The 115,343-nt window shown below is 31.8% G+C and carries 96 protein-coding genes, 3 tRNA genes, 1 other RNA gene and 1 pseudogene (1 of these 101 running past the window's edge); 38 read left to right on the top strand and 63 right to left on the bottom strand.

Annotation, left to right across the window (positions count from 1 at the left end):
- From VLB80_04260 to VLB80_04245, 4 genes are all read left to right on the top strand, one after another.
- Window positions 1-963, top strand: partial view of a hypothetical protein gene (locus VLB80_04260; GenBank protein ID HSC25397.1) — the 3' portion only. Its footprint begins 465 nt before the window's first position; 963 of the gene's 1,428 nt are visible here — the last part of the coding sequence; its start codon lies off the left edge, out of view; the stop codon is at window positions 961-963.
- Window positions 964-1,070: 107 nt separating this feature from the next.
- On the top strand, window positions 1,071-1,289 hold the full coding sequence (rpsU, locus tag VLB80_04255; GenBank protein ID HSC25396.1) for a 30S ribosomal protein S21: 219 nt from the start codon (window positions 1,071-1,073) through the stop codon (window positions 1,287-1,289).
- Window positions 1,290-1,294: 5 nt separating this feature from the next.
- Window positions 1,295-1,663 (top strand): ribosome-binding factor A, encoded by a 369-nt coding sequence (locus VLB80_04250; protein HSC25395.1) that lies wholly within the window; start codon window positions 1,295-1,297, stop codon window positions 1,661-1,663.
- Window positions 1,660-2,433: a prepilin peptidase gene (locus VLB80_04245; protein HSC25394.1), complete on the top strand. Its 774-nt coding sequence runs from the start codon at window positions 1,660-1,662 to the stop codon at window positions 2,431-2,433. The genes VLB80_04250 and VLB80_04245 overlap by 4 nt, the downstream gene beginning before the upstream one ends.
- A gap of 13 nt (window positions 2,434-2,446) precedes the next feature.
- Here VLB80_04245 and VLB80_04240 read toward each other — a convergent pair whose 3' ends face one another.
- Window positions 2,447-2,899 (bottom strand): prepilin-type N-terminal cleavage/methylation domain-containing protein, encoded by a 453-nt coding sequence (locus VLB80_04240; GenBank protein ID HSC25393.1) that lies wholly within the window; start codon window positions 2,897-2,899, stop codon window positions 2,447-2,449.
- 397 nt (window positions 2,900-3,296) lie between these two features.
- Here VLB80_04240 and VLB80_04235 point away from each other — a divergent pair, with 397 nt between their 5' ends.
- From VLB80_04235 to VLB80_04225, 3 genes are all read left to right on the top strand, one after another.
- Window positions 3,297-5,510 carry an ATP-grasp domain-containing protein gene (locus tag VLB80_04235; protein HSC25392.1) on the top strand — a complete coding sequence of 738 codons (2,214 nt, stop codon included), beginning with the start codon at window positions 3,297-3,299 and terminating at the stop codon, window positions 5,508-5,510.
- A gap of 55 nt (window positions 5,511-5,565) precedes the next feature.
- On the top strand, window positions 5,566-7,143 hold the full coding sequence (locus VLB80_04230; GenBank protein HSC25391.1) for a DUF4804 domain-containing protein: 1,578 nt from the start codon (window positions 5,566-5,568) through the stop codon (window positions 7,141-7,143).
- 117 nt (window positions 7,144-7,260) lie between these two features.
- Window positions 7,261-9,504 (top strand): hypothetical protein, encoded by a 2,244-nt coding sequence (locus VLB80_04225; GenBank protein HSC25390.1) that lies wholly within the window; start codon window positions 7,261-7,263, stop codon window positions 9,502-9,504.
- Window positions 9,505-9,610: 106 nt separating this feature from the next.
- Here the strand turns inward: VLB80_04225 and VLB80_04220 are convergent, their stop codons facing one another.
- The gene (locus VLB80_04220) at window positions 9,611-12,145 is read right to left on the bottom strand and encodes an HAD-IC family P-type ATPase (protein ID HSC25389.1); all 2,535 of its coding nucleotides are present in this window, start codon (window positions 12,143-12,145) and stop codon (window positions 9,611-9,613) included.
- Window positions 12,135-14,675, bottom strand: a complete 2,541-nt coding sequence (locus VLB80_04215) for an HAD-IC family P-type ATPase (protein HSC25388.1) — start codon at window positions 14,673-14,675, stop codon at window positions 12,135-12,137. Before VLB80_04215 ends, VLB80_04220 begins: the two co-directional genes overlap by 11 nt.
- 234 nt (window positions 14,676-14,909) lie before the next feature.
- On the opposite strand from VLB80_04215, the gene VLB80_04210 reads away from it, so the two are divergent.
- Window positions 14,910-16,040, top strand: coding sequence for a ComEC/Rec2 family competence protein (locus VLB80_04210; protein ID HSC25387.1), 1,131 nt, complete (start codon window positions 14,910-14,912; stop codon window positions 16,038-16,040).
- Between the two features lie 22 nt (window positions 16,041-16,062).
- On the opposite strand, the gene VLB80_04205 is transcribed toward VLB80_04210, so the two are convergent.
- Genes VLB80_04205 through metG form a run of 3 tightly spaced genes read right to left on the bottom strand, consistent with a single transcriptional unit; the run spans window position 16,063 to window position 23,801 of the window.
- The gene (locus VLB80_04205; protein ID HSC25386.1) at window positions 16,063-19,059 is read right to left on the bottom strand and encodes a hypothetical protein; all 2,997 of its coding nucleotides are present in this window, start codon (window positions 19,057-19,059) and stop codon (window positions 16,063-16,065) included.
- A 56-nt stretch (window positions 19,060-19,115) separates the two neighbouring features.
- The gene (locus VLB80_04200; GenBank protein ID HSC25385.1) at window positions 19,116-21,842 is read right to left on the bottom strand and encodes an F-box protein; all 2,727 of its coding nucleotides are present in this window, start codon (window positions 21,840-21,842) and stop codon (window positions 19,116-19,118) included.
- 12 nt (window positions 21,843-21,854) lie between these two features.
- Window positions 21,855-23,801 (bottom strand): methionine--tRNA ligase, encoded by a 1,947-nt coding sequence (gene metG, locus VLB80_04195; GenBank protein HSC25384.1) that lies wholly within the window; start codon window positions 23,799-23,801, stop codon window positions 21,855-21,857.
- A gap of 178 nt (window positions 23,802-23,979) precedes the next feature.
- Between metG and VLB80_04190 the strand changes: the two genes are divergently transcribed.
- Window positions 23,980-25,524 carry an AAA-like domain-containing protein gene (locus VLB80_04190; protein HSC25383.1) on the top strand — a complete coding sequence of 515 codons (1,545 nt, stop codon included), beginning with the start codon at window positions 23,980-23,982 and terminating at the stop codon, window positions 25,522-25,524.
- Between the two features lie 81 nt (window positions 25,525-25,605).
- Here VLB80_04190 and VLB80_04185 read toward each other — a convergent pair whose 3' ends face one another.
- Window positions 25,606-28,269, bottom strand: coding sequence for a pitrilysin family protein (locus tag VLB80_04185; GenBank protein ID HSC25382.1), 2,664 nt, complete (start codon window positions 28,267-28,269; stop codon window positions 25,606-25,608).
- A gap of 370 nt (window positions 28,270-28,639) precedes the next feature.
- On the bottom strand, window positions 28,640-29,251 hold the full coding sequence (locus VLB80_04180; protein HSC25381.1) for a hypothetical protein: 612 nt from the start codon (window positions 29,249-29,251) through the stop codon (window positions 28,640-28,642).
- Window positions 29,252-29,515: 264 nt separating this feature from the next.
- Between VLB80_04180 and mraY the strand changes: the two genes are divergently transcribed.
- Window positions 29,516-30,493 (top strand): phospho-N-acetylmuramoyl-pentapeptide-transferase, encoded by a 978-nt coding sequence (mraY, locus tag VLB80_04175; GenBank protein HSC25380.1) that lies wholly within the window; start codon window positions 29,516-29,518, stop codon window positions 30,491-30,493.
- A gap of 16 nt (window positions 30,494-30,509) precedes the next feature.
- Here mraY and VLB80_04170 read toward each other — a convergent pair whose 3' ends face one another.
- The 7 genes from VLB80_04170 to tgt all read right to left on the bottom strand — a co-directional run bounded on the left by VLB80_04170 (window position 30,510) and on the right by tgt (window position 35,139).
- Window positions 30,510-30,824 carry a type II toxin-antitoxin system HicB family antitoxin gene (locus VLB80_04170; GenBank protein ID HSC25379.1) on the bottom strand — a complete coding sequence of 105 codons (315 nt, stop codon included), beginning with the start codon at window positions 30,822-30,824 and terminating at the stop codon, window positions 30,510-30,512.
- Window positions 30,811-31,098, bottom strand: a complete 288-nt coding sequence (locus VLB80_04165; protein HSC25378.1) for a type II toxin-antitoxin system HicA family toxin — start codon at window positions 31,096-31,098, stop codon at window positions 30,811-30,813. The genes VLB80_04170 and VLB80_04165 overlap by 14 nt, the downstream gene beginning before the upstream one ends.
- 105 nt (window positions 31,099-31,203) lie before the next feature.
- Complete coding sequence (locus VLB80_04160; GenBank protein HSC25377.1) at window positions 31,204-31,560, bottom strand: hypothetical protein; 357 nt, start codon at window positions 31,558-31,560, stop codon at window positions 31,204-31,206.
- 17 nt (window positions 31,561-31,577) lie between these two features.
- On the bottom strand, window positions 31,578-31,943 hold the full coding sequence (locus VLB80_04155; GenBank protein HSC25376.1) for a hypothetical protein: 366 nt from the start codon (window positions 31,941-31,943) through the stop codon (window positions 31,578-31,580).
- Complete coding sequence (locus VLB80_04150; protein HSC25375.1) at window positions 31,940-33,244, bottom strand: APC family permease; 1,305 nt, start codon at window positions 33,242-33,244, stop codon at window positions 31,940-31,942. Before VLB80_04150 ends, VLB80_04155 begins: the two co-directional genes overlap by 4 nt.
- A gap of 11 nt (window positions 33,245-33,255) precedes the next feature.
- The gene (locus VLB80_04145) at window positions 33,256-34,002 is read right to left on the bottom strand and encodes an RNA methyltransferase (protein ID HSC25374.1); all 747 of its coding nucleotides are present in this window, start codon (window positions 34,000-34,002) and stop codon (window positions 33,256-33,258) included.
- A 6-nt stretch (window positions 34,003-34,008) separates the two neighbouring features.
- Window positions 34,009-35,139 (bottom strand): tRNA guanosine(34) transglycosylase Tgt, encoded by a 1,131-nt coding sequence (gene tgt, locus VLB80_04140; protein HSC25373.1) that lies wholly within the window; start codon window positions 35,137-35,139, stop codon window positions 34,009-34,011.
- Between the two features lie 229 nt (window positions 35,140-35,368).
- On the opposite strand from tgt, the gene VLB80_04135 reads away from it, so the two are divergent.
- Window positions 35,369-35,884 (top strand): peroxiredoxin, encoded by a 516-nt coding sequence (locus VLB80_04135; GenBank protein ID HSC25372.1) that lies wholly within the window; start codon window positions 35,369-35,371, stop codon window positions 35,882-35,884.
- A complete protein-coding gene (locus VLB80_04130) occupies window positions 35,871-36,797 on the top strand; it encodes a hypothetical protein (protein HSC25371.1) in 927 nt (308 codons plus the stop codon). Before VLB80_04135 ends, VLB80_04130 begins: the two co-directional genes overlap by 14 nt.
- Window positions 36,798-36,828: 31 nt before the next feature.
- Here the strand turns inward: VLB80_04130 and VLB80_04125 are convergent, their stop codons facing one another.
- The 8 genes from VLB80_04125 to VLB80_04090 all read right to left on the bottom strand — a co-directional run bounded on the left by VLB80_04125 (window position 36,829) and on the right by VLB80_04090 (window position 44,470).
- Window positions 36,829-37,179, bottom strand: a complete 351-nt coding sequence (locus VLB80_04125; protein ID HSC25370.1) for an HPF/RaiA family ribosome-associated protein — start codon at window positions 37,177-37,179, stop codon at window positions 36,829-36,831.
- A gap of 41 nt (window positions 37,180-37,220) precedes the next feature.
- Complete coding sequence (gene der / locus VLB80_04120; GenBank protein HSC25369.1) at window positions 37,221-38,540, bottom strand: ribosome biogenesis GTPase Der; 1,320 nt, start codon at window positions 38,538-38,540, stop codon at window positions 37,221-37,223.
- Window positions 38,537-40,276 carry a DNA polymerase III subunit gamma/tau gene (gene dnaX / locus VLB80_04115; GenBank protein ID HSC25368.1) on the bottom strand — a complete coding sequence of 580 codons (1,740 nt, stop codon included), beginning with the start codon at window positions 40,274-40,276 and terminating at the stop codon, window positions 38,537-38,539. Before dnaX ends, der begins: the two co-directional genes overlap by 4 nt.
- 54 nt (window positions 40,277-40,330) lie before the next feature.
- Window positions 40,331-40,426: signal recognition particle sRNA small type (ffs, locus tag VLB80_04110), an RNA gene on the bottom strand.
- 144 nt (window positions 40,427-40,570) lie between these two features.
- Window positions 40,571-40,662: transfer RNA gene (locus tag VLB80_04105), tRNA-Ser, on the bottom strand.
- A gap of 19 nt (window positions 40,663-40,681) precedes the next feature.
- Window positions 40,682-41,512, bottom strand: coding sequence for a 30S ribosomal protein S2 (rpsB, locus tag VLB80_04100; GenBank protein ID HSC25367.1), 831 nt, complete (start codon window positions 41,510-41,512; stop codon window positions 40,682-40,684).
- A gap of 84 nt (window positions 41,513-41,596) precedes the next feature.
- A complete protein-coding gene (locus VLB80_04095) occupies window positions 41,597-43,000 on the bottom strand; it encodes an Npt1/Npt2 family nucleotide transporter (protein ID HSC25366.1) in 1,404 nt (467 codons plus the stop codon).
- A gap of 108 nt (window positions 43,001-43,108) precedes the next feature.
- The gene (locus VLB80_04090; protein ID HSC25365.1) at window positions 43,109-44,470 is read right to left on the bottom strand and encodes an Npt1/Npt2 family nucleotide transporter; all 1,362 of its coding nucleotides are present in this window, start codon (window positions 44,468-44,470) and stop codon (window positions 43,109-43,111) included.
- A gap of 405 nt (window positions 44,471-44,875) precedes the next feature.
- On the opposite strand from VLB80_04090, the gene lon reads away from it, so the two are divergent.
- Window positions 44,876-47,326, top strand: a complete 2,451-nt coding sequence (lon, locus tag VLB80_04085) for an endopeptidase La (protein ID HSC25364.1) — start codon at window positions 44,876-44,878, stop codon at window positions 47,324-47,326.
- Between the two features lie 26 nt (window positions 47,327-47,352).
- Window positions 47,353-47,535, top strand: a complete 183-nt coding sequence (locus VLB80_04080) for a hypothetical protein (GenBank protein HSC25363.1) — start codon at window positions 47,353-47,355, stop codon at window positions 47,533-47,535.
- Window positions 47,536-47,601: 66 nt separating this feature from the next.
- Here VLB80_04080 and VLB80_04075 read toward each other — a convergent pair whose 3' ends face one another.
- Both VLB80_04075 and VLB80_04070 read right to left on the bottom strand, forming a co-directional pair.
- Window positions 47,602-47,805: a hypothetical protein gene (locus VLB80_04075; GenBank protein ID HSC25362.1), complete on the bottom strand. Its 204-nt coding sequence runs from the start codon at window positions 47,803-47,805 to the stop codon at window positions 47,602-47,604.
- 2 nt (window positions 47,806-47,807) lie between these two features.
- Complete coding sequence (locus VLB80_04070) at window positions 47,808-48,113, bottom strand: hypothetical protein (protein HSC25361.1); 306 nt, start codon at window positions 48,111-48,113, stop codon at window positions 47,808-47,810.
- A gap of 122 nt (window positions 48,114-48,235) precedes the next feature.
- On the opposite strand from VLB80_04070, the gene VLB80_04065 reads away from it, so the two are divergent.
- A complete protein-coding gene (locus VLB80_04065) occupies window positions 48,236-49,198 on the top strand; it encodes a hypothetical protein (protein HSC25360.1) in 963 nt (320 codons plus the stop codon).
- Window positions 49,199-49,250: 52 nt separating this feature from the next.
- Here the strand turns inward: VLB80_04065 and VLB80_04060 are convergent, their stop codons facing one another.
- Genes VLB80_04060 through dnaG form a run of 3 tightly spaced genes read right to left on the bottom strand, consistent with a single transcriptional unit; the run spans window position 49,251 to window position 54,333 of the window.
- Complete coding sequence (locus VLB80_04060) at window positions 49,251-50,537, bottom strand: hemolysin family protein (protein HSC25359.1); 1,287 nt, start codon at window positions 50,535-50,537, stop codon at window positions 49,251-49,253.
- Window positions 50,538-50,552: 15 nt separating this feature from the next.
- Window positions 50,553-52,532, bottom strand: a complete 1,980-nt coding sequence (gene rpoD, locus VLB80_04055; GenBank protein ID HSC25358.1) for an RNA polymerase sigma factor RpoD — start codon at window positions 52,530-52,532, stop codon at window positions 50,553-50,555.
- A 31-nt stretch (window positions 52,533-52,563) separates the two neighbouring features.
- On the bottom strand, window positions 52,564-54,333 hold the full coding sequence (dnaG, locus tag VLB80_04050) for a DNA primase (GenBank protein HSC25357.1): 1,770 nt from the start codon (window positions 54,331-54,333) through the stop codon (window positions 52,564-52,566).
- Window positions 54,334-54,684: 351 nt separating this feature from the next.
- On the opposite strand from dnaG, the gene VLB80_04045 reads away from it, so the two are divergent.
- Window positions 54,685-55,293 (top strand): aquaporin, encoded by a 609-nt coding sequence (locus tag VLB80_04045; protein ID HSC25356.1) that lies wholly within the window; start codon window positions 54,685-54,687, stop codon window positions 55,291-55,293.
- A gap of 41 nt (window positions 55,294-55,334) precedes the next feature.
- On the opposite strand, the gene VLB80_04040 is transcribed toward VLB80_04045, so the two are convergent.
- Entirely contained in the window at window positions 55,335-56,432 is a 1,098-nt protein-coding gene (locus tag VLB80_04040) for an ankyrin repeat domain-containing protein (GenBank protein HSC25355.1), read from the bottom strand.
- A gap of 146 nt (window positions 56,433-56,578) precedes the next feature.
- Here VLB80_04040 and pheT point away from each other — a divergent pair, with 146 nt between their 5' ends.
- Genes pheT through VLB80_04025 form a run of 3 tightly spaced genes read left to right on the top strand, consistent with a single transcriptional unit; the run spans window position 56,579 to window position 60,064 of the window.
- On the top strand, window positions 56,579-58,939 hold the full coding sequence (gene pheT / locus VLB80_04035) for a phenylalanine--tRNA ligase subunit beta (GenBank protein ID HSC25354.1): 2,361 nt from the start codon (window positions 56,579-56,581) through the stop codon (window positions 58,937-58,939).
- Window positions 58,881-59,402, top strand: a complete 522-nt coding sequence (lspA, locus tag VLB80_04030) for a signal peptidase II (protein HSC25353.1) — start codon at window positions 58,881-58,883, stop codon at window positions 59,400-59,402. Before pheT ends, lspA begins: the two co-directional genes overlap by 59 nt.
- Window positions 59,399-60,064 (top strand): phosphoribosyltransferase family protein, encoded by a 666-nt coding sequence (locus tag VLB80_04025; protein HSC25352.1) that lies wholly within the window; start codon window positions 59,399-59,401, stop codon window positions 60,062-60,064. The genes lspA and VLB80_04025 overlap by 4 nt, the downstream gene beginning before the upstream one ends.
- A 44-nt stretch (window positions 60,065-60,108) precedes the next feature.
- On the opposite strand, the gene VLB80_04020 is transcribed toward VLB80_04025, so the two are convergent.
- Both VLB80_04020 and VLB80_04015 read right to left on the bottom strand, forming a co-directional pair.
- Window positions 60,109-61,032 carry a hypothetical protein gene (locus VLB80_04020; GenBank protein HSC25351.1) on the bottom strand — a complete coding sequence of 308 codons (924 nt, stop codon included), beginning with the start codon at window positions 61,030-61,032 and terminating at the stop codon, window positions 60,109-60,111.
- A gap of 59 nt (window positions 61,033-61,091) precedes the next feature.
- Window positions 61,092-62,093, bottom strand: coding sequence for a hypothetical protein (locus VLB80_04015; protein ID HSC25350.1), 1,002 nt, complete (start codon window positions 62,091-62,093; stop codon window positions 61,092-61,094).
- A 243-nt stretch (window positions 62,094-62,336) separates the two neighbouring features.
- Here VLB80_04015 and VLB80_04010 point away from each other — a divergent pair, with 243 nt between their 5' ends.
- The 4 genes and pseudogenes from VLB80_04010 to VLB80_03995 all read left to right on the top strand — a co-directional run bounded on the left by VLB80_04010 (window position 62,337) and on the right by VLB80_03995 (window position 67,031).
- Window positions 62,337-63,389 carry a peptidylprolyl isomerase gene (locus VLB80_04010; protein ID HSC25349.1) on the top strand — a complete coding sequence of 351 codons (1,053 nt, stop codon included), beginning with the start codon at window positions 62,337-62,339 and terminating at the stop codon, window positions 63,387-63,389.
- Between the two features lie 72 nt (window positions 63,390-63,461).
- Window positions 63,462-64,349: a peptidyl-prolyl cis-trans isomerase gene (locus tag VLB80_04005; protein HSC25348.1), complete on the top strand. Its 888-nt coding sequence runs from the start codon at window positions 63,462-63,464 to the stop codon at window positions 64,347-64,349.
- Window positions 64,350-64,661: 312 nt separating this feature from the next.
- The gene (locus VLB80_04000) at window positions 64,662-65,681 is read left to right on the top strand and encodes a hypothetical protein (protein ID HSC25347.1); all 1,020 of its coding nucleotides are present in this window, start codon (window positions 64,662-64,664) and stop codon (window positions 65,679-65,681) included.
- 570 nt (window positions 65,682-66,251) lie between these two features.
- Window positions 66,252-67,031: pseudogene (locus VLB80_03995) on the top strand (HAD-IA family hydrolase).
- A gap of 47 nt (window positions 67,032-67,078) precedes the next feature.
- Here the strand turns inward: VLB80_03995 and VLB80_03990 are convergent.
- A complete protein-coding gene (locus VLB80_03990; GenBank protein ID HSC25346.1) occupies window positions 67,079-67,774 on the bottom strand; it encodes a VTT domain-containing protein in 696 nt (231 codons plus the stop codon).
- A gap of 99 nt (window positions 67,775-67,873) precedes the next feature.
- Complete coding sequence (locus VLB80_03985; GenBank protein HSC25345.1) at window positions 67,874-70,132, bottom strand: hypothetical protein; 2,259 nt, start codon at window positions 70,130-70,132, stop codon at window positions 67,874-67,876.
- 179 nt (window positions 70,133-70,311) lie between these two features.
- On the opposite strand from VLB80_03985, the gene VLB80_03980 reads away from it, so the two are divergent.
- Window positions 70,312-71,139, top strand: a complete 828-nt coding sequence (locus VLB80_03980; protein HSC25344.1) for an HAD-IA family hydrolase — start codon at window positions 70,312-70,314, stop codon at window positions 71,137-71,139.
- Here the strand turns inward: VLB80_03980 and VLB80_03975 are convergent.
- The 4 genes from VLB80_03975 to sufC all read right to left on the bottom strand — a co-directional run bounded on the left by VLB80_03975 (window position 71,129) and on the right by sufC (window position 75,402).
- Window positions 71,129-72,349 (bottom strand): SufS family cysteine desulfurase, encoded by a 1,221-nt coding sequence (locus tag VLB80_03975; GenBank protein ID HSC25343.1) that lies wholly within the window; start codon window positions 72,347-72,349, stop codon window positions 71,129-71,131. The two genes, VLB80_03980 and VLB80_03975, sit on opposite strands and share 11 nt — an antisense overlap.
- Before the next feature lie 15 nt (window positions 72,350-72,364).
- Window positions 72,365-72,997 carry a SufD family Fe-S cluster assembly protein gene (locus VLB80_03970; protein HSC25342.1) on the bottom strand — a complete coding sequence of 211 codons (633 nt, stop codon included), beginning with the start codon at window positions 72,995-72,997 and terminating at the stop codon, window positions 72,365-72,367.
- Between the two features lies 1 nt (window position 72,998).
- Complete coding sequence (sufB, locus tag VLB80_03965) at window positions 72,999-74,351, bottom strand: Fe-S cluster assembly protein SufB (GenBank protein ID HSC25341.1); 1,353 nt, start codon at window positions 74,349-74,351, stop codon at window positions 72,999-73,001.
- A gap of 217 nt (window positions 74,352-74,568) precedes the next feature.
- Window positions 74,569-75,402 (bottom strand): Fe-S cluster assembly ATPase SufC, encoded by an 834-nt coding sequence (gene sufC / locus VLB80_03960; GenBank protein HSC25340.1) that lies wholly within the window; start codon window positions 75,400-75,402, stop codon window positions 74,569-74,571.
- A 141-nt stretch (window positions 75,403-75,543) separates the two neighbouring features.
- Here sufC and VLB80_03955 point away from each other — a divergent pair, with 141 nt between their 5' ends.
- Window positions 75,544-76,524 (top strand): hypothetical protein, encoded by a 981-nt coding sequence (locus VLB80_03955; protein ID HSC25339.1) that lies wholly within the window; start codon window positions 75,544-75,546, stop codon window positions 76,522-76,524.
- A gap of 56 nt (window positions 76,525-76,580) precedes the next feature.
- On the opposite strand, the gene VLB80_03950 is transcribed toward VLB80_03955, so the two are convergent.
- The 8 genes from VLB80_03950 to VLB80_03915 form a co-directional block, all read right to left on the bottom strand.
- Complete coding sequence (locus VLB80_03950; protein HSC25338.1) at window positions 76,581-77,759, bottom strand: GspE/PulE family protein; 1,179 nt, start codon at window positions 77,757-77,759, stop codon at window positions 76,581-76,583.
- On the bottom strand, window positions 77,752-78,345 hold the full coding sequence (locus VLB80_03945; protein ID HSC25337.1) for a hypothetical protein: 594 nt from the start codon (window positions 78,343-78,345) through the stop codon (window positions 77,752-77,754). Before VLB80_03945 ends, VLB80_03950 begins: the two co-directional genes overlap by 8 nt.
- 21 nt (window positions 78,346-78,366) lie before the next feature.
- Window positions 78,367-78,768 carry an FUN14 domain-containing protein gene (locus tag VLB80_03940; protein ID HSC25336.1) on the bottom strand — a complete coding sequence of 134 codons (402 nt, stop codon included), beginning with the start codon at window positions 78,766-78,768 and terminating at the stop codon, window positions 78,367-78,369.
- 153 nt (window positions 78,769-78,921) lie between these two features.
- Window positions 78,922-79,194: an HU family DNA-binding protein gene (locus VLB80_03935; GenBank protein ID HSC25335.1), complete on the bottom strand. Its 273-nt coding sequence runs from the start codon at window positions 79,192-79,194 to the stop codon at window positions 78,922-78,924.
- A 243-nt stretch (window positions 79,195-79,437) separates the two neighbouring features.
- Window positions 79,438-79,524, bottom strand: a tRNA-Leu gene (locus VLB80_03930).
- Window positions 79,525-79,534: 10 nt separating this feature from the next.
- A tRNA-Cys gene (locus VLB80_03925) sits at window positions 79,535-79,608 on the bottom strand.
- A 193-nt stretch (window positions 79,609-79,801) separates the two neighbouring features.
- Window positions 79,802-80,668, bottom strand: coding sequence for a hypothetical protein (locus tag VLB80_03920; protein HSC25334.1), 867 nt, complete (start codon window positions 80,666-80,668; stop codon window positions 79,802-79,804).
- Window positions 80,669-80,691: 23 nt separating this feature from the next.
- Window positions 80,692-81,912, bottom strand: a complete 1,221-nt coding sequence (locus tag VLB80_03915; protein ID HSC25333.1) for a hypothetical protein — start codon at window positions 81,910-81,912, stop codon at window positions 80,692-80,694.
- A 312-nt stretch (window positions 81,913-82,224) separates the two neighbouring features.
- Here VLB80_03915 and VLB80_03910 point away from each other — a divergent pair, with 312 nt between their 5' ends.
- On the top strand, window positions 82,225-83,070 hold the full coding sequence (locus tag VLB80_03910) for a hypothetical protein (GenBank protein HSC25332.1): 846 nt from the start codon (window positions 82,225-82,227) through the stop codon (window positions 83,068-83,070).
- Between the two features lie 61 nt (window positions 83,071-83,131).
- On the opposite strand, the gene lepB is transcribed toward VLB80_03910, so the two are convergent.
- From lepB to VLB80_03860, 10 genes are all read right to left on the bottom strand, one after another.
- On the bottom strand, window positions 83,132-84,076 hold the full coding sequence (gene lepB / locus VLB80_03905) for a signal peptidase I (protein HSC25331.1): 945 nt from the start codon (window positions 84,074-84,076) through the stop codon (window positions 83,132-83,134).
- 40 nt (window positions 84,077-84,116) lie between these two features.
- On the bottom strand, window positions 84,117-85,103 hold the full coding sequence (locus tag VLB80_03900; GenBank protein HSC25330.1) for a M23 family metallopeptidase: 987 nt from the start codon (window positions 85,101-85,103) through the stop codon (window positions 84,117-84,119).
- Window positions 85,104-85,130: 27 nt separating this feature from the next.
- The gene (locus VLB80_03895; GenBank protein ID HSC25329.1) at window positions 85,131-85,880 is read right to left on the bottom strand and encodes a hypothetical protein; all 750 of its coding nucleotides are present in this window, start codon (window positions 85,878-85,880) and stop codon (window positions 85,131-85,133) included.
- Window positions 85,850-87,580 (bottom strand): BatD family protein, encoded by a 1,731-nt coding sequence (locus VLB80_03890; protein HSC25328.1) that lies wholly within the window; start codon window positions 87,578-87,580, stop codon window positions 85,850-85,852. The genes VLB80_03895 and VLB80_03890 overlap by 31 nt, the downstream gene beginning before the upstream one ends.
- Window positions 87,561-88,700: a tetratricopeptide repeat protein gene (locus VLB80_03885; GenBank protein ID HSC25327.1), complete on the bottom strand. Its 1,140-nt coding sequence runs from the start codon at window positions 88,698-88,700 to the stop codon at window positions 87,561-87,563. Before VLB80_03885 ends, VLB80_03890 begins: the two co-directional genes overlap by 20 nt.
- Complete coding sequence (locus VLB80_03880) at window positions 88,697-89,698, bottom strand: VWA domain-containing protein (GenBank protein HSC25326.1); 1,002 nt, start codon at window positions 89,696-89,698, stop codon at window positions 88,697-88,699. Before VLB80_03880 ends, VLB80_03885 begins: the two co-directional genes overlap by 4 nt.
- Window positions 89,695-90,687, bottom strand: a complete 993-nt coding sequence (locus tag VLB80_03875; protein ID HSC25325.1) for a VWA domain-containing protein — start codon at window positions 90,685-90,687, stop codon at window positions 89,695-89,697. Before VLB80_03875 ends, VLB80_03880 begins: the two co-directional genes overlap by 4 nt.
- Window positions 90,681-91,415: a lysophospholipid acyltransferase family protein gene (locus VLB80_03870; GenBank protein HSC25324.1), complete on the bottom strand. Its 735-nt coding sequence runs from the start codon at window positions 91,413-91,415 to the stop codon at window positions 90,681-90,683. Before VLB80_03870 ends, VLB80_03875 begins: the two co-directional genes overlap by 7 nt.
- Before the next feature lie 12 nt (window positions 91,416-91,427).
- Window positions 91,428-92,114, bottom strand: a complete 687-nt coding sequence (locus VLB80_03865; protein ID HSC25323.1) for a hypothetical protein — start codon at window positions 92,112-92,114, stop codon at window positions 91,428-91,430.
- Between the two features lie 69 nt (window positions 92,115-92,183).
- Window positions 92,184-92,567: a hypothetical protein gene (locus VLB80_03860; protein ID HSC25322.1), complete on the bottom strand. Its 384-nt coding sequence runs from the start codon at window positions 92,565-92,567 to the stop codon at window positions 92,184-92,186.
- A 263-nt stretch (window positions 92,568-92,830) separates the two neighbouring features.
- Here VLB80_03860 and topA point away from each other — a divergent pair, with 263 nt between their 5' ends.
- A complete protein-coding gene (gene topA / locus VLB80_03855; protein ID HSC25321.1) occupies window positions 92,831-95,077 on the top strand; it encodes a type I DNA topoisomerase in 2,247 nt (748 codons plus the stop codon).
- A gap of 269 nt (window positions 95,078-95,346) precedes the next feature.
- On the opposite strand, the gene cmk is transcribed toward topA, so the two are convergent.
- Both cmk and recJ read right to left on the bottom strand, forming a co-directional pair.
- A complete protein-coding gene (gene cmk / locus VLB80_03850; GenBank protein HSC25320.1) occupies window positions 95,347-96,042 on the bottom strand; it encodes a (d)CMP kinase in 696 nt (231 codons plus the stop codon).
- Window positions 96,042-97,778, bottom strand: coding sequence for a single-stranded-DNA-specific exonuclease RecJ (gene recJ, locus VLB80_03845; GenBank protein HSC25319.1), 1,737 nt, complete (start codon window positions 97,776-97,778; stop codon window positions 96,042-96,044). Before recJ ends, cmk begins: the two co-directional genes overlap by 1 nt.
- Window positions 97,779-98,091: 313 nt before the next feature.
- On the opposite strand from recJ, the gene VLB80_03840 reads away from it, so the two are divergent.
- From VLB80_03840 to VLB80_03825, 4 genes are all read left to right on the top strand, one after another.
- Window positions 98,092-98,493, top strand: a complete 402-nt coding sequence (locus VLB80_03840; GenBank protein HSC25318.1) for a hypothetical protein — start codon at window positions 98,092-98,094, stop codon at window positions 98,491-98,493.
- 607 nt (window positions 98,494-99,100) lie between these two features.
- Window positions 99,101-100,114: an ABC transporter substrate-binding protein gene (locus VLB80_03835; GenBank protein ID HSC25317.1), complete on the top strand. Its 1,014-nt coding sequence runs from the start codon at window positions 99,101-99,103 to the stop codon at window positions 100,112-100,114.
- 60 nt (window positions 100,115-100,174) lie between these two features.
- On the top strand, window positions 100,175-101,053 hold the full coding sequence (locus VLB80_03830; GenBank protein ID HSC25316.1) for a hypothetical protein: 879 nt from the start codon (window positions 100,175-100,177) through the stop codon (window positions 101,051-101,053).
- A gap of 2 nt (window positions 101,054-101,055) precedes the next feature.
- On the top strand, window positions 101,056-101,757 hold the full coding sequence (locus VLB80_03825; GenBank protein HSC25315.1) for an energy-coupling factor ABC transporter ATP-binding protein: 702 nt from the start codon (window positions 101,056-101,058) through the stop codon (window positions 101,755-101,757).
- A 149-nt stretch (window positions 101,758-101,906) separates the two neighbouring features.
- Here the strand turns inward: VLB80_03825 and VLB80_03820 are convergent, their stop codons facing one another.
- Both VLB80_03820 and VLB80_03815 read right to left on the bottom strand, forming a co-directional pair.
- A complete protein-coding gene (locus tag VLB80_03820) occupies window positions 101,907-102,401 on the bottom strand; it encodes a hypothetical protein (GenBank protein HSC25314.1) in 495 nt (164 codons plus the stop codon).
- A complete protein-coding gene (locus tag VLB80_03815; protein ID HSC25313.1) occupies window positions 102,392-103,354 on the bottom strand; it encodes a polymorphic toxin-type HINT domain-containing protein in 963 nt (320 codons plus the stop codon). Before VLB80_03815 ends, VLB80_03820 begins: the two co-directional genes overlap by 10 nt.
- Before the next feature lie 108 nt (window positions 103,355-103,462).
- Here VLB80_03815 and VLB80_03810 point away from each other — a divergent pair, with 108 nt between their 5' ends.
- From VLB80_03810 to VLB80_03795, 4 genes are all read left to right on the top strand, one after another.
- Window positions 103,463-103,759 carry a nucleotidyltransferase domain-containing protein gene (locus tag VLB80_03810; GenBank protein ID HSC25312.1) on the top strand — a complete coding sequence of 99 codons (297 nt, stop codon included), beginning with the start codon at window positions 103,463-103,465 and terminating at the stop codon, window positions 103,757-103,759.
- A complete protein-coding gene (locus VLB80_03805) occupies window positions 103,747-104,202 on the top strand; it encodes an HI0074 family nucleotidyltransferase substrate-binding subunit (GenBank protein HSC25311.1) in 456 nt (151 codons plus the stop codon). The genes VLB80_03810 and VLB80_03805 overlap by 13 nt, the downstream gene beginning before the upstream one ends.
- A gap of 58 nt (window positions 104,203-104,260) precedes the next feature.
- Complete coding sequence (locus VLB80_03800; GenBank protein ID HSC25310.1) at window positions 104,261-104,473, top strand: hypothetical protein; 213 nt, start codon at window positions 104,261-104,263, stop codon at window positions 104,471-104,473.
- Window positions 104,474-104,611: 138 nt separating this feature from the next.
- Window positions 104,612-107,296 (top strand): hypothetical protein, encoded by a 2,685-nt coding sequence (locus VLB80_03795; GenBank protein ID HSC25309.1) that lies wholly within the window; start codon window positions 104,612-104,614, stop codon window positions 107,294-107,296.
- Window positions 107,297-107,299: 3 nt separating this feature from the next.
- On the opposite strand, the gene VLB80_03790 is transcribed toward VLB80_03795, so the two are convergent.
- From VLB80_03790 to glmU, 3 genes are read right to left on the bottom strand one after another with little or no spacing between them, the layout of a single operon-like run.
- Entirely contained in the window at window positions 107,300-108,076 is a 777-nt protein-coding gene (locus VLB80_03790; GenBank protein ID HSC25308.1) for a hypothetical protein, read from the bottom strand.
- Between the two features lie 24 nt (window positions 108,077-108,100).
- A complete protein-coding gene (locus VLB80_03785; protein ID HSC25307.1) occupies window positions 108,101-109,345 on the bottom strand; it encodes an exonuclease SbcCD subunit D in 1,245 nt (414 codons plus the stop codon).
- Window positions 109,342-110,814 carry a bifunctional UDP-N-acetylglucosamine diphosphorylase/glucosamine-1-phosphate N-acetyltransferase GlmU gene (gene glmU / locus VLB80_03780; GenBank protein HSC25306.1) on the bottom strand — a complete coding sequence of 491 codons (1,473 nt, stop codon included), beginning with the start codon at window positions 110,812-110,814 and terminating at the stop codon, window positions 109,342-109,344. Before glmU ends, VLB80_03785 begins: the two co-directional genes overlap by 4 nt.
- 262 nt (window positions 110,815-111,076) lie before the next feature.
- Here glmU and VLB80_03775 point away from each other — a divergent pair, with 262 nt between their 5' ends.
- The 3 genes from VLB80_03775 to rsmA are packed head-to-tail and all read left to right on the top strand — an operon-like array spanning window position 111,077 to window position 114,161.
- A complete protein-coding gene (locus VLB80_03775; GenBank protein HSC25305.1) occupies window positions 111,077-112,303 on the top strand; it encodes a hypothetical protein in 1,227 nt (408 codons plus the stop codon).
- Between the two features lie 22 nt (window positions 112,304-112,325).
- Entirely contained in the window at window positions 112,326-113,375 is a 1,050-nt protein-coding gene (locus VLB80_03770; protein HSC25304.1) for a rod shape-determining protein, read from the top strand.
- Between the two features lie 9 nt (window positions 113,376-113,384).
- On the top strand, window positions 113,385-114,161 hold the full coding sequence (gene rsmA / locus VLB80_03765; protein ID HSC25303.1) for a 16S rRNA (adenine(1518)-N(6)/adenine(1519)-N(6))-dimethyltransferase RsmA: 777 nt from the start codon (window positions 113,385-113,387) through the stop codon (window positions 114,159-114,161).
- Window positions 114,162-114,191: 30 nt separating this feature from the next.
- Here rsmA and VLB80_03760 read toward each other — a convergent pair whose 3' ends face one another.
- Window positions 114,192-115,025, bottom strand: coding sequence for a hypothetical protein (locus VLB80_03760; GenBank protein ID HSC25302.1), 834 nt, complete (start codon window positions 115,023-115,025; stop codon window positions 114,192-114,194).
- Window positions 115,026-115,343 lie beyond the last annotated feature (318 nt).

Below are 115,343 nucleotides of genomic sequence, written 5' to 3'. Positions count from 1 at the left end.
GTGGTTAATGATGAAGCAAAAATAGACCCAGATCAACTTTTTGGCTTTTTTTCTTTTCCAGAAACGTATCGTAAACGTGGTGTTGCAGCGCAATTAGCTGTTCGTTTCGCTGACAATTTCGGTTTTTATATTCAGGGGCGTGTTAGTACCATCCGCCAGGTTTCCGAAGATACAATTGATTTAACTGATGAAAATGGCTCATTCGAAGGTCTTAGTGGAGCTGAGGTCGATTTATATTTAATGGATGAGCTGCACACCATTGCTGATCAGATTGGCATTAATTTGTGTGATTTTATTAAAACATCGATAGAAGAAGTTCGCTTTAATCTCTTCTGGCGACAAGCATTTGAAATTAACAAGGAAGCACAAAGCGATTGGGCAAAATTCTTAATTATCCCCTATGTTGAAGTTGGTGCATCCGTCTCTCCGGGAAAAAAAGACAATGAACATATGTTTTTTGCTGCGCCATTTGGCAATAATGGTCATCCAAGTGTTGGATTTACGACAGGAGTTAATTTTGATTTTCTCGAAACAATAGAAATTGGTGGGGAAGTTGGCTATACTCATTTCTTTACCCGTAGTTTTTGTCGACCAATCCCAAATAGTGAATTTCAAACCAATCTATTTCCTTTTTCAACCAATGTTAGTGTAAGCCCTGGTGATAACTGGTTCTTTGGTGCACGTATTGCAGCATATCACTTTATAGATAAGCTTTCTATGTACTTTGAATGGTTTGTGCTTGACCATCAACAGGATGACATAGATCTCAAAAAACCTGATCCAGCTTTTCTTCCAAAAGTACTTGAATGCACAACTAGTTTTAAAACAAAACTAGGCAATGCAGGCTTTAATTATGATTTATCTCCAAATGTTGGCGTGGGATTTTTGTGGCAAATACCATTTTCACAGCGTAATTCATATAGAAGTTCTACTTTAATGGCTAGTTTAAACGTAACATTCTAGACAGTAGGCTTAAAATTAAGTACTATAGTATGTAGTGTGTAAAAAAGTGCTGCATACTATAGTAATATTGAGTAAAAATATATATAAAGAAAGGTGATTGTTTAGTTATGTCAAAACGATCAAATATCGAAATTTCTGTGAGTGGACACATTGATAAAGCTCTCAGACAACTTAAAAAAAAGATAGAACGTGAAGGCATTGTACGAGATATGAAACGTACTGTTTACTTTGAATCTACTACACAAAAAAGAAGAAAACGTCTTGTGCGTGCTATCAAGCAAAATATGATGCGCATGATTACTCAAGGCACAGCCCCTAAAGATTAATACCCATGAGCAAACAACAGCAAGAAATAAAAAAAGCACAAAAAGAGTCATATTTTTATAGAGAAATTTCTAATTTCTTCTTACAAATTACGCTTGATGAACCGCGTCTGACCGGATTGTATATTAATAAGATTAGCCTTTCTTCAGATGGCGGATCATGCACTGTTTTATTTCTTGCCTCACATGGCAAAACTGAATTTGAAGAAAAATTACCAATACTTATTCTCTATAAACCTTCCTTACGCTCTGCCTTAGCAAAAACATCTCACGGACGGTACACGCCAAATCTTATTTTTCGCTATGATGAAAGTTATGAGAAAACGGAAAAAATCAATCTCTTGATCGATAGACTTAAAAATGAAGGAAAACTATAATTCTTTATTTTTTAACTCCTTTTTTTTTATGCTGGGGCTCATTTTTGAATGTTCTTGCATATCGTTTAATAAAAAATCAATCTATAATAACTCCCCGATCATCATGTCCACATTGTCATAAAATTATTGCTTGGTATGATAATATACCGGTTATTTCATGGGTATTGCTTAATGGTAGATGTCGAGTATGTCATCAACCAATTTCCTTTTTCTACCCATTCATTGAAATGTTAACAGCAATTCTTTTATCTTTTCTTTATATTTTTATTCCGCATCACTATTTTTTTGCCTATTTCATATTTTTCTCTGCACTCATAGTGACTATTCGTTCTGATGCTGAAACAATGCTTATTTCACGATTTACAACGCTATTTCTTGTTCCTTTTGGTTGTATTTTCAGCGCATATGGATTGTTGCCATTGTCATTAACTGAATCTATCTTAGGAGCATTTTTTGGATATTCTTTTTTGTACATTATCAATAGTATTTTTAAATATTTGCGCAATATAAATGGTATTGGTGAAGGAGATTTGGATCTGATCTTATTTATAGGATCATTTACTGGTGTAGCAGGGTGTTGGATGAGCATCACGATTGGTTCTATTCTTGGTTCCCTTTACGGTCTTATGTATCTCACATTTTTATATTTTAGCAAAGATAATAATGATTCGCTATATGACACAAAAATACCTTTTGGTCCATTTTTAGCATGCGGCGCGTTAATATTTATCTTTCTACAAAAACATATATTTTATTACATATTGCTCTAGTAAAAAAATAAAATTACACTAAATCGTCGTGTGCAATAACTATATTATTGTTTTCATCAATTGTTATAATATCAAGATCTCCATCACCATCTATATCACCAGCTGCAACAGCAACAAATCCTGTTTTATCTGCACGTGAACCTTGGAGTTGTGATCCCGTAGCGCCTAATTTACCTACAAAATTATTTCGACCCTCTACTCCCGCAAAACCATAGGTATAATATGCTTTACCTTCTGGTTTCCATCCAATACCGCCTTGTCCAATCAATATATCAGAGTAAGTTCCATGTTCTGCCAAATATGCCTTTTCTGCTGCATAAATAGAACTTAAGTTCATATACGCTTCAGCTCGTTTTGCTTTAGCTAAAAAACGAGTAAAATTAGGAACAGCAATCATTGCAAGAACCGCCATAATTGCTACCACAACCATTAATTCAATTAAACTAAATCCATTACTATATTTCATTATTAGTACTCCTGTTACTACAATATCTATTTATCTTTTTCATGTTAACGAATAATACTATATAGCTGGCAATAGTAACGCTAAAATAAAATGTACTTTTTGTTGCAAATCAAATAGAAAAATTTAACATTTAAAATCAGACACAAAGATTTTGTTTTAAAACTACTTATTGTAAACAAAATTAATTAAAAATAAATATTAGACTTGTAATGAGTCATTTAATCAAGTTACTGTAGTATCATTTTTTTTAAATCATAATTATTTACACCATATAAAAATAATAATTTTTTTGTGTAATAATTAACGTATTCTTTTCTTTACCACTTCTATGCAAATCAGTAAAATTAATACTACAGTTTGATATATGTACACAATAAAAATCAAAAGACTAATGTATATGCAAAAATTACGTATTGGCGTTCTTATGGGTGGTAAGTCACTGGAAAAAGAAGTTTCTTTTAATTCTGGAAGAACAATATGTGATCATTTGGATACAACGCGTTATTCTATTATTCCTTTATTTCAAACTAATTCAAAAATATACCTATTGCCATGGCGTTTTTTGCATAGAGGAAAAACAACTGATTTTGAGCATCGACTTGAAAAAGAAGCAGAATATATTGCGTGGGATGATCTAAAGAATCATGTTGATTTTATTTATATTGCGCAGCATGGTCGTTACGCTGAAGATGGTACATTACAAGGTTTTTTAGAAATATTAGGTATACCTTATTTAGGATCAGCTGTTTTTGCTAGCGCTTTACGCATGGATAAAATTGCACAAAAAACTTTTTTACGCAGAGTAGGAATTATAACACCGCACTATATTATTGTAGAACCATATAAAATTGAACAGTTTACATACTACAAAAATATTATTTTAGAAAAACTTATTGCTGCAAAAATAACTACTAATTATGTTATTAAGCCATGCAATGAAGGATCAAGTATAGGCATTTCGATTATTAATACACTTGATAATCTTGAAGCTGCGTTACGTCATGCTTGTTTTATTGAACAAGGCAAAAAAAAACGGGTACTCATTGAAGAAAAAATTATCGGCATGGAATTTACGTGCATTGTATTAATGGATTACACAACCGGTAAATTTTTTGCGTTACCTCCCACTGAAATTGTTCCTGAAGAAGGTACAACATTTTTTGATTATGAACAAAAATATATGCCTGGACGTGGCATAAAGCGTACCCCTGCACACTGCAGCATAGATATTATCGTGCGTATTCAAGAAACCTGTCTTGCAGTAACTCATGCGCTTGAATTTTCTACCATGAGTCGTATTGATGGTTTCGTTGCTGCCGATGGCACTATCATTATTATTGATCCAAATACACTTTCTGGTATGGCACCATCAAGTTTTATCTTTAATCAGGCAGCTGAATATGGTATGAGCCCTTCGCATGTTATCAGCCATATTATTGCAACTGAGCTTCATCAGTACGGAATGCTGGAGACAATTGTTGATAACGAAAAACGGAAATCATTAACGATGCATACGCAAAAAATTCGTGTTGCTATATTGCTTGGCGGAAAATCTAATGAAAAAGAAACATCACTTGATTCTGGCCGCAATGTCTATTACAAACTTTCACCGCATAAATATGATCCCATTGCTATTTTTATCAGTGATACACTAGAGCTATATATGCTTACTCAATCACAACTTGTACGTAATTCAACTAAAGAAATCAATGAATTAGTTACACCATCACAAAAGATTAAATGGGATGACTTACCAACTATTGCAGATTTTGTTTTTATTGCGCTTCATGGTGGACACGGAGAAGATGGTTCTATTCAAGGTGCTCTTGAAATACTTGGTATGCCGTATAATGGGTCATCGGTATTAACAAGTGCATTATGCATAAATAAGTATAAAACAAATCAATTTCTTGTTATGCATAATTTTGATGTTCCAAAAAATATTTTTATCACAAAACAAGAATGGGAATTATATCCTAATAATGATATGTACACAAAAATTATTGGTACATTGCAATTTCCAATGATCGTTAAACCACATAATGATGGTTGTAGCGTCATGGTACAAAAAATAATGAATAGTAATGATCTGATTACGGCAATAAATCAAGTTTTAGAATATAAATCTGCTGTACTTATTGAAGAATATATTAGTGGCATGGAACTAACAATAGGTATTGTTGGCAATGAAAATCCGCGTGCATTGCCACCAAGCCAAACAATAACAACCAATGGGATTCTTTCAATTGAAGAAAAATTTTTACCTGGTGCCGGTGAAAATCAAACACCAGCTCAACTATCTCAATCTGCGCTTGAATTTATACAAAAAACCGTCGAACGTGTGTATACAACAGTACAATGTAAAGGCTACGCTCGTATTGATTGTTTTTATCAAAGTGATCAACAAAGCCCTACTGGTCATGAACGAGTTATTATTTTGGAAATTAATACATTGCCTGGTCTAACACCAGCAACATGTTTATTTCATCAAGCTGCTGAGATTGGCCTTAAACCAATGGATTTCATTGATAAGCTGATTACATTGGGATTTGAAGAGCATGCGCCTATGGATGCTGTTTTTAAAGATCAAGAGTCAAATAAAATATTATAAAATTTAAAATAATTGTGTTGTTGCTAGAAAATTTAAAAAAATTAATGGATTTAAAATGAAAATTATTAGAATAGTCCTTATGGTGAGTGTTGTAACTACGATGCAGAGTTTATCATGTATGGAGATGACATTTGGTACATTATTAGAAAACTATAAAAGATTCATTCAGTTTGATAATAGAGTAGCTGTATTACCAAGTCTATTTCATAGAATTACTTCTTTTGATGAAAAAAATCAGAATGAAATGGTTAGTTATGCACAAGGTACTTACCCGCTTATTCATAGCGAAGTGATAAAGTTATGTGACAATTTTATTACATTTAAGATGCAAGAAGGCAGTAATGTTGAAAAAGCATTGTATAAAAACATGACTGTGGCATCGTTTATAACGCGTTGTTTTAAGAAGCGGCCGTTAACATTTTGTACTTCGGAAGATAATGCTTTATTGCGTGATGGCACAGTATGTAATGATGATAATAATGCCTTAGTTGATTTTGCAAAAATAGGAGCTGATGATCAAGTTGTAGAAGGTGAAGCATTATTACCGCTTAAAAAATATATATCTTATGAAGAAATGCAAATATCAGCTTTGCTGGGTATATCGAGTCCGACAAGATTTATTAATGATGGAAACCGCTACAATAAAGGTAATGTAGCTAAGCAAAATACTTTTCAAGAATATGGTATCTATAGTGGACTGGTTGGAGCTCGTTTTGAAAAACAAGGCTTAATGGAATGGCAACATATTATTATAACAGAAACGCAAAATGTAGAAGCTAACGGATATGGGCTTGAAAAGTGCGATAAAGGTTCGCTCAAATTATGGTCTGAATTTTATGGCTGTAAATTTCCAACATTGGCTGAGGCGAAAAAAGATAGTAGTAATAAGTATATTCTTCTTGGTGAAAGCAAATTCTATTTTAATACAGAGGTGTATAAAAAACGGATACGATACGTAATTGAACCTTTTTTATTAGATGCTAATAAGCGAGGAAAAGCTGCTAGCAAACAAGTTTATGTATATGCAGTTGCTATTGGCCTTGGGGTATGGGCTATTGAAAAAAAAATACAAACAAAATGTATGATCGAAGTATATAAGGATATTATCTCATCAAATGATTTAAAGTATATCGCAGATATTGATTTTGCTTATTTTGATGAAGATTCTTTAGCATTGAAAGCTAATACATTAGTTGAAGGTATGAGCGATGGTAGTCTTGTGAGAGTCAAGGATGCAGATCATTGTATTAAGATTCATTTTTCTAAAAATAATCCTGCTAAAAAACTAGAAGGAAGTGATTCGAATAAGTTGCTAGTTGCCAGTTATGCATGGGATGGAGCTTCATACCCCGGCAATGAATTTTTTTCGAACAGTCTTTCTGCTTCAGGAGATCCGGCTGCTGCATGTTGCTCATCAATTTCATGGTTACAGAACATAGGAATTAATACATGTATCAAATGGTATATAATAAATACATTTGGCATCGAAGAAGAAAAAATGAATTTAAAAAAACAACAAGAATATTTACAATCTCTAATTAATCTAAAAACTGGTATTAGTTACTTGGCTGGGGCATCTGTTTTGGCAATACTATGTTATTCCCTGTACTATATGATTAAAAATAACAAATAAGGAAACGATTAATTGTTATTTTTAACTATTCAAAACTGCATAATAGTTCTATAATTAAATCTTATATTATATTTAAAAATTTTTAATAAAAAATACAACTAATTACTAAATGCTATTATGAAAATAAAAACAAACAGATTCTGCTTAATAGTATTACTAGCCACTAATGTTTTTTGTAGCGATAATAAACAATCACTAAACAAAACATTATCACTACACACATCGACTCTCAAAGATTTAGCTTTTCAAACAATAATAAATAGTCTAAAAAACTTTGACGATGCGTCTTGCCATGCTATATTTTCTTGTCCTGGAATAACACCAGATAAAAAAAAATTGATATTTGATACTTTAAGAAAGAGTTCACCCGAAATTGAAAAAAAAATTTGTACGTATACAAATAAATATATATCACATAATAAAAATATACTCATCGATAATTCCTTTTCATTTGATGTATATTCAGAAGCACTAGCAAGCGATAATAGTAATACTACGTTTGATTACATCGATTGGTATTGCAAACAAGCTGCTCAGATTAATTTATATACAAATTATTGTCAAAAGAAACTAATAATTGAACAAGAAGATTGTTGTCAAAAAACATCTTTTACTTCTTATAGCGATAATAAAATATATCTTTTAACTATGCCTACATTTGGTCCAGATAATTACTCTTCTGCACATCAATTTTATTCTTATAAAACAATTGTCACTCTTAACCTTACAAACTCTGAAAGCCAAGAGTTATCTAAACAATCCTACGAGGTAAAAAATGAATGCTATCTGGAAAAAAACGATGCTTACCTCAATGAACCTATCTATCAAGTAGCACCAGAACAACACGTTACTGAAGCAAAAAATTTATGGCTAAAAAATCATGAATTAACTAATAGACTTGATACATTTCCAGATGGATCATTAATTCTTACCCATCAATGGGGTGGAATTGAATTACATAATAATAATAATAATAATAATCAGATTAAGCGATTCATTATAAACAATAGTATTTGTTCAGTAAACTGCTCTTCCAATAATAACAGCATCTTAGCTCTTGGGTCATATGATGGCACAATCACTATAATTGATATCTCACAAGAAGAAGCAAATCCTACTGATATAAACAGAAGTTTTAAGACATATTATGATAATAATATCCCAGATCCATACTATCCTCATATACTATTTTCTTATAAACATACTTCTGATAATCCCATTACCTCTATTAATTTTTGTTCCGATAAAAACAAGGTTATTTTTTGTTCAGGGGAAAATCTTTATTCTTTGCAAACTAATGGGGAAAATCCTCAACTACTGTTTACCGATGTTGCCAAAATTAAATATTTTATTAAAACACATGATGAAAAAATAATATGTGTTTCTGAAGAAAACACTATTACCGTTATCAATACAGAAAAATTAAAGTGCTCCAAACACGTAACTATTACTCATCCATGTAGTATTAATACTCTATGTTTATATCCAACAAATAAAGATACCTATTTTATAACCGGTGACTCAAATGGAGATGTCATTATTTGGAATATGAATCACGATAAGCTGATCCCTCAAACAATACTACCTCATGCTGCACCAATTCATCTTGTAAACGTTACCAAAAATAATACCTATATCATAGTTAAACAAACAAAGAGTAAAAAATATCAATCAGGTAACAATACATATAACAAAGATAATGTTATATTTTACCCCACCTACGATTATTTCATTAATGATATACAAGAATATACTGCTGTAGTGAATGATCTAACGTATCAATATGAACAAAATATAAATAACATTATTCCATTGTATAATCTCTTAAAAAACAACCAATTATTTTTCTTTAAAGCTAAGTCACGCAATGGAAAAATTCTAAAAGATAATATATGTACATCCATAGATCAAATATTAACCGATCAAAAAATAATTTCATCAATTAATTCAATAGATTCACTAAAAAAATTTAGATCATCAATCCTATTAATTCTTAATAATGGTTTTAATAGTAATTCTAATTCAAAAACATTCATAAAAATTAATAATCATATATATTCTCTACTTGAGGATTTAGCAGCAGATGTACTTACAGAAATATTAAATAAAAATCGTAATAATACTAAAAAACAAATAAAAGAATTTGCGCGCGAAATATTTTTGGTAAACTTTACATTGTATCAAAGTCAATTTTTTACATTGTATCAAAGTCAATTTGAGAAAACTCCGTCAAAAAAAATAATTTTAGTCAAAAGACTACAATCTAATGAGTATTATACTTTCAATGATTTGATATTGTCATGTGGCAGTACAATTATTATCGCAATATTAGTGTATTTCTATGTTCTTCATCGTAAATGATATGGTTATTTTTTTAACTTCTCTCATTCAAAAAATTGGATAAGATTGTATAAATCATAGATCAATTTTTATTATAATTATAATGTTTTCTGTTATAATAAAAACATTATAGTTTTTTAGTATATGTGTGATAGTACAGTACTTTTACCGTTTCAGTTGTGAGAAAATAAGCCAAAACAATACCACTTATTATTTTCATGTCATGCATTGAAGGACGTACAAAAGAAAAAAATGTTTGTCCTAGACTTGTAAAAGGCAACATAATAACAACAATAGCCGCAATACAGCAAAATCCTAATAGGGCAAGTGATGGGTGATGTGCCCGCCAAAATGGCTGTTGCGTGCGTAAAGAAAAAATAAGAACTAATTGCGTTAAAGCACTACTGATAAACCAGTTTGTCTGTAATACTGCTGGATGAAGTTTAAAAAAAGAAAAAATCATAAAATCAAATGGCGAACTAACTAGACCAAATAAAAATGTTACAAAACTAATATCTTTCATAGAATATGATAATGGTTTTTGCAATTCATTTTTAGTAACTGCATCGGTTGATATTGCGATTAACGGAAAATCAGTAACTAAATCCAAAAACAAAAGTTGTAACGGTAACATCGGTAAATAATTGATAAGTAATGATGAAAAGGCAAGTGAATAAAAATGACCAACATTTGATGAAATAGTTATTTTTATATACTTCAATGTATTAATAATTATTTTTCTACCCTCTTCAATGCCCAGTAAAATATTAAGTAAACTTTTTTGTAACATAATAATTTCCGCCGCTTCGCGTGCCACATCAGCTGCATCACGAACAGCAATGCCAACATGAGCAATTTTTAATGCAGGAGCATCATTAATACCATCACCAATATAACCAACAGCATATTTACGTTGAAGATAAGCAATAATCTGATATTTTTGCTCTGGAGTTACTCGCGCAAAAATAGTACGATTATAAACAAAAAACATTTTTTGTTCTTCTGATAATTTTTCAAAGTCAGATCCAAGTACAACATTATCGATATTGTTTTCTAAACCTAATTGCTCCGCAATAGTAAAGCACACATAAACACTATCGCCACTGAGCACCTTAATTTGCACTCCCAGCGACTGAGCTTTTTTTATTGCACTTGCCGCTGTTGATTTAAGTGGATCAGCAAAGGAAATTAACCCCAACGTATCATAGGCTGTATCATACTTCCTTATTATATCATCCGGTAAGTTTACGTCCTTTATTATTTTTACCGCTACTGCAAGTACTCTATTACCACATAGTTCATTTTCTTTTACCCATTCATACATTATTGCGCGTTCTTGTTGATGTAAGTAAGTACATTGAGGAATAACATATTCAAATGATCCTTTAGTTATCAAAATATAGGTACCATTTTTTTGGACTAATGTAATAGCACGATGCCGTTCATAGGTAAAAGGGAGTTCCTTAATAAGAGTATAATCATCTAACATTTTTACTTGATCTGTTGTTAGTGCTTTAATAATTGCTTGATCAAAACCATTATGAATATCTTTTAATGAATGCAAGAGAATAGTTTCTGTACATGCTGCATATAACAATGTATGAGGTTCATTAGTAGAATAAATATTTTTTACGCTCAACACATTTTCCGTTAATGTTCCTGTTTTATCTGTGCAAAAAACTTCAATACTCCCAAGATCTTCAATAACTGACAAACGCTTAATAATCATTTTATGTTTATGCAATACCATTGCACCTTGAGTTAAACAAAATGTAATAACAATAGGAAGCGCAGAAGGAACAGCAGTAATAGCCAAAGCTCCTGCAAAAAGCAAAAAATGAAGCGATGAAAATGCTTGATGGTTAAATAATAAATTAATTATAACGATAATTATTAAACTGAATACAACAAGACCTAAAATAATTTGTGCAAGCTGCATGGTCCCTTTTACCAAAGCACTTTGCGTAATGGTACGTGTTGTTAATAAAGCAATGTTACCAAACATCGTCAATGAACCTGTTGCAAAAACAACAGCTGTTGCATTACCATCTGTTATAATAGTTCCCGCATATCCAATAGTATATGCATTATATAATTCGGTAATTTTTGTATCAGATAAAATATGTTCTTTTTTAACGGGCATTGATTCGCCCGTCAACATTGATTCATCAACAATACAATTTTCGGTTGCTATAAAACGACAATCTGCAGGAATGATATCTCCTGCTTTTAATTGTATAATATCTCCAGGAACTAAAGTATTAATAGTAACTCGCTCATTCTTATTATTCCGAGACACGATTATTGTTTCTTGAAGATATGATTTTAGTAATATCATTGCTTGATTACTACGATATTCTTGATAAAAACCAATAGTTATATTGATCAACATAATAAAAATCAAAATAATACATTCAGTGTATTGATAGGTAAAAAAATAAATAGCGGCAATAACAATAAAAATTAAAAAAAAAGGATTTTTAATTTGATTTTTTAAAACTTCAATCCACGTTATGGTAGTCTCTTGAATTTGATTAGGACCATATATATCAAAACGACGCTTTACTTCTGCATCAGATAATCCTTCTGTCGATGTTGATAAATCCTTAAAAATATTTTCAACACTTTGATTGGCATAAAAAACAAATTTTTTATTTTCCATAATTTTTTTTACAATAATAATAAGTTAGTTTGACTGCTTCAGCTATAATCAGATTAAAAAGGATTACACCGATAAGCCACGGAGCATGCGCCCAGGATGGTGACGTAAAAAAAAATAACGCATGTCCTATTTTTGTGAATGGTAACACAATTGCTATTATAACAACACTACATGAAAGTCCTATCAGTAGAGGTGAAGGGCGATGTGCAGTGAAAAATAATAAGGGGGTACGGAATAAAAATATAAATACAACTTCAGATATGGTGCTTGTTATAAACCAACTGGTTTGTAATGTTTCAGGAAAATGTGTTCTAAATACTAAAAAAATTGTCATATCAGCAATAAACATAATTAAACCAAATAACATAATCAAAATGGCTGCATCTGTCATATCATAGATAAGAGGTTTTTGTACTTCCTCATTACTAACATTATCAGTAGAAATGGCCATCATTGGCAAATCGGTTAATAAATTTAGAAAAAGAAGTTGTATAGGTAGCATGGGTGGATAATTAAGCATTAATGAAGCGACAGCTAGTGCATAAAAATGACCAAAACTTGGTGCGTTTGTCATTTTAGTATATTTTAATGTATTAACAATTGTTTTTCTTCCTTCTTCAATACCTAAAATTACACTATTTAAACTTTTGCGTAGTAATATTATTTCTGCAGCTTCTCGCGCTACAGGGGAAGCATCATTCACCGCAAAACTAACATGTGCAATTTTAAGGGCGGGTGCATCATTAATACCATCCCCCATATAACCAACGGAATATTTTTTTTGTAAATAGCTAATGATTTCATATTTTTGCTCAGGATTTACGCGTGCAAATATAGAACGATTATTTACAAAAAAAATCTTCTCTTCTTCAGTTGCTTTTTCAAAGTCTGCGCCAAGAATAATGTTATCTTTGTTTTCTTCAAGCCCAAGTTGTTGCGCAATGGTAAAACATACATTTTTACTATCACCACTTAATATCTTTATTTTAATACCCAGTGATTCCGCTTTTTTTATTGTTGTTAATGCAGTTCCTTTAAGAGGATCTTGAAATGCAATTAAACCTATAGTTGTATAATCATGATCATCAGCTTCTATGTCATATGATTCTGCACTGTATAGTTCTATATTTTTAGTCGCAATGGCAAGAATACGATTTCCTTTTGATTCCTCTGTTTCAATCCACGAATTAATTCTTATCTTTTCTTGTTCATTAAGAAATGCAATTTTCGGAATTATTATTTCTGGAGAACCTTTAACAATCAAAATGTGTACATCTTCTCGATTTACTAATGCCATGCATTGCCTTTTTTGTGGTGTAAATGGAGATTCTTTAAGGACTGTATACATTCTTAATTGTGACCTATGATCTTCAGTTAATTTTTTTTGTAATGCTAAATCAAAACCTTTTGTTAAGCTCTCCTTTGTTGCGGTTTGAACAGGAGAAGAAAGTATTGCATACACTATTATTTCATCAGAATTATTGCCATACATATTTTCAACGCTTAGTTCATTCTCTGTTAATGTGCCAGTTTTATCGGTGCAAAAAACTTCAATAGAGCCCAAATCACCAATTGCAGAAAGTCGTTTTACAATAACATTATTTTTTTTTAACGACGACGCACCCTGGGATAAGCAAAAAGTGATAACCATAGGTAATCCCTCAGGAATTGCAGTAATAGTTAGTGCCGCTGCAAAAAGAAAAAAATCAATATAATTAAGCTGTCCTTTATCGATAATAATATGAATAAGCGCAATAATGAGTAAACTAAAAAAAATTAAATATATAGTGAGACGCGCAATAGAAACAGAACCTTTTTCAATACTACTTTTTGTAGTAGTTTTATTTGTTAATGTTGCAACCGTACCAAGAGCTGTAGAAGATCCAGTAGCAATAACTACAGCAATGCCTTTCCCTTGAGTAACTATTGTTCCCGTAAATCCTATATTTTCTGCACGATACATATCAATTACTATTTCTGGCAAAGCTTCACTTTTTTTAGTAACAGCAACAGATTCTCCGGTCATACTTGATTCATCAATTGCAAGATTATCGACCGTAATAAATCGACAATCTGCAGGAACAATGTCTCCTGCATACATAATTATAATATCTCCCGGGACAAGTTGATTTATAGGGATATTTTTTTCTGTATTCTGGCGCTTTACTGTTATGTGTGACATAAGACACTTTTTCAGTAATTGCATGGATCGATTGCTACGGTATTCTTGATAGAAACCGATACCAACATTAATTATTATAATGATAAAAATAATAATACATTCTGTAATTTGTTTTGTTAGTAAATAAGCGAGGCCAATCACAAAAAAAATGCTCATAAAAGGATTAAGAAGTTGTTGTTGTAATAACTTTAACCAGGTGACATCAACTTCTTTAATCTCATTGAGACCATACTTATCAAGTCGCTCATTAACTTCCGATTCCGTTAATCCTGCATTAGATGTTTGTAAATAGGTAAGTATATCGTTAACTGAAATATTGGTATAAAAAGAAAAATTTTTATTTTCCATACTATTTCCTTTTTTGATCAGTTTATGGAAATTGTCCCCGATAATGCAAATTATTTATCATAATAAGTAATTTTTTTCTGTGCATACTAATAAAAAATTAGACCTATTAAAAGATTATATAAAATAGTTTGCAAAAAATCTTGATTGTAACATTTAAGGTTTTTTTTATTGCCATCAATCGTTGTGTATGTTATAATTTTATTATTATCTATTTCAATTGGTTAATGTTAAAATATGATACATATATTTAAAAAAAACTTTCATTTTATTCCTGTTCCGCCGCTTTTAGCCATTACATTATTTTTTATTATTGGTATTATTTGGTATTCAATATTTACGATATTTTGTGGTATATTTGCACTACTCCTATGTTATTCTTTATGCGCATATATTATAAAATTGCCTTTCTCAAAACAACTCATTTTATGCTCTTTTTTCACGTGTCTTGGGGCTTGGCTTCATCATAAAAATATCAATGATTATAATAGTTTTTATACATTTATTGATAATAAAAAATTCACCATACAAGGAATGGTAATTGATAAATATGAAACAACTGTGGCTCGTTATCAAAAATCAACCGTTGTTGTGGTCGCAATTGATACGATCATGGCAAATAATTGTTACAAAAAAAGCAATAAAACAATATTGTTTTATTGCAAAAATTACGATGATATTGTGGTTGGCGATACGATTACTATTAATAATATCGTTTGTAAAAGACCGGTAAATAAATCTTTTATACAATATCAGATTAAAGAACAAATTGTTGCAACCGTTTTTAATAATATATCATATGCAATAGATCATCATCCAACATGGTCCTTACGTTATTGGATATGGAATCAAAAAAAACGATTGTTCGAAGGATTATCTAATAAATTATCTCCAGATACTTTTAATTTTTTTTCTTCATTATTTTTAGGAAATCGTCTCTATATTAAAGATTCATTAGAAAAAACTAATGATCAATTCAAAACATGGGGTATTTCACATTTTCTTGCTCGTTCAGGATTGCATTTGGCTCTGTTTATTTTTATCTGGCAAGCTATTTTTTGTATTATTCCTTTACCATTAATGATAAAGCAAATAATCCTGATAATCCTTAGTTGTATCTACTTCATATTAACATGGACATCAGCACCATTTACTCGTTCATTTGCTCTTTTTATTCTCAACAAAGTATGTTTTTTTATTAAAGTCCCTTTTCACCTAGTGCATTATGTATTATTTGTTTGTCTCTGTTTTTTGTTGTACTGTCCTTTGTATATATTTTTTCTCGATTTTCAATTAAGTTTTGGCCTAACATTTGCTTTAGCATGGTTTCAACAATTATCAACTCAATTCAGCGATTTTCGAAAATAAAAATTTCAAAAACACCGTTTCACTATTCTCGATTTAATAGCAGCATTCTTTGTTTAGTAATATTTTTTGAATAAATATACTGAATATCATGGTCAAGATTCTTATCAATAAATGATTGATAATGCCATTTATGTTCGCTATTAGTTGATACATCTTTTTTGTCTGAAGTCCATTCTATATCTAATAAAGTAGGTGTTTTTGATATATAACCTACAATCACTTCTTCATCTACTGAATTATTATAGTGAGGCATAGGCATAATATACAATTTATTGTTATTCATTCTATACAGTGATATATTTTTTTTCAAAATATCTACCATCCATGTCTCTCGTTTTAGATCACGTAGAGAAATATCAAAAACAGGATCAAGACAATCAATTTTTTTGATGGAGACTGACTTTATATCTATTGATTTTATATTTTCTAAAGATTTTGTGGTAATCATTTTTGATGGTCTTATATCAACACCTTTTTCTTGTGCATACTCAAAAATTGATTTGTGTCGATTTTTTAAGGTACATAAGCTATCAAATATATCAAGACTAGCGTTAATATTTGCACCACAAGCAACCAATGCTCGTGCTACTCTTGACTTTTTATTATAAATTGCATGTAACAATAATGTGTTAAGTGCTTTTTTATTATTTTTATTGCTATTAAAATTATTTTTAAGCGATTGTACTATAGCATCTTCATAAGCATTTTTTAGCACCCAGCTATAATAATACTTCTCTAACGAACAAATATTTGCTCCCTTATAAAGAAGGTGATTGATTCCATTAATATTTTCTTTAAAACCATTAATAAAACATTTTAATGCTTTATTAATATCTGCACCATGCAATAATAATGTATCTATTAATTTTTCTTTTTTTTGTCCCACAGTTACCAGTTGTATAGTTATCATAAATAAATTATTTAGTATACCAGCATATTCTTTTCTTATTTCATTATTTTTTTTATTCTTTTCAAGAGATTTTATTAAACAGTCCTCTTCAACGTTACTAATTATTTTTTTTAGATGACATGGATAAATATCCATAACATTTGTATTATTATTATTAAATAAAATTTTCGCTATCCCTATAGATTTTCTACATATGTTGAAAAACTGTTCAGCATTAACAGTAACATGATGATTCGATACTAATTCTTCTGCTAATAATTCGTTGTTATATTGTATAGCTTGATAAAATAAACTATCATTCTTTATTTTTCTAGTTTCATTATCGACATGGCAAATATGTAATGAATTAATTATTGATTTAATACAATCTTGATCTGCAGATTCAATTATCGTATTATAATAAACACTATTTATGTCATAAATAGTTGCTCCAGCACTAAATAATATTGTCATCATTTTTGGATTATGACGGTTACAGTAATAAATAGGCTTTTCATTAAAATTAGTATCTCTTGCATTTATATTTATACCAGTATTTAGTAATATTTTAGTTATTTCTACACATTCATTACTTATTGCTTTACATAAATGATCTATACTAAAGTAGTTTTTTTGTTGAGATACTATCTCTTCTACTAATTTAACCATATTACATTCTAATGCTATATTCACTACAATAGATAAATTTTCATTTAAAAAATATCCTTTTTCTAGCAACGATATGAGTAGGTTTTCATTAGTATTTTTTAATTCTTGTATCAAAAGATTCTTTTGTTCAGAGCCAAAATCGTCAAAATTATATATACTAATATTTTTTTGTGTTAAAAGTATTTCTTTTAAAACATCATTTTTTAATGAATAAATCATAGAAAATATGTCAACGCGAACATCTTTTTTTAGTAACCATTTAACTAATTCTTGATTGTTTTGTTTAACCGCATAAAGCAGAAAAGTTAATTTATTATTATTATAATCAATCACACTATTTATATCATAACCGCATTCAACAAGCCTTTGTATATTTGTTTGTTTAAGAACATCGTGTAAATTATGTTCTTTTAAATGCAATTGCGCTCCCGCCTTAATAAGAGCTTTGAGTATGTCATCTGAACCATGTTCCAGCGCAACAATTAAGGGAAGTTTTCTATATGAATTACTTAGGCTAAGACATGTAGTACGTCCGGATTTTAAAATAATTTCAAGTAACGAGCTTACTAAGTCTCTATTTTGATCTTTAATTGCACAACATAAAGGATCTTTAGTCAAAAAACTACATCCTGCTTGGGCTAATAATAATCTTTCTTTATCATTGCGTGCAGAATATAAACGATTTTGTTGAGTAGTGGAATCAATAGAGTTAAAGCCTTCCATATAAGACATCAACAAAACAACGGCGGGGAAACAACCTTGCTTAAGAGCATCAGAGAGACAATCTTCTTTATCTTGTATGGTAGATTCTTTTAATACAGTAATAATTGCTACTAAGCTGATAGCGGTACATTCCATATTAAAAAAATTACATATTTCTTCTAATATGTTTTTATACTCATTAAATTCATTAATAAGTAATAGACCCGCACTAATTTGCTTATCCTCATTATCATCGCCACGTATAAAATTTCTTAATGAATCAACACATGCATTTGCTGAACTATAAGGAGTATAAAACTTAACCTCGGCATTATTACCTGAATTAATAATATACGTACATTTTGATGAAAATTTATTGTACAGAGTTTTATCGCCATTTTCTTGTGAATAATTTTCATTAAAGTAAATTTCAAGATCATTTTTATGAACAGGTAACGCCTTCTCGGTTAAATAAGAAAAAGTAGTCTCATTGTTTTTAAAAAAAAATAAGCCATTAATAAATTCATTAAATGTAAGCCCAAGATCATTACTACAGCAAATATTATCTAAAATATTTTTCTTGTTTTCTTCGCTAGTAAAAAGTTTGCATACTCTCATTAAGTAATGTTTTGACTTAAAATTTGTATATGCGAAAATAATATTCCAAATTTCTTTAGGAAAAGGTTTACAAATACTTTGATCCATTGCTGTTAATGCGCTAGAAAAGAATAAAATAAAAATCAAAAATATATATTTCATAGTATGCCTAATGTAATGCACATAAATATCATCAGTAATCTAATTCGACTGCCTCACTATTCTCGATTTAATAGCAGCATTCTTTGTTTAGTAATATTTCTCGAATAAGCATAATGAATATCATTGTTAATATTTTTATTAGCAAATGATTGATAATACCACTCATGCTCTTTATTAGCTTGTATATTATTTTTTATCGCTTTTTGGATTTGATCAATTTTGTTATCAACACCAATAAATTTTTTTGAACGAGATAATCTATATTTTTTATTATTATCTATTTTCGACACAAATCCGTCCATTCTTAAAAGATTAATTATCCATATTTCTCGTTTGAAATCGAGTAAAGAACCATCATAAGTCGTGCTATTAATGTTATTAAGTTTTTTGATAGAAACAGGTTTGTTATTTTTTATAGAAGCTATACGTCTATTAAAAAATAGACTATCCTTTTTTAAAATTGTATTAATACCATTTTTCCGTGCATACGCAAAAAGCGATTTCTTTTGGTCTTCTAAAGAACACAAAATACCCAATTGATAAAGGCAAGCATTAATATTAGCTCCACTAACCACTGAGGCTTGCGCTACTATTTGTTTTTTTAAGTTAATTGATAGTAAAAACAATTCGTTAAGTGCTTCTTTTTTATTTTTATTAACTTCATAATTTTGTTTAAGCGAAGATACTATAGTTGATTCATCTGTATTTTCAACGATTTTTTTTTGATTCCAAGAATAAACATCTAAAATATTTGCACCTGCATTGAATAAAATTTTTAAAATTTCAGGCTTGTCGCATGCATCATTAAGATTTTCATTAGCACTAGCGCCATATGATAGTAACTTTTTTATTAGTTTTAATTTTTTCTGTTCTATAGCTATAGCAAGTAAATCATTTAATTTAGTAATGTATTCTTCTTTTGTTTTATTAATTTCTTCATTATTTTCAAGAGATTTTATGGTACATTCTTCACCAATATTTTCAACGATTTTTTTTTGATTCCAAAAATAAACATCTAAAACATTTGCACCTGCATCGAATAAAATTTTTAAAATTTTAGGTTTATCGCATGCATTATCAAGCTCTCTCTTAACATCAGCACCATATAAAATAAGTGTTTTTACCAGTTCATATTTACTTTCTTCCACAGCACAATGCAATAAGTAATTACTTTGATAGCAACCTTTATTAGTTTCTTTATTATAATTAAGTGAATTTATTATAGATTTTTCATCAATACATTGTATAACGACTTTTTCCATAAAATAGATAATATCATAAATATTTGCACCAGCATTAAATAATATTTCTAATATATTTTTGTTTTTAACATTATGAGATGGACAACAATAAATAGGATTATGATTCTCATGATTTTTCTCGTTTATATCTATACCAGTTGCAAGCAACATCTTTGTTATTTCTATATTTTGACCACGTACTACACGACATAAATGATCAACATTAAAACAACTTTTATCTTGTGCTAACATTAATTTAATTACATCAATCTGATTTTTTGCTATTGCTTCATTAATAGACAAAATATCAATTTTAGCACCATTTTTTAATAGCCATGTAGCCAATCCTTGATTATCCTGCGTAATTGCCTGATGTAAAAAATTTGATGATTTTTTATCACAAACGACTAATCCATTTATATCGTAACCACATGCAATAAGTCTTTGTATATTTGCTTGAGTAAAAAAACTTTGTTTTTGTACAGTATGTTCACCTAATAGCAAGTATGCCCCTGCTGCAATAAGTTCTTTAAGGATGTCATCTGAATCGAACTCGAGCGCCATAACTAATGGAGTTTTCATATATTCATTACGTTCACTTAGACATCTAGTTTGTCCAGATTGAACAATAATTGAAATCAGTGATTTAACCAAATCTAATTCTTTATTTATAATAGCAGAACCAAGAGGATTTTTATTAAAAAAATCACATTCTGTTCGAGCTAATAATAACCTCTCCTGATGATTGCGTGCCCAATAAAGGCGATTTGCCTTTGTTTCTGATTTAATAGATTTATATTCTCCCATATAACTCATAAATAAAACAATAGCGGGGAAACAACCTTGCTTAAGAGCATCAGAGAGACAATCTTCTATATCTGTTATTGATTCCGCTTGTAATTGACTCATAATCGCTATCATACTGGTGGTGATACATTCTACCTCAAAAAAAGTACATATTTCTTTTAACATTTTTTTTTGAGATTCATTGCTTTTTTCAAGAAATGATGCAACCGCATTGATTGATTCATCATCACTGTTTTTATTAACTATCAACTTTTTTAGCGAATTAATACATGAAATAACCACATGATAAGGAAGATAAAATTTCACCCCGGCACTGCTATCTTGATCAAGCATTTTTTTACATTGGGATAAAAATAAATCACTTGCAACTGTATCAACACCTTTATATTGTTTTTCCTTAAAATAAATTAAAAGTTCATTTTTATGTATAGGCAATGAATTACGACATAAATAAGAAAGACTATTATTCTTATTTTTAAAATAAAATAAACCATTAATAAATTCATTAAATGTAAGTCCAAGATCTTTACTTACATAATTTTTATTTAAAATTTTTTGTTTATATTCTTTATTAAAAGATGTGCATGTTCTCATTAAGGAATGCTTTGTTTTAAAATCTAGATATGCAAAGATAATTGTCCAGATATCTTTAGGTAAAAGTTCAGGTACACTTTGATCCATTGCTGTTATGGAGCTGGAAAAGAATAAAATCAAAATCAAAAATATATGTTTCATAGTATGAACAATTCAACGCAGACGAATGCCATTAGCAACATTATTAGAAAATGTAACCAATTGCGGTTTACCGTTTTCATCTTCTGCAACGAGCATCATGCCATGAGATTCTATTCCTGCCATTTTACGTGGTTTTAAGTTAGCAATAAATAGTCCTCGTTTTCCAATCATCTCAGCCGGTGTGTAAAACTTTTTAAGTCCAGCTAAAACAGTGCGTTTTCCCTGAGCGCCAAGATTAACAGTCATCTGTAATAATTTATCTGAACCAGCAACTTCTACACATGCTTCAATTGTACCGGTTACCAGTTCAACTTTAACGGCATCATCAATAGTAATATAATCGGATTTTGGTAGTTCTGTCGTTGATTCCTGTGCATGTTGTTGTACAGCTTGTTGTTCTTCTGCAGCTTCTCGCGCTGGTTTTTCGAATAATGTAGAAATTTTCTTTACCATAAAATGCTTATTCCAACTATTTAGTTTTAAACTTTCCAATGCATTATTTTTCAACGTAAACATTACACCAAGGCTCGATAATAATTCTTCCATTTTTTTTGGCATTACTGGCCACAATAATAATGCTACTATGTGCAAACTGTGACAGGTTACCGAAAGAATCTCCATGAACATATTTTTATCAACTTTAGCAACTTTCCATGGCTCTTGCCCATGAAAATAACTGTTTATTGCATGAATAAACTTCCACAAACGTGCAAGCGCGTGATGAAACATATAATCATCCATATGCGCACAAAAATCTTCTATGGTATTGTAGCTTTCATCACGTAAATCTAATGCTGCTTGCGACCAAACTACTGAAGGTTTAATATCCATACAATTATATTTTTCTGCTAATGCAACCATGCGATTTAAGAGATTGCCTAAATCATTAGCAAGATCGTCTTCTATGCGATTTTCAACATCTTGCATAGAAAAATCACCATCTTGATTGACAGGAATTTGTCGCAATAGATAATAACGAATGACTTCAGCACCATATTTTTTTTGTAATTCGATTGGATCAATAACATTTCCTAATGATTTTGACATTTTTTGTTTATCAACCTTAATCCAACCATGAACAAGTAATTTTTTAGGTAATGGTAAGTCTGCCGCCATCAATAAGGCTGGCCAGTACACTGCATGAAAACGTACAATGTCTTTGCCTACAATATGCAAATCTGCAGGCCAACGTTTATTAAATTCATCTATTTTATCAGATTGACCAAAACCAACACCTGTTATGTAATTTGATAATGCTTCCACCCAAACATAAACGGTATGTAATGGATCATGTGGAAACGGTACACCCCATTTAACCGTGGTGCGAGATATGCTCAAATCTTTTAATCCTGAAGTAACAAAACTTACTACTTCGTGAGCTCGTTCCTTGGGTACAATAAAACCAGGATTATTTTTATAGAATTCAAGTAGTTTGTCAGAAAATGAGGATAATTTAAAGAAATAAGTTTCTTCTGAAACGATATGCGTATCTCTGCAACATGAAGCACATTGAGGACCTTTAGCGGATATATTTTCATCGGTAATTTCTGCAACAAATGTTTCGCACGGTGTACAATACCAACCTTTATAAACTGATTTATAAATATAGCCACGATCTATTAATGTTGTAATAAATTTTTGAGCACCTTGTATATGATATGCATCAGTAGTACGCATGAATATATCGTAGTCAATATCGTATAGCTGCCAAGCTTTTCTATAATCACCAATAAAACTATCAACAAAATCTTTGGGACTTTTTCCCGCTAACTCAGCTGCTTGGGCTATTTTTTGCCCATGTTCATCGGTACCTGTTAAAAAACAGACATCGTTACCTTGCAGCTTATTCCATCGCGCAATAGTATCAGCAAGCAATGTTGTATATAATGATCCTAGGTGAGGCTTAGCTGTAACATAATAAATAGGGGTTGTCACATAAAAACTTTTTTTCTGTTTCATAATCTCTCAACAATGAATAAAATATAATTCTATTAATAGAATAATGGTACCCATAGTGAAAATTATTGTCAAAAAATACGATACAATCTGTATCAGTCCTATTAATATAGTAATATTTTTATTAATGTTAATTATATACGATAAACATAATAGGCAATTATCATAGTAAGGAAAAAATATGCGTTTTTTCAATACCGCAGGACCCATTAATCCACAAGATCATTATTATGTTCCTCATCGATTAAATGAAGCTGAAATACGACAACTTATTAACGAAAAAAAATATTTTATTTTACACGCACCGCGTCAAAGCGGCAAAACAACCGCTATTCAAATGTTTGTTGATCAATTAAATACTGAAGGTGTGTATCAAGCACTTTATATAAATGTTGAGCCAGCTCAAGTTGCACGAGGTAATGTAGACAAAGGAATGGAAATTATTTTAGGGCAGCTGCGGAGCCGCGCAAAAATAATTTGTAACTCAACCGATCCTATTTTTGCAATAATAGAAAAAACACTGGAAAAAACTTCTGGAAATAGCTTTAAAGATATTCTTCAAGCATGGAGCACGGAACTTACTCAACCAATAATTCTTTTTATTGATGAAATTGATTCTCTTGTTGGAGATACACTGATTTCTGTTCTTCGTCAACTCAGAGCAGGTTATACAGATCGTCCAAAAAATTTTCCTCAATCAATATGTCTATTTGGCGTTCGTGATGTTCGTGATTATCGCATCTGGTCAGAATCGGAGCATACTATGGTGCTTGGTGGTAGTGCATTTAATATAAAAGCTGAAAGCCTTACATTACCTGATTTCTCGTTGGCACAAGTACGTGATTTATATGGACAACATACAGATGACACACAACAGCAATTTACTGACGAAGCAATTGAATATGCCTATTATTTAACGCAAGGGCAACCATGGCTAGTTAATGCACTTGCATATCAATCATGTTTTAGAGATGTTATTGATCGTAGTCAGCCAATCACAAAAGATGTAATTGAGCGAGCAAAAGAAACGCTTATCAAGCGATGTGATACACATATTGATGTATTGATTGATCGTTTACAAGAACCACGAGTACGCAATATTATGGATGCTATTATTGGTACTCAGAGTGATTTAACAACATTCCCATCAGATGATGTGCAGTATATCAGAGATTTAGGGCTCATAAAGCTTCATAGTTTTGATATTGCTAATCCTATATACCAAGAAATTATTCCACGAGCACTTGCACAAGTTACCCAAGAACGAATTAGAGAATCAGTTTCATTTTATCAAAACCTCGATGGCTCATTGAATATGCATAAGCTTTTAGAAAAATTTACACAATTTTATCGTGAAAATTCAGCAACATGGCTTGCCGACTTTCAGTATAAAGAATCAGGTCCTCATTTATTGTTAATGGCTTTTTTACAACGAGTTATTAATGGTGGCGGTACAATTCATCGTGAATATGCACTTGACCGCAAGCGGGTTGATTTACTGTTGCAGTGGCATACTCAACGAATTGTCATTGAGATCAAAGTTAAGCGCAGTAGTGCCACACTAGCCGATGGGTTACAGCAAACAGCTGAATATATGGATATTGCTAATGCAACTGAAGGTTATTTAGTTATTTTTGATCGCGATAGAGAAAAAAGTTGGGATAAAAAAATATTTACCCAAGAGCATGTTATTGGCGAACAAAAAATAACTGTTTTTGGTATGTAATTACATTGCGGCTAACATTACTTATAGAATTATATAAATAATGTTAGCCGCAATGTAAATTTTTATTAACGTATATTTTTCTTATACACGACCAGCTCGAACCGTAATAATTTTATCTGATGATAAAATATTTTTAATTACTTCTTTCATATCATCCAGGGTGACTTTTTCTAACTGCTCAGCTCGATTATCAAAATAATCAACAGGAAATTTAAAACGATCTATATATAAAAATGTGCTTCCTATATCGCTATTAGATACAAAGTTATCAACAAGTGTATTTACAACAGCACATTTTGCTTCCGCAAGTTCTTCTTCTGTTATTGTATCAGCAACAGTATCAATAACTTGTTTAATCATTTTTTCAGCCTCTGCAAGCCTATCTAATGAAACAATAGTACGTACTTGAAATATTCCTGGTTGTTCATCAGCACCTGATATTAATGAGCCACGGATAGTATAAAACAGGCCTGTTTGCTCGCGTAAATCGAATAAGCGTGAACTCATCGATCCTAAAACGCCTCCACCAAAGATTTGATCAAATAATAAATATTTATCAAAATCAGGATGCTGACGATTAATAGATAATTGTGCAAAACACAAAACAACTTGATCGCGATTAATGAAATAATTTATTTCTTCAGATTTTACGGGAGATAGTTGAAGATAATTTAATTCCTCGACAACTGGTCCTTGCCAATCACCTAAAGCTTTTTCTAGTTCATTTTTTATATCATAACCTTTTAAATCACCAACAACTGCTATTCGAGCGCCAGAAGGAGAAATATATTTTTTATAAAAATCTATTAAATTTTGTTGCGTAATTGATGTAATAGATTCAGTGGTTCCAATACTTTGCTTACTGTAGGGATGATTTTTATAAAGAGCTTTACGTACTAAATCACCTACAAAAGATCGTGGTTCATCCCAATATTGTTTTATATCGACTAATAGTTGATCGCGTACTTTTTCTATTTCGTCTTCAGGGAATGTTGCATTGGTCAAAATTTCTTTTAAAAGATTAAGTCCAAAAACAAAATCATCACGAAGCATTTTTATGGCAATACCACCAGGATAAACATTAATTGACATACCGCGAGACTCAATGGCATCAGCAAGTTCCTGGCCAGTGTAATGAACTGTACCCTCAGTCATCATATCTGTCACAAACGTATATAATCCTTGTTTATCTTGAGGGTCATAATGTGAGCGAGCTTTAAACTCGAGAATAATATTAATTTTAGGGGTCATATTATTATCGTGATATAGCACTTTTAATTCGTTAGATAGCGTGGTTATTGTGGGCTTAGGAAAGCTAAAATGTGTGGGTGTTTGAATTTCAATTGTTTTTGCATATACTGCAGATTCAACTTCTGTTGAGCGTGTACGGGCTGCAAGAATATTTTCATCTTCACGATCTGATTCTTGTTGTAGAATAGCCCATTCTTTTTTTTCAGATTCCGGTAGCGGTAGTATAAATCCTTTATGCATGATTGTAGGACGAAAATATGAAGTAACCATATCTTGAATTTGTTGTTTAAGCAATCCTTCAGGTTGTTCCAAGGCAGTAAATACATAGTTTTCATCACCAGTAGCTAAATACGTATGACCAATTGCGTATGCTTGATCTTCAATAGCTTCTAAAAGACTGTAAAAAGACATTTTTGTTTTTTTATAACCTCTTTCAAATTCTTCATGAGTAATGCCGTTTTTTGCAAGATCATCTAATTCGGTCAGAATAATGTGTTCAATTTTAGAAGCATCTTCGATTTGTTTTGGTTCTACCAAAATGAAAAATATTCCATAGTCAAATAAGTTCCAAAATCCTGTTGATACGCTTGTTACCAATTGAAGTTCATTAACTAATTTTTTATATAAACGTGAACTTTTTCCATTACCCAGGATCCACTCAAAAATATCAAGCGCAGTATCTTTTTTTGCAATCATCCCTGGTACAACAAATGCATATGCTAATGTTGGTTGGGCAACTTCACGATAGATAGTTAATGATTTTGATGAGATATCGCGATGAAAAAAATTTGGTTTTTTTGTATAGAATGGATCTTGTGCAATTGAACCAAAGTAACGATTTGCTAATTCTTCAACTTCATCAGGATCTACATCGCCAACAATAACGATTGTAGCATTATTGGGTTTGTAATGTTTTTTGTAAAATGAAAGCAAATCTTTACCAGTAACGGTCCATAGGTCTTGTTTGTAGCCAATAATAGGAAAGTGATAAGGATGATCTGCAAAAATCATTCCTATCATTTCTTCCATAAGAGAACGTTCGTATTGATCTTTATATAATTTTAGTTCTTGAATTACTGCTTTCATTTCTGAATTAAGCATATCATCATTAAAGAGGCAGTTAATCATACAATCAGCAACAATAGGAAATGCTTCATGCCAATGATGCGTAGGGAAATTAAAAAGATAACCCGTATAATCATATGAAGTGAATGCATTGCAACTACCAGAAAGTTTATGTACCAAGGTGTTAATATCTGATTCTGACAATGTATCAGTGCCTTTAAAAATCATATGTTCAATCAGATGTGCAATGCCTTTTTCACCAGTTAATTCATCTTTAGATCCGACATTATACCAGATTTGAAAAGATACTTTTGGTATTTCATGTGATGCACGAATTAAGAGAGTAAGTCCATTATCCAATACTTTTTTTATGACATGTTGATGAATAGGTTGTACCTCTGATTCCATGGTACTTTTTTCGTGTGACATTAAATTTCCTGATTGACTATGGGTGATGTTGTGATCAATATTGCTAATGAGTTGAGTATTTATTATACATAAACTCATAAAAATTATATGATACTTAAAATTCAATAAATTCACAAGATTAGAATAGTGCATATATTACCTCATTTAAATAATTTTATGTTTGCTTTTTTACTATACACAGCATAATAAAAAGTAGATATAAGTTATTTAATTTTTATAGGTGATGCAATTAAAAAGGAAAAAGAAAAAGGTATATAAACAGTGTTTCTTTTAGTGTATTGGTGTTTGATATTATTGCATTAAAAAAAAGATGTATTTTTTATATACATCTTTTTTTAATTTTCATTTTATGAAAAAATAGATTATTTTACTAGCAACATTGCATACGATACGCTAATCCTGTAAGAAGCATATAATCTTTTTTATCATTCCATTCATTTTTTTTCTTTTGAATTATGTGTATAAGATAATCAATTTTTTTGATTAATTGCTTGTGATCTGAGTTCATCGCTTTACATCTGAGGGTTTGTAATTTGCTGATCATTTCGCCAAATATCTTCTCAGTGTTGAATTCTTTCTTTATTTCTGCACCAAAAACCGTAGCTTGATTGGATGGTTTTCCATTATATTTTTTTAAAATGCTGAGTAAAATATTTCCATGCTGTAATAGATAACCCATAAGGTCAATTGCCATTGTTGTTTCATTGCTATGGCTTCTGGTTAATGCATCAGTTTTTTTTCTTTCAAAATCATTGAACATTGTTACTAATGCAGTAATGAAGATATTTAATGAAGTTTTGTTGTTAGGGTTAACAAGTTCAGAGAGATGCTTTTCAACTGCAATGAATTTATCTGCCGTATATTGTATTACTTCTACGCTTGTTTCGCAGTGAACAGGATATAAATGTGCGCTGAATGTAAAAATTGATGTGACTAGTGCTAATTTGCTTAAAATACTTTTTTTATTTGTGATATATTTCATAAAAAATCCTTCTAATTTGGGAAGGTAATATGTTTTATTCTATTTTACTGATCACTATTATAGTCTACTCTATTATTAATCTTTCGTCAAAGGTGCCTCAAAACGCTTGAATTAATCGCTACTTTCATTATTATTAACCTTATATATTGTTTAGTTCTTAATTACCTATTATAGCGCATGATATACTATTTATCGTTTTATTTGAAGCATTATTGGCCATTTTTTAATGTTTTGCACTATGTAAGTGTGCGTGCAGTAGCCTCTTTGCTTAGTTCATTGCTCTTTTCGCTCTTGTTAGGGGACTTTTTTTTAGGGCTTTCTCAACGATTTTTTCGTTCTAAAGCACGAGAATACACCCCGCAAGCTCATCGTGCAAAGGATAATAAGCCAACCATGGGGGGGGTTTTAATTTTGGTCGTAGTAGTGATTAATACCTTATTATGGTGTGATATACTACGGATACAAGTATGGATTTTTCTGTTTTGCATCTTGGGATTTGGCGCAGTAGGTTTTTGGGATGATTGGAATAAAATTCGCCACCATACAGGTATTAACTCTGGAACAAAATTTAAATTACAGCTGTTAACTGCTACTAGTGTGGTATTAGCGCTAGTTTTTTGCACTTCTTTTTCAACGGAACTTATCTTTCCTTTTTTTAAGCATTTTAACCCTAACGTGGGTTATTTATTCATTCCTTGGGCAGTTTTTATTATTGTCGGCTGTAGTAATGCGGTCAACTTGACGGATGGGCTTGATGGGCTTGCTATTGGATCATTATTACCAAATTTTGCGACATTTTCATTAATCTGTTATTTTGCTGGTCATTATGGAATTGCACATTATTTACATATCCCTTTCGCTGGTTCGGCTGAAATTGCCATCATTGGAGCTATTTTGATAGGATCTTCGCTAGGTTTTTTATGGTATAATACATATCCAGCACAAATATTTATGGGTGATGTTGGATCATTGGCATTAGGAGCAGCTCTTGCGTTGATGGCAATTATGGCAAAACAGGAACTTTTACTGCCTCTCGCGGGCGGGCTTTTTGTCGTTGAAACGGTATCAGTTATTTTACAGGTCTTTTCGATACGATATTTAGGTAAGCGAATATTTAAAATGGCACCGATTCATCATCATTTTGAGCTTCTTGGGTGGCCAGAATCAAAGATCACCGCACGCTTTGGCATTATTTCCTTAGTACTGTGCTTGCTAACGATCATTACGTTAAAGTTACGTTAAAATTGTGTATTTTTTGCTATTTATATAGTTTTTGATTGATAAGGTCATTCAAACTCAGGCCTTGATTTGCTGCTTCTATAGCAAGATGAGCATGCAACGTGGGATTCATTCGTAGGTGGAGTTTTCCAGAATATGTTTTTTCTGGCTGTTCGTTACGTTCATGGCACCACGTTAAATAATCATTTATTGAATCTTGAAATGCTTTTTTGAGTTCATTAACGCTTTCTCCTTGAAAGGTAATGATATCTTTTAATCCGATGACCTCTCCATGAAATATCTTTGCTTTATCGTCATATGTTACCTCTCCAAAGTAACCTTTATATTTCATCATATTTAACTCCTGCATTTTCTAAAAATTTTCGCATGGATATAACTGCACCTTTATCAGTTTCTCTTGTCGGATGAGGACGGTGAAATACCGCCTTGATACCATTTAATGCTATGCGTACTCTTGAACCGTTTCCTTCACTGATCTCAGCTTTTAAGGCAATAAGTAATGTTTCTATCTCATTCCATCGTAAGTCTGAGGGAACAGGTCGTTTAAAAACTAAGTTCAACGTTTTACGATTGTTTTTGTTCATGGTACTTTTTTCGATTTTTATCAATTTTATGGTACCACTTGTTGGTAGTTATTGTCAATAAGAAGTATCTATTACGTTAAAAAACCCTCAAGTTTTAGCTTAAGAGTTTTTTAACGTATAAAAAATTGATTATTGCAATAAATTTTTTTCTTTTAAATATTTTATTGCCTGTGGATGTTCTTGTAGAATTATTTTTATAAGACGAGGTTTGCCTTCTCTCATGAGCATATTTAACACTGGATTTTTAATGATTTGGCTATAATCATATAATGCTGAATTAACAGCATTAATAACTTCTAGCGGATGTTGTTCTCTACCCCCTAGCTCTTGATCGATACTAGTTTTTTCAACAAAATGATCAAATCCTGTATTATTAAGACGGTTACGTAATTCTTGCTGAGATGCTAACCTTATTAAGGTATTTCCTATAGCAGATAATCCACTACATGCACCAAGTAAAAGTATAGCTAAAGATAATTTAGTCATTGCTAACCCTTATCATATTATTGTTTGTTTTGATATTCTTTCGTTACATACAAATTATGTTCTTTTAGAAACTCTAAAGCTTGTGGATATTCTTTCAGAACTATTGTTGTTATTTCTAGCCTCTCCTTATGTGTCAATCGTTTTGGTTGCCTCAAATCGATAAAATTAATAAGTAGGACGAATTCAAATAATCGGATTTCTTTATCTCCAAATTCCTTGTCAAAATGGGTTTCTTTAACAAAATCATTAAATCCCGCATCGTTAAGATGCTGACATAATTCTTGCTGCGATGGTAGCTTTATAGGACTCATAGGGTCCATATGAATAGTAGATAATACCTTAGACATAGTTACTAAAAATAAAGCTAAAAATATTTTTTTCACCGTTCACCCTTATTTGTTTTATTTGATAGTAAATATATAATGATCCCACACAATATAATGCCGCTAAACATATACAAGGGCAAGGGGTTATTGGTTTTCCACATCGCATACAATGAAGCAGATAATAAAATTGCACAATTGACCAGGCCCATGATTGGTAACAATACTGATTCTTTTTTTTGATAGAGCGTTGCAAGAAGACCAGAAATACTTAGTATATAGGTTATTGTCGCTCCAAAGGCACTAAGTTGCTGAAACGTTACTTGTTCTCCGCGAATAATAAGTATATAAAAAAGCATAATAGCACCTTGTGCAAGAACACAAACAAAAGGAATATTAAAACGGTTACGTTGCATAACAACTGTTGGGGCAATGGTATGATTAAGTTCTGCAAGTGAATAAAGATTCCACATATTTGCATAAATGACACCAAATCCAGCACTTAATGCAGATGTAGCAATTGCAAGGTGAATAAGATGTCCCAGTATATTACGTAAATAATCACTGATGCCAAGTTTACTGATTAGCAGTGGAAATGCGCCACGATAATCTGTTTGTTGTGCAAGATCGGTGCCGAGTACTCCATAAAAAAGGCCTTGATATGCCACATATAATATGATAACAATGCCATAAGAAATGAGTATTGATCGCGGTCCGTTTATTTCTGGGTTTTCTATATTACGGCTAATTGCGCAGGCTATTTCAAATCCAAGCATTGCATGAAGAACTAAAGGAATGGCTGAGGGAATTCCTGACCATAATTGGTGTAATGGCGTTAAATTTCCACCTTGTAAAAAGAAGAGCCCTGATACAATTACAAAAAAGAGAGGAAATAGTTTTAAAATCATCAACCAGCCTTGAATTTTACTTCCTGTTTTTACATTAAGCATATTGAGTGCTAGGAGTAATGCTAAAATTCCCATATCAAATAATGCTGGACTACAAAAAGTTAGCACAGGAAATGTTTTCTGCATGAGTAGCGTAAAAATATGTATAACTAATGTGGCTGATGAAAGTTTTGCGAAAAAAAAGCACCATGTGTTAATAAATCCTAATAGTGGATGTAATGATGCGCTACAGAATGAATAAAATCCCCCGCTTGGATGAAATTGCAAAAGTCTTACGAACGATAAAATAAGAGGAAGCAATAAAAGGCCAACAAGCGCATAACAAAGAGCACCCAATAATCCAGCTCGTTTTGCAAGTTCGGTGGTATTAATAAATACTCCTGAGCCAATAATGATATTGAGGTTAATAATAACTGCAGACCATAATGAAAGTTTATTTGTTTGTGTCGACATGTATATTTCCTTTAGTGTGTAGCAGCGAGATAAAGCGCAATTGATCCGGCAACAGCGGCATTGAGACTTTCAAATTTTCCGGGCATTGGCAATGTGATTTGTTCGTCACATTGTGCAACCCATTCGCTTGGTATTCCATGGCTTTCATTGCCAATAATGATTAATGCATCGCGTAAGTTAACGGTGTTTGGGCTTTTACCATCTGTTGGCAGTAGAGCACACAAGGGTATATTTTTTTTGTTGAGTAAAAGATCATGCCAGGAAATGCAAAAAATGGAAACAACACCAATAGCGCCTGCGGTTGCTTGTACTACTTTTTGATTCCATGGATCAACTGTTTCTATGCAAATAACTGTCTTTTTGTTCATTGCGGCAGCTGTTCTAATTAATGTTCCCATATTGCCAGGGTCCGTTATTTGTGCAAGGACAATCCCTGATTCTATAGTGTCAAATGATGGTTGTGGTGGAATGCGAAATGTTGCCAAAAGCCCACTAGGAGATTGAGAACTGCTTATCTTCTTCATTACTGATTCATCAACAATAATAATATGCTTATCATCAGTCAGTTGTTGTGCGTCATAAAGATACTCTTCAATGGTAAATAATGTGAGAAGTTCATTATTAGCTTTAAGTATCGTTGCAATTGTGCGGAAACCTTCCGCAATAAATTCTTGTAATTTTGAGCGATGTTTTGAGCTGTGGAGCTGCACAACATGCTTGATAATTGGATTGGCGTGAGAGTTTATTTTTCGTATCATAATATTTTATAACTCATTATGTAATATTTTTTGTCTATATGTTTTCATCAATTCTACCATAAAGTAAAGATTATGAATGGTCGCAAGTGTGTATGCGCTCAATTCTCCTGCTTTAAATAAATGGTGAAGATATGCTCGTGTAAAATTTTTACATGTGTAGCATCTGCATGTTGTATCGATTGGTTGAAAAGCAGTTTTATGTGTTGCATGACCGATTTTAACAGAACCATTAGTTGTAAAAAGAAGTCCATGGCGTGCACACCTAGTTGGATGAGAACTATCAAATGTATCAATGCCAAGCGCAATAGATGGCTCAATGGATGCTAAATCACCAATGCCAAGTAAATGATTGGGTTTATCTCGTGGCAATAATGGCATCATAAAAGTAAGCATTTCAAGCATTTCTTCTCTGTTTTTTCCCATGCTTCCACCAATTGCATGACCATCAAAAGGCAGTTTAGTTAAAAATTCACAACTCTCTTTTCGTAAGCTTTTGTTTATACCGCCATGAATAACTGAGTATATAGCTTGATTTTGTTTGTTTGTTAGATGTGCATCAAGTGATCGTTGTTCCCAGCGATGAGTGCGATGGAGCGAATTGACGAGCTTGTTATGGTCAATATGATAAGGTGGTAGCTCATCGAAAGGAATAATAATATCTGCACCCAAGTCTTTTTGTGCGGCGATAGATGTTTCTGGAGTAAGTAATACTGGTGATCCATCACGATATGATCTAAAAAGCACCCCATCTTCGGTTGTTTTAAGTATGAGATTGTTGCCTGTTTTTTGTCCACGACTTTTAAGTTCATCTTTGACGGTACCGTATGCTAGGCTAAATACCTGAAATCCTCCAGAGTCGGTGATTATTGGCATATCTCGATTAATAAAAGTGTGTAAGCCGCCTGCTCGTTTAATGATATCTGTCCCGGGTTGTAACATAAGGTGATAGGTATTGCAGAACATTAATTGCATACCAATCTCAGATACAGTAACTGAGTCAACTGCTTTAAGTGCTGCATTAGTGGCTACTCCAACAAAACTTGGCGTATCAATAATGCCGTGCGGCGTATGAATACGACCAACACGGGCAAAGGATTTTTGTGATGTGTGAATAAGTTCAAATCTAAAGTATGACATAATCTTTTTCTTATATTTGTTAATTATTATTAGTGTAACAGAAAAAAAATAAGCTTACGAATGGTAATTTTAGATTATAGAATTACTAGATTTGCATTTTATTTTTTGATTCTTGCACAAATGTCGCAAAAGTTATTATTCTATGGTTAAAATATAATTTCTTTTTTTATTACCTTTAGTTACACTACGTTTAAAATATTTAGTTTCTCCTTTTAAAGAAAGACCTACGATGAAAATATTATTATTACTAATTTTAGTTTTCTTTATTTCACTACAATGCATATATTCAACCACCTCGCTTAAAATAGGCGATAAAGCACCTGATTTTGCTCTTATTGATCAACAGGGCGAGACGATCAAACTTACTGATTTTAAAGGAAAAAGAGTAGCGCTTTATTTTTATCCAAAGGACGACACTCCAGGATGTAGACAACAAGCATGTAGCATTCGGGATGGGTTTGAGTTACTTAAAAAAAATGGTATCGTTGTTCTGGGTTTAAGTAAAGGGTCAATGGTAAGTAAACAAAAGTTTATTGAAAAGCAACATCTTCCATTCCCCTTACTTATTGCTACTAATAATACTCTCAAAGCATATGGTGTAAATACAGGATTATTTCAACTTTATTTACCTAAAAGATGGACATTTCTTATTGATGAAAATGGAATAATTATAGCGATTATCAAAGATGTTGATACAAAAAATCACGCACAACAAATACTCAATGGGTTCAATGTATTTAAATAAAACAATAATTATTGCATTATTAACATTTTTTCAAATAAACTTTGCACAATCTAATTTAGAGCTTATTACCTGTACAATACAGGACATAAATGATTACACAAAAGAAATGATCATTACATTTATGATTCCTGATAAAGACTATATTTATAGAGATTTTATTAATTGTTCAGTAGATGATCCATCAATTGTTTTATCAATATGGAAGTCAAACAAAGAGGCGACATCGCATTATGATCCATCATTCAAAGCAACCAAATTCATTTTTAATGAAAATTTTACCCTTTCTATAACAATAACAGCGCAAAAGCAAACAAATCATGCGGTGCATCTTTATTGCAGTTATTATCGAAAATCGGAAAAAAAAATAAATTATATATCTTTTCCATTATTATTCCCCATAGCAGAACCGAATAAAGAAGAAATTGATAGCACAACTGAAACAAGAGAAAATAATATAGTGTTGCAGGGAAAAAAAAACAAGAAAAATTACCTTGATAGTTATATTTCAGCAGCGCAGTACTTTGCTTATACATTGATTATATTGTTACGAAATGATCATAAAAAGTACTTTCTGCTCATTGTTTTCTTTATTCTTACATTATTATACTTTTCCTACCTTTTTAAAAATGAATTAGAAAAACAAATCAAAATAAAAGAATTAATTGAAACCATTCTTTTACTATCTGCTACAGCAATTATCTTGTATATAGTGCTTTATATGTATGCAATAAATACACCATTTATTTCTATGACAATAGGATGTATTTGTTTGTTTTATATAGGATTTATGTATATTACAAAAAGCACGAAGGTTCTATCAAAGAATATTCGCACTTTTTGTAATATACTGAGCATACTGTGTTTTTATGGTGCATTATTGTGTTTATTTAAAATAATTCAATGTGCTGATTAACAGTTTCATTTATTATAATATTTATTATACATTATCTTTGCTTTTTGACTTCTTCATGACGACCACGCATCTTTTCTTCATCATGGTTTCTTCTTTTTTTTTCATGTAATTCGCGGTACATAACGTCAATGACACGATCCAGGGTATCATAAAAATTCATTCCTTCATGTTCATATGATGAATTTAAATCATATTCGGCGCTTTTAACATGCAATTCAACACGATGATGTTCATGAACATGGCTGGGCTCGAAATATAAATTAATAAAAACAGGCCCACGATCATTTTCAAGAAATTTAATTACTTTCTCAAGTTGATCATTTGCATAAGCTTCCATCACATCAGAATGATCCATATTGCGAAAAACAATACGTGTATTCATAAGACTACTCCTTATTAGAGAAAAAAGGACCAATAAATATATTATCGTGAGCGTACAATAAATTTAATAGGTACACTACGTAAATCATATTCTTGCCGTAAAACCTTTTCATAATAAGCAAGTTGCGATTGTCCAAACCACATTGGCACATTTACATGTAATACTATCGTAATTGGTGCAGTACTAATTTGATGCGCAGAATAAAAGGCTAAAAGGTTTTTATTATGATATAAGGGTCGTCTTATGGAAGCGTCTTTAAACAACTGTGTCAACTCGTTTTGATTAAATTGGCGGGAATGACGTTCCCATAATTCTTTAATAGCAGGTAAAATTTTTCCAAGATTTTTTCCTGTTTTACAAGAAATGTGAAGCGTTACTATTTTTTTCATTAAAAAATCATACTCAGAAAGCGCGTGATCAAACCGTGTTTTTATGCCTTCATCAATAAGATCTGATTTATTAAATAAAATCATTAATGCTTTATGTTGGCTATCAAATGCATAAAATGCAAGTTTTAATTCTTGATCAACAACACTTTCAGCACTTCCATCAATTAATAACAAAACAATATCTGAATTTTTTAATGCTTGCATAGTCGATTGCACCATCATACCTTCAAGCGGTTCAGTTACCGAACGCATTCTTCGCACGCCGGGCGTATCGGATAGCTGTATATCTTCTTGATAAAATGTAACACGTTCAACAAGCGCTTCACGCGTCGTTCCCGGTTCTGGCGATACAATGGATCGTTCCTTTTGCAATAATAAATTCATTAATGATGATTTCCCAACATTCGGTTTGCCCAATAACATTACCTTATATGCAGGGTCTTCAACATCGATTACTACTGACTCGGGCAAATATTTAATAATTAATTCTAATAAATCAATAATGTTTTTGCCATGTGCAGCAGAAATAAAGCAAGCCTTAGAAAAGCCAAGACTTTCAAAATCATACATATTTTCAATAGCACTATTACTATCTGCTTTATTAACCACCAAAATAACTACTTTGCCATGCTTATGTAATAAATGCGCGATTTCACGATCTTCAGTAACCAATCCGCACTTACCGTCAACAACAAAGAGAATAATTTCTGCTGATTCTATCATAGATAGTGCAATAGTTCGTGATTGACTTAAAATAGGATCTTGAGTCTTTCGTAAGCTAATTCCGCCCGTATCAACTAGCTCAAAGCTTCGCCCTTGCCAAGCAATAGTATCACTCAAAAAATCACGCGTTACTCCTTCAAGATCAAGCGTGATTGCTTTTATATTTTCAGACAAACGATTAAATAATGTAGATTTACCTACATTAGTACGACCAACAATAACAACCTTAGGCTGTTTTATTTTTTTCATTGATTTTCACGCATTTCGGTAATAACTCCAGGAAAATGACATAATAATGTGGATGCCAATTTCCATGTATCTTCATCAGAAACATCCATGTGCAATGCGTCAGCAGGTATTATTTTAGTAGATGCTTTGTGCATACTATAACGCTTAACGTTGTTGCTATACGGTTGTTCTTGAATTGACGGTTGAGCAGATTGTTTTTTGTCATATACATCATTTTTTTGTTTTTTACTTATTTCAACTTTTTGTGTACCAGTAAATTGTACATTTAAAACTGCCTGCGAAGTAAAACATTCTCGCAATAATGGCTGCCATAACAATTGACTATTATCAAGCCATTCTTTAAAAAGTATAAAATCTTTTGGTAATTCAATTATTACAGAATAGGTATCAAGCATATAAGAAACAAGTCGGGCTTGTTTAAAAATTGAACAACCCAATGGATCATTTAGTAGTACGATTTTTGCAACAAAATTTAACCATTTCTGTTCATGAGTAATAGTGTTAGTATTATGATGTAGGATAACATCATCCTTTTTATTGTCTAATTCGCTAATCGATGAATTTTCATGAGAAGTGATTATTGTTGAAAGAGGTGCAGATCCATTATCATCACCAGTTTTTTTTTTATTTTTTTTATATGTGTAACACAAATTTAATAAAATTATTTCTAAAAAAACATGTTGTTGTGTTGTTTTGAGAAATAATTCTTCATGCGTGTATAAATCTTCAATCATTTGATGAAGATTACCGATAGGGTATAACAAAGCATTTTCTTCTAGCATTTGCATTGAAGATATCGATTCATGTGGCGTAACACCATGCTTTATCCACAATAATGCGCGTAATAATACTACCATACGTTGCCAAATAAATTCAGCTTTATGTTTATCGATATTTAATGAATGCAACAATTGCACGAGCTCTACGGCTGATCCGCACATAATACATATAATTAAATTGATTATATGCTGATCGTCAATATGTCCTAACAACAAAAGAACTGTTTCTTTGCTGATAATAGAGCTTGAGAATCGCACTTGTTCTAATAAATTTAATGCATCACGCGCTGATCCTTCAGTATGGCGTACGATAATGTCTAATGCATCATCTGTATATATAATTCTTTCATTTTTACAAATAGTCTGTAAATGAGCTTTAAGTGAATTATGCTCTATCGGCATAAAAAACACTTGAAAGCAACGAGAACGCACTGTATCAATAATTTTATGAGGGTTTGTTGTTGCTAAAATAAATAATGCTGTTGCCGGGGGCTCTTCTAAAATTTTTAAAGCGGCATTAAATGCTGCCTTACTAAGCATATGAGCTTCATCAATTAAGTAAACACGCTTGTGCCCCATTAAAGGAATCAATAATGATGATTCAATAATACTACGAATATTATCAACACCAGTATGCGAAGCCGCATCAACTTCAATAAAATCAGGATGATTACCTTCACGCATGGCACTACATGACTCACAAGTCAAACAAGGTACAGATGAATTTTTTGGCTTTTTTTGAAATAACGATAATGCATAACAATTAACAGCAGCAGCAAAAATACGAGCTGTTGAAGTTTTTCCACAACCTCGCTGACCAGCAAATAAATAAACAGGAAAATAGTGACCTAAATAAAGACTATTTTTTAGGATCCGTATAGCAAGATCTTGTCCGATAACTTGATCGAAGCTTTGTGATCGCCATTTTCTACTTAAATTTAATACAACAGCACTCATCCAGTTTTTACCTTTTTACAATACTATGTATCTAAATGTTTTTTATTAAAAAATAAAAATGGGAAAGTATCTACAAGAAAACAATGCATTCTGCTGCTTCTTTTCAGATCTGACAGGTTGTGCAGTTTTTTCTTTATCCACTTTCCCATTATTTTTAACCCTATTTTTAGTACATAGGGATTATATACTTAAAAAATAATCTATTAAATTATGCCTTATAAATAATAAAATATCAAATTTTAATAAAAAATCTTATAAATTTTGTACCAATATAAATATAGCTTTATTATTAAATGGTGGAGAGAGAGGGATTCGAACCCTCGATACCCCTTTCGAAGTATACATGATTTCCAATCATGCTCCTTCAACCACTCAGACACCTCTCCTTAAAAGCACAATATTTTTTTATTCACCTTGCGCATCGAGTTGTTGCAAAGCAATTTCAACTTCGCCTAAAGGCTCTTCTTCAATTGCAGGTACTTGTTCTTTGGTAGCAACGCCACTTTTTTTAGCAACGGGTTGTGCATTTTTTGATTTTTGCGCAGCAATATCTCTACCACGAGTAATTGCATCAGCAAAATAACCTAATAATAAATTAATTGATTGAGGAGAGTCATCGTTTGCTGGGACAACTAAATCAACTAATGATGGGTCTGAGTTGGTATCAACAATGCCTATTACCGGAATGCCCATTAAAACAGCTTCTTTAACCGCTGATTGTTCTTTAGTCACATCAACAACGACGAGGGCGCCTACTGGCAATGCCAGTTTTCTGATTCCGCCAACTGTTTTATCAAGTTTATCAGCAATCTTTTTATATAAATTAAGTTCTTTTTTTGTATAAAAAGGGTTTGATTCTGCTTTAATTAAAATATCTTCATAATGAAGTAGTTTTGTTAACGATTTTTTTACTTGGCTAAAATTAAGAAGTGTTCCACCTAACCATCGATGATTTACATAAGGTTGGTTGAGCTTAGTGGCTATATCTTGAATAGATTTAGATGCAGCTTTTTTAGTTCCAACCCATAGAACCGTTTTTCCTTCAGCAGAAATTGTTTCTAAAAATTTTTCTGCGTCATTGAGGCCTTTAGCGGTCTTAGCAACATTAAGAAGATGAACTCCATTTTTATAACCCCAAATATATTGTTCCATCTTAGGGCACCAGCGAGATTTTTGATGGCCGAAATGAACACCCGCTTTTATTAATTCTCCAAATAATTCTTTAAGATCTCTCATCCAAATATCCTTTATACTTTTAATTCATCCATTCATTGAAAGTGTACCAAAATAGAAAAATAATGCAATGTATACAGTGTTGTTTTAATTATTTTTTTTTGCTCCAATAACTTCATTATTAGTAATTGCTTGTTCAAAGCGACGTCCTAAGAGGAATGCAACGATAAACCATAGCCCAATAATAACAGCAAAAAAGAATGAATGAACTGACAGTATTAATGAACCACCCATTTTAGATGCGAAAACATTAAACATTGAGCCTGTAGTTTTAGCGAATTTACTTCCGAATGCATCAATCCATGATTTTGACTTAAATTTAATTTCTTTGATCGTTGGCAAATATAAACTCTCTCTAACGGGAGCAAGGAACGCATAATTTAAGGCAGTGAACACAACAAATGCATTTCTTAAGGATTCCGGAGATGTTTCGAATATAAGATAAAAAAGAATTCCACCCATGGAAAATGGAATCAATACTAGGCAAATACGCGTTCCCAGGCAGGAAAGTAATGCTTGCGTACCAATTAATGAAATCATAAAACCAACTAAATGAGCTTTAAATGCTATTTCAAATAACACTTTGGAAACATCAGAAATTGATCCGGCACCAGCTTCAGCAACGCCAAGCCGTAAATAACCAAGAACTGTTGAAACAATTTCATAAAAAAAGACCATTCCAAAGATTCCAAGTACATAGGGATGTTTTACAAACATTTCAAGACCTGCAAACATGCTTGGCTTGGAAACAATAACATTTTCATTTTTTTGTTTTTCAAGCTGATATGCTGCCTCATATCCATGCAATAAATGCCCGGGAACAGTTCTAATGAATAGTATGGCAACAATGGGAACGAGTGCTAAAAACAATGTAGAGATGATTAAAATAATTTGATGTGCTACAACATGAGTCAAATAAGGATGCATAGCTTGTGAACTTAATCCAAAAATATACCATGCTGATGCGGCCGCAACCATTCCACCAAATTTTGATCCAGCAACCATGTAACCATAATTTTTTTTAGCTTCAGCGGGGCTATTAACTGAATTGGCTAAAGCCCAAAAAACACTTACAACAAATGGCGAATAACCTTCAACAAAGAAATAAAATAACCACCCAAATAGTCGGGTTGGATGTGCATCCGTATTAAGAATGCCAATAGTAGGATGTCCTATGTAATATGCAAAAATAAGATTTGCAATGCCAAAGAGAATACTATAAAAAATAAGTAATTGATATCGGCGGATTCTATCAACTAAACGTGAATAGAAAAAAATTGCGGGAACAAGCATGAGCATCGAAATAACTTTTACCCATGGTATATATTCCTTGCCAACGACTCCCAAAAAAATAGAACTTTTTAAATCACGCGTTATAGTATACGCACCAACAACGAGAAAATAAAGAAATGATAAAAAGAATAACTTCATCCGTTCTTGTGGCTCAATATCAAACAGCCCACGTAACATCTGTTTAATTGTAGATCCCATGCTAACCAAAACCTTCCTATTCAACTTCGGGGTGTTTTTACCAAAAAAGCCTTCTAAAGATCAATTAGAAGGCTTTTTTAAATTATTAACTATTCATATAGAGAAGCATTAACATACGATGCGTTTTTCTTTTATTGCTTTGTCGTATGTTTTGGCAATGTATATCGCAACAAAAAGCCATACACCAACAAGACCAAAAGAAATCAATGAACTGAACATTAAAAAGCGTGCGACACCATCAATAGCACCTTGATGCGCAACCAATGGCGCACGGAATGTATTGATGTAGGATCCACTTCCTTTAGATAAACGCCCACCAAACATTTCAATCCAAGCTTGCGCCTTGTATTTGGTGTCTTTTGAAGTTGGTATATATAGTTGTTTTAATGTTGGTTGGTTTAATGCATAATTGACTGCTTTTGAAAATACCATGATCCAAAAGCCAATTATCAAGGATTGTGGGTTAAGTTTAATTAAAACTACAGCTGCCGTTGTCAAAATAGGGAGCATTAATAATGAAGCTTTCATGCCTAAAACACGCTGTATGCTATTAATACCAAATAATACGCATAATGTTGAAACAACACCAGTCATTGTGGCATAAGAAGCTAAGTATGCACCTACTTCAAGTTCATTGGTAAAAGCAGTTGATACGCTCATTTTAAAATGGAAATCTAATACGGTTACAATTACTTCATAAATGGTAATAATTAAGAAAAGCCCAAGTAAATAGCCACGAGTTACCAATAGCTTAAGCCCTTCAAAAAAACCTGGCTCGCTTTCAATTTCAGATTCCTCACCTTCTGCACGATATCCACGTAACTGACTAGCAGGAGTAACATGCATGAACACCCAAAACATGAAACCGATGAAAAACAAAAGACATGCTAGTACGCCAACAACAGGCGCACTATTAGAGAAGCCTAGTTTTTTCGCATTTAATAAATATGGTCCAACCATATTACCAATTTGTCCAAATAGCGCTACAAGAGGAAATCCTCGTTTTGCTGATTCTGGAGAGGTAATATCAGTAACAATAGCCCAGAAAAGAGCTACCATTAACGAACCAAAAGATTCTACCCAAATATACCATAACCAGCCTAAAATACGCGTAGGGCTTTTAATAGTATTTGCAAGTCCAATAGAAGGATCTGAGAAACAAAAAAACATAATAAGAGCTATCGCACCATAAAGGCCTGTTAAAAAATAAAAAACTTTATGTCGTGGAAATGTGTCAACAAGCTTACTATAAAGGATAACTATAGGAAAAATAATAACGAGAGAAAGAATTTTAGCCCAAGGTTGCCATTCCATACCAATCATTGCATTAAAAATACTATCTTTCATTGGACGTAATGCCCAATAAATTGCGATAATTCCACAAAAAATAAGTGCAAGAATACCGAATTTTTTCAATTCTTCCTTGCTCTCAAAATTTCCCCAAAGCATTGTCGCAAGACGTTTTAACATTCGAGCATCCCTTCAAAAATAAAAATATTGTTACAATAAAAAACTTACCTTTACCACACAAATCTACCAAAGGATTAATGATTTGTAAAAATTATCTTATTTAATTTACAAAAAAATAGCTTTTTCAACTGAATCTTCATTTTTCTGACACTAATGTCGTTCCATTGGTCTTACTGCTATATAGTAATATCTTTTTTCTGCAGCAAAATAAAAAAATGGTAAATATATACTAAAATAGAACTTTTTAGACGCCCTACTAGATATTTCAATTAGAAACATCATTTTCATTGACAAAAAGTAGTAATAATTTATTCTAAGTAAGAGACATTATTACTTAATTAAAAAGAAAAGTTTGAATGTTTTGATAATCTAACCACCGCATTATAACATCAATGGAGCTATTATATGAAAAAAATAAAAAATAAATTCATACAAAATACGCAAGAATTCATACAAAATACACAAGAAATGGAAGCAAGCTCTCTTCCGCTTCTACCTCTTAAGAATATAGCTATACTGCCTAAAAGTATTATTCCTGTTATTGTTGGCCGTGATATCTCTATTAAAGCAGTGGAACATGCATTAAAAACTAATCGCATGCTTTTCATTTCGGCACAAAAAGATGCTACAACAGAAACTCCAACTAAAGATGATGTATTTACCTATGGAACTCGTTCGGTCATATTGCAGGTTATGCGTATGCCTAATGGGCCATTAAAAATACTTGCTGAGGGACTTTGTAGAGCGAAAGTAATTCATTATCATGACCATGAAGATGGTTTTATGAATGTTCATTATGAAGATTTACCAACACCGAACCTAAAACTTACCGTCGAACTTGAAGCAACATGGCGTGAGACTCTTCAGTTATATACAACGTATTCAACGTTAAATGAAAAGATTCCATCTGATCTTATTGCCAATGTAAAAACAGTGCAAGATATGGATTATATGGTTGATACCATTACTGCTCATATCGACAATTTATCACTTCAAAATAGACAAGACATTGTTGAATTACCCGATCTTAATTCACGCATGTTTAAATTATGTTCTTTTTTGGAAAAAGAAATTGACATTCTACAGACAGAACAGCGAATTCGCGGACAGATTCAAACGCAGGTTGATAAAAATCAGCGCGAATATTATTTACATGAGCAAATGAAAGCGATTCAAAAAGAACTTGGGCGTGAAGATCAATCAGAAGAAATTGTTTCCTTACGTCAAAAAATTAAAACTTTCGGGCTATCAAAGGAAGCTAAGCAAAAAGTTGAAAGTGAATTAAAGCGACTCGAACAAATGCCTCCACTTTCATCAGAAGCTGTTGTCAGTAGAAATTATATTGATTGGATTGTGTCATTACCATGGCAAAAGGTAAGCAAAGATACCATTAATATCGCACAGGCAGAAAATATTTTAGATAAAAATCATGCAGGACTTAAAAAGCCAAAAGAGCGTATTATTGAATTTATTGCAGCAAAAAAATTCTCTAAAAACTTATATCGTTCACCAGTTATTTGCCTTGTTGGCCCTCCTGGAGTTGGTAAAACTTCATTAGCGCGCTCTATTGCAGAAAGCATGGGACGTGAATTTATCCGCATATCATTGGGTGGTATACGTGATGAAGCTGAAATTCGTGGTCATAGGCGTACGTATATCGGTGCATTGCCCGGGAAAATTATCCAAGCAATGAAAAAAGCAAACGTGCTTAATCCGATAATTTTACTTGATGAAATTGATAAAATGTCACGCGATATGCATGGAGATCCTGCAGCAGCATTACTTGAGGTTCTTGATCCAGAGCAAAATAAAAACTTTATAGATCATTTTCTTGATACTGGATATGATTTGTCGCAAGTTATGTTCATTGCAACAGCAAATATGATGGATCAAATTCCCTATCCTTTGTATGATCGTCTTGAGATCGTACATATTTCTGGTTACTCAGAACATGAAAAACTTGCTATTGCAAATCAATTCCTTATTCCAAAGAGCTTAAAAGAGCATAATCTTACCAAAAAGCAGTTTATAATTTCTGATGAAATTATTTTATCAATTATTGATGAATACACCAAAGAAGCTGGCGTGCGTCAACTTGAACGTATTATCACAAAATTAATGCGTAAAACAATTCAGTTGATTTTAAAAAATGAAAAAATTAAAACCTACACTGTTACAAAAAGCACTATTATTGAATGGCTTGGAAATTCTATCCATAAAAAAACAAGTATAAGTAAAAAAGCAGAGCGTATAGGCCTTGCAACTGGTCTCGCTTGGACTGAGGTTGGTGGTGATGTGTTAGAAATTGAAACCTCAGTGTTAGCTGGAAAAGGCGGCCTTACACTTACTGGTCAGCTTGGTGAGGTTATGCAAGAATCTGCTCAAGCTGCGATGAGCTATATTAGATCTCGTGCAAAAGACTTAGGGTTAAAAACCAATTTTTATTCAACAAACGATATTCACGTACATATTCCAGAAGGTGCTACACCAAAAGATGGTCCCTCTGCAGGAATTACTATTTGTACAGCGTTAGTCTCTGCGTTAACCAATAATTCAACTAAACAAAATCTTGCAATGACGGGTGAAATTACTTTACAAGGTAGAATTCTTTCGATTGGTGGACTTAAAGAAAAAATTCTTGCGGCAAAACAACATAGTTGCACAACAGTTATTGTACCGTTAGAGAATTATGATGATATACAAGACATCAAAAAGGAGATGTCTCTTGATGACATCACCATAACTTTTGTTAACAATATGGATGAAGTGCTTAAAAATGTATTTATAAAAGATCCTTTTGATAAAAAAATACAACCGGTTAAAAAAAGCTCTATTAAAAAAAATAAAACATTATAAACATTATTCATGTTAAGGAATTCACAATGGTCAATAAATATCTTTCTTCACTATTTTGTATTATTACTCTGACGCTTACTCCTGCATGCTGCAAACGTCAGAAAAAGAATATTAACCACAAGGATGCCAAAGTAACTATTGAAGTTGATAATACAATTTTTGAAATAAAAGATATCGATGAAGTAAAAAAATCAATTAATAAGTTTTAAGCTTACTTAATAGGTGAATAAGCTTAAAACTTATTATTTCATAGGTGTCGCTCTCATGCAGATTATTTATTTACTTTTTGAATGGTTGCGACGCCAATTTTCGCCATGTGCCCATGACATACATCTGGTTATATAATAGCTTCCATGAGACATATTTTTGCATTTTTTTGAATTATAAAAATTTTGTAAGTACTGCTTAATTTTTATCGGTAGGTGTTTTGAATTTTCTTGTTCAGAATGATCATGTGGTTCATGATTATGCAATTTCATAATTACTTCCTTTCTAGTGCTAATTTTTCTTTCTTATGTTCTAGTTCCAATTGAGCTTTCTTATATCGTAGATCTTCTTGTTTTTTTGTTGCCTGATTGGATGCATCTGCTATTAACTCTGAACGTTTTTTTGTTATTTTTTGCTGCTTGTGTTGTATTTGTGCGGCCTTTTCTTGATATTTCAAATCAAGCTCTTGTTTATCGATATTTTCTGGCGTTATTTGTTGTTTCCAACTACCCCAATAACAAAAAGTTGTTCCAACACACAATAAACCTACTGTTAATGCGCAAATTTTATGCGTATCCATGATAAAACCTTTTTATTTTTATCTTATTTTATTGAATTCCTATCTTTAACTTTATCTAACTAAATCCTTTAAAATCAATAGTTTTATTATGTTTTTTTTAAAAAACAAGTATACTCAAGAATATGAAAAAGATAGCACAATGGTATCGATCTCTTTTAAAGAACATACAATTGCAGTTATTTATATCATTTGTTTCTTTACCATTTTTAATTCAGTGGGGATTGCCGATCTCCATGTTGACACCCATAAGTACGTTAATTTTTGGTCCATTTTTAACCTGTTTTTTACTAATTTCATCATTAGTTTTCTTTTTGGAACTTTTTTGTTTGCCAAATATGCCTTTAATATGGTGCCTTGAGCGCGCTACTACACTATGGCTTATGTGTCTTGAGTTAGAACAAAAAAGTTGGCTCATTGGCTTTATAAAGCCTCCACTAATAATTCTCTGCATGATTCCATGTATGGCACTTGTAATAGTACATAATAAAAAAGTTGCTACGGTATTACAACGTATAACTCTATTGATAACATTTCTTATTATAAGCTGTATTTTACTTAAACTATTTCCATTGTACAAAAATAATAAGATTGAGAAGATTAAATGTAATAATGGTGAAATAACCCTAATAACTCATGATGCAACTCTTACTATGATTGACCCAGCTTTTATTGCATCACGACCATCATATGAGTCGTTTATCTCATACACGCTTATTCCAGAAATTATACAAAGAACAGGTAATACTCATATTGATCATCTTGTTGTTTTTAAATTCAACAAACGGATCATTGATGCCTTACAATTTCTTAGCTCAAAAATAGTTATAAAAAATATCTATTTACCTTCATGGAACGGAAAGATACCATCATTCACATGGCGATCATATGCGCATCTTAAAAAAACTTTAGCTAGTAATAATGGAAAAATAGTACCGATATCATTTAGAAAACAACTCTCCATTGATCAATCTTGTATTCTTTTTATTGAACCTAATATATCAACAAAAAGAATATCTTATTATGATGCTACATATCAAAAATTATGTGTGAACGGGATAATTAATAATGAACTTTTTATTCTATAAATTGATGTCTTTCAATGCTATAAAAAAGTATTATTATTAAAGATTTAACTACCTATCTTTTTTGTATATGGACAAATTGAACGTGAATAGCTGTTGCTTTTTGAACTTGAAACAGAAAGTTGTTATAGATAATTTCTTCATCTTTTTGTGGTACATGACGAAAAAGCTCTGTTAAAAAGCCTGCAAGAGATACTGCACCTTCAGTAACGAAGGTAATGCCTAGAAATTTACCAAGGTCACGCAACGTGATAGTTGCATCAACTAACCATTCATCTTCACCCATTGGCATTATTTTACCAATCGTAGATTCATGTTCATCACTAATTTCACCGATAATTTCTTCAATAAGATCTTCAAGTGTAACAAGTCCGGTAAGAATACCATGCGCATCAGTTACCATAGCAATATGCAACTGTTTTTCACGAAATTTTCCTAAAAGCTCAAAAACTGTGATATTTTCGGGAACGAACATAATGGGGCGAACAATATTTTGTACAATCTTATTTTCTTTTTTTGCTAGCATGATAAAAAGATCTTTTTGATGAACCATTCCAATAATATTATTAGGTGTGTTTTCATAAACGGGGATACGCGTATATGAGTGTTGTGTAAAAAATCCAAATATTTCGTCTATAGCTGTATGTACATCAAGAGATATTATTTTTGCGCCAGGAGTCATTACTTCTGCGATTGGAGTATTTCCGATCTGAAAAACATTTTGTAACATTTCTCTTTTTTCGAGCTCAAGAAGTCCTTTTTCATGAATATAATTAATTAAAAATTGAATTTCTCTTTCTGATGAGATCCATTGAGATGAATTTTCCAGGGCTGCTTCACCTCCTACCTTGTACATGACATAATCAGAGAATTTTACCAAAACAATTACGAAGGGGTAAAGGGTATAATAAATACAATTAATAAGCCATAAAATTGATTTAAATGCTTGCTCACTACGAATTTTTGCGAAATTTTTTGGTAAAATTTCTCCAAAAACAACAATGCCCAGAGAAGCAAATGTAATTCCAAACGTAAAGCCAATACTGCTTGAAAAACCAATATGAGTGAAAATTGTACTCATTATAAATGTTGCAAGTGACGCAGCTGTTACATCAACAAAGCTATTAGCAACAATAACAGTTATAAGTACTCGCTGCGGAGCTTTTTCTAACGTTTGTAAGAGTGAAAGATATTGTGTTGTTGTATGAGCAAGCTCTTTTAGCCTAAAAAGGCGTAACGCTGTAATACTCGTTTCTAAAAACGATAAAGTTGCACGTAATATAAGCGTAATACATAACAAAATAGAAGGGATAATTAGTTGACTAAGCTGATATGGTTCCATATACCAACACTTTCTTTATTCACCATCATTATTTTTTGTATCATTTTTCAAACTATCTTCATTTAGATCATTATCGTCGTAATCGTCATTATCATCATCATCATCATCATCGTCGTCATCATCGCTGTCATCATCAAAATCACCCTTATCATCTAGTTCCTTTTCAAAAAAGGCAAGCAGCCTTTTACTGCGTGAAGGATGACGTAATTTTTTTAATGCTTTTACCTCAATTTGTCTAATTCGTTCGCGAGTAACAGAAAAATCTTTGCCAACTTCTTCGAGTGTATGTTCAGAGGCAACATCAATGCCAAATCGCATTTTAAGCACCTTTTCTTCTCGGGGAGTGAGTGTTTTTAACACTTCACGAACGCGATCTTTTAGATCTGAATTGGCAACTGTTTCAGCAGGTGAAGATTCTTTGTCATTTTCAATAAAATCTTTAATATAAGCATCTTCACTATCCCCTACAGGCGTTTCGAGGGATATCGGCTCTTTAGAAATCTTAATGATATTTTTAATTTTTTTCTCATCAAGATTAAGCTCTTTTGCTAATTCGGCATAGGTAGGCTCACGTCCATTTTCTTGTATAAATGTACGTTTAATTTTATTGATCTTGTTAAGAGTTTCAACCATATGAACAGGAACACGAATAGTACGAGATTGATCTGCAATAGCTCGCGTAATAGCTTGACGAATCCACCATGTTGCATAGGTAGAAAACTTGTAACCACGTTCAAATTCAAACTTTTCTACCGCCTTCATAAGGCCAATGTTACCCTCTTGGATAAGATCCAAAAAGTGTAATCCGCGATTAACGTACTTTTTAGCAATATTAACTACAAGACGTAAATTTGCTTTAGCAAGGTTGTCTTTTGCAATTTTATCTTGTTTTTGATTGATAATTAGTTGGTTATAATAACTCAAAATAAGTGGCTTTGGTAAGCCTATCTCGACTTCAAGTTTTTTAAGTGTTTTTGAAGCGGCACGCATTGAAGATTTAATTTCTTCTATTTCAATCATTTCTGCTGGTGTAGGTGATTCAATAGAGGTATATGCGGCCAACTGATTAAGGGATTCTTGCGCAATAATCTCTTTTTCATTGAATTTAGTGATATATTTTTCAATTTTTTTGCAAAATTTTCTAATAAGTTTATTAGAAAATTTTATGGTACGTATTGTCGCAGCAATATTTTCTTTATTTGCTTTAACAGCATCAAGCATCTCTTTTTTCTTTTTTGGATCAGAAAGTTTGCTGCGATATGAATGGTAAATTTTTTCTTCGTTGTTAATAAGATCACTGATATCTGTTATTGTTTTTAATAAAGCATGTTTTTCTTCTTCAATTTTGGGAATATTATCTTCATCAAATTCAGAAAATTGAATAAAATCTTTTAAATTTAGAATGTTTTTTTCAAGTTTTTCACCCATAAGAACAAATTCTTTATGAAGAAATGGAAAACGTGAAATTGCTTCGATGCTATCATTTTTGCTTTTAGAAATTTGATCAGCAATTGTTGTTTCTGTTTTTTTATTGAGAAGAGGTATCTTGCCAATGTCGCGTAAATATGATTTTACACTATCAGCGACGCTTGATTCAGTTTCCCGTTTAATTTCGCTTTCTTCTTCATCCTCTTCAGCTTCCTCTTCTTCTACTTCTTCGAATTCCCCTGATTCAAGGCCATATGTTTCAAGTTTTGTTTTAAGTTTTAATCGAGAGGGTTCGATTTCCTCAAGCTCATCTTTTTTAAGATTATCACTTTCGAGTTCTTCTTGGGTAACAAATTCAACATTTTCTTTCTCAAGAATACGTAAAATATCAGTTACTTCTGTATCGGTGACGTTATTTTTATCACTAAATGCGATAAGCTCTTCATAGCTTACTAATCCATTAAGTTTGCATTTTTCAATAAACTCTTCAATGATTTCTTTATGCAAATCAATGTTTGTAACTACTTTTTTTATATTTTTTTTAACGATTGGTTTAGCTTTAGTCATTGTTTTATCCCCTATGTTTTATTATATGTTGTTAGAGGTTATCTTGATGCGGTGATGAAATGAGCTTATTTTGTAAGTTTATTAAATCATGTAAAATAAGCGATACTTTATCAACATTACCTTCCTGTTTTGCTTGCATTAACTGTATTTTTATATCACGCACAATAACTTTCCACTGTTTTTTTTGTAATTGCTCAAGAAGTTTATCAAATGCATTATTATCCATGATCTCATTCTCTTCAAGAAGCAATTTGCTAACATAATGTTTTTCATGCTCATCAAGTGTATCAAAAAAAATACTAAAGGTAACTATTTCAGATTTTTCTTGAGTTGCCCTTAGTTTTGCTAAGATATCTCTTAATGGAGATGGTAAATAATGTATCAATCTTAGCCTACTTTCTCCATTAAATAGCTTCATATTATTTATTATAGCACAAAAGATTCGTTTTTCTAGTAATGGAAGAGGATTGCTTATAATAGTGACATTTGATTGAGCAGCATTGTTCTGTACTGTACTTTGCTGGCTATTTAATCGGATAAGCTCTTCCTTTAAGGCATTAAAAGATATATCAAATGCAACTGCAGCTTTTTGGAGTAAAATATCTTTTTTTAATGAATCGGTAATTCCGGTAATAACTTGCAAAAACGAGCGTGTTGTTTGAATTTTTTGATGTAATGATTTATTACTGAAATTATTACCTAAAGTATCTATAAAAAAAATAAAAATATCTTGTGCGCCATGAATAAGTTCCTGAAAATCGCCTTTTTTAGTAATAAATGAAGCAGGGTCTTCATTGGGAGGTAAAAGAATTACCTTAAGTTCAAGGTTTACGTGCCAACAAAGCTCAGTAAGTCGTAATATCGCTTGTTTTCCTGCTGTATCATTATCGTATACAACAAAGATATGCTCGGCATAGCGTGCGAGTTGTTTAAGATGTTCGATGGTACACGCAGTGCCTAATGTTGCCACGGTATTGGCAATACCTTGCTGAATCATCGCCATACAATCTGTATATCCTTCGACAAGAAAAATTTTGCCTGTTTCCTGGATGCTTTTTTTTGCTTTATCAAGATTAAAGAGCAATGATCCTTTAATAAAATATTCATTTTCACGAGAGTTATAATATTTCGGCCGCGTATCTTGTTCCTTAAATATACGTCCACCAAAACCACAAAAGTTACCAAGAGCATTTTTAATAGGAAAAATTAATCGCTCTTCAAAAGGCGAATATAATGTGGTGCGTCCTTCAATTAAAATATTAGCTTCGATAAGATCGCGCGCCAATATTGATTGCCGTTTCATGGTGTATAATAAATCGCTAATACTTGTATTACCACTTGGAAAATAGCCAAGCGTAAAATAATCAAATGCGCTTTGTTCAAAGCCACGTTGTAGAAAATATGACTGAGCAGATGAATTTTTGAGTAATTGTTCATGGCACCATAACGCAAGAGCCCGACAAATGGAGAAATAGTTTTGTTTATTATCATTATGTTTTTCAGAAAATTCAAAAGATAGGCTTTGAGGAAGGTTGATATTGTGTTTTTCTGCAAGTAATTTTGCAGCATCTTTCTGTGAACAATTTTCAATTTTTGCAATAAATGAAATCACATCACCTGACAAGTGACAGCCAAAACAATAAAAAATGTTTTTATCGGGACTTACCGTAAAAGAAGCTGTTTTTTCATGATGAAAAGGGCAGGTTCCTTTATGATAACCGCCAGCTTTTTTGAGTGTGACATATTCATTAATAACATCAAGAATAGAAACGCGTTCTTTAATAAAACTAAATAAATTCATAATTTTTGTGCCATATAAGAATGATTATAAACACTATATATATTTAGTTTAGCTGATAGATTTTGTTGTGCAATAAACATTTTCATTTGGATTACGTATGTTTTTAAAGGATTTAAGTTGGCCGTGTCTTATGGAGTGACAGTAAACTGATGCATGATTAGATCTTTTTTAAAAATAAGCCGATTTTAATTTCCAGATTAGAGCAATCTATTGTTGTTGTTCTTTAAGTTTTCATTTCCAATATACCTTGATGTTTTCATCAAAAACTTGCATATTTCTACTGTTCTGTTATTAATCGAAAGAATTATTTAAGCGTATTGATAGATAATAAAATATAAGGATGGGGTTTATATGAAGCAGTATGTAATGGAGTTTCTTGGTACATTTTTTGTAACTATAGCTATAAGTCTCATTGGTAATCCAATTGCAATAGGGCTTATGTTGATGGCAATGATTTATGTTGGTGGGCATATTTCTGGTGCGCACTATAATCCGGCAATTAGTTTTGCCTGTTTTGTCCAAAATAGATTACAACTTACTGAAATGGGAATGTATATTGCTGCTCAGTTACTTGGTGCAACTGCGGCATTATGTTTTTTTATGATGATTACTAATAATAGTTTTATTTTAGATATGGTACCCGGAAGTTCTGTTGTCGGCCCGATGTCAATTGAACTTTTGTTAGTATTGGTATTATGTTGGGTATATTTAACCATGAATGTCACTAATCGTTATAAGGATACAGCGATTTCTGGAATTGTAATAGGTTTAACGCTAATGGCAATAGCATCTATTGGAAGTATTTTTAATCCAGCAGTTGCGGCTGCATCAGTGTTATGTAACATCATACAAGAGGGATCATTTAATGATTTTTCAAGTTTAATTGTATATATTGTCGGACCTTTAGTTGGAGGACTTGGTGGATCAGTTATATTTAATTATTTTAAGTCTGAGCTATAAATTCTATTGTGAGATATTAAAAAGTATTAAAATTACAAAAATTAAAAAAATTTATGTGAAAGCATCAGTAAAGAGGTGAAATAAATAATACAATATGCCGTCATTGTTTGTAACGGTTTCTTTAAATAATTTAAAATATCACAAATTTGTGTGTGTTTATTTAATCGTGCTAAATCATTAGCGTTGCAGCCATTTTTGTTTTGTAAAGTTGCATCTGCACCAAATTCTAATAGTAAGGTAACAAACTGCGCATCACCTTTTTGTGCAGCTATCATAAGCATTGTTTCTCCGCTTTCATTAACGCAATTAAGGTCGAAATTTTTATAATCTATTAATGTTCTTTCTAATTCAACATAACGATCCATTTCCTCTATTTTTCCAGAAAACCATAGAGAATCTGCTATTTTATCCCCATTGATGATAGAGAATAAATGCTGTTGAAGCTTTTTCGTATCGTCAAAATAATTGCTAGATGGTGAATTTATAAGAGAAATTATGTCTTTAAAGAGATTATCGTTATTTTTTTTTAATCGCCAATACGTTACATGTGTGCCATAGGATGATGATGTTTCCCAAGTATTATGCCTTATTATAAGTCGGCGTATTCCAATTTTCGATATAACTTCTGTTGTATCATTGGCGATCACACCAAAATGCTTTATATGAATATCCATAGTTTGTGAGGTCGTTTTGTCGTAGTTCATATACATGACCAAATCTCCAGGAGCAGGATCTTTAACTTGGTTGAAAAAATTAAAAGGAATATCAACTTTACTAAGCCAGTGGTCAGAGCAAATCAGTTGTTTATCTATCAGTTCAAGCTGTTGAAGCGATAGTTGTTGAGCTAAAATTGTACGGATTGCATAATCATAACAAATTCTTGATCGGGATCCTGGAGGGTATCTATATTCTATCGATGTTGATGGAAATATTATCATTAGTTCTCTAATAAAATCGTCGTCTTTGTCACATCCATCAATATGTTGTCTTTTTTTATCAAGAGCACTATTTTTTGGTTGCTTAATTGGCTTATAGTAACGACATGGCTTTTTAGGTGTATCCATACAGATTGTATGAAACATTTGAGCGCAGAATAAAACAAAAAGAAGTAATTTAATTTTAATTTGTTTGTTTAACATAATATTTCCATTTTTTTTATCATATTTCATCTACAATAAGATTAGCTCAAAATTATTTTTTGCGCATGGTCTATTGAAAGATTTACTCTTTGAGTTATCCTTAAAGAAACAAGCTATTGTTACTATTTATAAAAGAGTATTACATAATGAAAATATCATTAAATTGGATTTTTGATCATATTCAAGGAAAATTATCAGACATTAATATTTCGCAGTTGGTTGATATTTTTATTAAAACAACTGCAGAAATTGAATCGTGGAAAGAAGTTATTCTCAATGTTAACGTTTTAACCTTAGCGCGGGTGGTAAGCGCTACAGAAAACGCAATTATTGTACGATCTATAGAGCATAATAGAGAATATAGTATGTCATTGCGCGATGATATTGTGATTAATTCCTGGTATATGATTTTTGATGATGGTGGCATGCCAAAATGGGCAACATCTGTAATTTTTGGTGGAATTAAGGAAATGTTGTTACCGGCATTTGATATTACAGAAAGTTTGTGTTCAGGGGGATGGAAGTCAACGATAGAGTTGCATGATTATATTATTGAAATTGATAATAAATCGATAAATAATCGTCCTGATTTATGGGGGCATCGTGGTTTAGCTCGTGAAATTGCGGCGATGTTGAACTTGCCATTAAAGCCTATTGAAGAATTTATCGTGCAAAAAGATATTATGACGTATCCATCTGTAGCACCTAGCAGTATAAATAATAGATTTTCTTTTGAGATCAAGTCTACAGAGACATGTGAACGTTTTGCTGCTTTGCATATATCATCTATTAGTTCACCGTCGTCTCAATTGAATATTGTTGCACGATTAAGCCGTATTGACAGTAGAGCTATTAATTTTTTAGTTGATGCAACAAATTATGTAATGCTTGATCTTGGGCAACCAATGCATGCTTTTGATGCAGATAAGTTGCCGTCAAAAAAAATTATTATTACGCATGCGAACGCTTCTGAAAAGTTATCATTACTTGATGGTGACAATATTGAATTAACGTCTCATGATATTATTATCGCCGATGGTGATATGCCTATTTCTTTGGCAGGTGTTATGGGAGGATCAACCACAAGTATTACTGCGCAGACAAAGTCGGTACTTATTGAATCAGCACATTTTGATCCAACAATAATTAGGCGTACATCAGCGCGTCATAAGAAACGAACTGAAGCCTCAATACGATTTGAAAAAAGTCTTGATCCGTATCAAAATATTGATGCCTTGATGAGGTTTTTGTTTTTAATGAATGCCGCAGGTGTTACGTATCAACTAGATGAACATATTATATCATTGGGTAAAAGCATACAATCTTCCGTCATTACTATAAAGCATACATTTATTGAGCAATATCTTGGTATTCTTATTCAGCCTGAACGTATTGTGAGGATTTTGGAAAAAATTTCTTTTGGTATTGAGCAATCAGTTGAGGATAGCAAAATCATATATATTATTACGGTTCCATCCTTTAGAGCTACAAAAGATATTAAAATACCGGAAGATATTGTAGAAGAAGTTGGTCGTTTTATTGGGTATGATACATTGCCACGAGTTATGCCTTCCTTGCAATTACACTCATCTGATTTACATACAACTAAAATAACGCGTACAATCAAGCATTCGCTCAGTTATGGGTTGATGATGCATGAATTATATGGATATTCTTTTTTTGATGAATCTGTGTTGCGTAAATGTGCGTGGCAACCGTCAAACTATATACCAATTAAAAATCCTATTTCTGAAAACTATACACGACTTGTTACCACCTTGCAGCCTCATTTGATTGCTGCTGTTGGTGAAAATAGTATTCATCATACCGCATTACGTTTTTATGAATGGGGTCGTGTCTGGTATATGAAAGATGACAATATTGTTGAGCAAAAATCAGTGAGTGGTATTTTCTTTAATCAAAATCTCACCGCAGGATCAAAAGAGCAAGATATCGATTTTTATGCTGGTAAATCATTGCTCATGCGTATGTTTGATGAGTTACATATGGATATTATGTGGAAACAGCATAATGAAATTGGCTATCCATGGTATTCATCTCATCAAATGTCCATGCTTATGCATAATGAAATATCTATTGGTATCGCTGGTATGATAGATGAATCAGCGTTACATCGATTTTCTTCTACCGGGGGATCAGCATTTATTTTTGAAATTAATGCTGATTATCTTCTTGCATATAAGCGACCAATTGTACGCTTTGAACCATTATCAAAATATCCATCAGTACGCCGTGATGTGAGTATGTTAATTCCATTGCATATGACTACCGATAGGGTGATAGATATAATTAAATCTATTGATAATCGCATTGCAACAGTGACTCTTATCGATTTCTTTACGAAAAATGAATGGAAACAAGAAAAAGCGATGACATTTCATGTTGAAATGTGTGATAAGAATAAAACGCTTATCTCGCATGAGGTAGATGAACTTTGGAATGGCATTATTGATCAATTGCAGCAACATGGAGCGATTATTAGATAGTATGTTCAATACCATGAAAAACTACATTTTGGTGGCCATTTTTATTTTTATTGTTGATCGCGTTCTAAAGATAGCAGCTCTGGCGTGGTGCACAGATTTTGTTTATGTGATAAACTCATATGTCACTTTTGATGTTGTCATTAATCGTGGTGTTTCTTGGGGGCTGTTACATTCAACAAATGATTTTATTTTTTTTATGGTTTCATGTGCCATTGTAATAATTACTGGTGCGCTATGTTGGTATGCATATAATCAATATCGACAAGGTATTTCTATTCTAGGAGAGATTTGTATTATTGCCGGTTCTGTCGCTAATTTGACGGATCGTCTATTTTATTCTGGTGTTGTTGATTTTATTGTACTTTCATATAAAAATTGGTTCTGGCCGGTTTTTAATATAGCAGATGTAGCAATTGTTATTGGTACTAGTATAGTAATGTTTCAGCAGATAAAACGGCCATGATTTATTCTTTGTTATTAGCTCTAAAAGATAATTTACAGGCATTTTTGTTGCCTTCTATTTGTGCATATTGCAAAGTATTTATGCTTAAAAGAACTATTTTTTGTACATTGTGCATGAGTAAAATTATTCCGATTGTTTCTCAAAAAATTGATGTAACTGCGAGTTTTTCTATGACGGTATTTGCTATTTCAGATTATAAAGACCCTCTGAAAAAGTTGATTTTAGCAAAAGGGTGGTCTGATAGCTTAGCAAGCTATTACATGGGGCAATTGTTATGGAAGTTTATACCATTACAACAGTTTGATTATGATGTTATTGTACCGATTCCATTACATTGGACTCGTTACGCCTGGCGTGGTTTTAATCAAGCACATGAGATTGCACGTGTTATACAAAGGAAAAAGAATGTACCAGTTGAACATTTACTTAAACGAGTGAAAAAGACCGAATTTCAATCAACACTTGCGTCAAACATGCGGGTGGAAAATCTTAAAGAAGCGTTTGCATTGAGCACAGTAAATAAACAAGATTTTGTGGGTAAACATATTTTATTAATCGATGATCTGATGACAACAGGATCAACATTGCGTGCAGCAGCAAAAGAGTTGTTAGTATTAAAACCAAGAAAAATTACTGTAGTAGTTGTATGTAGAGTAGTATAAGAAAAAGGCCAGAAATATTCTGGCCCTCGTGTTAGATAACTTTATTAACCAACAATGGTATAAACTAATGGTTCAATTTCTTGAGTGGAATTAACAATTGCCTGAAGCATTTGAAGAAGTTGCTCAATTTTTAACTTTGTTTGTTGCATTTTATAAGCAGCATTTATTTTTTTTAAAAGGAATTCGTTGTTGTAGGTATTTTTTTCATTATCAGGTTTTTTGTTGTCATTATCGGAGCAATAACCGTCCTTGTTTATATCATTTTTTTCGTTTACAGGCAGTTTAAACGTTGTGTTAAGAGAATGAATATTCATAAGGCCTGTTTTTAAATTTCTAATTTTTGCGCACTCTTCTTCAATAATATTTTCTTTTTCTTTTTCATGTGTTCTAAAATTATTGTCTATTGTAGTAACCTGTTCAACAATAGTTTTTTGTAATGCAGCAAGAAGAATGTTTTGTTGTTTTATAAATTCTTTATCTTTGCTTTCTATTGTTTCTCGTAAGAATCGTTGTTTTTTGTTATTTTCTCTCGCTAGGGAAGCGTGTACTTTGCAGGCTGGGATATCATTAATTTTTAATAGTAGAGGATAGTTTTCTATGCATAAGTGTAATATCTTCATAATCTGGTTATTATTTCTATCAATATTTAAGTTTTTATCAGTATCATTTTTATCAAAAGCTAAATTGATATTAGCTAATTTTGCAAGAGCTGAGTTTAATTGGTTATAATAGTCCTCATTGTTTAAATTAAATGTTTTGTTTTCTAAATCTGCTAAAATATTTATTTCCTCACCATATATCAAGTCTTGTCCTTTTCTCCAAAGACTCATGCCCTCTTCTGTTGGCATTGGGGTGAAAATTGTGGATAGTTGAAGTAAAGTTGATTGTTTTGTAACCATACTCAGTATAGATGATGGAATGATTAGTGATAGTAAAAATAAGCAGTGAAGTAAATTGTTTTTATTCATAGAAAATGTCCTTAAATGAAGGGGGCCAGATATGTTTGGGCCCCTGCTTTTTATATGACTTATTGGTTAGTTAGTTGTTTGATATCATTGTTATTGGGTGATAATTCCATTATTGTTGGCATAGTAAAGCTTTGTTGTAACAAAGTTGTAAGGTTGTTTTTTATTTGTTCATTTTTCTCAAATATTTGCTGCTCTGGCAAGTTTGTCGGTTGTGTCGGTTGTGTCGGTTGAGATAATTTTTGTATATTAGTTCTAATTGAAGAATTTAGTATGCCAAATGTATTCATTTGTGCTATTAATGTTTTCATGCGTTCTTCTTCTTCTGTTAATAATGTATTTAATGATGTATTGTGATTGTCGGCGAGTTTTTTAGTATCTTCTTTGTAGGCAGTTATCGCATTCGTTAATGTCTTTGCAAATAAGTCTGTGCGCACATTACGTTGGAGGGTATAAGACTCATTTTTATCGTGCATTGTGGAATCATGTAAAAATAATTTTTTTTCATATTCTGATTTGAGACATGCGAATGATGTTTGTGCTAGTTTATCAGAAATTCTAATTTTTTTTGTTTGATCGTTTTGTTGGCATAATGCTGCTATCAGTAAAAGAGAGTCTGTATCTTTTCTTTCAGTTGCTTGTTGTATTGCGCTAAGCAATAGGCTAAGGTGTGTTGCATTATCAGTGTCAAAAGTACCTTGTTTGAGATAAGATATTATATTTTTTATTGTACATCCCAAGGAGAATTTAACTGTGTCCACCCATCCTAAACCTTCTTTTGTGGGTTTGGGCAATGAAACTGATTGACAGAAATCGGATGAAAATAGATCATTATTTATAGTTGTAGTTTCTTCTGCTTTAGTCGTTGAAAAATCAACTGTTTGTAACTCATTAGGAGTTGTTTTTAATCCAAAAATAAATTCAATATCTATTGCTAAATCGCTATTTTCAAAATCTAAAGTTATATTATTGTTATCTGATTGTTCTTGCTGCATGCTGATTACATATGAATTAGTTAATAATAATAAAAGTAGTGAACAGTTACATACTATATTTTTTTTCATGAAGGTCCTTTTTTATCGAATATGACGATAATAATTATATGTGATCATCAGTTGGTAAATATTTAGTTATATAACTCCTTTTTTTAATTGGTACATTTTTGTTGGTATTCTAACGCGTGTTGAAAAGAAATCAAAGAGTTTTTTTATTTTTTTTCAATTAATATACCATTGTAAATTGTCCATTCTGTGGTAGGATATGAAATTATTATTATTGTATAAGGTCTTATTATATAAAGGGTAGATATGAATAAAAAAATTCATCAAAGTATGCTCGTTAGTGGTGTTCTTGTAAGTCTTTCTTTTTTGCCAGGATGTGCACTGACCGATATGTTTAAAGGAAGAAACACGCAGTCTACGACAGAAAGTAGTAGTCCGATGGCAGATTCTGGATTACCAATGACTGGTGAAGTTTTAGTGACGATGAAAGGAATACCTGCAATTACTGTGGATAGCTTAGCAATAGAAAGAGAAAAATTATTGAAAGCAAATCCGCAGATTAAACAAGCTTTGGCAGTCATGGATCCAAAAGCATTTGATCGTAATTTATTAGAAGGGTTAATTGGTGCTAAAGTAATTGATGAATATGTTTCGTCGCATAAAATTAATCAAACAGCAGCATATCAAGCTGAATTGAAAGATATGTGTAAATCGATGGAGCAGATGTTAAATCAAAAATATTTTAGTGAACAGAAATCAGTTGTTGTATCCGATTCGGAAGTAAAGTCATTTTATGATGCCAATAAAGATAAAATGCGCGGCATTATGATATCACAAGGTGGTGTTGCTGCAACAGGAATTGAATTTACTGATAGGGCATCAGCCGCTGCATTTGTTGCTAAGGCGAAAGCTACTCCTGGAGGATTTAAAAAAGCAGCTCAAGATGAAAACCTTACTGCAAAAATTAAAGATTTTAAATTAGTAAATAGCCAAAGCATTGGTATTGATGAAATGTTACGTGACAAAATTGTTGCAATTAAATCAGTACCAAGTATAGATTTATTTGAGGTTGATGGTACATTTTGGGTAGTGCATGCTACTACAAAAGAAGAACCAAAATACCTTCCTTATGAACAAATTAAAGACAGACTGAAGCAAGAGCTGGAACAAAATAAACGTGTTGAGCTTTTTGAAAAAGAGATTGCAACATTGAGAAATGAGTATGCAGTTGAAGTTAATGAAAATTATTTTAAGAATGCAGAAATGCCACAACAAGAACTACCACAAGGCGCTGTTCAATCGGGTGGAATGGCTAATGTAACAGATAAAAAAGATGCAACGACAAAACAGCTTGCATAAAATGGAATAACAATAACGAAATAGTGGGGAGCATAAGCTCCCCTTTTTATTATAATGAAGGTAAAAATCAGTATGAATATAGGTATGGTAGTACGTTTATCGGTAGTAATAGCAATAGTAACAATGGCAATGCATGCAGAAAATACTAATAATAGTACAGCATCAGATTTTGTTTTATTGGATCAGATTGAAGTTGTTGTATATGGCCAAGAGGATGTAGAAATAATTACTAAATCTGATCTTGATCGGCCAAGCCTTGGTGGTGGTTTTCGCACAAAGGATGAAATTATCTTTGAACGAGAAGTTCTTCTTGACGCAAAAAAGCATCATCTTCCTCAAGATGAAGAAGCGATAGATGCTTATCTTATACAGATTCAACGTGAGCATAATTTATCAGAAAAAGAGCTCGAAGAAATATTTACCTCTTCAGGATATACTATTGAAGAAGGTCGTCAGCAGCTTCAGATGTTACAGACAATAAATACGATGTTAGATGTAAAAATTCGTTCAAATTTAATTGTTCCCCGTAAAGATGTTGAAGAATATTATAATAATAATCCGGTAATGATAGAAGCGACATATACATTACAGCGCGCATTTGTACCTCAATCTAAAAAAATGTCTCCAGAAAAACAGTATGCTGTTTTAGAAAAATATGCACAAACAGAAAAAGGGGTTTCGGGTATTATATGGGGTGATGCATTTACTATATCTCACGCAGATATTGCAGAAAATAAACATTTTATTTATACCATGGAACTAGGTCAAATTTCATTACCTCAAGCTATAAATGATGGATTTGAATTATTTAAATTGATAGATAAAGTTTCCGAACAAGTAAGAAGTTTAGAAGACTCATATCGTGAAATTGTTGATATTTTGCGTCGACCAAAATATGAAGAGTTGATGGAAAATTATCGTAATCTTCTTCTTAAAAATGCATCGATCGTCTATTTATAAATCGTCAAAACGTATAAACATAAAGATGAAAATGGGTAAATTATCGAATATAAACATACAAAGATATTTTTATTTTTGTATGTTTATATTCTTGTAGTACTTTTTAATAGGTCGCCTGGTTGGCAATTTAAGGCTTGGTATACTATAAGATCCTTATAAGAAATCAAATTTTTGCTTATGTATGTAATCTTGAATATAGCGATTAAAAACTCAATTTGTCATAAATAATTATATATGATATAATTAATATGAAAATTATTTTTCAGAAGCTATATGGTGAAAAAAGTTTTAAAGAAAGTTAAAAATATAAATATGAATAAATATATTAAAAAACAAACATTTTTTATTGTAATAATGACAATTGCTATTTCTGTACCGCTATGTGGTACGGTAGATATATTTAAAGAAAAATTATATAAATTTATTGAAAATCCACTCACTTACAATGCTGGCGTATATATGATTGATAAAACAGCAAAATTGATATCAAATATCATTATTCGACTTGCTCCTTGTATTGTATACAAAAACGAAACTAATGCATATAAACAAAATCGTTTTCAATGGTATAGTAAAATAATTGATCATCGACTTTCTCAAATTGAAGAAAATTTAAAGTATGATGAAATCAATACGATTAATGCAATCTATAAAGAGTTTAATGTTACAAGCAAAGATCAGCAAACAATTAACTCAATTTTAGGCCAATATAAAGAAATGCAAAAGCAATATTTATTTCTACCTCATAAAAAGGAAGGCACTATGCTGAAATTCACCTCACCAGAAATTTTATCTTTTTGTAAACAAATTAATATTAATCCCACTGCATTTGAATTAAGAATATCTAATGATTCTAATTCTCCTTTTGTTGCTACAGCAACAGGATTAGGGGTAAATTACCAATTTAATAACAATACGTTAATCATAAATGACATTGTTCATTGTCCAGTCATAACGCTTTATCCTAAATTTTATGAATTATTGTATGAGGATCAAGTTGCTGTAATTGGACATGAGCTAACACATCTTATTTTACAGCATCAGACAATTGCAAATATTTTGCTCATGGAGATAAAATATTTTACCGAAATAAAAGCAGAAGAAGTTATGATTAGTAAAATCTGGAAAAATTTAGAAATTATCTATGAGCAACAAGCAGAGATTCTACATAAGGATGCTGAATGGGCTTTAAAAATGAGAAATAAGCGCAATAAGTTCTATTATGCTGATCATCTTTTTCTTAAACATTATGCGCAATTAACTGAAATTGACGAGTTACATACGTTAAAGAGAACGTTAAAAAAATATGAAAATTCCATTATGCAAAGTTAACCTAACGTATAAAAAAAATTATTTTTCGCTGGCAGGTTTACGTTGCATAGCGCATTATTTATTTAATTGAGCAGAAAACCCTGGCTTTTTAAAACCGGGGATGAATGCGAGTCATTATAAGCGAAAGACTGAGACGATAAGTCGAAGTCTATAGCATAAATTTAAAATCTTCATAAATTCCTTAGCTAAAAGTGCCGGCCTAAAGGCCGGTCGAAATTTACTTGTAATTATTTCATCAGAGGTATTATGGGTATTATTGCTTTGCAGTACATTGAACTTTAAGCAATTCACGCTTTTTTCTTAAATCTAAGCTTTTGCTTTTTTTTTCTTTCTCTCTCTTATTTTATTATTATATTCGAGCGTTTTTTTTATGCCTATAAATTTAGCGATTGGTATACATTCTAAAACATCACGCTAGCTGCAACTTGGTCAAGGATACGATGCAAACTATCTCTTTCCGTTTTTTTGATTTTTATTTTCAATTATATATTTGTTAACATTTTGATTTTTCTGGTAATTGTTGATATACTAAGAATAGTATATAGATTTTTCAGACTATAGGAATCTGTTATGCAAATTTTCCAATACTACTATCAGATTTTTGTTGTGTTAGCATTATTTAGTTCATTCATAGTGCCCAAAAATATTATATTTGATTTTGGCGGCGTTCTTATTACTACGAATAAAAGAGTATCTTTTCAGCACATAGGTATTTTTAATGTTGCTACCTATTGCTTTCATCATAGAATTAACCCGCTCCATCTTGATAGTTGCCTCAGGGATAAGCTATTTACAACACTTGATGCGATTGCTCAGGAACATAATTTATGTACAGCAGATTTTTATGAGGTTGCATATGATGAAAAAGGAAATATGCTCCCCTTTCTCATGTGTGCGTGGCTACAAGGAAGAATCTCGGGATCAAAAATAATAGTATATGCCAAAGATAGTATTATTGATCATCCTGAATGGTTCGCTTGCTTAGCAGAACAACGCATTATTCAAAACATGATTACTATGATTTTTACACCACATTATCTTGTTAATTCTCGAACAATATCCGTCGCTGGTATTGCTTTTATTAAAAAATGTAAACATGAAGGACACAAAATCTATGGTCTTTCTAACTGGGATCCAGAATCATATTTATTACTCAAAGCAAAACATCCAGAGTTATTTGATCTTTTTGATGGGGTTATTATTTCTGGACATGCACATGCCAATAAGCCGCACAAGCTAATATATCAAACTCTTTTAGAACAGTACCATTTAGATCCAGAGCAATGTTGGTTTATCGATGATCAAGAGGAAAATATAGTAGCAGCGCAAAAATTAGGTATTAACGCTGTCACTTATAAATCATGCTTTAAAAAGCTTACCAAAGAGATACAGTCAGCTTATTCTAAATCAGTAACACGACGGGAAAATCGTAAAACGATTGGAATCAGTGCTACTAAAACTAATACTACCAATAACGCTATAATCGATGGTGAAAATATATCGCCAACAGATTCCACTAACGCTAACTGCCTACCAGCAAAAGCATAGATAAAAAGAATTGGCAACGATCCAACAAATGTTGTCCATATAAAGGTAAATGTTGAAACATGTGCTAATGCTGCCAGAATATTGATAATAAAATAAGGAATTAATCCAATTAACTGCATTGTTAATAAATAGCTTGCTGCACCATGCACTGCTATTTTTTCATTAAAACGGTCTAATTTCTGTGCATATTTACCGCGAATTACATTGCCAAGAACATAACGAATTAATAAAAAAGAGATAGTTGTTCCAATTGTTGCGCTAATACTAACATAAATGCCCGCCGGTATAAATCCGAATAAAAAACCACCAACCATTGTTAATGGTGGCACTCCTGGCATTCCCAAAGAAATGACTGCTACGCATACAAGTATAAATAGCGCTACCGCTTGCATATAATTCTTCTTAACCGCTTCTTCCAAATAAACTCTATTATTTTGTAAGGATGCTAAAGTAAAATATGCATATAATTCCATGTACCAAGCAATTACTAATATAATTAGTACAATAAGACTTATACCCAACGCTTTTTTCGTACCGCTATTCATGCCGACAACCCCCACAATAATATATTTATGTATAGTAATACATAGTATACCATATAATATACAACTGTTTGGTATGACTAATTTCCAGTTTGATTGTTCTTATTGGTAGTTAATCGATTCCACTTGAGTTAAAAAATTATTTGGATTATCAGTTGTTAATAGTTGATTAAGTTCATTTACAAGGTCACCAGCATGATTTTTTTTGCTTGTCTTCTTTTTCTTATTTATAACAGCAAGCTGTGATTGCGACGGTCCTTGTTGCAATTGTGGTTGTCCAAAGTTATTTATCGTATTGTTAAGATTATTGAATCCTGCTTTAACATCCGTACTGATATTGGTAATATCTTGACCAAGCTTTTCAGCAGCTTTATTGAAATCGGCAGCAAGTAAGTTAACTTGCGTTTTATTATTACCAACCGCTTTTAAGAGATCATCTATTTTTTGGTCCTGCTGACTTTTGTTATCCGCAATTTGTTGATGTAAAATTTCAAGTTGTTCTTTAATACTAACGAATTTTTGTTGCGTTACTACTTGACCTTCTATCACTTTTTTCTCAATATCTTCCACCTTTTCTCTTAATTCAGTATGCTCTTGAAGAACTTTTTTTATTAATGATTCACTTACTTCTTGATTTGCAACTAATTTATTAAAAATCACTTTATGTGAATCTGCACTTTCTTTATACGATTTTTGCAAATTTTTCAGTATCTCTGAATTATAAATATTAGACTCTTGTGACTGTTCTATCTTTTTACTTAAACTTATTAATTGTTGATTATTAGCTTCTTCTACTATTTTCATAGATTGCAATAGGGTGGTATTGTCTGATTCTTTCTCAAACACCTTATTAATAAGCTCATTAATTTTTTTATTTTCATCATTTTGATTAGTCATCGCACAACTTAGCTGGTTTTGGTATTTTTTTAACTGTTCCCTTATTTGTTCAGTAGATTCTTCAAATTTATCAACAAGATTAGTTACTGTATTATTTAATTCACCTTTTGCTGCAATCAATTGCTCTTGACTATTTTTTAATTGCCCCAATAACTCTTCTACTTTTTGATCTTGTGCCGCATCTGTTTTATCTCTTTTATCAATTTTTTCCGACAAAGCAATAAGTTGTTTACTAGCTTTCTCTAATTTATCATTCAATCCTGTAATTTTATTGCTTACAGTGTCTACTTTACCATCGATATCTTTAACTAATACATTTGTTTTATCTATTTTTTCATTTATATTATCCACCTTTACGGTAACATCAGTATTTAATTGTTTTATTTCATCAGTTGTAGATTGTATCAACGTAGACAATTCTTGAACTTTAATATTCAACTCCGAAAATTCTTTTTGATTTTCTGTTTGATGCTTTAATGATGTTTCTTGCAAAAGCTTCAGCAATTCTGTATTTTTTTCTACAGCTTGAGTATTAGCATGTAACTTAGTGCCCTGAGTAATTTGCGCTTTCTGTACTGTTTCAATCGAATTTACAAACAGTTCCTTCACTTCAGTTAATTGTTGTTTTAGTTCATTATGATGGGTCTTTGTTTTTTCATCTAATTGTTGAATTTGATTTTCTAAGCTATCAATTTTCTTAGAAATAGTAACTATTCCGTCAGATAAATTTTTATCTAATGCATTTACTTGATCAGATACTTCTTTAATCTCTTTTTTAATATTTTCTTCTGATGCTTTTATTTGATTCATCGTTTCTTTTTTATTTTTTTCAGCTTGATCTATAACTTCATTAAACCCTTGCTGAAACCATCCAGTTGTTAAAATACCACCACCCAGCATTAATCCAATTTTAGGATAACCAACAAGCCACGTTGTTGGTATAACAAACGCAGTACTTACCAGATATTGTTTGTTGGTGACGGTATTAGCTATTACTAATTTGTAAGCAAGCATATATAACATTTTTAATGTTCCGCTAACAGCTCGAATAGTTTCGGGAAATGGAAATGGAAGTTGATCGACACAATAATTTGTTTTTTTTGCAACTGTATCACTTATATCTGTATAATATTCATTCAATGTTGGTTTTAAATCTTCTAGATTTTTGCTTATTTTATCTTTTTGAGAGTAAGCAATAATTAGTGCAACAGCTGCTCCTAAAGTTCCAAATAATATTTTATGTTGCTGCGTTATTTTTACTGTATTTGCTATATTAATATAATTAAATATTTTCGATAGATCAGGTAACACTATTGGTTTAATTGATTTCACAGATCTCACAGATTTCATTGTGGTTGATAATGATGGCGTAGGTAAGGTAGTACTGCTTGCTATCATTATGCTACTATTTACAAATACACTTATCCAAATAAAAAATCGAATATATTTTGCTAAAGATGTCATAAAAAATTCCTCGTTGTTGTCATTTTATAATTTTCTATCTGCATGATTTTGCAACATAGTACTTTATTCTACAAGATACTTATAAATATGCAAATATCTTAAAATAGTTGCATACAAAAAAGTTAATACAATAGTATAAAAAAGGTAAAAGCAAATAAATATAACTTTAGGAGAAGATAATGCTATCTCATCGCTTTATAAGCATGCTATTATTATTCATTTTTATCTATACAATAACACAAATATCTCATCAAGCTAAAAAATATGTAATACTTTTTGATCTTACCAATGTATTAATCAAAGAAAATCAAGTTGGATTTGCAAAAAAAATTGGTTATGGAACACTTGCAAGTTATACATTAACTCATTGGAAAAATCCTGGACATCGGTGTCTAGATATGCTTGCTGCAATAAGTAAACATGAAACACAAAAACCACATATTTCTATAACACTTAAAGATAGAATAATGCCACGTTGCATTGTTGAATTACAAGAAGGTAAAAAAACATGCGCAGAAACGAAAGGCGAGCTTACTCAAAGTATTGCACAACTTGATACAGAAAAATTCTTCAGTAGTATCAAAGAAAAAAATCTTATGACTACTATCATTAATCTTATTCTTGACCCTGAAACAGTGGCTAGCGTAATTGAACCAATAAAGCCAATGATTCAGCTCGCGCAAAAATTAAAAAATGCTGGGCACAAAATATATATTGTTGGCAATGCGGCAGAAGAATTATATGCGATAGTTAAAAATACATACCCTGACATTTTAAAGCATTTTGATGGCGCTGTTATTTCATCACATATTAAAATAATAAAACCAAATATTGCTGTTTTTAATCATCTTTGTACTGCATATAATCTTGATCCTAAAGATTGCATACTTATTGATGATCTTGAAGAGACTGCTGCTGCTGCACGACAATTAGGAATGCAAACAATTGTGCATGATAAAATATCGCACGTAATTAAAAAGCTAAAAAAATGTGGGGTCATATTGTGAGTAATTCATGTAATGCTGAAATAATACTATCAACTTCTTGCATAGTATTATAAAAATAAAAACTGACGCGTACAGAAGCATCATACCCGAGTTGTTTAGCAAACGGTTGCGCGCAATGATGTCCTGCGCGAACAGAAATGCCTCGTGCATCTAAAAATGCTGCCACGTCATGGCTATGGAAACCATCTACTAAAAAACTCACTAAGTGGCCATTTTGTTTGAGTTGAGATAAAGACCCTAAAAGTGTTATTTTCTGTAATGGCAATAATCCATCAATAAGACGTGCACATAGTTGAGCTTCATGTATAACTAATTTGTTAAAATCAATATGTTTTTCTAAATAATCAATTGCTGCGCCCAAACCAATTGCTTGTGCTATTGGCGGTGTTCCTGCTTCAAATTTTTGTGGAGAAGGTGCCCATGATGCATGAATACGATCAACATTTTCAACCATGCCGCCTCCAACTTCATAGGGCGGAATATATGCATGCAACTCTTGTTTAATGAAAAGCACACCAATTCCCGTTGGTCCCAACATTTTATGCCCTGAAAAGACTAAAAAATCACAATCAATATCATGAACATTGATTTTTTGATGTGGTATAGATTGTGCAGCATCAATAAGAATACGTGCACCAACCACACGAGCGCGAGCAATAATGGTAGTAATATCAACATGAGTGCCAATCGCATTAGAAACATGAATAACAGAAACAATTTTAGTTTTGTTAGTGATAATAGTATTGAGATGGGAAAGATCAAGATTTCCATCAGAAAGAACAGGAATAAATTTGAGAATAGCACCTTTTTTATGAGCGAGTCGTTGCCAGGGTAATAAATTTGCATGATGCTCAAGTTCTGTCATAACAATTTCATCGCCCGCTTGAATAGATATTTCACCCCATGTGGCTGTAACAAAATTAATTCCTGATGTACATCCACCTGTAAAAATGACTTCGTCTTGATAAGCGCCAATAAATTGTGCCACTTTTTGTCGCGCCTCTTCATATTTTTTAGTAGCTTGTTCTGCGAATGAATGAATGCCACGATAAATATTAGCATTTGTTGTTGTATAAAATTGAACCATAGCATCAATTACTGATTGTGGCTTATGTGTTGTTGATGCATTATCACACGCTACTAACGGATAACCATTAACTTGTTGCGTTAAGATAGGAAAATCATCTCGTAATTTTTTAAATATATTCACTGCAAATCTCATATATTATTCAAGTAACAATTTAACTTTTTCAATTAATAGTGTATCGAAAAAAAGTTTTTCAAAAAATGCATGTAATAAAAGTTGTTGTGCAATTTTTTCATCGATGCCACGTGATGCTGTATAAAATAACTGATCAGCATCAAATTTGCCAATTGCACTAGCATGAAAACAATGAACATCATGCGTAAGCACTTCTAAGTTTGGTATTGAAACTGCATGTGCACCATTGCTTAAAAGAATATTTTTGTTTTCTTGCGATGCATGCGTGCCACGTGCTTTCTGTTCAACTCGAATAGTTCCTTGATAATTAACACGTGCATTATCACATAATGCTCCCTTCATTATCAGCAGGCTACGTGTGTGAGCGGATTGATGATGTTGTAGTGTGTTAATTTTAATAGTATTTGATTGTTCTAGGATATAGATACCAGTAATGCGCGCATCAGCACCTTCTCCTCGTAAAATACAATTAATAGTAATATTGACATTTGTATGAGCAATAAGGATTTCCGCGACAAGCGTAGCATTTTGATGCACATCAAATTGAATAAAAACATTGTCAGCATGATTAGAATTATCAAATAAAAAATTATAATTCTTTTGTTGATTCTCATTGATAACATATGTATATACCATATTATCCAATTGAATCCTCCATTTCCATTGCAATCAAACGATTGATCTCTACTGCATATTCCATTGGTAACAGACGTACAAATGCATCAACAAAACCATTAACAATAAGCGCTCGTGCTAATTGTTCACTTAAGCCTCGTGATTGCAGATAAAATAACTGTTCATCGCTTATCTTGCTAACTGATGCTTCATGGCCAATATCAACGTTATCCTCTTTAATATCAATCGTTGGATATGTATCAGTACGAGATATATCATCAAAAATAAGCGCATCACATTGTACTTTTGATCGTACACTATGAGCGCCTTTAATAACTTTCAACATCCCACGATAACTTGAACGGCCACCATCTTTACTAATTGATTTTGCAATGATAGTCGACGTTGTATGGGGAGCGCAATGAAAAATTTTTCCACCAGCATCCTGATGTTGGCCGCGAGACGCTACTGCAAGTGAAATAATAGATCCTTTGGCGCCAGATTCCTTGAGTACAATACTGGGATATTTCATAGTTATCTTACTGCCGAAATTACCATCGACCCATTCAACTCGTGCATTGCTATATGCAACAGCTCGCTTGGTTACTAAGTTATAGACATTATCTGACCAGTTTTGAATAGTCGTGTAGCGAATATGGGATTGCTTTAACGCAATAAGTTCAACAACAGCACTATGTAAGGAATTTTTTTTATAAATGGGAGCGCTGCACCCTTCAACATATTCAACGAAACTACCTGGCTCTGCAATAATGAGTGTACGTTCAAATTGCCCCATTTGTGATGAATCAATACGAAAATATGCTTGCAATGGCATATCAATATGTACACCAGCTGGGACATACACAAAACTTCCCCCGCTCCATACAGCAGAATTAAGCGCTGCAAATTTATTATCGTGCGCAGGAATCACGGTAGAAATATATTGTTTAACAATTGCTTCATGATCTCTGAGTGCGCTATTCATATCAGAAAAAATTACACCTTGATCAGCCCATCGCTTTTTTAGGTTTTTATACACAACCTCAGAATCAAATTGAGCTCCAACACCAGCTAAAAATTTTTGTTCTGCTTGAGGAATACCCAATTTTTCAAATGTCTTTTTAATTTTATCAGGAACATCCGACCATTGCGTATGCTGATCTTCTATTGGCTTAACGTAATAATAGATATCTTCTGGATCTAATTTGGTTAAATCTGCTCCCCAACCTGGCATAGGTTTATCTTCAAAAATTTTAAGCGCTGCAAGTCTAAAATCGGTCATCCATCCAGGTTCGTTTTTTTTTTCAGAAATCTGTGTTACTATTTTTCTATTAATACCTTTAGCCGTTCTAAAAATATAATTTGATGCTGGCATACTTTAACCCATTGCATTTATATAATTATTTAAAATAATTAAGATTAATATCATAAAGTATTGATTGAGTAAAAACAGATACGAAGATATTGTTAATTACAAAAAATACACTTTTTATTATATATAGCATAACAGAAAGTGGCATATAGCAAAAGAGGCATCCGCATTTTAGAGTTAGCCAATATAAAAAACTCTATTTTGCTGATTTATATGTTTTTTATGTTTTTAATTGATCATATCCATGCAATTCTATCTTGTTAACGATTGATGCATCTCCTGCAATAATAATTCGCCCCTCAGATAAAATATGAACGTGATCTGGTATAATATAATTTAAAATTCTTTGATAATGTGTAATCAGGATAATACTCATCATAGGATTTTCTTTACGTGCATACTCAATACCCATTGCTACAATTTTAAGCGAATCAATATCAAGTCCTGAATCAATTTCATCAAGTATTGCGATCTTAGGCTGTAATATTAATAGTTGCAATAGTTCGAAACGTTTTTTTTCACCACCTGAAAATCCTTCATTTAATCCTCTCGTTGTAAAAGTAGGATCAATCGCTAATTGTTCACATCGAGCAATGAGTAGTTTTTGAAATTCAACAACAGTTATTTTTTCACCCGTTACAGAAATATATGCTTCTTTTAGAAATGATGCAACTGAGACACCAGGAATCTCACATGGATGTTGAAATGATAAAAAGAGGCCATTTTTTGCGCGTTCGTGTACTGATAAAGTTGTTATGTCAGATTCATTCATTGAAACAGTTCCTGAAGTTATTGCATAACTTGGATGACCCATAAGCGCATACGCCAAGCTACTTTTACCTGAACCGTTTGGTCCCATGATGACATGGATAGTTCCGAAATTGATCGTCAGGTCAATATCATAAAGCACTGGTTTATCAATAACTGACACATAAAGATTGTTAATGAGAAGAGATATATGTTTTTTCATAATAATAGAGTATAACAAAAAACAATTAACATTAAAAGGAGGCAACCTGACTTTAACCTGAACTATAGAAATAAAGCACATCATATCATTACGACCATCATTTTTCTTACACCTTCAGGAAAATCACCAATTTGAAAATTTTTATTTTTTTTGACAAGATATAATTAATTGATATAATTATAAATGTAAGTATAGTTTAAATTTATATCAATTAGGGGGATACCAATGATAGGTTTACCAACAAAATTAATTTTACGCATGTTTTTTTTATTTTTTTTACTAGGTACTCGTATAGTGCTGAGTATGGATTCTAGTGCTTATCCTTTCTTGACCTCACGCATACAAAAAACAACTAATCAAAACAATATTTGCCCATCTTATAATATAAAAATAGAATTAACGCCAAACAGATTGATTGGGTATGCAAATGAAGAAATACGTAAAAACGTAAGTTCATTCTTGAATATTCCATTAGATAACAATACCTTATTTATTCCAATAAAATTTGATATTCCATCTGCTAGCGACGTTAGAAAAACGTTAAACAATGATTTTAGTAGAATTGCTCAATTAACAAATCAAATTTTAATACCTGCATCTCATATACCAGTTTTCCCTATTCATTTTCTTGAAAGTGGTATTTCTTGTTTCAAGATTCCTTATAAAAAGAACATATTCCAATCAAGACTAGTATTTTCAGCAAACGAGCAATATATAGATAATGAAGAAAAGCATCCTCCTATTTCATTATCGATACAATTTGATGAACATCAAAAACTTGCTACTTGTATAAAGCAATTAAATAGTGCAATAAACAAAATCACACTATTTACCAATACTTATGGGAATGAAATAGAAAAATTAGTAAATGAGCAAGATAGTATCAATTATCTACCTGCTATAGAACAGCAATACATCGCATCAATTAGATACACTGTTCGGAATAGAATAATCAATACTTATAATAATTGCCTAAACCAAAATTTAATTACACAAAATAATTTACATAATCCAATAATTAAAACAATTCCAGATAATGAAACCCCGCAAATTATTACAACAATATTAGAAAGTGGTTACGAGCACGGTATAAATGGTTACTCTGAAAATAATTATAGAAATAAGCTTATTGAAACGTATTGCATAGGTAATGATCGTAATAAAAAGGCTAACCTATACGAATACATTCATCGACGACAAATATAATAAATGAATAACTATAAAAAGATAAAAAAACGGCTGGTGTAAAAACCGGCCTTTTTTTATGCAATAATGCGAATATATTCAGCTAAAGAAATAATTCCTTTTACAACCTTATCGGCGCCATCATTGACTAATGATTTCATTCCATCAGTAACTGCCTGATTGTAGATATCACTAAATTGAGGATTTTTTATGATTAATGTACGCAACGCAGGAGAAATTTCTAACAGCTCAAATATCCCAATACGTCCTTTATAGCCAAGATAATCACATAATTGACATCCATGTGCCTCATATATCATATGATTATCAATGTTGTAAAATTGTAATAGAACTTCTTCCTCTGGTGTCGCATCACGTGTTTGCGAACATGCATCACATAGCTTACGTGCTAAGCGTTGTGCAAGAATACCAGAAAGTGCTGCATTAATCAAAAAAGGCTCAACTCCCATATCCATTAATCGCATAATAGCACTTGGAGCATCTGTTGTATGTAAAGTACTCAAAACAAGATGACCAGTCAGCGCCGCTTCAATTGCAATACGTGCGGTAATTTTATCGCGAATTTCACCAACCATGATAATGTCAGGATCTTGACGAACAAGCGAACGCATTCCTTGCTCAAAACCAAACCCTGCTGCAAGATTTATTTGAGCTTGCGTTATGCCATTCAAGGAATATTCAACAGGATCTTCTAAAGTAACAATATTTTTTTCTGAACTATGCAAAAAAGAAAGCGCTGCATAAAGTGTTGTTGTTTTTCCTGATCCAGTGGGTCCGGTAACTAAAAAAAAACCACTTTGGCGTTGTAGTAATTGCTTACATGTATGAAGCATAATAGATTCAAAGCCAAGGCTACCTAGGCTGATTGTTTGAAGCATACGATTTAAAATTCGTATTACTACTTTTTCACCATATAAACAAGGAAACGTTGAAACACGCACGTCAATTTCATTGCCATGATGCATAACATTAAATTTGCCATCTTGTGGCATTCTACGTTCTGCACTATTCATGCCTCCTAGTATCTTTAAGCGTGCAATAATGGATAGGCTTAATGAAGAAGAAAATGATTTTTGATCGACTAAAACACCATCTATACGAAAACGAACACGTAGTTCCTCTCTTACTGATTCAAGATGAATATCCGAAGCTCTACGTGTAATTGCATTGTTGAGCAATTCATCAACGCGAGCAACAACTGATTGTTCATCACTCATATCATGAAGGCTATTCAAAAAAATCCTCTTCTACTTGATAGACAACTTCATTGTCCTCGTCTTCTATTTCATCTTGAATGAGATCTTCATCTTCGATAAATAAAAATTCACCCATTAGCAAGTGTTCTTCGCGAATATCCTCATCTTGTTCATCTTGTGTATCAGCTTTGTCATAATATTCTTTGATTGCATCGCAAATATTACGGGCGATACCAACATAAAAACGAATGTCATAAGAAACATTTTCACCAATTTCAAACAAAAGATCAGCATTATTGGGATTTGCCGCAATCATAATCATTATATTTTCATCAACTTGCAAAGGAATAATTTCATTTCTCAACAACATATCTTTAGGAAACATATGTAATAAGTGTGTTTCAAAAAAATAGCCTATGGCATCAAATGATGGAACTTGATAATACTCTGACAATGCTTCAAGGAGATTTTCTTGTTCGAGAATTCCTTCGCTGAGCAAAAAGTCACCTAATTGTTCGATGTCAGATTCATGAAAAGATGCAAGTAATCGTATTGCATCTTCGCTTGTTATATATTTTAAGTTAACTAAAATTCGTAAAAAACCTATTTCAAAATTATTGTCCATGTTAATTCCTTTTTTTTTTAACTATCCCACTTTAAGTCCAATTAAAAAACCAATGATAAGACTCGTAGATCCAATAATATTACTTTTAATCCATTCTAATAGTAGGGTCCCATATCTATCGCCAATGATAGAAACATGTCGCAATCCAAGCATTTCATGTATTTTTGATAGATTAATAGTAAGAGAAATATAATCAAGTTGTTGTAATACAATAAGACCAACAAGTAAAAGTACTAATGCAATAAAATATTCATTATACTTCTTGATGAGAAATCCCAGAATAAAACCTATTGCTCCGTACAAGCAAAAATCAATAAGTGTATTTTTATCTATACCAATTTTTCTAGCAACATTCTCTGGTTGAACTGTATTCTTTAACGTCTCAATTAAACTTATGCTTTGTGAAGAACCTTCGTTAAGCATGAAAAAACCTCCTTTTGCGCTCTTTTCTTATATTTCTAGTTTAAGTATAATGCCAAAATAATTGTACAATCAAGAAAATTGGGTTAAATATAAAAAAGAGAAGCGTCTTAAGACGCTTCTCTTTTTTATATTTAGTCACAATAAAAACAAAATTTATTTTATTAATGCCTTTAAAGCTTTACCAGGCTTAAATTTTGGAACTTTTTTTGCAGCAATTGTCATTTTTGCACGTGTTACTGGATTAATTCCAACACGGCTTTTTCTTTTCATTACTGAAAAAGTTCCAAATCCCGTAAGAACTACTGCTTTTCCTTGCTTTAATGAGCCACTAACAGTAGAAAGGAAAGATTCAAGCATCTCCTTACAAGTTGCTTTTGACTGCTTTGTTGTTTTAGACATTGCTTCAATTAACTTTGCCTTGTTCATAATAACATCCTTTACTTATTAACCTATGGCAAAGCAAACAAAAAAATAAAACGAGTACCTAATTTGTAGGTTAGCCATAGTAAAATATGTTGTCAAGTAATTTTTTGCTGACATTGTTTTTGCTTCGTTTTCCCATTTATATAAAGAATTGACGAAGTATGCATTAAAGCTCTTTCTATCAAATCTTATATACAAAAGCAAAAAAATGATTTTTTATGTCTTGTTCGCAAAAACATAAAATAATGGTGCCGAGAGCCGGACTCGAACCGGCACGAGTTTACACTCGAGGGATTTTAAGTCCCTTGCGTCTACCTATTCCGCCATCCCGGCACACCATTTTTGGAGGCGGCACCCGGATTTGAACCGGGGATCGGGGTTTTGCAGACCCCTGCCTTACCACTTGGCTATGCCGCCACACACAAATATTTCAATGCAATAAATGCAGAAAACATTTTAAATGTAGCATAAAATACGCATTCTGCAAGCTTTTTTACTGAAAATTAAAAACCTTTTTCCAACAAATAGGAACACAAAAATTCCCGCTAACCTTTTTTTACAAAGGATATACGGGAATTCTGCAATTAATACACACTATATTGAAAAAAATTTATTCTATATTTATTAGCCTTGCAAAAGAATCTTTTGCTATTTTTTCTTGCGAAAATATTTTTTGTGTTAAGGTTAAGCCTTCAGTATCAGTGATCAATCGTTTCTTTACTATCTGTTCATCTTTTTTAGGCTTTTCATAATTTGTATGAACAACATTTAGTAATTGAGAAGAGGAGGCTACTACAGCTCCCGTGCCAAGAGATAAAACAAATAATACAGGGTTTATCTTGTTGAGTTTGTTAGAGCTTAATAATTGATGAGATAAACAATATAATGCTCCACCCGCTAACCCGCCAATTGCCCCTGCATCTATTATTGATTGCTTATCATTTTTATTAAAAAAAGATTGTAAAGACAATGTTTTAACAGATACTTCAAGCGATTGTAATTTGCTTCTTAAATCTAATGGCAAGGTGTTCATTGCGTTATTATATTCTTTTTCTGAAAGATGCTTTTTAGGAGTATTATGATCATGATTTTTATCGGTTTTTCTAAAAAGAGGATTGTTATCAAATGTAGAAGCTTCTAATACTTTATGTAAAATATTTTTTTCATCCGTATTCAACATATAATAATCAATATATTTAATTGTTGGAATTTTTTTATCTAATGCATGATAGTATTTATCTTTTTTATTAGTTTGTTGTTTAACTAAAAAATCATGTTCACATTCTTCAAAAGCTAACTGTGCTATATAATCGTGAATTTCTTTGGGCATACTCTCACCATCTTTTGCAGTAACATTACTCATCAGAAAGGTCTTTACAGTATCACTTGAACCAGGTTCTCCTGCAGTGACCGTTTTCATTAACGATAATGATAAGGCAGATAACAACCCTACACTAATAATTTTTTTTACTATCATACACATTCTCCTTTGATATTTGTTTATATTTTAGAAATATTTTCTTTCACGATAGGATCATTCATATGCCTTAAGCCATATATCAATCCTACTATAGCGCTTAAACCACCAAAAAATTTACTACTTCCAATACTATCGCCTATAACTGTTTGCATATCGTTTGGCGCGACAGGAGATCCTCCAGTAATCACTTCTTTTATAATATATGGTTTTAAATTTTCTCCTGTAAATTGTGCTTTTACACCATCAATGTCATATATCTTGTTTAATGTATTATTAAACTTATTTTCAACTTGCTTCCATTCATCATAATTTGATTCGCCATTAGGCACGACAGGAGTCATAGATATTAGCTCTAGTCCATAATTAATTTTTTTATTTACCTCTGTTGTTAATGTTTTTGCAACCCATTTCTCAATTCCTGGAATTAAAAATTTACATTGAAACATGCCACTGCCAAGAGCGGTAATGAATCCAGTTCCGCTACCATTTATTCCGCCAATTGATGCTTTAGTTGCAAGATACAAAAGTTTTTCAGAAAGATTGCGTTTGAGGTTTACTTGAAAGAATTCATCCTCATTACGAAATGCCCTTTTAACATTCTTGGGTAAACTAGCGATTAAATCATATTCTTGCCTAGTAACATCCTTTAAAACAACGTCATTTATAAAATGTTTATTAAGTTTGTCGAGCTCGTTAATCTGAGGAGAAGACATTTTAAAAAGATAATTAATCGACGTTTCTTTGTTTTCTTTGTTTATAAAATCTTTACGATTCGTTATAAAATTGTTAACAATATTATGGCTAATTAAAGCGCCACCTAAAGGCATTTTTAAAAATTTCTTTTGCGCATTGCGATCGTGTAGCTGTATAATTTCAAAAAAATCCTTTTCTTTTTGCGATTTTGGCTTAGTGTTGATTAATGCATTAAAAACTTCCAAGGTTTTTAAAATTTCTTCATTTTTACCAAAATTCTTTTTTATAAATTTTATAGAATTAGGAAGAACTTCTTTCGGGTTTTTACGTGAATCATTAATAGATAATTTTCCAAATTTACTTAAATCTCTACGTACGTCATATAATGGATCAGGTATAAATGTAGCCGCAGACTGTTTTTTGATGTCATCTACTAACGCTTGAGAATATGGCGTAATAGCTATTGTGTTTTTAAACTCATTTTTCATTCCCAACAAAGCCATCGATGGAACCAATAGTGTCAACAAAAGCATGTTTAAACGTGACATATCTTATCTCCTAGTAATAATTTCTATACGAATCCCAAATACCTATATATAATAATTACATGAAAATCGATTATTGTCAAATTGTAATGATTGATGCGATGTGGAGATGGTATACTAGTTGATTATATAAATGTTGAAGTATAGTACTTATTGCAAATATTTTTAGACATATAATTCTCTATATGATAAATTATTAATTATGAATTTATTATTCTATGTATTATTATATAAAAATATATTTTTATAATATTGTAATATTGCAGCAGTTTTTAAAACGATTACGAATAAATTAATTGATTCATCAGGATTATTATGCACAAGTTTTATATGCGCTCTATATTTATTGGATTGGCAACAATTTCAATAAATATATATGGAATGTCTTTAAAAGATGACGGTAAAACAAATAACACAAAGAATACAATAATTGTTCAGTGCAAGCCTATGCACAATATCTACCTTTCTATAAATGAGACAAATAGAAGTTATTTTGAAAATTACTTTAAACAATTTAATATTGAATTAGATTCAGCAACAACAAAGATTATTCCGGTTACACTATTGTCAATTAAAAAAAATAATAAGACAATAATTCTGAATCAGAGTGTTCCTATCCTTTTACCAATAAATTGTTTTAGTCAAGGCATACAATTTAATATTCCTAAAACAAATAATGTAGATAATATCCAGATGACTGGAACAAGCAGAAATAAATCATGGTTTAAAGATTTATATTCTTTAGATAAAAACGAAAAAGAAGACGCAATAGATTTAATCTTAAAAGAAAAAAACCTTCAAGGTCAAGATCAGAGTTTATCATTTCTAACAAAAGACTTTTTAATGAAACAATTTACCATAGAAAAAATATGCCCAAAAGATGAATTAATAAAAAAGCACAATCTTTTGGTAGAAGAACTACCAGTCATAGCAACATATGAACAAGAGCCTATGTCTTTAGATGATGAATCAGACGGAGAAGACAGGATACAACCTAATACAACTCCTTCTACAAGTACAAATAAGACTTTTAAAAAGGACACTGAAGATCTCAATAAAACTGAAGAAGCAAAAGAAATTTCCAATTCATACTCCAAGCGTTTTATTTTAGGAGTCATTATTACTTTTCTATTCATTAATTATTTATCTTTGATTCGCTAAAAAAAAATGGGTGGGTTTTTTGTGTAAAAAACCTACCCATTAATTAATATTTCTTCTTATTTTAATTCATTATTTGGAAAAAACGACTCCAGCGAACACGTGACCAGAAGTTAATTGGATGCTTAATAAGATCAACTATCCACCATGATTCATCGCTATCCACCGACCAAATACGGAAAACAATTCTACCGTGAATTTCTTCTTCTTTTATGGGTCCAAAAAAGCGACTATCATGACTACCTAAGCGATTATCACCCATGCCCCAATATTGTCCAGCACCAAGCTTAATAGAAAATATATCAGGCGATGTTTTACCGGATCTTGCTTCTATCGGCGTTCCCGGAATAAGCAATTCAGGATTACCTTGTTCATCACGAATAATGCGATTTTCATGTAGATCGTAAAAAGGTTGTTTATTGTATGCAACACTAGAATCATAAGATCGCCATGTTGTCTCATGACGCAGTCGTTGCTGTATATAGCGATCTGCTGCCGACTGATCAATTCTATATCCACGAGACATTTCTTGTATATCCTTTTCTATTTGTTTTCTTAAATCATTAATATCTTGTCGTAATACATGAATTAATGGATATTTATTTATGTATGGTTCATCCAGTTTAATATCGTTACAATAAATTACTGGTTTTCCATCTTCAATAGTACCACGAATAGTATCACCTGGAATACCAATAACACGCTTAGTCCAATTTGATGGTCCCCATACATATCGTTGAAAAAGTTTCATGAATGGGTTGCTTGAATATTTAAATTCAGGATCATTAAATGCAATAATTTCGCTACGTCGAGGTTTTCTAAAATTATAAGAAAATTTATCTGCAAAGAATCGCTCGCCAACTAACATCGTTCTTTCCATAGAGCCAGTTGGTACTTGATATAACCCAAAACCAATAGTTCGTATAAGAAAAACAATGATCAATAAAAATACAAATTCCATAATATTAGACAGCAAACTTTGTTGCTTTGGTTTATGCTGTTGCGCCATAATGATCCTTTAAAAAAATTAAACTTATTCACTTTTTCTATTATGCTGTTCGTGGTAAACAATGTAGTGGATTTATCCGCTTACCTCTCTCATATACTTCAAAATGAAGATGCGATCCATCTTTCCCTTTCTTTCTAATAAACCCTGTTTCCCCAACAGTGCCAATGATTGATCCTTGTTTTATTTTTTGACCTGCATGAACACGAATAGTATGTAAATGAGCATACCGGGTTCTAATCATTTCATTATGTTTGACAACAACAGTATTACCATACCCTGTTTGAAAAGAGGCTTCAGTAATAGTGCCTGTGCCTACAGCCTTTACTGTAGTTCCTTTAATGGCTGCCATATCAATACCATGATGAAAACCCCACGTGCCATTTATTCGTTTACGCGGACCGAATAATGAACTTAACCAAAATTTATTTTCATCAATTGGCCATATAAATTCATGATCTTTAACAGCGCAACGTACTGTGTCAACTTTTTGTTTTTGCTTTGTTGGTGTATGTATGTTTTGTTTTTGTGAACATTCAATAATAGTTTTTTGTTCAGATTTATCAGTCCATTGATTAGTGTTATCTATTGTTGCAAGAGAAGTAATATTTTGCGATTCAATATAGTCTAACGTTGATTGTTTAAGGTAATCCTGTTGCCTATTAATAACCACAAACGATTCATCATCATAATCATCATCATCATCAGGGTCATCGCTAGCTTCTGCTGCCATTATTTGATCAAAGGTTAATGATAATTCTTGGTTTATAGTATTAGTCATATCATGCGAAGTGGTAGGTAGTTGTAGTAAAGATTGCTCACAATGATTATTGTCTAAAGAGCCGTTATTAATCTTTTTATGTAAAAGATCAATATACTGTACATATTGCTTTTTGATCACGAGTAATTCTTGTACTTGTTTACAAAAAAATCGATATTCAATAAAAAGTAATATCATAAGAAAAATTATAATGGTTGCAAAAAAAGCAAATAATATTGAGCATATAAAAGAAAAACGTTTACCAATCATGTGCTGCTATTATGTTATGAGTTATAATTATACAATTTGAACAACATCATCTCCAACCCAACCAATCATACCAGCATATTGAATTTTATACCATCCTTGTCGAATTTCTTTTACAAGAACATTATCTGCATAAGACAGCGAAGCAACAACTGACAGGCCATTATCTGGGCCAACAAAAAATTGTGCTTCTTTTTTTACAACAACTCCATGTATTCTTTGTTGATTACTATAATGCATTCCTAAGAGTACTCCTGAAATTATCATTAAAAAACAAGCATAACTGACAATAATGTTTTTTACTAAGGTTCGTTTTCTTTGCCATACTAAAAACAATAAATACCAACAGATAAGTGTACAAATCTGCAAAAACAATAATGAAGTATAGGGGAGCGCATTATCTAATAATTGACGTATTTTATAATACAATGATATTTCATTTTGTTTTCCCATAAGAGTTAATACATGTTTTTTATTATGTTCAATTAAACGGTATTCCTCTGGCGTTGCATCTCTTTCGGCACGTAACCAATAAATAAATGCTTGTGCATAATCATCTTTATAAAAGAGGCAATTACCCATATTATAAAAAACAGCACATCCCTTTTTGCTAATCATGTTATATTCATTATATGCATCATCATATTTTTTTTGTGCATACAATTTGTTACCACGTAGAAATAATTCTTCATCATTGCCAGCAACCATAACAGATATGGTGCATATATATATACTCAATAGTAATAGTGTTATATAACTTTTTCTAAATAATCTATCCATTTTTGTGCTATCCCACATAATATATCAGTATTTTCTTTATCCGACTGCATATATGCAGCATGTATAATTGATTCAAAAAAATCATTCCATAAAGAGATTTGGGATTCAGGTACTCCACGAATCCGTAAAAAATTCTCAATAGTATCTATTTCATATATTTCATTTAACTGTTTAAAAAAAGTGATAAAATAACTATACAATTTTTTATCATCGCGCATCTCTCTTGATTGGTTTATCTGTTTGCGTATTTTTTGAAATGCATTTCGACGAATAATATAACGTAATGCAATAAATCGTTTATATGTTAATAAATATATACTATAAAAAAACGGTATAAAGAATAATAACTGAAATAACCACCACGGCAATGGTTGGCGCTTAGCTGCAGGATACCATTTACCGGCAGTATTGATATCGGCAATGCTATCTTCATGGAGTGATTCCAAAGAGGTAGTTTCATTGGTAAAATTATCAATCGGATTGGTAATCTCTTTTTTGGTTATACAACTACCGGGCATAATGGAAACCGCAAGAGGGGAAGTACATAACGTTGTATATATATTTTTTTCAATGTCAAAAAACGTAAAGCGCTGTACTGGAATTTCATAATCACCACATTGCATTCCCTGTACAATAAATTCAAATCTTTTTTTCGGTAATTCATCGCTGCAGCGTGGAGCAATAATCGTATTATTCGAATCATAATATTTTAACGATTCAGGCAGTTTAAGTAGCGGGGTTTTTATGTTCTGTAAATTACCTTCGCCTTCAATTTCGATAGTCAATATCATCCCCTCACCTTCCTTTGCTACTCCCGGTAAAATTTCTGCAGAAATGCGTTCAAATATACCGACCGCTTGAACTTCATGATCACAGCAGGGAAGCGATGATACAGTGATAGTAACTGCATTTGAATAAACACGTTTGCGATCAACGCGATTATTAACAAACATGAAAAGCCCTGCCAACATATGATTATCTTTTGTAGGTGTATCATAATCTGCATGATATGCAGGAATAATAAATTCCCCGGCTTTGGTTGGATACATATCCCAACGCCATTGTGCATAACGATATTGAGAACCGTTGATTTCAGCTGTGCCACTTTCTAATTTACCGACTTCTTGCATATCAAAATCAGGAAACTCTGGCATACCAATATTATGTAGCGACAGAGATGGATCTTGATAATAAAATCGTAAAGTACAACCTATTTTTTGACCAACAACAACTGACGATCTATCAATCATTAATCGTAAAAATGCTTTTGACTCAGTACCATGAGTATTAACTTGTTGTTGGGCACTTTCAACAATATCCTTAACAACATCAATATTTATTTTATTAGACAGCAATTCATGATTGCCATGCATTACAGCGGCTGGACCTATAGTATATGACCCAATTTTATCAATACGTACCAGATATGAATAACGCGTTGTTGTTTTTCCATTAATACTACTCATATACATACCAGTTCGTCGCGCTACAAAATTATCAAGTCCGTTTATTGTTGGAGTTGATGCTGATCCAGAAATGCCATCAACAATAACATCAAAATTTAATTCTTGGCCAACAATGATTTTGCCATCAACAGTACCGCTTCCATTGGTACGAATTTCCATTCTAATGGATGCATCAACCATAAAAAAAGCTAAACCCAAAAAGTATACTAAATGTTTACCAACTATTTTGTACATTTTTTCCACCATGCTGACGAATTTTTGCGCTTATTAATTGCTTGTTAATCGCCTTATCACGCAATTCCTGATTATCTAAAATATTTAAAAGCCATGAATCATTACTAGCATCTCCAGCCAGATGATTATCATTTTTGCCTTGTTCATTTTTAGCTGTTATACTGTTTGTATCATTTGATTCATTAGGACCTTCAGGAATTGTATCATGTTTGTTGCCTTGCTGTTTTTTTGTGCCATTATTTGTTGTATCAGATTCTTTCTTAAGCTCATGATTACTATCCCCTTTTTGCTCTTGTTCGGAATTATTTTTCTTCTTTTCTGTATTCCGGTGTTCTTGTCCTTGTTTCTTGTTATCGCTATCTTGAGTATCATTTTTTTGATTACTTTTGGATTTTTTATCTGATCTATCTTGTTCGCTATTGTTACGTTTATTATCACTATTTTTCTGTGATGAATTATCATTATCCTTTGATTGACCATCATTATTGCTATGTGCATCGCCCTGATTTTGTTCGTTATTTTGATTTTTATTCTGGGATTGATCCTGATCCTGGCTCTGATTGGACTCTTGATTCTGGTTTTGATTTTGATCTTGCGTTTCGCCCTGGTCTTGATTTTGTTTTTTATTTTGATCTTGTTTGTTTTGATTGTTTTCTTGCTGATCATCATTATTTTGTTGATTTTGCTTATTTTCTTGTTCTTGAATCATCTGGGCAACTCGATCACGATTATGAAGAGCATATTTATTTGTAGGTTCTATTTTAAGCGCTTTATTATAGTGTTCAAGCGCAATCTTTAATTCTTTATTTTCAACACATGCATTACCTGCATTAAAATGTGCACGGAAACATAAGTCTTTATCTTCATATGCACAATTTGCAGCTCGAGTAAAACAAGCCGCAGCTTGACTTGCATTATTAAAATTATATGCTGAAACACCCGTATCATATAAAATATCCGGACTGTCTGGGCTATCTGTTAAAAGAGTATTTAATGAAGAAAAAGCATCTTTCCAATTACCTTTTTGTGCCGCATATATTGCAGAATCGTACTGAAATGGATACGTATAACAATATATTGCTACAGAAATAATTAAACATATGGATATTTTAATTTTCATAATAACCACTCAAAAACAAAACAAATAAACGTTATTAACAAGAAATAATGATATTGATCTTCATAACGGGCATGTTTGCGTTCAGCAAGCTGTTCTTTATCAAAGGCATTAATCATACGAAGAAAAAGAGTAATATCTTCATCATTATTTGTTGCGCAGATATATTGCCCCCCGGTTCCTTGAGAGATAGTGCGTAAAATATCTTCATTAAGGCGAGATATAACAACATTACCTTGCACATCCTTTTGATGACCAATACGTGTACCATAATGATCAAACAGTGGTACTGGCGCTCCTTGAGGTGTACCAATACCAATAGTAAATGTAGATAAATTGGCCTGTATAGCTTCCTGTTTTATATTATGTAAATTATGAGAAAAATCTTCACCATCGGTAAACAAAACAAGCAATTTATTTTTACGTTCTGGTGTTGCTGAAAAAGAAAGTAATGCCTGCTGTATTGCTTCTGCTAATGCTGTACTACCTGATGAAATTAATTCTGCATCAACTGCATCGAGATATAAGTAAAATGCTGCATAATCAGAAGTTAAAGGACATTGCACGAATGCAGAACCAGAAAACAAAATAAGTCCAACGCGCTCGCAAGCAAGTTTTTCAACTAATCGTTTAATTTTTTCTTTTGCAAATATTAGTCGATTTGGTGCACAGTCAGTGGCTAACATACTACGCGAAATATCAAGTGCAATATATAAATCACGACCTTCTTGGGTAATAATTTCTTCTGATTTATTCCATTGTGGCCTTAATAATGATAAACATAAAAAAACAGAACCAATACATAACAAAAGCGATTTAATCAAGCGTTTTGATACAGAAACATTTTGTAAAAAATTATGATGCGATCCAACCAATAATCGCTGTAATGTGCGTTGCTTTTTATATCGTACGATCAATAATAGACCAACAATCATTACAAAAAAAAAGTACCATATGTTTTGAAAAGCAGCCCAATGTATTGATGTTATAGTTATAATCATAACGCAAACCATATATATGTTGAAAATAATAATTCAAAAAATATAATTCCCATAATTAAAAAAACAACAGGAACAAGAAAATCATAATATAATCCAAAGAATGGATCCTTGTGTTCAGTTTTTTCTAATGCATCAATAGTGTCGTAAATGTTTCTCATATCTCCTGCATTGCGTGCAAGGAAATATTGACCTCCTGTTGCGTGAGCAATTTTTGTTAATAATTCCTTATTAACTTTTGGCTTTACCATTATTCCATAAAAAGGATGTCTTAGCATTTGTTCCCGCTCACTACCGATACCAACAGTATAAATTTTTATTCCCAATTTTTTAGCGATATCGATACCAATTGATGGATCCATATCACCTTCACTTGGTTCACCATCAGTCAACACAATCATAACCTTGCTCATTGATTGAGAATGCTTTAAGCGATTTGCAGCAGTAACAATTCCTGTGACAAGCATTGTTGCCTCAGAATCAATAATACCAATTTTTAATTCTTCAACCACGTTTTTTAATAACTGTTTATCAAAAGTAATAGGACAACGCGATACTGTATCTTTGCCGAATAATACAAGTCCAAGGGCGTCATCATTGCGTTTTTCAATAAAGCGGATGGCCTCTGCTTTTGCAACATCAAATCGCGAACGTTCATCGTCATCATAATCTCTTAATTCCATGCTACCTGACATATCAAGTACTAAAACAATATCTACACCTGAAATAAGAACTCCTGAACGAGAATCAACTATTTGAGGCTTTGCAATAACAAGTGCAAGAAGTATTAATGTGCATAAGCGCAAAAAATAAAATATTTTTTTATAGTTATGGCGAGAAGCATTATTTTTTTTAAGTACATTTCCCAATGAATAACGATAGGTAGTCTGCTTATACACTAGTCTGCGTGTAAAAATAGCTATAAGAATGATTATGAGTGCTGCAATGCTATATAAAGGGTGCGCGCATCGCATAAAAAAATTATTCAACATGCCTGCTGCTCCATTTGTTTAATAAACCAATTGCGCACACGATTTTTGAATGTTTCATCTGTTTCATATTCTTCATAGATAAATGGTTTACCTACAATAACAGTAATTGGATAAGGATGAACCCAAAAGGTTTCAGGCGGATACGCTTTATCAATGCCTATAATACATACAGGAATTACTGGTCTACCTGTTTTTTTTGCAAGTACGGCAAATCCACCAAAAAAATCATGTAATTTACCGTCAACATATCGTGATCCTTCAGGAAATATAATAAGATTACGATGATGATTATTAATAATAGTTAATATTTTACGTAGCGATAGCATTGCACTTTTAGCAGAAGATACATCAACTAGAACTGATACGAGGGGAACAATAAATCTTATAAATACGGAATCCATTAGCTCAGATTTTGCAAGCCATACATGAGGAACGCCTTTAGATAAAACACCAACCAAAGGAATGTCAAGGGTAGACTGATGATTTGCTGCAAAAATTACCGGTTTATCTTTAGGGATATTTTCTAATCCTTTATAGGTAATAGATAATAAAGATCCTTTTAACACGGCAACATAGAACCAATGAATTGGATAAAAGAGAATAGGATATTTATAGCGATAGCGTTCCGGTATACAAATAAAAATAATAATTGGAATTAGAAAGACGATGGTAATGATAACAAGTAGAAATCGCGAAAATAAATTACGTATAATTATTCCAAAGTCCATATAATATCCCAATTAAAACTTTTGAAAATAAGAATCAAACTGATCATGAAGCTTTTTAATATAAATATTAGTATAAATACACACGCCAACTGGCAATAAAAAAGCTCCAATCATATTTAAAAAAAGAAGAAATTGATGATGTCCCATAATGTTATATTTAACAAAGACTTGCTCAATAATATGAGAGCTCATCCATGACAATCCATACAGCATCATTCCTATGGTTACTATTAATGGTAAATTAAAAAAAATCATTCTTAATGCATTCCACAATGATAATAAGAAGTTTTTAAGACCACCGGAAGAATCAGCAAAGAAAAGAACGGTGAATATATAGCCATAATACGTTGCTGATGACCAAGAGAATAATGGCATAAATATCCAATACAAAGCGATTTTTTTTAATTGAAATTCAAAATAGTTTCCGTTTTTTGGCATCATTGATGGCCGCGTGCTAAAACAAACCATTAAAAATAATAATTCATAAAGCCAGTTAGAACAATACAGAATTAAATCTGTCCGAGAAAACAAATAAGGAGCAATAAGGCATAATACTATCAAAAGTAGTACCCACCAAAAATAATAAAGCATTAGTTTATATGCTTCTATTATTGACTTAATTGTCACGAGAACAAAAAGTTGTGCATTTTTTGGCTTAAATAACGTCAGGGAATCTATCCAAGACTGTATTAATGTCATAACGTATCCTTCATATGATATCTCTATTCTTTACCTTATAAAAGATTAATAATTTCGACAAGTTAAAAATTATAATGAATCATCAAATAAACGTTGTGCTTCTATATTGTGTTCAAGAGTATACAAACAATGAGCAACATCTTCTGGTAATAATTCTCCTTCTTCTTCTAACTCTTCCAATAGGTGAATGACTCCTGAAATGCAGTTCATATCCTCATCTGCACAGGTAAAAAAATCAGTAAACCAAACAAAATGGATCCAATTCAAGAGATCTTCTCCTGAGATGCGCTCCTGCATAAAACGCTTCAATACATTCATCAGATGTTGTCGTGTTAATATAATAGGGGTTTCGAGTAAATCGATCTCACTTTCATATTTCAGTGGCGGAATATCATCTTTTTTAATTTTTAAATCTCGTACTTTTTCTAATAACTCGCGATAATTAATAGACATATTTTTCCTTTAACACAACGATTCTGTTGTATTTAGTGTACAATATCTGTTCTTTTTTTTCAAAAAAAATAGGTACTTACCCCATTGTTAATATAAAAATAGAACTAATTTTATTTTTTATTTTTAATCAGTAAAGGCTATAATCCTATCAAATTATTTGACTTTTTGAAAATACATATCTTATTATAGAATATAGATGTTAAAAAAACTTAAATATTTATGATAAAATACATGGTTTATTGATTAAACTTAAAAAGATGCATATGAAAAAACTAATTATAGTTGAATCACCCGCGAAAATTAAAACTATTACAAAATTTTTAGACAAAGATTTTGTCATTATGTCCACTATGGGGCATATCAAAGACCTTCCATCCAAAACAATTGGAGTATCAATAGACGATAAAGGGATTAACATTGAATATGTTACCCTTGAGGGTAAGGAAGCGGTCATTGCTGGAATTTGCAAGCAAGCTTCTACTTCTGATATTATTTATTTAGCACCCGATCCTGATCGCGAGGGAGAAATTATCGGTTGGCATACTGCCCAGGAAATAGCAAAAGTAATAAAAAAAAACGCACAGGTATATCGCATTGCTTTTAATGAAATTACTCAATCTGCTGTATTAGAAGCTATTAATCACCCAGGGGAAATCAATCTTAAATTGGTTGAGGCGCAACAAGCGCGCAGAATTCTTGATAGATGGGTAGGTTATGAAGTTTCGCCTATTTTGTGGAGAAAAATAGCAAAAGGACTTTCTGCAGGTCGTGTACAATCAGTTGCATTGCGTATGATTTGCGATAGAGAGAAGGCAATTCGAACCTTTGTTCCGGAAGAATACTGGACAATTATAGGTAATTTTAAACATAATAAATCAATAATCGCTGCGCCATTAACTAATATTGGTAAATCGAAAGCTGAAATAAAAAATGAAGAGTCAGCTAAAAAAGTTGTTGATGTATTAAAGAATGAAAAATATATAATTGATTCTATTGTTGACAAGGTTCGCATCAGAAATCCATTACCTCCTTTTATGACGAGTACCTTACAGCAGGCCGCATATAATATGCTTGGATTTTCCGTAAAGAAGACAATGCAAATAGCGCAACATCTTTATGAAGGTATAGCGCTAAATGATCCTAGCACACCCATTGCTCTTATAACCTATATGCGTACTGATTCATTGCGTATTTCTGATACTGCTTTACAGCAGGCGCGTTTATATATTACTAAACATTATCCCTCAAATTATTTACCCTCAAAGGTAAATCTTTTTGAAAAAAAAACCAAAGCAAAAACACAGGATGCGCATGAAGCAATTAGGCCAATCGATATAGATCTTACTCCAGATAAAATACGGCACTATCTTCCTTCTGATGAGGCAAAATTATATGATCTCATTTGGAAACGATTTGTATCATGTCAAATGAAACCGGCTGAATATGCACAGCGTCAGGTTACTATTAAAGGGGGTATATATACCTTTAAAGTGACCGGGTCAACACTTATATTTGATGGATTTTTACGTCTTTATCAAGAAGAAGAGGAAGAAGGTGAAAAGGAAGATAAAATAACTTTACCTGCAGATATACAAGAAAAGAATAATGTTAATTTAGATAAAATTGATTCTAAACAACATTTTACTCAACCTCAGCCGCGCTTTACCGAAAGTACTCTTGTAAAAGAATTAGAAAAGGAAGGTATTGGTCGACCAAGTACCTACGTAGCAGTACTTAATACTATTCGAGCACGTTCATATACAACTCTTGAAAAAAAGAAATTTGTGCCGACTGAATTAGGTATGCTCGTGACTGAAATGTTGGTAAAAAATTTACCTGAAATTATGAATCCCAAATTCACCGCAACTATGGAAGAAAATTTAGATAAAGTTGCTGAGGGAGAACTTGATCGTGATACATTGTTACGTAATTTTTATGAACCGTTTAAAAAAGACTTAGCTATTTTTGGTGGAAAAGGTGAAGGAAAAAAAGCAGCGGAAACGGATGTGATTTGTCCTCAGTGTAATGAAAAAAAATTGGCTATTCGCTTTGGTAAATCGGGTGAATTTTTAGGATGTATGGGTTATCCGGAATGTACATTCACTTCAAATTTTGTTCGTGACGAAAAAGGAAATATTGAATTAAGAGAAGCTGAAGCACCCAAATTAATAGAAAAAAACTGTCCATTGTGCGCCAAGCCACTTCGTCAATTAAAAGGTAAGTATGGTGATTTTATTTCCTGCTCTGGTTATCCTGAATGTAAATATGTTGAACGTAAAACATTACCTTTTCCTTGTCCACAATGTGGTAATGATATTATTGAACGCGCATGGCGTGGTGGAAAATTTTGGGGATGTTCTGGATATCCAAAATGTAAGCTTGCAATCTTTGACCCAATTGAGGAAACTCCATGTCCGCAATGTGCATGGCCATTTTTAACAAAAAAAACTACAAAAGAGGGTGAAGTAACAACTATTTGTTTAAATAAAGAATGTAACTATAAATCATAAAAAATATTTCTTTATCGTTGATAGAAATTTTTTAATGGATATTCAAACTATACGTCTGCAAGATTGCTTAATAAAATTTTACAATGATTGGTATTTTAGATCTTGATTTTACTTAATTATTATTTAAAATGTAGTGAGATAATAAATGCACATTATGAAAAAGTTTAACGCGATGAAAAAGAAAATTATAATAATAGTATGTTTTTTATTGCTTACATCACTACAAAGTTGTAGAAAAAAAAGTAGAGCAGAAAAAAAATTTGAAAAAACTACGAGATCTCGTTTGATTGGTAGTTGCTAATATGACTCATTATTAAAGAAACTGTTTCTTCTGCATTTAGTGATGATGTATCAAGTATAATAGCATCTTTAGGAACAATAAGTGGTGCAATTATGCGATTTTTGTCTCGTTCATCTCGTTCGGTAATGAATTTAGTTGATTCTTCAATAGAAAAGAAATGGTTATATTTTTGTTGATCTTTGCGCCAACGACTAGCTCGAACAATTAAAGATGCAGTAATAAAAAACTTTATTTCTGCTTGAGGAAATACTACAGACCCGACATCACGCCCATCGATAACAATATTATGATTTGCTGCGATAGCTCGTTGCATGCTAGTGACTTTACTGCGAATATTCTTGTTTATACTAATGATAGACGTTGCACGATCTATAAGTGTATCTTTCAGATAAGCAGTAACATCATTATTATCAAAAAAAATATGTTCTTGAGATTCTTCATTATATGTATAAGTAAAGCGATCTGAATCAATATATTGTTTAAACTTTTCAATAGATATGTCATTAAGAGTTTCTAATGTACATCCACAATGATTAATTAATACATACGCGATTGCACGATACATTAATCCTGAGCATACATAATAAAATCCTAATTTATGTGCTAAAATTCTGCCAACGGTTGATTTGCCGCTTGCTGTTGGTCCGTCAATAGTGATAATCATTATTTTTCTTTCACGGCAATATCAACACCTATCAACTCTATATTTACTCGTTCCTGCCAATAGTTTTCTGATACACGTGCGGCCAAAGTAAATGGTGATTCATAGTGTTTATTAAGCAATGCAAATAGTTCAGGACGATTAAAAAAGATTACTGGCTTAATAACGCCATCGGCAAACATGAAACATTTGACGTGTGCATCTTTAAGTAATTGTGGTTTTTGTACTTGCATGACATTATTCACATAAAAAATTGGCTGTTCGTTGCTATTGCCAAATGGTTCTAAATGCTCTAAGTCATCAATGAATTTTTTAGTCAAATCAGACAACATAACTTCTGCGTCAATTTTAATTTTTAATTGTAAGTCAAAGGGAGTTAACTGTGATGCAATCAAAGATTCCAATCTCATTTTCAATTCTGGTAAATGTTCAACTTTTAATGACAGACCTGCTGCAATAGAGTGTCCACCAAATTGCATAATAAGATCTGATGAAGCAGTAAGAGCATCAAACATATTAAACTCTGCAATTGATCTACATGAGCCCTTTGCAATTCCATCTTTTGTTAAATGAAACAATAAGGTTGGTTTACCATATGCAGAAACAAATCGGGATGCAACTAAACCAATAACACCGGCAGGCCAATGTTTACTCGCAGCTATGATTACGTTTTCTTTTTCAATATCAATTTGCTTTAATCTAATTTGTTCTTCTACTTCTTCAACGATTGATTTTTCTATTGCTTTACGTGCTTCATTCATTTCTAATAATACATGTGCAACAGCCTCTGCGTTCTTTGCATCAGTACCAATTAGAAACTTAACTGCTTGACGAGGATCTTCTAATCTGCCAAGTGCATTAATTTGCGGTGTTATAGAGAATCCAATATCTATCGAAGAAATTTTTGGCTTGGTAACTTTGCCATTGGCTTTTAATAATTTAAACGATAAACTTTCAATTTTATTAATAAATGCAAGACCATGACGTACCCAAAATCTATTTTCACCAACCAATGGAACAACATCTGCTACGGTACCCAACAACAAAAGTTCATATGCTTTTGGCGGTAATTGCAATCCCTTTTTTTCATACAATAACGAAATAAGTTTAAAGGTTACACCAACCCCTGCCAACGTTTTGTGAGGATAAAAACAATCTGCTTGATTAGGGTTAACGATTGCAAAAGCATCAGGAACTTGGCTATGAGGTCGATGATGATCAGTGATAATAAGGTCAATATGTAATTCTTTTGCACGCTTTGCTTGTTCAATAGCCGTAATGCCATTATCCACAGTCACGATGACCGAATAATTATTTTCTGCTGCACGTTCAACTATTTTTGTTGATAATCCATAGCCATCACGCACACGATGTGGTAAAAAATAGTTAATTTTTGCACCTAAGGGCAATAAACAGATCATCATCAAGGATGATGATGTGATGCCATCGACATCATAATCACCAAAAACTAAAATTTGTTCTTCTTTTTCTATAGCAGTAAGTAATCTATCAACAGCTTTTTCGGCATCTTTCATAAGACGTGGATCAGCAACGCTTTTTTCAAATGTACTAAATAAAAAGGAATCAATATCATCTTCATTTGTAAAACCACGAGTATATAATACTTGAGCAACGGCAAATGATAAATTATATCGTGATGAAATTAATGCAATGTGTTGCTCATCAACGACAGGTATTTTCCAAATATATTTTTCACCGGAAACTATTTTATTATTCATAATAACTTTATTAAAAGAGCATTATCATAATTGCAAAATTACTATCGTTAAGATTAATATAAATTATTGATAAGACCAAGGAAAAATGTATTTTATTTTTAAAATTCCAATTGAACAAATGGATTCGTGCAGATGGATCAGTTGTTACAAATCAATTATTTATACTATGTAATGTTTTTCTAACCCGTCCCCCATGAATATTCTGTGTGCGAAAAAGTATCGAAGGATAATTAAAAATAATAATTCATTGAGCTTCGCAGCGATACTTTTATAGTATCAAAAACATAGTATTTATCCTAAGGAGATAAATTTCATGAATCATATGCGATCATTTTTATGTCTATTTTTTATTATTGTACTTACAGCAACTACATGCCTAATTAGTAAAAGACCTCGTCGCGAAAAACCTCCAAAGCCACCTAAAAACGAGCTCACACAAGAACAAAAGCAGGTTATAGTTTCCAATATTGCTCAAGTAATGGGTGGAGTGTGCACTATAGTACAAGACCCACATAATCCCCATAATATAGGCAATTCTGTTGCGAGTATGATTCACGGACTTATTAATATTGCTGTGGAAAAAATCAGTAACAGAAAAATAGATATGAATGATGTTCAAGCAGTGCAAGAATGCATTAATGAATTATGTGAAGAAATTAGTGCAGAGATAACTAAAATAATTATTATGAAAAATATAAATAAAGATTTTGCATAAAAATGGCATTTTTATTTTTCAATATCTTATTGCTTACTTTTACGTGCGATGAGAATTATGCAAAAAAGCACACAGAGCAATCGTAATGCTTAAGTAGAATCCAGGAATGCCTAGTCAGTACGTTTTTATTCATGCAAGCAATTTCTATGTAAGGAGTAATCCTGTTTAAAGTTAACCGTTTTTAGTTTATCATTTTCGATATTTTTTCAAAACAGAAAAGCGCCTATAAACCGTTTATTAATAGCTCTTTGATTGACTCATAGCAAATATAATGGTATTGTAAACGATAATATAAATTGTTAAATCTCTCATTTTAAGAGGAATGTTATGCAACATCATACCTTCTTATTGCCAATTCCTTCTATTTCTTTACCTACAATTACTCACTTTCTTTGGTGCTCTTAGCGCTAATATCTTTTTATCTCTTATTTATTTTACTGTCGACTTATAAACATTTTTTGCTGACTTTTTTTTGATAAAGGAATTTTATAATGTTTTTTATAAAACTATGTTTATTTTTAGCATTTAATACCAATCTTATAGGAATGAAAGTTGATTTTTCCATTAACTAAAAACTTTACAAAATAAACATATCAAAAGGAAAAAAATGAATAAATTTACATTAACTTGCATTGCAATATTTGCTATATCAATCACTTTTGTTATGTATTATTTATTTAAGCAACAATCAAAAAAGCAAATTGGTCAATCTTATCGTATTGCTATTTTTGAACCAGCATCACATCCAGCTATGGATGAAATTGTACAAGGATTTATGCAAACAATACAAAACAATAGCTCACAGCAGTATACTTTTGAGCGCTATAATGCGAACGGGAATACAACATTATTACGTGCACAGGCTGAAGAAATTATTCATCGCAACTATGATTTGATTATGACAATAGGAACTGATCCAACACGTACCATTCATGAACTAACAACAAAAAAAAGTATAACAACTCCTGTTGTTTTTACCGCCGTGTCAGATCCTGTTGCTCTGGGCATAATTGCATCGCGTACATCTTCTGGTAATAATGTTACGGGGGTAGAAGAAGTACCAAGCTATGAAAAACAATTCAATAAACTGTTACAAGTAAAACCATATACGAAAAATATTCTTCTTGTGTATGATCCTATAATTAAATCAGGAATACATGAAGTATGGGCGCAACGCGTAAAGCAAGTTGCTGACAAAAAAAATATTACCATCCATTATGCTAAAGTTTTTCACATCAATGAAATTCAAGCAAAAGTGCAACCATTCCTACAAAACATTGATACCGTTCTTATATTTACCGATCATACAACAGTTTCTGGTATCGATAGCCTTATTACTTTATGTAATCGTTATGGAGTTACACTCTATGCATCAGATCTTAATTCGGGGGATAAGGGGGCAGCGCTTTCTTATGGAGTAAAGCAGTATGATCTTGGGGTAGATGCAGGATTTATTGCATTACGTATAGCTGAAAAAAATGAAAAACCAACTGATATACCAATAGTTGAACCAACAGCACAAAGATTAAAAATTAACACTGCCGTAGCACACCAGCAAGGCCTAGTGCTTTCTGATATACAACGAAATGAAATTGAAAAAGAAGGAGGAATTTTTGTATGATAATTAAACGATTTGATAAAACCATGTTTCTAAAAGTTTGCATATCTAAGGAATAAAATAATGACGGAAATTCTACTTATTATCATGGAACAAGCTCTTCTTCATTTTCCCCTTATTCTTGGTGCCTATATCAGTATATCACTTATGAAAACTCCTGATTTTAGTATAGAAATGGCATATGTTTTTGGTGCTTTCATGGGAAGTTTGGTGGTGCCACTGGTACACAATATGCCAACAATAATTAAATTTCCTCTCGTTATAGGCGCGAGCTTATTTGGTGGTGCTTGTGTGGGTATAACATCGAGCATACTTACACAAAAAGCTCGTATACCGCACTTATTATCAAGCATTGTAACAATTGGTATCTTCCATGGCATTAGCCAACTTGTTGCTGGCGTTTATGTATCGTTAAGTGGATATAAGAACATACTTGCGCTTGCTATAATCCCCTTGCATCCAGAATTGCCGCTTCTTATGATCTTATTTGCGTTATGTTGTATTATTGTTATGTATTTTTTTAGAACTGAACTTGGTTATTCTTTAGCAGTTTTTGGTTATAATCCTCATTTTTTCACGTATTATGGAATATCTTCATCGTATATATTCATTATCGGAATCATTGTTGCTAATGCCTTGGCCGGTTTAAGTGGTTATCTCGTTGCACAATCAAATGGCTTTGCTGATATTAACATGGGTTTTGGAAAACTACTGCTTTGTATATCTTCTATCATTTTAGGTAAAGTTGTATATGCTAAAACTCTTTCAATTATTACTCCCATTGCCGGTATATTCAGTTATTTTACCTTACAACAATTACTTCTCAAAGTTGGTTTTGATTTACGGTATTTTCTTATGGTACAAGCTTTAGTAATAGTTACTATTCTCATCGCACAACATAAATATAACGAAAATGTTACTAATGATCACTTAGGAATATAATTATGAAACAATTAATAATTGATCACATGAGTTTTTCATTTTATGGACAAAAACAACCTTTTTTTCATAATGTTCATATAACATTTAACTCGGGAAATATTTATTTTATTCAAGGTAAAAATGGAATAGGAAAAACAACCTTTTTTTCTATACTACAAGGGACAACGCCACGCAATGCAACGTTGACCGGAACAGTTATTTTTGAAAATAAACCATTTATTATTAAAAACAATAATATGGATAAGCGCATTAGTTCGCACATTAAAACTGTTGTACAAGATATTAATAAAATGATTGTTAGTGCAATGAGTGTTGAAGATAATTTACGACTAGCCCATCTATCAAACCATCCTCGTCTTATTCCACTTTCTTCTATAAATCATATACCCGCTATAATGAATACTTTTAATATTAATCAACATGCAATTGTTCAACAACTTTCTGGTGGACAAAAACAGATTCTTGCAATTATGATGGCATTACAAAAATCAACACATATTTTATTGCTTGATGAACCCACAGCCGCCTTAGATGAAAAAAACAGTCATATGGTTATGCAATTTCTAACTGATCTTGTAAAAGCATTAGATATAATAATTATCATTATTACGCATGATAAAGAGCTGACACAGGCCTATGCCGATAATCGTGTTATCACTATGCAAACAGAAAAAAATGATACACGCACACTTACGTTTTTATAAATGGAGCTATTGTTTTTTATTCATATCAAATAAAAAACAGGATAGGCATGTGATAGTTAAAAAGATGCAATTTATCATTGATAGTCGGAGAGAAATTCTTGATTTCATTATTATTTCAAAAAATAATTACGGGTACATTTAATTTAGAATTAAATATGAACTACAAATACTTTTAAGATAAATGGTTTTTCATCATCATCATGATTCATTGTGTTATCTAATTGTTTCAATTCGTTCCAAGAAATTCCTGAGTGATAGTGCGATGTCAAAAATTCTTCTAAAATTAAGTTTGGAGAATTAATAATTTCTATCTGACACCCAAAAGGAAGTTTTTGATTAACATTCGAAATGATATTAAAGCGTAGCTGAGCGGCTAGTTCGTCAAACCACATATAAAAAATGGCAGAATTGCTTATATTTGCTTGTATTAGTTGCTTAGTTTTATTTTGTAAAAGAGAAGAAAGAAAATCGATAAAATGAGTTACTGAAATTCTTTTTGCTGTACAGTAATCAATTGATAATATCCACATGTTGTTTAATGTTTCTTGCTCTTGCAATATACTTTTGCCAGTTATAAGGATTGAACTATCAATAACAACGTCTAAATCGACAATGTTTTGTATGATTATAGATTTTATGGACATAATATAAGATCCTTATAAGAAATAAATAAACCAATTGGCCCTTTATTTTTCCCTATGATTGGATTACCCAGTTCATCGGCATCAAATAGCCATTTTAATCCTGTTGTATGCTCCTTAAAAACTTTATATGCGCAACCTCCATGATTTGCACGATCTTTTGACCACCATAATTTCGTTTTTGGGTCACGATAAAAATTTCCAAATCGATTACTTCTTACTTTTTTGTCAGCTCGTAATTTGATATAATTAAAAATTTTATTTTTTTGATTTTCTTGGTTTTCGTCATCAGGTGGATGATTATAATTGCCAGAACATGAAATTATTTCCGGTTTAGATTTGGCAGTATCGTTATTTTTTTTATGCTTATTGAACAGATTGATACCAATCATTGTTCCGCCAAAAAAAGTTCCCAATGTAAGTCCCGCAAATTGAATACCTGATCCGAAAACCCATGCTACACCTACGGCGATTGGAGGAATATTGTGAGTCAAGATACGAAGATTAGATATAAAAAAATTATGTGGAGATGTAGTTGAAATTTTATAAGCGATTGTTTCTTGTGAAGAGGTTGTAATATTTTGGCAGAAGCAATATTCTAATTTATTGTTGAGAAAAGTATTATTTTTTGTGAGATTTTTTGCTTTTATCCATTGTTTAATAGATGGATCATAAAAAAGTTGATTTTTGGTTGCCGCTATAACTTCTTTATTTATTGTAATAGAAATAATGTTTTTTTTTGTTGCTGAAGAAATTTGTATAACTTGATGTTCAATGAGTGTGTTATTTTTATAACCAATAACATAATCACCTATGTTAATTTTTTCTATAGGTATGAGGCCATGGATAGTCAAAATAGTGTTGCCTGCAACTATAGCAGGAAAAGAAATGTTATGGTATGACACTAAAAGGGTAAATGAAATTATTTTTATCATAAAGAAAAGACGTGAACTCATGATTTAACTTTTTTGTAAAAATAAGGCGTTTATAAATTTTGTTATTCTGAGAAAATATGAATATCATAAAGCGTAGTATATTTTCTACAAAATGTAAGGTATTAAATAGTGAATAATTTTACGCAACAATATAAAAATATCATTATACCTATAATAGAAAAATATGCGCCTAGCGCAAAAATTATATTGTATGGCTCTCGCGCTCGAATGGATTTTAGGGAAGGTTCTGATATTGATATTGCATTGGATATGGGACATAAACTTGATACATTAATTATAAGTAATATTGTTGGCGATCTAGAAGAATCAAATATACCTATTCTTTTTGACATAGTTGATTTTCGATCTGTGTCGGAATCTATGCAAAAAGAAATTGTGAAGGATGGAGTTATATGGAAAGAATAAATAAAAAAATTACTCTATTTTTAGAGGCATTAAAAACTCTTGAAGAGGGAATTGCTTTATTCTACGAATATAAAATTATTCTTGATAAACAAACTACTGATAAAAATGAACAATTATTTACAAGTATGCGTGATTCTATGATTCAACGTTTTGAATATTGTACAGATCTTTTTTGGAAATTGGTTAAAGTTTATTTAGAAGATGTTGAAAGAATAGATTTGCCAGTAAATTCTCCCCGTGCAATTTTGCGCGAAGCAGTAAAAGCACGAATATTATCTGAGCGTGAAGGTGATGAATGTATGGATATGGTTCAATCAAGAAATAAAACATCACATACATATCATCAAGTAATGGCAGAAGAAATTGCACATGAAATACCTCAGTATTATGAATTAATGAAAAAAATAATAGATCGAGTTATGAATGTAATCGCAGAAAAATGATGACTATCTATGCCGATCTTCTTTTTTCTTAAACATTATACACAATTAACTGAGATTGATGAGTTGGAAACAAGTCTTAAAACAAAAAAATGGTTTTACCATCCCTGAAATGCAAGCATATTTGTCGGTATACTTCCGTCTTAAAAATAAGTTAGCAGTGGAAGATAAACTTTCTCCAGAGGAAAAATCGTCTCGAGGGTCATGGGCAAGAGAGGCATTAGAAACGAGAAAGTCGCCAGAGGTAACTGTTTCAGAGCCTAGTGGGGATTAATAAGCATAAAAAAAACGGGTGATAGTATAAAAACTGTCGCCCGTTTTAACTTAATTTTCAACTTGTTCAATTAATTGATATACTGTACATTATTGCAATAGTATAAAATATATCAATTAATGAATATCACAGTAAAATATGAAATATATACCTTTTCTTTTCACCATATTTCTTTTTAATCAACTTGTTTGCATGGAATTGAGTCAAGATAACGAAAAATTTGTATCATTTCCTAAGGAAATTTATTATATCATTGTTAAATTTCTTGATTTTCAATCGCAACATCGCATGAAAAGAGTAAGTAAATCATTTAATACTGATCTTTCTACGAATTTGAAGTTAGATCTTAACAGTTTGATTGATGCTTTATTTCAATATAAAAGTAATCAACTAATTTTTAAATATTTAGTTGATCATGTCTCAGAAGATCAACAAAATGATCTTAAAATTTATTTTAATGAGATGGACTTACAAGAAGCTGCCTATCCTACCAATAATCCCCTTCACATAAATTTTAAATCAAAATGCGTAAGGATAATCAAAATCTATAACGCTAATCAAGTTAAATTTTATTTGCCTTATTGCCGCATAAAAACATATTTAAATTCATTAAAAGAATCTAAAGATAATACATTTGCACAAAACACATTAAAGTCGCTATGCTCTTTTTTTGAAATAGATCACAATATAAACAACAAGAATGAAAAATGTATTGAATGTCTTAGCCAACTTACAGCAAATAACGATCAACGGGCAATAGATAATTTATTTATAAAAGCAATTGAAGCTAAAAATTTTGAGGCGATGGTTACTTTATCGCAATACATATATCACGATTCTGATTTAAGAAAAAATTGTTTTAATTATGCAGGTACGCATAAACAAAGAGAATTATTGGCTCAAGCTCTACCTTGTAAAATTTTCAATAAATTTCTTTGTGATGCTATTAACAATGACAACATAGAATTAGTACAATCTTTAATTAAAATTATTATTCAATCAGGTGAAAAGAGACAAATAAATAGCTTCCAAAATGATAAAATGTATCCGTTAACACTTGCATTATCATTAGAATCAAATGAAATTCTAACAGCTCTTAACAAAATTGAAATACAGTTCTTTTTTGAGTCTCTTGAAGATATGAAAGCCATTATAAATCAAAAAATAGTAGAACGATTAATTAATAATGATTATAAAGTAGATAGCACAATTCATTGCTTTCGTGATCATCAGAATTATTCAACTACTCTTTTATGTGAAGCAACAAAAAATAACGATCAGCCGCTTGTAGAATATTTGTTAAAAAATGGTGCAACCATTGATTGTAAAACACTTTTAGCTTCTTTAGAACATACAGCCATACTTGATTTATTTTTGTCGCAAACTAATAAAAGTCCTGTTTCTATTGATAAAAAAAAATTATGCGAGTTGCCTTTGATTCTTCAATTAAAACGACCATCTAATGCGATTCTGGAAAAATTAGTACAAGCAAAACTCCTTGAAGAAGGTGATATGAAATTGATAATTGAAGCTATAGAAAGGGAGAACTTTATCTCTGCCGTTAACAATAAAGATATCGCTCTTTTGGAACCAATACTTCAAAATAATCCTACTATTGCTGAACAATTTTCTTATACAGATTTTACAGACAAGGATATTCAAAAAATCGCATTGTTATTGAAATATGGAGCAAGTGTTTTCAGTTTCTCGCCTGATCTTTATGAGATAATTCTAAGTGACAGCGGTATTGATGAAGACAATATTATTTTTAATTTAGATCAAGATATAAAAAACAATCTTATTAATATAAAAAATAATTCTAATTCTTATTATCTTTTAAAGTGCGCTCTCTCATCACAGAAAAATAAATTGGTAGATTGTTTATTAAAGCATGACGTTTTTGCTACTATTTTCAACTTAGAAAGCGAATATTATTCAAAATTAATTGACTTAGCTGATCCTGTTTTAATAATAAACCTTATTAAAAATCAATGTTCAAATTTTAAATATAACGATTATAAGGTTAAGGCATTTTTTGAAGCTGTTGTAATTAATAAAAATATTACCATAGATAATAAAAGAGAAATGATAACAACAATATTAAAATCGAATCCTGATAAAATTAAACAGAAACAATTAAATAATGCACTTGTAACTAATCAAGAAAATCCTATAATATCAACTCTTTTGCTCAATAACGGAGCAAATATTTTATGTGGAGCGGTTGACCTTTATTCATTCATCACGAATGGTGTTACTGAAAAAAGTATACTTAATTCTTTTAAAAGCCATAAAGAAGAAAATAAAAAGAATAGTAATTATAAAAGTAACTGTTTGCGATTACTGCAAATCTCCCTCAACGACTCTAAATTTATCTTGGCAAAAGAGCTTTTAGATTGTGATGTTAATGTAAACATTCTAAATGAGTGGATTATCATAAATTTTATACAACAAAAAAATATTAATGCACTTGAATTTATCTGTGAACATGGATTTACGTTTTCAGAAAATAAAAATTATTATAAAAACAATGGCGTATCAGATGAGTTTTTTAAAGACGCAATAGATAAACAAAAAATTAATTTGGTCAAGACATTATTAAAATTTGAGAAGAACTTTAATAATGTTTCTATCCGCAACTACGCCAAAACACTAAAAAATAATAGATTAATAAATATCTTATCTGTTGGCACAATAAGACAGTTCACCCCTACACTATTGGGTGGAGATTTTCAGTATCTCGGACAAAAAAATATTTTTATTGATACGAGCAACTTTGGTTGTAAAAGTATCACAGATTTATCGAAGATTGCTTATTTTTAAGGTCTATTTTGCTTCACGCATAATTTCTAATAAAGCCGGATCAGTTGTTACAATTGGTTGCAAGGGTAATGGGATTGTTGGTTTTGGTGATATATATTGCGAGTAGTACATTTGATGTCGCTGTAAACGGAGTAAAATTTTTAATCCGAACCATCCGCCAAATATCGGCGGTATCCACCAATATTTTTTGAACCATTCTCGCCATGTTATTTTTGAATGAAATTCATATTTTTCTAAAAATGGGGGCAATTCTGTAACAAGCATATCAATAGCACTTAATAGTTCTGCTATGGGTAATTGATTTATTGTCTCACTTATTTCAAGAATCGTGCTTAATGATAGTGTTTTTAATTGATGTGGATTCTCTTCACATTCATATAAAAGAATTTGTTTGTAAACAGTAAAAATAAGTAAGAAAAGTTCATGAATTACCAGATTATTTTGCAAATGGAGATAATGAATAGTTTCGTATAATAATATAAGTATGGGCTGCACTGTTCCTGTAAGAAGCATTTTTTTGATGCATGCTTTTATTATGGGACTAAAAAAACGTGTTGAATCGATTTGAAGATAATTCTTTTTTTCACGAATGTTGCAGGGCTTATAATAATAATGTTGTTTATGTAGGCATGATAAAAAATATGTTGCTTCTGATAGGCATTTTATAAAATGAAAATGGGTAATGATATTACTACAATACTCAGAAGCGATATTATGTGACTTTGGAATTGAATGTAGAAATATGGAAAGTAGAACCATAAGTTTTATTGTTTTTTTCATAAACATTTTTTTTGTAATATAGTGTTAACTTTGTTCTTCTTGTTGATCAAGATGATCTTGCCAAAGAATCAAAGTTTTTTCTATAAGGTCGCTACGTTTTGCTTGTAATTCCGGTTTAGTGGCAAAATAACTGTCCAGCAGTTCAGGAAGATCCATAGTTACCTTGAAAGCGCAGCTTCGTTTTTCTCGTGCTTCAAAGCTATGAATAGGTATAACGCCAATTACATATAATGCATCTTGGCAGGCCTGTTCAATGACCTTTAAGTCAACTAAATCCTTTTTTCCTGACGGTATATGATAAATAATTTTAACAATCGCATCCTGAAGAGAATGTTTTTTTATAGCCTGTACCATTTGATCTGTTTGAGATAATCCTGATGTGAGAACCACTTCAATTTGAATGAATGGACGCGTTGGAACAGGAATGAATTCATAGGTAGCCTTTCCTTTTTCGGGAATGCTTACCAAACAAAAGCCTTTTTCTTCTTTACGTTCGCCGAAATCAATGCGTTCAATTGATCCTGAATACACGACAGCGGGATAACCTGAAGCATTTAAATTTTGATGTCTATGAAGATGGCCAAGAGCGACATAATCAAATGGGCTTATCGCTAATTGAGATGGCATAAGCATTGGATCATTCCCATAGATTGCGCGTTTTTCTGAGCCAGAGAATATTCCTGTGCTTACGGTGATGTGGCTTGCAAGGATTGCAGGAATGGTTTGATCAATTTTTTGTGCAAAATCTTTGATAATGTGTGCAACTGCCTTTGATATGTACTCAGTTAATTGATCATTTGATTTGTCTAAATGTTTATCAGCAATTGCTATGGTATTACGTGTTGGCCAAGGGATACCAACAATAGTAATAGGACCATTTTTTGTGTTTAAAGTAATGTTGCCCGGTTTTGAAAAAACATGAAATCCTTCTAGTGGTAGGTCGGGTAGCATATCAAGTGCATGAGCTTTGCCAAAACTGAGAGGGTGATCATGATTTCCTATCACAATAACAATAGGAATTCCTGCCTTATAAAGACGCAAAAAACATTTAAATAATAATTTTTGTTGTGTTTGGCTTGGATTATGAGTTTTATATGCATCTCCCGCAAATAAGAAGAAATCTACTGATTGTTCAATAGCATTATCTATGCAATAATTAAGAGCTTTCTCGAAGTCAAGCAATCGAGTATGAATACCTGTTTTGGTATCTATTTTGCCATAATTTTCCATACCAAAATGAATATCTGCCGTATGAATAAAACGAATCATTGTTCATCTGCAGGAGTAGTAGATCGTATACATCGAGCACCGATAAAGGAAAAAGTATCACTATTGTTTTCAGGAGTGATAATTGATTCTACAGAAGTAGTTTTTAATTTTTGAGCATAATTATGTTTGTTGGTTTGATGAGATCGTGCAATTGCCAAAGCATTAGTGGGTACATCTGCTGTTATTGTTGATCCTGCAGCGGTAAATGCATTTTCTCCAATAGTCACTGGCGCTACAATAGTGTTATTACTTCCAATAAACGCATGATCATTGATGATAGTTGTGTGTTTAGTTATGCCATCATAATTACAGGTGATTGTACCTGCACCAATATTAACGCGTGAACCAACGGTGGCATCTCCAATATAGCTTAAATGTTTTATTTTTGTTTCTGTGTTAATGACACTATTTTTAATTTCAACAAAATTTCCAATGACACTTTTGTGTTTAATTGTAGCATTGGATCGTAAATGCGCAAATGGTCCGATATCTGCGTGTGATTCAATATAACTATCTTCAATAACACAGTGAGAATGAATAGTGACATCATTTTCGAGAATTACATTATTTAAAGAACTAAATTCAGCAATAGTGCAATTTTTTCCTATAATTGTATTGCCGCGTAATTGAACAGCGGTGCCTATATATGATCCCTGGCCAATAATAACAGTAGTATCTACATGAGTTTGATGAGGGTGTGAAAAACGTACGCCTTGTTTCATCCAGTGCTTAATGATTTCTAAGCGTTTTATTTGTTCTATTGTCGATAATTCTTCAAAAGTATTGATACCGCAAATATCATCAAATGAAGCTTTTGTTGTTGTGACAATATAACCATTATCGCTGGCAATTTTAACTAAATCAGTAATATAGAATTCTTTATTTGCATTATTGTCGTTAAGTGTTGAAATATAATTTTTCAAAAATTTTTTAGTTATTATATAAATGCCTGCATTAATCAGGTAGTTTTCTTCGAGGTTGCCGATAAAATCTTTTGCTTCAATAATGCTTATACAATTGTCAGCTACAACAACTCTTCCATATGATTGTTCTTGTGAATGTGTGATGCATGCTGTTACAAAACTTATAGCAGCACCACTTTTGATATGCTCATCATAGAGAGATTTGATTATCGTTACTGTTACTAGGGGCATATCTCCATTCATGACAAGAATATAATCATTGTTCCATAGTTCTTGTGTACATGCAAGCGCATGACCAGTACCATTTTGTTCTTCTTGCACTGCACATGTAATAGTATCATTATGCTCTGCAAAAATAATTTTTTTTATAATTTCTTGTTGATATCCTACAACAACGGTTGTGGGAATGTGCAATGTTGCCATAAGTTTTGTGGAAAAAAGAATCATTGCTTGACCACAAATTGTTTCAGCAAGTTTTGTTTTTTCTGTATTAAAACGTGTTGATTTTCCTGCGGCTAAAATAATCGCTTGAAGATTGTCATTCATATGTTTTCCTTATTAATTACACGCTTTTTGCATATACAAAAAATCATAGTTCTTTTAATTAAAGGTGCTGGATGAGTGTATCATGTTTTTTTAAATTTTTCATATGATTTTTGTGTTTGCTTATGAGATTGAAGTGATAATATTTGTGCAATAAGAAGGAAGGTTTATACTTTAAAAAAAAGGAAAATAAGATATTATAGTACAAGAGGTTAGTTTGACTTTTATGTAAGATTCGACAAACAGTATAGATCAGGATAGTTACATGTCGAAAAAAATTTCTTTTTTTATTGTATTATGTTGTATGTCTCAAATAAATTATGCAGAGATATATGATAATCGGTTTATTCCTTTGTTTGTGCCGCAGCAATTTTTTATTGAGGAATTACCCTCATTGTATGAACTTGATTTTGTAACAATAACGGCAAGTGAAGCATTTGCGCGTGATGAAAAAACGGTAGGCATTCCAGAAATATTTGGAACATTTGATTTAAATACATTGGCAACATCCTTGTTAAACATAACGGGTAAAAGTCCTTTACGCTCCGATTTATTAGGACGAGAGTTACCTTTCTTAGTTAGCGGCCGAATTCAGGGACAAGGGTTTTTCATGCGATATTGCCAATCTCTTTCAGAGTATTGGAGCATTGGTTGTGAGTTATTGTTCTTAAAAACAAATTCACGTCAAAATTTTCGTTTGGATTTTGATAAAGTAAAAAATTTATTACCCGGTGATATTGCTGAAATTGAACAATCTCGACGTATAGCATTTGAAAGTATCGGATTAATTGAGAATAATGCTGCACAACATGGAATTGGAGATATTGATGTGTATGTCCGTGGTAGCAAAACATGGCACTATACCTTGAAATGCCGCACTATCTACGCTGGGCTATCGTTTGGCGGATTTATACCAACAGGAGTCAAAACAAATCTGTGTAACGCTGCCTCTATTCCGTATGGAGGTAATGGGTTTGGTGGTTTTTATGTGAAAGGTGATGCTTTATTTGAACTCAAAGAAGATAATAAAGTAGGATTTTTATTAGAAATTAGTAAGCGAGTAGCGCGTACAACAGTTGTTCGTATGCCCATGACAGCAAGCGAGCCATATATCTTTGGTCCCATCATAGGTAAAGCACATATCAGTCCAGGTCCAACATTAGCATTTTCTCCTTATTTTGTTTTAGAAAATTTAAGAGCAGGTTTTGGCATAGGAGTTCACTATACATTAACTTCTCATTGGAGAGATTCGTGGTGTGATCGACGCGATGATCAGACTATTCCTGTTGATTTATCTCAGGTAATTAAAACATCGAAATGGGGATCAGATTATTTTACCATCAATCTATTTTATGATTTTGGTAAACAAAAAAGAAAACATATTATAGATCCAATTGTTTGTTTTAGATGGGATGTACCCGCAATGCTTTTTGTATCACATAATGTTCCAAAAACAAATAAAGTATCATTGGGAATAGAGTTAGCATATTAATAAATTTTAATGAGGAATATGTATGAAATTTGTCCCTGCGCGAAAATTATTTAATTTTTTTTCTAATGATATAGCGATTGATCTTGGTACGGCTAATACAGTAATTTATGTTCGAGGCCAAGGTATTATTTTAAATGAACCATCAGTTGTTGCTGTACGATTACACACTAAAAATGTACTTGCCGCTGGCACACGTGCAAAAGAGATGTTAGGTAAAACTCCAGAAAATATTGTTGCTAGTCGTCCCATGCGCGATGGAGTTATTGCAGATTACGAATTAACTGAAAGCATGTTACGTTATTTTATTAATGTTATTCATCATGGACATACTCGTTTTTTTAAACCTCGCCCCCGAATGATCATTGGTGTTCCATCAGGTATTACGCAAGTGGAGCGTAGAGCCATTGAAGAATCAGCTAAAGAGGCTGGTGCACGAATGGTACGTACAATTATGGAACCAATGGCGGCTGCAATAGGCGCAGGACTTCCTGTTGAAGAGCCCTCAGGCAACATGATTGTAGATATTGGTGGAGGTACAACCGAAGTTGCTGTTATTTCGCTTAAATCAATTGTTTTTTGCCGTTCTGTACGTGTTGGTGGCGATGAAATGGATGTTGCAATTGTGCAATATGTTAAGCGTAAATATAATTTATTAATTGGTGAGCGCACAGCTGAACAAGTTAAAATAGAAATAGGATCAGCGCTGCTTGAAGGTGATTTTCATAAAAAAAGTATTGCAGTAAAAGGGAGAGACCTCGTTACTGGGGTACCAAAAACAGTAGTATTAACAGCACCAGAAGTAAATGAAGCATTACTTGAAACCATTGCAAGCATTGTTGAAGCGGTACGTGTTGTTTTAGAAAATACACCACCAGAACTGTCTTCTGATTTAGTGGTTAGTGGTATTACTATGGCGGGTGGCGGTTCATTGTTACGAGGACTTGATAAGCTCATATCAATGGAGACAGGCCTTCCGGTTGTAGTTGCTGAAGACCCTTTATTTTGTGTTGTAAAAGGTGCAGGTAAAGTAATTGAAGATCTTGATTTTTTCCAAGACGCATTAATGGAGTAATTAAACGACGTGGCATATTCACAAGGAATTCCTTTAAAAAAACAATTTGGGCAACATTTTTTGCGTGATGTACGCATTGTTCATACCATGATTTTTGCTGTTGAAATAACACCACAGACATCAATTTTTGAAATTGGATGTGGTGATGGATTTTTAACTAAACATATTTTATCAACCCCGATGGCACGATTAAAGATTTTTGAAATTGATCCTGATTGGGCTCATTATGTTCAAGAAACTTTTAAAGATGAACGGCTATCTGTTCTTGTTGAAAATTTTCTTGATATAGATTTTACTCAGCTCGAAGAACATAAACCATGGACAGTTCTTGCGAATTTACCGTATCAAGTAACATTTCCTATTTTGCATCGTTTTCAAGAACATCGCCATTTACTTAAAGAAGGCGTTGTTATGATACAAGAAGAAGTTGCACAAAAAATAGTTAAGCAACGAGGACGTGGATATGGATATCCATCTCTCTTTTTTCAACATTATTTTGAGTGGAAATTATTAGATAAAATTCCGCCAACTGCATTTCATCCTGCGCCAAAAGTTTTTTCACGGTTAATTTATTTTAAACCACGCACTGAAATTATACCTATTGCCCAAGAAGAGAAATTTTGGAAGTTTATTAAACATTGTTTTAAGCAACCACGACGAACATTACGAAATAATTTAGCACATACTCATTATAAGATGGAAAATTTATCTGAGAATTTATTGGCTCTGCGCGCGCAGGAATTATCAATGAAAGATTTATTAGATGTTTGGGAATTAGTTAGATAGAGGAACTTTAGAAATAGTTTTTTAGATTAACTATAGTGCATTAAAATAATTTTGAATGACTTGGTAGTTATACATTAAGCATAATAAAGCACTGAATAAAACAGTTTTGCTTGCAACAGACCATAGATTTTCTTTTGTTGTGAGGCTTTTGAGTAGAACAAGGATAGAATTTGATTTTTGTTCAGGTACAGTTTTGACAGTGCTTTTATCTGGATGTTCATCATTCCATTTTTGAATTCTTTTTGCAATCTCGAGTTCTGATTTTTTTGTTTGATCAATAAGTTCTTTTACTCGTTGGTTCGACTGATCGGTAGCCTCTTTTTTGGCAATTTTTGCAGCTGCTTGTTGAGCAATTGTTTTTTCATTGGCAAGTCGTTTTGCTTGTTGATGTTCTAATTCAATTGAATGTAGCCTATGTTGCCACCTTTTATTTGCTTCTGCTCTTTCTATCTCGAATTTTTCCTTATGAGCAAGTTCTTCCTTTTTCTGTTGCTCTGTAAATGTTTTAAAAGCTTGTCTTTTTATATTTAATTGTATCTGTAGTTTTTCATTATTCTCAGCAATGGATTTTTTAGTTTCCTCTTCAATCTTAGCAATCTTAGCATTTAGATTTACAAGTATTGTTGCTACTTCTTTGTTTGTTTCGTCATCATTAAGTTCTTTTAATTTCTCGATAGCCTCATGTCTTATCCAGGAAAGGTTTTCATGTATAGCTTGACTACTCTGTTGAAATTCTTTTAACCGATCATCAATATCTTTTTGAAGTGCCTTTAATTGATCAATATCCGTTTTCATTCCAGCTAAAAATAGTGAAACTGTCGATAATCCAATCATCATGTATCTTTTTAAATAAATTTTTTGCATTGATAATTCTTTGGGTTCTAAAATATATTTTTTATTTAAACTCATAAAATTAATCTGAATAAAAATGGATGCATTAATAATACTGATTGCTGTAACATTGAGTTAAGATATATCTTCATATTGAAATAATATCATAAAGAGCTGAATATGTCATCTTTGAATTATTTTCATTAATAATATATTTACATACCCCATACTTCAATGGTGTATTTACCGGCAGTAGTTTTTTTGTTAAAAATCTTTTCATCCCATGTTTTTTCTGAATTGCGATCAAAAATAACCAAATATCCTTCTGTTGCATTATTAATATCCATATAT

The organism is Candidatus Babeliales bacterium, assembly GCA_035455925.1.
In the GTDB taxonomy this organism is placed as follows: Bacteria; Babelota; Babeliae; order Babelales; family Vermiphilaceae; genus SOIL31.
The sequence above is the reverse complement of the archived record's forward strand: the minus strand, read 5'-3'. Positions and strand labels throughout refer to the sequence as shown.

Excerpts from the sequence above, each read along its gene's own strand:
- VLB80_04215 (HSC25388.1), bottom strand. The coding sequence starts at position 14,675 with ATGGAAAATAAAAATTTTTCTTTTTATACCAATATTTCAGTTAACGAT.
- VLB80_03990 (HSC25346.1), bottom strand. The coding sequence starts at position 67,774 with ATGAATAGCGGTACGAAAAAAGCGTTGGGTATAAGTCTTATTGTACTA.
- VLB80_04095 (HSC25366.1), bottom strand. The coding sequence starts at position 43,000 with ATGGGATCTACAATTAAACAGATGTTACGTGGGCTGTTTGATATTGAG.
- VLB80_04235 (HSC25392.1), top strand. The coding sequence starts at position 3,297 with ATGCAAAAATTACGTATTGGCGTTCTTATGGGTGGTAAGTCACTGGAA.
- VLB80_03770 (HSC25304.1), top strand. The coding sequence starts at position 112,326 with ATGAAATTTGTCCCTGCGCGAAAATTATTTAATTTTTTTTCTAATGAT.
- lon (HSC25364.1), top strand. The coding sequence starts at position 44,876 with ATGAAAAAAATAAAAAATAAATTCATACAAAATACGCAAGAATTCATA.
- rpsU (HSC25396.1), top strand. The coding sequence starts at position 1,071 with ATGTCAAAACGATCAAATATCGAAATTTCTGTGAGTGGACACATTGAT.
- VLB80_03920 (HSC25334.1), bottom strand. The coding sequence starts at position 80,668 with ATGATAGTAAAAAAAATTATTAGTGTAGGGTTGTTATCTGCCTTATCA.
- VLB80_04020 (HSC25351.1), bottom strand. The coding sequence starts at position 61,032 with ATGAATAAAAACAATTTACTTCACTGCTTATTTTTACTATCACTAATC.
- VLB80_04080 (HSC25363.1), top strand. The coding sequence starts at position 47,353 with ATGGTCAATAAATATCTTTCTTCACTATTTTGTATTATTACTCTGACG.
- VLB80_03900 (HSC25330.1), bottom strand. The coding sequence starts at position 85,103 with ATGATTGGTAAACGTTTTTCTTTTATATGCTCAATATTATTTGCTTTT.
- rpoD (HSC25358.1), bottom strand. The coding sequence starts at position 52,532 with ATGACTAAAGCTAAACCAATCGTTAAAAAAAATATAAAAAAAGTAGTT.
- VLB80_03800 (HSC25310.1), top strand. The coding sequence starts at position 104,261 with ATGAGTTGGAAACAAGTCTTAAAACAAAAAAATGGTTTTACCATCCCT.
- VLB80_03910 (HSC25332.1), top strand. The coding sequence starts at position 82,225 with ATGCACAAGTTTTATATGCGCTCTATATTTATTGGATTGGCAACAATT.
- glmU (HSC25306.1), bottom strand. The coding sequence starts at position 110,814 with ATGAATGACAATCTTCAAGCGATTATTTTAGCCGCAGGAAAATCAACA.
- VLB80_03775 (HSC25305.1), top strand. The coding sequence starts at position 111,077 with ATGTCGAAAAAAATTTCTTTTTTTATTGTATTATGTTGTATGTCTCAA.
- VLB80_03935 (HSC25335.1), bottom strand. The coding sequence starts at position 79,194 with ATGAACAAGGCAAAGTTAATTGAAGCAATGTCTAAAACAACAAAGCAG.
- VLB80_03915 (HSC25333.1), bottom strand. The coding sequence starts at position 81,912 with ATGTCACGTTTAAACATGCTTTTGTTGACACTATTGGTTCCATCGATG.
- VLB80_03875 (HSC25325.1), bottom strand. The coding sequence starts at position 90,687 with ATGTTGAATAATTTTTTTATGCGATGCGCGCACCCTTTATATAGCATT.
- VLB80_04210 (HSC25387.1), top strand. The coding sequence starts at position 14,910 with ATGATACATATATTTAAAAAAAACTTTCATTTTATTCCTGTTCCGCCG.
- VLB80_03880 (HSC25326.1), bottom strand. The coding sequence starts at position 89,698 with ATGATTATAACTATAACATCAATACATTGGGCTGCTTTTCAAAACATA.
- VLB80_04250 (HSC25395.1), top strand. The coding sequence starts at position 1,295 with ATGAGCAAACAACAGCAAGAAATAAAAAAAGCACAAAAAGAGTCATAT.
- tgt (HSC25373.1), bottom strand. The coding sequence starts at position 35,139 with ATGTCATACTTTAGATTTGAACTTATTCACACATCACAAAAATCCTTT.
- VLB80_03940 (HSC25336.1), bottom strand. The coding sequence starts at position 78,768 with ATGCTTAACGAAGGTTCTTCACAAAGCATAAGTTTAATTGAGACGTTA.
- VLB80_04220 (HSC25389.1), bottom strand. The coding sequence starts at position 12,145 with ATGGAAAATAAAAAATTTGTTTTTTATGCCAATCAAAGTGTTGAAAAT.
- VLB80_03985 (HSC25345.1), bottom strand. The coding sequence starts at position 70,132 with ATGACATCTTTAGCAAAATATATTCGATTTTTTATTTGGATAAGTGTA.
- recJ (HSC25319.1), bottom strand. The coding sequence starts at position 97,778 with ATGAATAATAAAATAGTTTCCGGTGAAAAATATATTTGGAAAATACCT.
- rpsB (HSC25367.1), bottom strand. The coding sequence starts at position 41,512 with ATGAGAGATCTTAAAGAATTATTTGGAGAATTAATAAAAGCGGGTGTT.
- VLB80_03980 (HSC25344.1), top strand. The coding sequence starts at position 70,312 with ATGCTATCTCATCGCTTTATAAGCATGCTATTATTATTCATTTTTATC.
- VLB80_04185 (HSC25382.1), bottom strand. The coding sequence starts at position 28,269 with ATGTCACACGAAAAAAGTACCATGGAATCAGAGGTACAACCTATTCAT.
- VLB80_03805 (HSC25311.1), top strand. The coding sequence starts at position 103,747 with ATGGAAAGAATAAATAAAAAAATTACTCTATTTTTAGAGGCATTAAAA.
- lspA (HSC25353.1), top strand. The coding sequence starts at position 58,881 with ATGAACTTTGGAATGGCATTATTGATCAATTGCAGCAACATGGAGCGA.
- VLB80_04190 (HSC25383.1), top strand. The coding sequence starts at position 23,980 with ATGCGTTTTTTCAATACCGCAGGACCCATTAATCCACAAGATCATTAT.
- der (HSC25369.1), bottom strand. The coding sequence starts at position 38,540 with ATGAAAAAAATAAAACAGCCTAAGGTTGTTATTGTTGGTCGTACTAAT.
- VLB80_03970 (HSC25342.1), bottom strand. The coding sequence starts at position 72,997 with ATGGTATATACATATGTTATCAATGAGAATCAACAAAAGAATTATAAT.
- VLB80_03860 (HSC25322.1), bottom strand. The coding sequence starts at position 92,567 with ATGTCTATTAATTATCGCGAGTTATTAGAAAAAGTACGAGATTTAAAA.
- VLB80_04170 (HSC25379.1), bottom strand. The coding sequence starts at position 30,824 with ATGATGAAATATAAAGGTTACTTTGGAGAGGTAACATATGACGATAAA.
- VLB80_03865 (HSC25323.1), bottom strand. The coding sequence starts at position 92,114 with ATGACATTAATACAGTCTTGGATAGATTCCCTGACGTTATTTAAGCCA.
- metG (HSC25384.1), bottom strand. The coding sequence starts at position 23,801 with ATGAAACAGAAAAAAAGTTTTTATGTGACAACCCCTATTTATTATGTT.
- VLB80_04070 (HSC25361.1), bottom strand. The coding sequence starts at position 48,113 with ATGGATACGCATAAAATTTGCGCATTAACAGTAGGTTTATTGTGTGTT.
- VLB80_04075 (HSC25362.1), bottom strand. The coding sequence starts at position 47,805 with ATGAAATTGCATAATCATGAACCACATGATCATTCTGAACAAGAAAAT.
- VLB80_03785 (HSC25307.1), bottom strand. The coding sequence starts at position 109,345 with ATGATTCGTTTTATTCATACGGCAGATATTCATTTTGGTATGGAAAAT.
- VLB80_04240 (HSC25393.1), bottom strand. The coding sequence starts at position 2,899 with ATGAAATATAGTAATGGATTTAGTTTAATTGAATTAATGGTTGTGGTA.
- VLB80_03815 (HSC25313.1), bottom strand. The coding sequence starts at position 103,354 with ATGAGTTCACGTCTTTTCTTTATGATAAAAATAATTTCATTTACCCTT.
- VLB80_04015 (HSC25350.1), bottom strand. The coding sequence starts at position 62,093 with ATGAAAAAAAATATAGTATGTAACTGTTCACTACTTTTATTATTATTA.
- pheT (HSC25354.1), top strand. The coding sequence starts at position 56,579 with ATGAAAATATCATTAAATTGGATTTTTGATCATATTCAAGGAAAATTA.
- VLB80_03885 (HSC25327.1), bottom strand. The coding sequence starts at position 88,700 with ATGAAAATTAAAATATCCATATGTTTAATTATTTCTGTAGCAATATAT.
- VLB80_03830 (HSC25316.1), top strand. The coding sequence starts at position 100,175 with ATGACGGAAATTCTACTTATTATCATGGAACAAGCTCTTCTTCATTTT.
- VLB80_03870 (HSC25324.1), bottom strand. The coding sequence starts at position 91,415 with ATGGACTTTGGAATAATTATACGTAATTTATTTTCGCGATTTCTACTT.
- VLB80_04060 (HSC25359.1), bottom strand. The coding sequence starts at position 50,537 with ATGGAACCATATCAGCTTAGTCAACTAATTATCCCTTCTATTTTGTTA.
- VLB80_03955 (HSC25339.1), top strand. The coding sequence starts at position 75,544 with ATGATAGGTTTACCAACAAAATTAATTTTACGCATGTTTTTTTTATTT.
- VLB80_04010 (HSC25349.1), top strand. The coding sequence starts at position 62,337 with ATGAATAAAAAAATTCATCAAAGTATGCTCGTTAGTGGTGTTCTTGTA.
- dnaX (HSC25368.1), bottom strand. The coding sequence starts at position 40,276 with ATGAGTGCTGTTGTATTAAATTTAAGTAGAAAATGGCGATCACAAAGC.
- sufB (HSC25341.1), bottom strand. The coding sequence starts at position 74,351 with ATGCCAGCATCAAATTATATTTTTAGAACGGCTAAAGGTATTAATAGA.
- lepB (HSC25331.1), bottom strand. The coding sequence starts at position 84,076 with ATGGCGCAACAGCATAAACCAAAGCAACAAAGTTTGCTGTCTAATATT.
- VLB80_03795 (HSC25309.1), top strand. The coding sequence starts at position 104,612 with ATGAAATATATACCTTTTCTTTTCACCATATTTCTTTTTAATCAACTT.
- VLB80_04125 (HSC25370.1), bottom strand. The coding sequence starts at position 37,179 with ATGAATACACGTATTGTTTTTCGCAATATGGATCATTCTGATGTGATG.
- VLB80_04150 (HSC25375.1), bottom strand. The coding sequence starts at position 33,244 with ATGTCGACACAAACAAATAAACTTTCATTATGGTCTGCAGTTATTATT.
- VLB80_03790 (HSC25308.1), bottom strand. The coding sequence starts at position 108,076 with ATGAAAAAAACAATAAAACTTATGGTTCTACTTTCCATATTTCTACAT.
- VLB80_03840 (HSC25318.1), top strand. The coding sequence starts at position 98,092 with ATGAATCATATGCGATCATTTTTATGTCTATTTTTTATTATTGTACTT.
- VLB80_04225 (HSC25390.1), top strand. The coding sequence starts at position 7,261 with ATGAAAATAAAAACAAACAGATTCTGCTTAATAGTATTACTAGCCACT.
- VLB80_03890 (HSC25328.1), bottom strand. The coding sequence starts at position 87,580 with ATGTACAAAATAGTTGGTAAACATTTAGTATACTTTTTGGGTTTAGCT.
- VLB80_04005 (HSC25348.1), top strand. The coding sequence starts at position 63,462 with ATGAATATAGGTATGGTAGTACGTTTATCGGTAGTAATAGCAATAGTA.
- dnaG (HSC25357.1), bottom strand. The coding sequence starts at position 54,333 with ATGAATTTATTTAGTTTTATTAAAGAACGCGTTTCTATTCTTGATGTT.
- VLB80_03945 (HSC25337.1), bottom strand. The coding sequence starts at position 78,345 with ATGGACAATAATTTTGAAATAGGTTTTTTACGAATTTTAGTTAACTTA.
- VLB80_04160 (HSC25377.1), bottom strand. The coding sequence starts at position 31,560 with ATGACTAAATTATCTTTAGCTATACTTTTACTTGGTGCATGTAGTGGA.
- sufC (HSC25340.1), bottom strand. The coding sequence starts at position 75,402 with ATGATGTGCTTTATTTCTATAGTTCAGGTTAAAGTCAGGTTGCCTCCT.
- VLB80_04040 (HSC25355.1), bottom strand. The coding sequence starts at position 56,432 with ATGTTAAACAAACAAATTAAAATTAAATTACTTCTTTTTGTTTTATTC.
- VLB80_04135 (HSC25372.1), top strand. The coding sequence starts at position 35,369 with ATGAAAATATTATTATTACTAATTTTAGTTTTCTTTATTTCACTACAA.
- VLB80_04045 (HSC25356.1), top strand. The coding sequence starts at position 54,685 with ATGAAGCAGTATGTAATGGAGTTTCTTGGTACATTTTTTGTAACTATA.
- VLB80_03825 (HSC25315.1), top strand. The coding sequence starts at position 101,056 with ATGAAACAATTAATAATTGATCACATGAGTTTTTCATTTTATGGACAA.
- VLB80_04145 (HSC25374.1), bottom strand. The coding sequence starts at position 34,002 with ATGATACGAAAAATAAACTCTCACGCCAATCCAATTATCAAGCATGTT.
- VLB80_03835 (HSC25317.1), top strand. The coding sequence starts at position 99,101 with ATGAATAAATTTACATTAACTTGCATTGCAATATTTGCTATATCAATC.
- VLB80_03760 (HSC25302.1), bottom strand. The coding sequence starts at position 115,025 with ATGCAAAAAATTTATTTAAAAAGATACATGATGATTGGATTATCGACA.
- VLB80_04130 (HSC25371.1), top strand. The coding sequence starts at position 35,871 with ATGTATTTAAATAAAACAATAATTATTGCATTATTAACATTTTTTCAA.
- topA (HSC25321.1), top strand. The coding sequence starts at position 92,831 with ATGAAAAAACTAATTATAGTTGAATCACCCGCGAAAATTAAAACTATT.
- VLB80_04180 (HSC25381.1), bottom strand. The coding sequence starts at position 29,251 with ATGAAATATATCACAAATAAAAAAAGTATTTTAAGCAAATTAGCACTA.
- VLB80_04025 (HSC25352.1), top strand. The coding sequence starts at position 59,399 with ATGATTTATTCTTTGTTATTAGCTCTAAAAGATAATTTACAGGCATTT.
- VLB80_04065 (HSC25360.1), top strand. The coding sequence starts at position 48,236 with ATGAAAAAGATAGCACAATGGTATCGATCTCTTTTAAAGAACATACAA.
- cmk (HSC25320.1), bottom strand. The coding sequence starts at position 96,042 with ATGATTATCACTATTGACGGACCAACAGCAAGCGGCAAATCAACCGTT.
- VLB80_04200 (HSC25385.1), bottom strand. The coding sequence starts at position 21,842 with ATGAAACATATATTTTTGATTTTGATTTTATTCTTTTCCAGCTCCATA.
- VLB80_04230 (HSC25391.1), top strand. The coding sequence starts at position 5,566 with ATGAAAATTATTAGAATAGTCCTTATGGTGAGTGTTGTAACTACGATG.
- VLB80_04090 (HSC25365.1), bottom strand. The coding sequence starts at position 44,470 with ATGTTAAAACGTCTTGCGACAATGCTTTGGGGAAATTTTGAGAGCAAG.
- VLB80_04000 (HSC25347.1), top strand. The coding sequence starts at position 64,662 with ATGAATAAATATATTAAAAAACAAACATTTTTTATTGTAATAATGACA.
- VLB80_04205 (HSC25386.1), bottom strand. The coding sequence starts at position 19,059 with ATGAAATATATATTTTTGATTTTTATTTTATTCTTTTCTAGCGCATTA.
- VLB80_03895 (HSC25329.1), bottom strand. The coding sequence starts at position 85,880 with ATGGATAGATTATTTAGAAAAAGTTATATAACACTATTACTATTGAGT.
- VLB80_03820 (HSC25314.1), bottom strand. The coding sequence starts at position 102,401 with ATGTCCATAAAATCTATAATCATACAAAACATTGTCGATTTAGACGTT.